Source organism: Leisingera sp. ANG-M1 (assembly GCF_000813745.1).
Taxonomy (GTDB): Bacteria; Pseudomonadota; Alphaproteobacteria; order Rhodobacterales; family Rhodobacteraceae; genus Leisingera.
Genome location: NZ_JWLC01000026.1, coordinates 37,775 through 123,152 on the forward strand (window position 1 = coordinate 37,775; position 85,378 = coordinate 123,152).

The window sequence follows — 85,378 nt, forward strand, 5'->3', positions numbered from 1 at the left end:
CCATCGCTGCCACCATCACCGCCGCAGCCGCAGCCGCGCGCGTGGCTATCCACGGGGCTGTTCAAAAAACAAGTGAGGAGTACGAGAAACAAGACACGATGTAACAACATCGGCTTGAAGTAGAGCGGTTACCCTTCCAGTCCATACGCCTTCCGGATACCCCTTTGAGTACCGGGGCCGAAGTCTCCGTCAATCGCACCCGCATAGAAGTTGTTTTCCTTGAGTTTCCGCTGCAGGGCGCGGCGAGTCTCAGAGGTGAACATATTGGGGCGTTCGCTGAGCAGGTTCAGCACGTCGGAGCTGCCGGTGCGTAGGGCGGCATACAGGTAATGTGCAGAATCCTCAGGACCTTTTGATGGAATCAGCCCGTCGTCGATCAGCGCTGCGAAATTGAACTGTGCCTGCGGATGGCGCAGGTCCGCGGCGCGTTCAAAGAACGTCAGGGCTTTTTTGGGGTTGGCAGACAAACCCAATCCGCCCTGGTAATGCAGAAAGCCAAGATCATTGATCGCATCGGCAAAATCCTGTTCGGCAGCTGCGCGGTACAGTTGCAGCGCCTTCGCGGGATCGGCCTCCACGCCGGTGCCGCGTTCGTACAGCTTGGCCAGTTCAAACTGTGCTTCAGGCGAACCGGCATCCGAAGCCCGCTGCAGGAAACTCACCGCCGCCGCAGGATCAAACCGGCCCTCGTTCGGATTGAGCCGGATATAAGCCAGCCCCAGCATCGAGCGGGTGTCGCCGAGCTCAGCCAATGCCAGCAGCTGCTCTTCCTGATCCGGCTTCAGCGCGGCCCAGGCCGCCGAGGCATCTGCCACCGCAACCGGAGCATCATTTTCACCGGGGCCGGCCAGATAGAAGGGAACGCCGGTCAGGGAGCCATAGGTATGCGGTTCCTGCAAGTTGGCGGTGTTTTCCATCACCCGGTCGCGGACCTGCCGGAACAGCAGGCTGATTTCCAGCCCGGGCTGCACCATTTTCTCCATCAGCGCAGTGGCATAGGGGGAGTTGCTGCCGCTGCCGTCCAGCGCCACCTGGCCGTCCTTTGCAGCAAAGGCCACCAGGGTGCCGCGGTCCGGATCGGCCGGCGCCATGCCGCCGCCGCCGCGGGTCGTTGCACTGCTTTGCGTCGTTTCACTGCTGCCCTGGTCAAGGGCAATGGAATCGCCCAGCGGGTTGTCGCGGCAGCTGTCCAGGATCACGATGCGCATTTTGCGCGCCCTGTCGACCGCGCCCAGCAGCTGTTTCAGCGACAGCGACTGGCGCTGCACATCCCGGTTGCTGGCGACCTTGGCGTCGGCGGGGATCAGGAAGTTTTCCCCCTGAACTTCTATGCCGTGGCCGGCAAAATAAACCAGCGCCAGATCGGCGACTTCGGAGCGGAAAGCGAAGTCATCCAGCAGCTGCTCCATTTCGGCAGTGCCCGGATCCAGCGCCAGGCTGACGTCAAAACCGATCCCCTCCAGCGTGTCGGCCATTCCGACCGCATCGTTGCGGGTGTTTTCCAGCGGCGGCAGGTGCTGATACTCTGCCACCCCGATCACCAGAGCGATCCGGTCGCTCGCGGCCTGGGCCGCGGCTGCAAACAGCAGGCAGGCGGTGAAACTCAATGCTTTGAAAAGGAAAGACATGCGGATACCCGGGCTGGCAGTTTCTGCTATGGCCCAATGTAGTCCGCAGCGGCAGCAAAGAAAAAGAAAATTCGCCGCCGTAAACGGCCCCGCCCGGAAGAGGGCAGGGCCAGCAGGTATCAGGTGCCGGCGAGACTGCCCGCAGAGTGCAGCCGCTCGCGCAGCTTTTGCAGTGTCACCCCTGCCGCCGCAGCCGGCAGATCGGCAGGCCCGGATTCATCCACTTGCGCTTGCACGCGCTTGTAGAAACCAGAAAGCCCGGCCAGGGTCTGGATCACCAGATCAAAGTCCTGCAGGGAGCGCAGCTCCTGGCTGGTCGGGGGAGTGCCCCGTTCCAGCACATCAAGAACAACGTCTTCCAAGGCTTGCATCTGGCTGCGCAGCTGCTCCATTTCCCACGCCGAAGCGGCGCACAGTTCACTTAAGGCCTTGCCGGGTCGCTCCATGATTACAGCCGCCCGACGACCTGTTCGATGGCCTGTTTCATCGTAGCCACCGTAAAGGGCTTGCGGACGATGTTGTTGAGGCCAAGCTGTTTGCCGACCTGGATCATTTCAGGAGTCGGCTTGCCGGTCACCAGAATGAAGCCGACCCTCTGGGTTGACTGATTGCCGCGCAGCGCCTGCAGCAGGCCCAGCCCGTCCATGCCTGGCATGTTGTAATCCGACAGCACCATGTGGACCGGTGTTTGGACCAGTTTCTGGTATGCGCCCTGGCCGGAGTTTTCGACCATGTAGTTCTTGATGCCGATCTCATCCAGGCTCTGGGTGATGATTCCGCGGCTTGTCGACATGTCGTCAACAACCATAACGCGGAGAGAGTCTTTCAAGCTCATTTTTCTTTCCTTCTGCTCTGCTTGCAGCCGTGGTCAGGGTTACCTGCCAGCGGGTGAGTTGACATAAGTTGTGATCCCGGCCGTCTTCAGGTGCTGCGATGCCGGGCCTGACATGCGCTCAGAGTGCCCGATGAAGAGATAGCCGCCCGGGTTCAGGGCATTCTGGAAGGCGCTCCAGACTTTCTGCTGGGTGGGATTGTCGAAGTAGATCGCCACATTCCGGCAGAAAATCGCATCGAACCTTCCCTTGAACGGAAACGGCTCGATCAGGTTCAGCACCCCGAAGGTGATCAGGTTGCGCAGGCTGCCAGGCAGGCGCCCTTCGGCATCGCGGGCAGGCACCAGCTTGCGGTATTTGGCGTCGATCTGAGCCAGTTCGTCCTCAGGGTATTTCGCCGCCTGGGCGTGGCGCACGACAACAGGGTCGATGTCCGTGCCCAGGATCTTGAAATCCAGTTTTGCCGCCTCCGGGCACATGTCCAGTACGGTCATGGCGATCGAGTAAGGCTCCTGGCCATTGGAACAGCCTGCCGACCACAGCCGCACCCGGCCGCCGCGCCGCGCCTGTTCGATCAGCGGCGGCAAAACGTCATTGCGCAGCGTCTCAAAGTGATGCGGTTCCCGGAAGAAATGGGTCACGTTTGTGGTCAGCAGCGACAAGAGGCCGCTGCGCTCCTGTTCGGCATTGGGGCCGTCCAGGCAGGCAAGGTATTCCTTGAAGCTGGTGAAGTTCCGCTGCCGCAGCTTGCGCGCCAGGCGGGAGGACACCAGCGGCTTCTTGCTTGCCGCCAGCGCCAGGCCGAAGTGCTTATGCGCGAATTTTGCAATGGCCTCGAATTCCTGATCCGAGAGGGCAAAGCTTTCGGCGTTTGGAGTGATAGACCCTTCTGCGCTCACAGCATCACCTGCTCCGGTGCCGAGATGACCGCATCCAAATTGATGATGCGCACCATGGTGTCATCATGGGAGATGATGCCCTGAATGTACTCCATCGTGTTGCGGCTATCGACCGGCGGGGTTTCCTGGATTTCGTCCGGGTTGATCGAGATAATCTCGGACACCGATTCCGCCAGCAGGCCCACCGGCTTGCCATGCACCGACACGACGATGACCACATTGCGCTCGCTGGCTTCGGTCTGCTGAAGGCCGAAACGGGCGGAGAGATCATAGATCGGGATCACCGCGCCGCGCAGGTTCATGACACCCAGCACATCGGCAGGGGCATGCGGCAGGATGGTGACCGGCGACCAGCGCCGGATTTCCCGGATCTGGGTGATCTTCAGGCAGAACGCCTGGCCGGCGACGGTGAAGCTGACAAACTCGCTGTGTTCAGCGTGCTTCACTTCCTGATCGGTTTGCTTCACTTCAGCTTGCATTGCTCATTCTCCGCTCGGTGTCAAAGGCGGCCGCTGTGGGCGAGGCCGCAATGATGCTTTCAGGGTCCAGGATCATGGCGATCTTGCCATCGCCCAGGATCGTTGCGGCGGCGACGCCGGGGATTTCCCCGCAGACGCCATCCAGGCTTTTGATCACCACCTGTCGCTGGTCGTGGATGTCATCCACAGCCAAGGCGCAGCGCTGGCCGGTCTCGGTTTCCACCAGCAGATAGACGCCGGCCTGCTGATCGCTTTCCCGGTAGAGGCCGAGACCGCCTGCCACGTCGCAGATCGGTACAAAGTTGCCCCTGATCGAAAGCAAGGTGCCATCGGCGCCCAGGCTGTTGATCATGTCGTCGCTGCCGCGCATGGTTTCGACAATCGACGTGATCGGCACAACCATGGTCTGATCCGCAACGGACACAACCATTCCGTCCATGACCGCGAGTGTCAGCGGCAGGATGATGGTAAAGGTCGATCCCTTGCCCGGAGTGGACGAGATGTTGATGCGGCCGCCGAGGCCGGTCACCGCGTTCTTCACAACATCCATCCCCACACCGCGGCCGGAAAGGTTTGAAACCTCCTTGGCGGTGGAGAAACCCGGTGCAAACAGGAGATTGTCGATCTCTGCGTCGGTGAGTTCGGCGTTTTCCGGGATCAGGCCTTTTTCGATTGCGATCTGCTTGACCCGCGGGCGGTTCACACCGGCGCCGTCGTCCTTGATTTCGATGCAGACGCTGCCCGAACGGTGCGAAGCAGAAAGCCGGATTTCACCGATCCTGGATTTTCCAGCTGCTTCCCGGTCCTCGGGTTTTTCGATGCCGTGGTCCACCGCATTACGCAGGATATGCGTCAGCGGATCGGACAGCCGTTCGATCACGGTCTTGTCCACCTCGGTATTTTCACCCTCGTTCACCAGCTTGCAGGTCTTCTCGGTCGCAGCGGACGCCTCACGCACGATCCGCGCCATGCGCTGGAACAGCGGCTTCACTGGCTGCGCGCGGATGGCCATGACGCCTTCCTGAATATCGCGGGCCAGGTTTTTGAAGCCTTCCAGCTCGGTCTCGACGTCCCGGGTATCGGAGACGTTGAGATTGGCAATCTGCTGAGCCAGCATCGAATGGTTGATGATGAGCTCCCCGACAGCATTGATTAGCCGGTCCACCCGCTCGAGCTCGACACGGAGCGTGGGCTTGGGACCGCTGCGCTGCTCCTGCTTGCCGCTCTCGGCTTTCGGGGCCGATGCCTTGTCTTCGGCGGCTGCCGGCTTGGCTTCGGGTTCGGGCGCGGGGGCCGGCGGCTCAAAAGGGGCTGAAGCAGAATCCGCTGCGGTGTCCGGAGCCGGGTCCGGCAGCGCTGCCTCAACCGGCGGTGCACTGAACATGGCATCCAGCGCGGCCAGGGCGTTTGCCTCGGCTTCAGCATCGCCGTCGCCGTCGATCGACAGCTCGCACAGGCCTTCTACAAATTCGAAGACGGCCTCGACGATTGAGCGGGGTTCCTTGGTGACCAGCACCAGATCCCAGGCCAGATAGCTGTCGGACACATCCATCGAGTCAAAGCCCGGAAGCTCGTTCTCGTCGAGGGTCACCGTCAGCTCGCCCATGTCCTTGAGCGCCTGGAACAGGAAGAAAGGCTCATTGCCGGTGCCGTACATCTCCTTGAGAGGATGGAAACGGATCCGGTAGGTTTCTTCTTGCGGAACAATGACTTCCGGCGCCGCGGCAGGCCCGCCGAGTCCCATCGGCTCGAAGGTGAGGTCTTCCTCCTCTTCGGGGATGTACTCATCAAGCGCCGCCAGCAGCGTGTCGTGATGCGCTTCGTCCACCTCGCCGCCGTCGCGGGCCACCTCGACCAGAGCGGACAGGTGGTCGCTGGAGCGCAGCAGCAGCTGGATCAGCTTCGGGTCCAGATCCAGCCGGTTGGAGCGCACTTCGTCAAACACGGTTTCGAACCGGTGCGCAAATGCCACCAGGTCATCGAGGCCAAAAGCCCCGGCGCCGCCTTTGATCGAGTGCACGGCGCGGAAGATCGCATTGACAACCTCGGGGTCGTGATCGCCTCCTTCGATAGCGGTCAGCCCCTCATCCGTTGCTTCGAGGAGCTCTTCGCACTCCTCAAAGAAGGTATCCTGTATCGAACCCGACATCTTAGGCCGCGGCTCCTGTCACCCGCTTCAGCGCAAAGATCAGCGAAGCGTCGTCAAACGGTTTGGTGATCCAGCCGGTAGCGCCGGCGCCGCGGGCGCGGGCCTTCAGCTCCGGCGCGCTTTCGGTGGTCAGCACCAGGATCGGCACCTTGGAGTTGATGCCGGTGCCGCGCAGCTCTTCGATCACGCCGAAACCGTCGAGGTTGGGCATGTTGATATCGGTGATCACCACGTCCGGGTCCACGTCCGGGTACATGTCCACCCCTTCGCGGCCGTCCACGGCGCAGTGGTATTCAAATCCGGCCTCTTCCAGGGTTGCGGCCAGAAGATTCCTGATCGTGCGGGAATCGTCGATTGCCAGAACTTTGGTTTTCATGCTGTTTCCTCGTCTTCAAAACGGTTGGGCTCCAGCCCCAGAAGCGTCAGGGACTTGCGGCAGGATTCGGTGATATTGGTGACTGAGAAGCCTACCCCCTCGGACCGCCACTGCTGCTCTGCGCCAAGCAGAAGCTGCAGGCAGCGCGAAGGCATCAGGGCAACGCCGCCGCAGTCGATTTCAACTGCTTGAGAACGCGCGCCCTGCAGGAAGGCGATCAGCGGATCCAGTTCCGCGAAGGCGTTTGGCAGATCCAAGTTATGCTTTTGCGTTTCCGTTGTCATTTTCGGCGATTCGCACCCCCGTTGTCGGCGATCAGTTCGAGTTCGATGAGGCAAGTCTTAGGCGCCGGGCCTTAATATTTGATTGCTGCCGGGCTGGCTGAGACGGGGATTCATAAGGAGAGCTGCCGTAAATACGCCGGGCAATTCGCGTCAATTTTTACCGGTCCGCTGCGGGTGGGAGAATCACTGCCGGGGCCGGATATGCGGCTTTGCTGGCGTATGCCGCAAACCGGGCACAGCCTGCGCGTGCATCTTTACAGTGGCTTTACGAACTGACGCGGGAGCGCACCGGAAACCACCGGTTTTTTGCAGCAAAACAAGGCAAACGGGGCCGCCTGTAAGCGGCAAATTAAGAACTGCGCCGCATTCTGAGCGGCACATCTACTTGCGGCAGCCTAGGCCGCAATACTCTTAGGAGGACGGAATGAAAGCGCTTAAATCGCTCAAACTGGCTTATAAGCTGCCGTTGTTCGTTGTTGGGTTTGTTGTGCTGGTGACGGCGATTCTCGTCACTATCAGCACGATCAGCTTTCAGCGCAGCGCAGCAGACAATGCCCAAGACCAGCTGCGTTCCATGGTGGCGGACCGGAAACTTTCGGTGCAGACACTGCTGGACGGTATTCACGCGGACGTGCAGACCCTGGCGGCGGTGCCGTCATCTGCGACGGCGATCGAATGGCTGACGATGACCTGGAACGATCTGGACGGCAATCCGGGTCAAGTGCTGCGGCAGGCTTATATCGATAACAACCCGCACCCGCTCGGGCAGAAGCATCTGCTGGCGAGAGGCGAGGGGGATTCGCCGTATCATATGCATCACGAAAGCTTTCATCCGGCCTATAAGACTCTGATTGAGAGCAAGGGCTATTATGATGCTTTCCTGATCAACCTGGCCGGCGACATTGTCTATTCGGTGTTCAAGGAAAGCGATTTTGGCACCAATATGATGTCCGGCCCGTTCAAGGATTCCGGCCTGGCCAAAGTGTACCGGGCCGCCCTGGAAGGCCGCCGCGGCGAAGTTTTCTTTGCCGATATGGAGCCCTACGCGCCGAGCGCGGGTGCCGCGGCAGCCTTTGCTGCAGCCCCGGTTGTGAACGACGCCAATCTGACCGTCGGCGTGCTGGCAGTGCAGATTCCGGTCGATCTGCTCGGCACCATCGTCAACAACGAGCAGGGCATGGGCAAGTCTACCCAGATCTACCTGGCGGGCGCGGATATGAAAGCCCGGACCGGGTCCCGGTTCGAAGGCGGCTTCGAAGTTCTGTCGCAGCTGCCCTCTACCCGGCAGGTGACGGAAGCCTTTGATGGAAATTCGCATGTTCAAACCGGCGTGCCTGGTCTGGATGGGCATCCGGTGCTTGCTTATTCCGAGCCGCTGCCGCTTGCCTTTGCGGACTGGGTGATCATTGCCGAGCAGGATCTGGCCGAGCTGATGGCCCCGGCGGTCAAGAAGCGCAACATGCTGCTTGCGGTCTCACTGATCTGTGCCGGCGGCATTTCTTTCTTCGGTTGGCTGTTTGCCCGCTCCATCACCCGGCCGATCGACCGGATCTGCGAGAACATGGAGGCCGTTGCGGAGGGCAATCTGGAAACTGAAATCGAGGCAGCCGCCCGCACGGATGAAATCGGCAAGATCGGCAAGACCCTGGTGTCAATGCAGGAAGATCTGAAGCAGGCCCGCGCCTCGGAGGAGGAACGCGCTGAAATGCAGCAGCAGCAGCAGCAGGTGGTCGAAAACCTGAGTGCCGGCTTGATGCAGCTCGCTAATGGCGATTTCTCACAGCCGATCAAGGGGCCGTTCCCGCAGGAATACGAGCAGCTGCGGGAGAACTTCAACAGCACTGTCAGCAATCTCAGCTCGACTGTGCAGCAAGTGATCGAGGCGTCGGGAAGTATCCGGAACGGCGCGGCCGAGATCAGCCAGGCTTCCGACGATCTGTCGAACCGCACCGAAAGCCAGGCGGCCACGCTGGAAGAGACGGCAGCGGCGCTGGATGAGCTGACGGCCTCGGTGAAATCCGCGGCTGAGGGCGCCCGCAGCGTCGAAAGCACCATGGCCGAGGCGCGCACCCAGGCGGAAAACAACCGCGAGGTGGTGCAAAGCGCGGTCTCGGCGATGACCGAGATCGAGCAGAGCTCGAACCACATCAGCCAGATCATCAGCGTGATCGACGACATCGCCTTCCAGACCAACCTCTTGGCGCTCAATGCCGGCGTCGAGGCGGCGCGGGCGGGCGAGGCCGGCAAGGGCTTTGCAGTGGTCGCCAGCGAAGTGCGCGCCCTGGCGCAGCGCTCCTCTGATGCGGCGATGGAGATCAAGACGCTGATCGGCGACAGCTCGAAACAAGTGGAGCGCGGCGTTGATCTGGTCGGCAAGGCCGGCGAAGCGCTGCAGAGCATCGTCGAGCAGGTCACCCATATCTCGCAGCTGGTCTCCGGCATCGCCGAGGGTGCGGCTGAGCAGTCGACCGGGCTGAACGAGATCAACACCGGGGTGACGCAGCTGGACCAGGTCACGCAGCAGAACGCGGCGATGGTGGAACAGGCCACCGCGGCGGGGCACATGCTGAACTCGGATGCGGGCAAGCTGTCAGAGCTGGTGGCGCATTTCCGGGTGGCCGGCGGCAGCCCGGCGGCACGTCCGGCAGCCGCGGCGCCCAAGCCCGCGGCCAAGCCTGCGCCCTCGGCGCATGGCGAGGAAGATTGGGCGATCGAGGCCAGCCCGGCCCTGGCCCCGGCTGTCAGCGGCGGTGGCAACGCAGCCCGCGACCTCTGGCAGGACTTTTAAACACTCACCGGAGGCGCCGCCGCAATCGGCAGCGGCGCCTTCAGACTATGGCAACCTGTGCCTGCAATACTCGGGGCACTGCAAATTGACTGGGGAAACCATTGTCTTCGCGAAACTTATTGATAATCACCACGGATCGCAGCTTTGCCCGCACTCTGCAAAGCTATATGGAGTCGGCCTATCCGGGCATGAAAGTGTTTTTGGCCAACAATCTGATGATGGCCTACAATCAGGCCGAGGCCGCGCAGCCGGTGTTTGCCTTTGTCGAGGACGGCTTCACCAAACTGCCTGAATTCGAAATGATGATGGCGCTGTTTTCGGCAATGGACACCCGCTGGGTCTCTGTCATGGACCGGCAGGGGGCGACCCCGGCGCGGAAATCATCGCCGCTGCTGGATGTCGGTGCGGGCATTTTCGAGCTGACCAAAGCCGACCATCCCAGCCAGTTCGCCCAATATTTCGACATGATGGTCAAGGCGCCGCGGCGCAGTGCCCGGAGTGCACCCCGCGCTGCTAACGGCCGCCCCGCAGCGGCGGCAGGCGGAAACCGCAAGCTGATACTGATCGGCTCGTCAACCGGCGGTGTGGAGGCCCTGCGCAGCATTCTGGTGGGCTTTCCATTTGATTGCCCTCCGACCTTGATCGTGCAGCATACCGGCAAGAACTTCGGCTCCGGCCTGGTGTCGCTGCTGGACCGGATCTGCCCGGCGCGGGTGCGCGCGGCGGAAGACGGAATCTCCCTGGAGCCGGGCCACGTTTACATTGCGGCAGGCCAGCGCCGCCACATGGGGCTGAGCAGCCGCAAGCCGCTGCGCCTGCGGATGAAGGAGGGCCCGGATATTTCCGGCCATACGCCGTCTGTTGACGCTCTGTTCACTTCTGCTGTGCCATATGGAAAGGACGTTGTTGCCACCATCCTGACCGGCATGGGCCAGGACGGCGCCCGGGGGCTTCTGGAACTGCGCAAGGCCGGAGCCAAGACCTTTTCCCAGGATGAGAAATCCTCGGTGGTCTACGGGATGCCCAGGGTGGCTTGGGACATTGGCGCCTCGCAGCAGCAGGTGCCGCTGGCCCGGATGGCGGGCACGCTACTACAGGCCAGCAAGGCCTGAACTCATTGCAGGAAGGGACCACAGCCTTGACCACAGTTTTCGCAAACTCGAAATCCGTAACGGTTCTGCAAGGGGAATACCGGGTGACTACGGATCCGAAGATCGTGTTCTCCACGGTGCTGGGCTCGTGCATTGCGGCTTGCATTTATGATCCCGAAAATGGTGTCGGCGGGATGAATCATTTCCTGCTGGCCAACGCCCGCCAGGGGGGCGCGGCCAACGCCCGCTACGGCATTCACGCCATGGAACTGCTGATCAATGGGATCATGAAGAAAGGCGCCATCCGCTCCAATCTGAAAGCCAAAGTGTTCGGGGGCGCCAAAATGTCGGCAAACCTGTCGGATATCGGCGCGGCCAATGCGGATTTTGTGCAGCGGTTCCTGCGCGATGAGGGGATCCCTTGCGTGTCCTCCAGCGTCGGCGGCACCTCGGCGCGGCGGGTGCGGTTTCACCCCTGTTCCGGCGCTGCCCAGCAGACCCATGTGAAGGATGACCGCAAGCTCGGCGAACTGGAGCAGCGCGCGGCAACGCGCCCGGCTCCAGCACCGGCTCCGGCGCCCGAAGGCGCAGGCGCAGTCACGCTGTTCTGAGATCTGCGGCCCGGCTGCGCACCCGCGCACGGAAACTGCGCGGAGCGCCTGGCCGGGCGGGCGGCAAATACTGTTTGCCCGCGCCGGCTGGCAGGGGTAGTCCCTTAGGGGCTATGATCTTCAACCGGGCATCGACATATGTTTCATGGATCGCGGCGGCCGTTTTGGCCGCGGTCTTGTTTCCGGGGCCCGCTGCAGGGCAGGCCCGGATTACGGTATTTGCGGCTGCCAGCACCAAAACCGCGCTGGATGAAGCCGCTGCGGCGTTCCAGCAGGAAACCGGCAATCAGGTTGTTGTCTCTTATGCAGGGTCTGCGGCCCTGGCGCGCCAGATTCAGCTGGGGGCGCCAGCAGATGTCTTCATCTCTGCCAATCCCGGCTGGATGGATGTGCTGCAGCAAGAGGGGCTGGTCGATTCGGACACACGGTTCGATTTTCTGACCAACCGCCTGGTTCTCGTTGCCCATGGCCGCGACGCGGCTTCTGTGGTGCTGGAAACAGCTGATTTGGCGGGGCTGCTGGGCGAAGGCCGCCTGGCGATGGCGCTGGTGGATGCGGTTCCTGCCGGGATCTATGGCAAGGCGGCGCTAACGGCATTGGGGCATTGGCCCGAAGTTGTGCCGAAAGTAGCGCAGGCGGCAAATGTCAGGGCGGCGCTGGCGCTGGTGGTGTCTGGCGAGGCTCCGCTTGGGGTGGTTTATGCAACTGATGCGGCGGCGGCCGGCGATGTATCGGTGATTGCGGTGTTTCCGGAGGCAAGCCATCCTCCGATCATCTACCCTGCGGCGGCGGTGGCAGGGACCGCCGGGGAAGAGACCCGGGCGTTCCTGGCCTATTTACGCAGCGCGGCCGCCCGGAGTGTTTTCGAAGGCCACGGCTTTGGGGCGGAGGCAGATTGAGCGGAATGGCAGGGTGGCTGAGTCCCGAGGAATGGCAAGCGGTCGCGTTGTCGCTTCGGGTGTCTCTTTGGGCGACGATGGCCGCATTGCCGCTCGCAGTCTGGGTGGCCTATCTGCTGGCACGCCGGGAGTTTCCGGGCAAGCAGCTGCTGAATAGCGCGGTTCATCTACCGCTGATCCTGCCGCCTGTGGTAACCGGATACCTTCTGCTGATGATGTTCGGCACCAAGGGGCCAGTGGGCGGGGCGCTGCAGCAGATCGGGATCGTATTTGCCTTTCGCTGGACCGGCGCGGCACTGGCAGCCGCGATCATGGCCTTTCCGCTGATGGTGCGGGCGATCCGGCTGTCTTTTGAGGCGGTGGACCCCAAGCTGGAGCAGGCCGCTGCGACCTTGGGGGCATCAAAGCCCTGGGTGTTCGCAACCGTCACGCTGCCAATGATTTTGCCAGGGTTGATTGCAGGCACGGTTCTGGGGTTCGCCAAGGCAATGGGGGAATTCGGCGCCACGATCACCTTTGTGTCCAGCATTCCGGGGCAGACACAGACGCTGCCGTCAGCAATCTACACTTTTTTGCAGGTGCCGGGCGGAGAAGCTGCTGCCTTGCGGTTGACGCTGGTCTCCATTGCCGTTGCGTTAACCGCTCTGCTGCTGTCTGAACTGCTGGCGCGCCGTGCTGCGGCCCGGCTGGGAGGGCGCTGATGCTGACGGTGTCTCTGCAGCACGCTTTGCCTGAATTCGCGCTGGACGTGCAGTTTGAGGCGCCGCCGGGCGTTACGGTTCTGTTCGGCCGCTCGGGCACCGGCAAGACCACTGTGATCCAGGCGGTTGCCGGTTTGCTGAGGCCGGAGCGGGGGCGGGTGGCGCTGAATGGCGAACTGCTTTTTGATACCGGGCAGCGGCACTGGCTACCGCCGCACAAACGCCGGATGGGGTATGTCTTTCAGGAGGGACGGTTGTTCCCGCATCTGACTGTTCGGCAGAACCTGTTGTTCGGACAATGGTTTGCACCGCGGGGAGCAAAGCTGGAGAGCCTGGGCCGGGTGGTGGAGATGCTGGGCATCGGACCGCTGCTGCAGCGGCGCCCCGGGGCGCTCTCGGGCGGTGAAAAGCAGCGGGTGGCCATTGGCCGGGCACTGCTGTCGGCGCCGCGGATGATCCTGGCCGATGAGCCGTTGTCGGCACTGGACGAGGCGCGCAAGGCGGAGATTCTGCCCTATTTCGAGCGGCTGCGGGACGAAACCGGCATTCCCGTTCTTTATGTCAGCCATTCCGCCGCTGAAGTTGCCCGGCTGGCGACGACGGTTGTCGTTTTGCAGGACGGCAAGGTGCAACGCCAGGGCACGGCGGCTGAGGTGCTGGGCGATTCCGCCGTTATGCCTACAGGGGTGCGTGCTGCTGGTGCGCTGCTGGAAGCCCGGGTGGCGCGTCACCATGACGACGGGCTGACCGAGCTGAACGCGGGCGGGGTGCCCTTGTTTCTGCCGCAGATCGCGCAGGCGCCGGGCAGCCCGGTGCGGGTGCGTATCGCCGCGCATGAGGTGATCCTGTCGCGATTGCGGCCCGAGGGGCTGTCGGCGCTTAATATTCTGCCGGGATGCGTTGAGCATATCCGCACCGGCGGCGGCCCCGGCGCCATGGTGGCGCTGCAGACGCCGGCTGGGCGGGTGCTGGCGCGGGTGACCCGGCGCTCGGCCCAAGCCTTGGCGCTGGAGCCGGGGGCGGAGTGTTATGCGGTGGTGAAAACCGTCTCCATCGCGCCGGAGGATATTGGCGGGGCGGGACCGGGGGCGCGGGACCTTCAAAAATAGCAAAACAATCCTTCATGTATTCTTGGTACGGAAAAAAGTTCGGTTGCACGGAAGCGGCCGTTATCAATGGAGGCAGCACTTCAGCAGGAAAGGCAGCCGATGACCCAACGATCCTACTACGCACCTGAAGGCGGGCTGCCGCCGCAGACGCAGCTGCTGACTGACCGCGCAATGTTCACCGAGGCCTATGCGGTGATCCCCAAGGGCACGATGAGCGATATCGTGGCCAGTCTTTTGCCGTTCTGGGACGGCGCGCGTTTCTGGGTGCTGTCGCGGCCCCTGTCTGGTTTTGCTGAAACCTTTTCCCAGTATATCGCTGAGGTGCAGCCGGGTGGCGGCAGCGACCGTCCGGAAACCGAGCCAGGTGTAGAGGCCGTGCTGTTTGTGGTGCAGGGCGCCATGACGCTGACCATCGACGGAACCGAGCATGAAATGGAGGAGGGTGGCTATGCCTTCCTGCCGCCCCAAGCCGTCTGGAGCCTGCGCAACAACGGCGATGCGCCTGTGCGTTTCCATTGGATCCGCAAGGCGTATCAGGCGGTTGCGGGGCTGGAGGCGCCGGAAGCCTTTGTCACCAGCGACAAACATGTCGACCCGACGCCGATGCCGGGAACCGAGGGCAAATGGGCAACCACGCGGTTCGTGGATCCGAACGATCTGCGCCACGACATGCATGTGACGATTGTCACCTTTGAGCCGGGCGCGGTGATCCCCTTTGCCGAGACCCATGTGATGGAACACGGGCTTTATGTGCTGGAGGGCAAGGCCGTTTACCGGCTGAACCAGGATTGGGTTGAAGTTGAGGCCGGCGACTACATGTGGCTGCGCGCCTTCTGCCCGCAAGCTTGCTATGCAGGCGGGCCGGGCAAGTTCCGCTATCTGCTGTACAAAGATGTGAACCGCCACATGCCGCTGGCGCCGCTGCGCTGAAGGCAGGCGCAGCGCCCAGCCCTGATATGTGCCCGGGCGCTGTCCGGCTTGTCAGCCGGGCGGGGTCTCATCTGCCGCCGGAGCGCCCAGGCCATACGAAAGCTTCTGCGCGGCGTCCTTGACCAGGGCGCCGATGCCGCTGATGCCGCCATCGGGCATCCGGGCTGTGGGGCCGGAGATGGAAATCCCGGCCAGCACCTCGCCCTGCATGCCAAAGACCGGCGCCGCGACGCAGCGCATGCCCGGCGCTTTTTCCTCATCATCAAAGGACCAGCCGCGGCTGCGGATCTGCGCCAGATCGGCGCGCAGCGCGTCGGGTGAAGTCAGGGTTTTAGCGGTGAACTGCTCCAGCGTGCGGCCGCGCAGGAAGCGGGTGAGCTGGTCCTCCTCGAAACAGCTGAGCAGCGCCTTGCCGATTCCTGATGCATGCATCGGCGAGGTGGTTCCGGGCGGGAAGAAGGCGCGGATCGATTCATGCGTCTCCACCTGGCTTACAAACATCACATCGCCGCCGCGTTCGATGCCGAGATTGGAGGTCTCGCCGGTGGCCTCCATCAGCTCGCGCATCACCGGTCTTGCCCGCTCAATCACGCTGGAGCGGCGCAGGAAGGCAGAGCCAAGGCGGAACGCCATGGCGCCGATGTGCCAGGTCTGGCTTTGCGGCTCTATCTCGACGATCTGGCGTGCCTCCAGGGTGGACAGCACCCGGTACATAGTGGCTGCCGACTGATCGAGCGAAGCCGACAGTTCCGTCAGGGTCATACCGTTGGCGCCGGCCAGTGCGTCCAGCACATCCAGCGCCCGGTCAAGTGATTGAATGGTGGCTGGCTGGCTGGCGGAATCAAAGCTTTTGGGGCGGCCTTTGCGGCGCGGCGGCTGGGGCATTTTCAGGCCTTCCCTGGCAATTCAAGCAGCAGCTTATGGATAATTATGAAAATCACTTCTGTACAGTGAAAAAACTAAAGCTGTTGAAATTATGAGAATTTTCCTCTCAATTCCAGTTTTTGAAACCTTTTTTCAAAAAAATTCACCTGCGGGCAGCTTCCCTTTACTGTGAAGGAAATCGCCACAGGAGGGCACGAAATGAGCTTTCAAAATCCGGTTTTCATCCCCGGTCCGACCAATATGCCCGAAGCGCTGCGCAAGGCCGTGGACATGCCGACGCTGGATCACCGCTCGCCGCTGTTCGGTCAAATCCTGCACCCGGCGCTGGCCGGGGTGAAGAAGGTTCTGAAAAGCGAGAACGCCGAGATTTTTGTCTTCCCGTCGACCGGAACCGGCGGCTGGGAAACCGCGATCACCAACACGCTGAGCGCCGGCGACAAGGTTCTGGCCGCGCGCAACGGCATGTTCAGCCACCGCTGGATCGACATGTGCCAGCGCCACGGGTTGGAGGTTCAGGTTGTTGAGACCCCTTGGGGCGAAGGCCTGCCTGCGGACCGCTACGAGGAAATCCTGACCGCCGACACCGCGCATGAGATCAAGGTGGTTCTGGCGACCCACAACGAGACTGCCACCGGCGTGAAGTCCGATATTGCCGCTGTCCGCCGTGTGCTGGATGCGGCCGGCCACCCGGCGCTGCTGTTTGTTGATGGCGTGTCCTCCATCGCTTCGATGGATTTCCGCATGGATGAGTGGGGCGTCGATATTGCCGTCACCGGCTCGCAGAAGGGCTTCATGCTGCCGCCGGGACTGGCCATCGTCGGCTTCTCGCCCAAGGCGATGCAGGCGGTGAAAACCGCGTCCCTGCCGCGCACCTTCTTTGATATCAAGGACATGGCGCTTGGCTATTCCAACAGCGCTTATCCCTACACCCCCTCTGTCGGCCTGCTGAACGGGTTGAACATGGCTTGTGGTATGCTGTTGGAGGAAGGGCTGGAAAACGTTTTTGCCCGCCACCACCGGATTGCCGAAGGCGTACGTTCCGCGGTCCGGGCTTGGGGCCTGGAACTCTGTGCCGTCTCGCCGGAAGTCTACTCGGACAGCGTCAGCGCGATCCGCACGCCGGACGGCTTTGATGCCAACAAATTCGTGAGCCTGGCGGCCGAGAAATACGGTGTCGCCTTTGGCACCGGTCTGGGCGAGGTCGCAGGCAAGGTGTTCCGCATCGGCCACCTGGGCAGCCTCACCGATGTGATGGCGCTGTCCGGCATCGCGACCGCCGAAATGGTAATGGCCGACCTTGGGCTGAACATCCCGCTGGGCTCCGGCGTGGCGGCTGCGCAGGACTACTACCGCGGCAATACCGCAGCCAGCACCAAGGCTGCCGCCTGATGAAGGATAACGCGATGTATATCCCGACCTATGAGGACATGCTGGCTGCGCATGAGCGCATCCAGCCGCATATCCGCCGTACGCCGGTGCGCAGCTCGGCTTATCTGAATGAGCTGACCGGCGCCGAATTGTTCTTCAAATGCGAGAACTTCCAGGAGCCGGGCGCCTTCAAGGTGCGCGGCGCCACCAACGCGGTGTTCGGGCTGGATGATGCGCAGGCCGCCAAGGGAGTGGCGACGCATTCCTCTGGCAACCATGCCTCCTGCCTGTCTTATGCGGCGATGCTGCGCGGCATTCCCTGCAACGTGGTGATGCCGCGGACGGCTCCGCAGGCCAAGAAAGACACCGTGCGCCGTTATGGCGGTAAGATCACCGAGTGCGAGCCCTCGACCAGTTCGCGTGAGGAGACCTTTGCCAAGGTGCAGGCCGAGACCGGCGGCGATTTCGTGCACCCCTACAATGACCACCGGGTCATCGCGGGGCAGGGCACTTGCGCCAAGGAGTTCGTGGAGCAGACCGATGGCCTGGACATGGTTGTGGCCCCTATCGGCGGCGGCGGCATGATTTCGGGTACCTGCCTGACGCTGTCGACGCTGGCACCGGAAACCCAGGTGATTGCGGCAGAGCCGGAGCAGGCCGATGACGCCTACCGCAGCTTCAAGGCGGGTTACATCATCGCCGATGATGCGCCCAAGACCATCGCCGACGGGCTGCTGGTGCCGCTGAAGGAGCTGACCTGGCACTTCGTCAGCAACCACGTCAGCGGGATCTACACTGCGTCCGATGCGGAGATCATCGAGGCGATGAAGCTGATCTGGAAGCATCTGCGCATTGTAATGGAACCGTCTTCGGCGGTGCCGCTCGCCACCATTCTGAAAAACAAAGACGCCTTCGCGGGCAAACGCGTGGGCCTGATCGTCACCGGCGGCAATGTCGACCTCGACAAGCTGCCCTGGATGAACAGCTGATTTTGGGAGTTAAACTCATGAACGTGCAGACAAATTTCGAAGAGCTTGAAGTTGGCTATGACATCCCGGCGGTTCCGGGCATGGCCGAGGGCGATATCCAGACCCCGGCGCTGGTGCTGGACCTGGACGCGCTGGAGCGCAACATCAAGAAGATGGGCGACTATGCCAAGGCGCATGGCATGCGCCACCGGGTGCATGGCAAGATGCACAAGTCGGTGGATGTGGCCAAGCTGCAGGAAACCCTGGGCGGCGCGGTTGGCGTCTGCTGCCAGAAGGTGTCCGAGGCCGAGGTCTTTGCCCGCGGCGGCATCAAGGACGTGCTGGTTTCCAACCAGGTCCGCGACCCGCAGAAGATCGACCGTCTGGCCCGCCTGCCCAAACTCGGCGCCCGCACCATCGTCTGCGTCGATGACATCGACAATGTGGCCGACCTGTCGGCGGCGGCGCAGAAGCATGGCACCGAAATCGAGGTCTTTGTCGAGATCGACTGCGGCGCCGGCCGTTGCGGTGTGACCACCACTCAGGACGTTGTCGCGATCGCCAAAAGCGTCGATGCAGCCGAGGGGCTGAAGTTCTCGGGCATCCAGGCGTATCAGGGGGCGATGCAGCACCTCGATACCTATGAGGCGCGCAAGGAGAAGCTCGATATCGCCATCGAAATGGTCGAGAACGCGGTGCAGGGGCTGAAGGCGGTTGGACTGGAACCGGAACTGGTTTCGGGCGGCGGAACCGGCTCCTACTACTTCGAGAGCAACTCTGGCGTTTTCAACGAACTGCAGTGCGGGTCCTACGCCTTCATGGACGCCGATTACGGGCGTATTCTTGACAAGGACGGCAACCGCATTGACCAGGGCGAGTGGGAGAATGCCTTCTTCCTGCTGACCCAGGTGATGAGCCACGCCAAAAGTGACAAGGCCATCGTTGACGCGGGCCTCAAGGCCCAGTCGGTGGACAGCGGCTTGCCCTTCATCTTCGGCCGCGACGATGTGGAGTATGTCAAATGCTCGGATGAGCACGGCGTGGTCGCCGACCCCGAGGGAGCACTTAAAGTGGGTGAGAAGCTGCGGCTGGTGCCTGGCCACTGCGACCCGACCGCCAACGTGCATGACTGGTACGTCGGTGTGCGCGGCGGCAAAGTTGAAACCGTCTGGCCTGTCTCGGCCCGCGGCAAAGCATACTAACTGATCCATCCCCGAACAGGCGGAGGTGCGCGTGCCGCCCTTCGCCTGTTTTTTATTGAGGAGAAACAAACATGTATATCGTTCCGGAGAAGGAAATCGCGGGCCTGATGACCCGCGAGGCCGCGTTTGATGCGGTCGAGAAGGTCTTTGCCGCCATGGCATCGGGCGATGCCTATAACTTCCCTGTAGTGCGTGAAGCGATTGGCCATGAGGATGCGCTTTATGGCTTCAAAGGCGGTTTTGACCGTGCCGGCCTCACCCTAGGCCTGAAAGCCGGCGGCTACTGGCCGAACAACCTGGAAAAGCGCGGACTGATCAATCACCAGTCCACCGTTTTCCTGTTCGACCCGGACACCGGCAAGGCCAAGGCGATGGTGGGCGGCAACCTGCTGACTGCGCTGCGCACTGCCGCGGCGTCCTCGGTCTCGATCAAGCATCTGGCCCGCAAGGATGCCAAGGTGATCGGCATGATCGGCGCGGGCCATCAGGCCAAGTTCCAGCTGCGCGCGGCATTGGAGCAGCGTCAGTTTGAAAAAGTCATCGGCTGGAACCTGCACCCGGATATGCTGCCGAACCTGCAAGAAGTTGCGGATGAAGCGGGCCTGCCCTTTGAAGCAGTGGAGCTGGACGGCATGCGCGAGGCGGATGTGATCATCTCGATCACCTCGTCCTTCGACGCGATCCTGAACACAGCTCAGGTCAGCCCGGGCACCCACATCGCCTGCATGGGCACCGATACCAAGGGCAAGCAGGAGGTGGACCCGCAGCTGCTGGTGGCGGCAGACGTGTTCACTGATGAGGTGGCGCAGTCGATCTCCATCGGCGAGACGCAGCACGCGGTGGCGCAGGGGCTGATCCAGGAAGCCGACGTGGCCCAGATCGGCGCGGTGATCAACGGCACCAACCCCGGGCGCACCTCGGGCGATCAAATCACGCTGTTCGACGGCACCGGTGTCGGCCTGCAGGATCTGGCGGTGGCGGCCTCGGTCGTTGATCTGGCGGTGGAGCAAGGCATCGCCATCGAGGTCGACTTCTAAGCTTCAGCCAGAAACATATTCTGCAATTATCCGCCTAGCGGAGCAGCGGGAGAGAGGTACACCTCTCTCCCGTTTTGCTTTTGGAGGATACCGAACATGTTTCTGGGCTTGAGCCTGCTGGTGGTTGGCGTGGTGCTGTGCCTGAATGGCATCTGGCTGTTTGGCCGGATCGAGGACCGGGAAATCTGTTTGATCAACTTCGCCGCGGCGGCCGTCTTCTTTGCCATCGTCCTGCTGATCGCCCTTGCCGCGCAGCAGCCGTCCGATCTGCTGGACGCCGGCATGACGCTGCTGTTCGGCACCACCTATCTGTGGGTCGGTTATAACCGGCTGGTTCCCGCCAACGGTGCAGGACTCGGCTGGTTCAGCGGCTTTGTTGCCTTAACTGCGGCGCCTATGGTGCTACGGGTGCTGGCGCAGGCAGACGGGCTGTTCGATGTCTGGCTGGCGGCCTGCTGGGCAGCCTGGGCCGGGCTGTGGTTTCTCTATTTCCTGAACCTTGCCCTCAACCGCGGCAGCACCCGGGTGACCGCCGTTGCCACTCTTTTGTGCGGGATCTTCACCGGCTGGCTACCGGGTCTCGCCGTCCTGCACGGGCTGGCGGGCTGAGGCGGATACGAAAAAGGCCGGCCCGTTGAGGGCCGGCCGGTTTTCAGTTCGTTGATGCCCTTGGCGTCAGGCGCGGTCCTCCTGCGGAAGCGAGCCGCGGCCGTGGCCGGCGTGTCCTCCGGAGACCTCATCGGTCGCCTCATCCGCCAGTTCTTCCGGCAGGATCAGGTTCAGCACGATGGCGATCAGCGCGGCTGGCAGGATGCCCGAAGCGGCCAGGATGCGCAGGGTATCGGGCAGATACTGCAGTGCGTTCGGGGAGCCGGGCTTGAGGTTCATCACCTCCAGCTGCAGGCCAAAGCCAATCGACAGCGCAATGGCGAAGATCACCATGTTGCGGCGGTTCCAGACCACATCCGACAGCATCGAGACACCGGCGGAGACCACCATGCCGAACATCACGATCACGCCGCCGCCCAGAACCTCGATCGGGATGGTACGGATCACCGCGCCGACCTTGGGGATCAGGCCGCAGATAATCAGGAAGATCGCGCCGATGGTCACCACATGGCGGCTCATCACACCGGTCATGGCAATCAGGCCGACGTTCTGGCTGAAGGACGTGTTGGGCAGCCCGCCGAACAGGCCGGCAATCGCGGTGCCGACGCCATCGGCATAAGTCGCGCCCTGGATTTCCTTGTCGGTTGCCTCGCGGCCAGCGCCGCCCTTGGTGATGCCGCTGACATCGCCGACGGTTTCAACCGCGCTGACAAAGGACATCAGACAGAAGCCGATAACCGCAGCTGTGGTGATCTCGATACCGTATTTGAAGGGGTTCGGCAGGCCAAAGGCTGCCGCGCGGTCCCAGCTTTGGCCGATGCTTTCAAAGGTGACGAGGCCAAAGAACATCGCGTAGACATAGCCGACCAGGATGCCGATCAGCACCGCCGAGACAGACATCATGCCGCGGGTGAAGAACTTGAGACCGAGGGTCGAGAACACCACCACCAGCGCCACCGACCAGTTCAGCAGGCTGCCGTATTCTTCCTTGCCAAAGGCCTTGGCGGGCACGCCGCCTGCCGCATATTCGATGCCGACCCGCACCAGGTAGAGGCCGATCATCAGCACCACCAGGCCGGTGACCAGCGGCGGCAGGGCAAAGCGGATGCGGCCGATCACGGTGCCAAGGGCTGCGTGGAACAAACCGCCGACCAGCACGCCGCCAAAGATCGCGGGCAGCGCCTCGACGCCCTTGCCTGCGACCAACGGGATCATGATCGGGATGAAGGCAAAGCTGGTGCCCTGCACGATGGGAAGCCGGGCGCCCACGGGGCCCATGCCGATCGACTGGAACAGTGTTGCGATGCCGGCAAAGAGCATCGACATCTGAATGAGGTAGCTCATGTCCGGAAAGCCCTGCGCGCCGGCGTCAGAGCCGAAGCCAAAGCCGGCGGCGCCGGAGATGATGATGGCGGGCGTGATGTTCGAGACAAACATCGCCAGCACATGCTGGATGCCCAGCGGCACCGCCGTCATCAATGGCGGGGTGTAGTTCGGATCGCGCAGCTGTGCCGGCGACCCAATGGAAGTGTCAGCCATGAGGTCGTTTCTCCTGTCGGTCATGGGGATCTCGCCGCTTCTTATTGTTTTGTTGAGCGGCTTCGGGGTGTTGCGGTCAGTCAGAGACCACTGTGAAAGGCTCCTTGAACCAATGTTCTTCAAGGTTCGGCGTGGTGCCGATGCGGTCCACCACGATGTATTGGCCGGGGGCGCCCAATGGCGCGAGCACGCCGTGCCAGGTACCGCGGTGCAGGTTGATGGACTGGCCCGGCTGGCTGATGAAGGCCTTCAGGCTGACCGGGGTGCCATCGTCATCATCGGCGACAACAACCAGCATCGGCACACCGCTGACCGGCACGAAAGCCTGGCTGCCTTCGGGGTGGCGTTCCACCATGTCGACCTTGTGCGGCAAGTGGCGGGCCTTGGCATCAAACAGGCTGATGCCAGCCCGGCCGTCCGGGCCGAAGTCCAGAGCCGCGCGGTCGTGGTGGCGGCCGCACATGCCCTGATTGATCAGCTTGTCCGGCGCGCCGTTGACCTCGATCACGTCGCCATAAGGCGCAAAAGCCTCGGCCGTCAGCGGCATTGCTGTCAGCCAGTTGCTCATGGCAGCAGGTCCTGCAGACGGAACTGGGCGATGCGCTCAACCTGGCGGCAGGCCTCGTCGAACTCGGTGGCCCGGTCGTTGTGGATACGGCGGTGGAAGGCCTCCATGATCGAAGCCTTGTTGTGGTCGCGTACCGCGATGATGAAGGGAAAGCCGTGTTTTTCGACATACTCGGTGTTGAGCCGGGTGAAGGTTTCCCGTTCTTCATCGGTCAGCATATCAAGGCCGGCACTGGACTGTTCCGAAGTGCTCTCGGCTGTCAAACGGCCAGCGGCGGCCAGTTTGCCCGCCAGATCCGGGTGCGCGGTCAGCACGCCAAGACGCTCTTCCTCGGAAGCGGTGCGGAAGATCCGGCACAGCGCATTGTGGACACCGGCAGCGCAGTCATGCGCCGGACCCAGCTCCAGGTCAAAGGCACGGTCAGCGATCCAGGGCGAATGCTCGAAGATCGAACCGTAGCTGGACACGAACTCTTCGCGCGCCATCCGGCTGGGGCGGACGCGCTGTTCGGGGGCATGATTGGCTGCCCAATGTTCGGCGATGTCGATGCGGCGCGGGCACCAGACGTCCTCGAAGCTTTGGATGTAGTCAATGAAGCGCTTGAGGCCCGCAATCTTGCCCGGACGGCCAACTAGTCGGCAGTGCAGCCCGATGGTCATCATCTTCGGGGCACCCGCCTCGCCTTCGGCATAGATCACATCAAAGGCATCCTTCAGGTACTGGAAGAAATGCTCGCCAGTGATCCAGCCCGGCGAATTGGCGAACCGCATGTCATTGGCTTCTAGCGTATAGGGGATGATCAGCTGATCACGGCCGCCGGTTTCCAGCCAATAGGGCAAGTCGTCGTCGTAAGTGTCTGAGATATAGTCGAACCCGCCTTCCTCAGCCACCAGCCGCACGGTGTTGGCGCTGCAGCGGCCGGTGTACCAGCCGCGCGGGCGGTCGCCTGTCACCTCGGTATGCAGGCGCACGGCTTCGGCAATCGCGGCGCGCTCTTCGTCCTCAGCCATGTCCTTGTGTTCGACCCATTTCAAGCCGTGGCTGGCGATTTCCCAGTCGGCGTCCTTCATCGCCTGCACCTGCTCAGGGGAGCGGGCCAATGCGGTGGCAACGCCATAGATGGTCAGCGGGATGCCGGCACCGGTGAACAGCCGGTGCAACCGCCAGAAGCCGGCGCGGGCGCCGTATTCATAAACGGACTCCATGTTCCAGTGGCGCTGGCCAGGCCATTGCGCGGCACCGGGGATGTCGGACAGAAACGCCTCGGAGGCCGCATCCCCGTGCAGGATGCAGTTCTCGCCGCCCTCTTCATAGTTCAGAACAAATTGCACGGCGGCTTTGGCCCCATTGGGCCACTGCGGGTCAGGTGCGGCAGCACCGTATCCGCGCAAGTCACGAGGATAGCGCGTCACGTCAGGTCTCCTGTCTTTTGTTCCTTATAGAACAGAATAATCCGGGTAGGCTTTCAGTAAATTTTTGAAAGAACTTTTTGACTCTTGCCGCTGTATGGGGCGGGCTGAACCAAGCATACCTAAGGAAACGGACTGATAGGAGGCTGAGATGGCCGGATTTCTGACCACCCATGTGCTGGACACCGCCCGCGGCTGCCCGGCGGAAGGGCTGAAGATCGACCTTTACCGGATCGACGGCGGCGAGCGCATCCACCTGCGCAGCCTGACCACCAATGACGACGGGCGCACGGATGAGCAGATCCTGCCTGCAGGCGAGTTTGCCACCGGTACCTATGAACTGGTGTTCCACGCCGGCGGCTACCTGCGTGCCACCGGCCAGGCCGGCGCCGATCCTCTGTTCCTGGACGAGGTGCCGCTGCGTTTCGGCATAAGCGAAGCGGACAGCCACTATCACGTGCCGCTGCTGCTGTCGCCCTACGGCTATTCCACCTACCGCGGCAGCTGATCCCCGAAATACCTCCTCCTCCCGCTTGGCATCTGCCGGCGGTTCCCGTCCCAGGCAACTGGGGCGGGCTTTTTCATTCTGAGGGGAGGGCGCCCTGGATGTGATCCACCATAAAGTCCATGAACAGGCGCACCTTGGGGTCCTGGTGGCGGCGGTGGACATAGAGGCAGGCCATCTGGATCGGAATCGGCGGCTCCTCTGCCAGCACCGGCGCCAGCCGGCCTGAGGTCAGATGCTCGGAAATCTCAAACACCGGCTTCAGAATGATCCCATGCCCGTCCAAGGCCCAATTGGTCAGCACGTCGCCGTGATCCGATTCAAACGGCCCGGTGACCGTCACCCGCTTGACCCCGTCGCGGCTGCGCAGCGGCCATTGAAATTCCGGTGCGCCAGGATAGCGCAGGTTGAGGCAATCATGCGCCTCGGTCTTCAGCTCCTCGCTGCTGGCGGGCTGGCCGCGCTGTTTGATGTACTCTGGCGACGCGCAGAGCACCCGCGGGCAATCGGCAATCTTGCGGATGCGCAGGTTGGAATCTTCCGGCACGCCCAGGAAGAAGGACGCATCCAGCCCCTCGGCCGCCAGGTCCAGCTTGCGGTCCGACAGCCGCAGCCGGATTGAAATCAGCGGGTAGGCTTCGTTGAACTTTGGCACTGCGGGCGCGATCAGCCGCTGTCCCAGCCCCAGCGGCGCCGCCACATAGAGCGTGCCGCGCGGCGTTTGCGTCACGCTGCTGATATCGGCCTCTGCCTCATCCACAGCTTCCAGGATCTTGACCGCGCCGTGATAGAACAGGTTGCCTTGTTCCGTGGGATTGAGCAGCCGCGTGGTGCGTTGGAAGAGGCGCACGTTAAGGTGTTCTTCCAGCTGAGAAATCCGCGACGACGCCACCGCCGCCGATATCCGCATGTCGCGCGCAGCGGCGGACATGTTGCCAAGTTCATAGACGCGGACGAAAGTGCGGATATTGTCGAGATAGGCCATTCACGTATTCTTTGTGTTATTTTGAAACAGCTTGGGTTTTTTACCTAATACATGAAAATAGCGGCATGCTCTAGTGTCCTTGCCAAAGCTTATGAGGAGAGAACAATGGAAGAGCTTGTGATCATGTGGGACTGGCTGGGCTTTGCAGTCCGCTGGCTTCACGTCATCACCGCCATTGCCTGGATCGGATCGTCCTTCTACTTCGTGGCGCTGGACCTTGGCCTGCGGAAGGTTCCGCATCTGCCGGTCGGCGCGCATGGCGAGGAATGGCAGGTCCATGGCGGCGGTTTCTACCACATCCAGAAATACCTGGTGGCGCCGGAAAACATGCCGGACCATCTGATTTGGTTCAAATGGGAGAGCTACGCCACCTGGCTGTCGGGTGCGGCGCTTTTGATGATCGTCTACTGGGCGGGCGGCGAGCTGTATCTGATTGACGCCAGCAAGGCCGACCTGGCCCTGTGGCAGGGCATCCTGATTTCCGGCGCATCGCTGACCATCGGCTGGATCGTCTATGACTTCCTGTGCAAGTCGCCGCTGGGAGAAAAACCGACCTTCCTGATGGTGCTGCTGTTCGTGCTTCTGGTGGCCATGGGCTGGGGCTACAATCAGATCTTCACCGGCCGGGCAGTGATGCTGCACCTGGGTGCCTTTACGGCGACCATCATGACCGCAAACGTCTTTTTCATCATCATGCCGAACCAGCGCATCGTGGTGAAGGACCTGCAGGAAGGCCGCACTCCGGATGCCAAATACGGCAAGATCGCCAAGCTGCGCTCGACCCACAACAACTACCTGACGCTGCCGGTGGTGTTCCTGATGCTGTCCAACCACTACCCGCTGGCCTTTGCCACCGAGTACAACTGGCTGATCGCAGCGCTGGTGTTCCTGATGGGCGTGACCATCCGCCACTACTTCAACAGCAACCACGCAGGCACCAGCAACCCGACCTGGACCTGGCCGGTGACCGCCATCCTGTTCATCGGCGTGATGATCCTGAGCCAGGCGCCGCTGCAGCAGGATACTTACGAGGACTCCGAAGCGCGCGAGCTGAACAAGACCGAGCAAGTGTTTGCCAGCAACCAGCATTTTGAGGACGTGATGAATGTGGTACCGGGCCGCTGCGCCATGTGCCACGCGCGGGAGCCCTACTATGAAGGCATCCGCCGCGCGCCCAAGAACGTGCTGCTGGAGACCCCGGCGGATGTGGCGAAATACGCGCGTGACATCTACCTCCAGTCCGGTGCCACCCATGCGATGCCGCCTGCCAACGTCACCTATATGGAGGAGGATGAGCGAGCGCTGATCCGCCGCTGGTACGGCAGCGCTTCCAAGGATCTGCCGTTTGCGCTGGCTTCAAACTGATCCGGCTCTGCAGTAAATCAGAAACGGCCCTGCCTGCGCGGCAGGGCCGTTTTTCTTTGGCACCATGCGTGCACCCCCTGTACACCGCCTGTGCACCGGACAGCCGCTAGAAGGAAGGGATGCTACTCCCCGGCCTCGCTGCGCCGGAAGGCGGCAAGCCCGTGTTTCACCGCGTAGTCCACAAACAGGCGGACCTTCGGATCCTGCAGTTTCCGGTGCGGGTAGAGGCAGCCGAAAATGGTCGGCTCCGGCGGGGTGTCCGGCAGCACCTTAACCAGCGCGCCGGAGCGCAGATGGGCCGCCACATCAAACCACGGCTTGTTGACGATGCCGCGCCCGTCCAGCGCCCAATTGGTCAGCACGTCGCTGTCGTCCGCATCGTATTTGCCCGAAACCTCCAGCTTGCGCGGGCCCTCGGGCGTTTCCAGTGTCCAGTAGTATTCGGGCGAGCGCGGGTAGCGCAGCAGCAGGCAGTTGTGGCCGCTCAACAGATCCTCCGGAACCTGCGGGGTGCCGTGGCGTTCCAGATACTCCGGCGCTGCGCACAGAACCCGGGTGCAATCGGCGATCTTGCGCATCTTCAGGGTGGAGTCATGCGGGGTTCCGATAAAGAACGCCACATCCAGCCCGTCCGCCAGGATATCCACCTTGCGGTCCGACATCCGCATGCGGATTTCGGTGGCCGGATAGTCCTCGACAAAGGCGGGCACCAGTGGCGCAATGATGCGGCGGCCGACGCCCAGCGGCGCAGTCACCCGGATCACCCCGCGCGGCGCCTCGGAGAACTGAGAGACCACCGCCTCGGCGTCCTCAATCGATTCGAGCACCTTCTTAGCCTCGGCATAAAACAGCTGTCCTACCTCGGTCGGGGTCAGTGATCTCGTGGTGCGGTTGAACAAACGCACGCCTAGATGCTTTTCAAGCTCCTTGATCCGCTTGCTGGCCACCGCCGGCGTCAGCCGTAAATCGCGCCCGCCAGAGGTGATGCTGCCCAGTTCAACGACTCGGGTAAAAACGCGCAGGGATTCCAGATAAGACATGTTTAACAGTCCTTTGCGGGGCGCAATCGGCGCTTGGGCCATGGATCATACGGCGCAATTGCGGCCGGTTCCGGCACCTATTAGCCTAACCATTTTCAACAGGGTGTTGAAAGCCTTTCTCGATTGCAGCCGTTAACCGTGGCAGTCAGACAAGGTAAAAATGAAGCAACAGAACTAGAAGCTGTCCAGCGACTACTTGGAGGCCAGATGGAACATCAAAACGACATTCGCTTTCTGCTGAACGGGCGGGAGCTATCGGTCAAGGACGTGAAGGCGACTACGACCCTGTTGGATTTCCTGCGGCTGGAGCAGCGCCTGACCGGCACCAAGGAAGGTTGCGCCGAGGGCGACTGCGGCGCCTGCACTGTGCTGGTGGGCCGGCTGCATAATGGCGCCCTGCGCTATGAGGCGGTGAACGCCTGTATCCGCTTCCTGGCGTCTCTGAACGGCTGCCATGTGGTGACGGTGGAGCATCTGTCCGGCCCGAACGGACGGCTGCACCCGGTACAGCAGGCGATGGTCGAATACCACGGCAGCCAGTGCGGCTTCTGCACCCCCGGCTTTGTGATGTCGCTTTACGCGCTGTGGATGGAAAACCCGCAGCCGAGTGAGGCCGAGGTGGAAATCGCCGTGCAGGGCAACCTCTGCCGCTGCACCGGCTATGAGCCGATCGTGAAAGCCGCGCTGGCGGTTAACCAATACGGCACCCCGGCCAATGATTACCTGACCACCGAGCGTGAGAGCCTGACCGCCAAGCTGCAGGCAATCCAGCCGCAGGCCCGGGTGGTGACCGGTCCAGAAGACGACCGCGCCATCCTGCCGCTGGATGCGGCGGATCTGGCAGAGGTGCTGGCGGTGAACCCCAAGGCAACCATTGTTGCGGGCTCCACCGATGTGGGCCTGTGGGTGACCAAGTTCATGAAGCCGATCTCTCCGGTGGTGTTTGTTGCCCATCTGGAGGAGCTGAAGGCGGTTGAGCTGACGGATGAGGCGCTTATCATTGGTGCCGGCGTCACCTATACCGAAAGCGAAGAAGCCATCCGCGATGCCTTCCCGCACCTTAGCGACTACTGGGACCGCATCGCCGGCTGGCAAGTGCGCAACATGGGCACCATCGGCGGCAATATCGCCAACGGCTCCCCCATCGGGGACACCCCGCCGGTGCTGATTTCTCTGAGCGCTGAAGTGACGCTGCAGAAAAAGGGCGGTTCGCGCACCCTGCCGCTCGAGGATTTCTTTATCGACTACGGCAAGCAGGACCGGGAACCGGGGGACTTTGTTGCCTCGATCCGCATTCCGCGGGCTGCAGCGGGCCAGATTGATGCCGCCTACAAGATCTCCAAGCGCCGGGATGAGGATATCTCCTCGGTTGCTGCTGGGGTCAGCGTGACCGTGAAGGACGGCGTGATCACCTCTGCGCGGATCGCATTCGGCGGCATGGCGGCAACGCCCAAACGCGCCGCGGGCGCCGAGGCGGCTCTGGTGGGCCAGCCCTGGGGCGAGGCTGCGTTTGACGCAGCAGCGGAAGCGGTGAAGCAGGACTTCACTCCGCTCAGCGACTGGCGCGCCTCTGCCGAGTACCGCGCGCTGTCGGCCAGCAACCTGCTGCGCCGCTTCTATCTGGAAAACGATGCGGGAACCGCCGGTGCCGTCCGGTTGGCCGTCGCCTGAGGAGGATTTGAGATGAAAGACCATCAGACCATCAGCGGCGCCGTGCATCATGACCGCCAGCACGACAGTGCGATCAAGCATGTGACCGGCCGCGCCGAATACACCGACGATATCGCCGAACCCTATGGCACGCTGCACGCCTACCTCGGTGCCTCCACCGTGGCGCATGCCAATATCAAAGGCATCGACCTCACCGCTGTCCGCAACGCCCCCGGCGTGGTGGATGTGCTGACCGCTGCGGACGTTCCTGGCGTCAATGATATCAGCCCCACCGGCAAGCATGATGAGCCGGTCTTCCCGACGGAGAAGGTGGAGTTCCACGGCCAGCCGATGTTTGCGGTGATTGCCGAAACCCGCGACGCGGCCCGCCGTGCCGCCGAACTAGCAAAGGTAGATTACGAGTTGCTGCCGCACGCGCTGGATCCGGTTCAGGCGCAGCTGGCCGGGTATCCCATGGTCACCGATCCGCTGAAGCTGGAGCGCGGCGATGTGGAGGCGGGCCGCAAAGATGCGCCCCACCGCATCCAGGCGCAGATGACCGTTGGCGGCCAGGACCACATGTATCTGGAGGGCCACATCGCCTTTGCCATTCCCGGCGAAGACGAGGATGTGACCGTGCATTGCTCCACCCAGCACCCCAGCGAGGCGCAGCATATGGTGGCGCATGTTCTGGGCGTTGCGAACAATGCGGTGACCGTCAACGTGCGCCGGATGGGCGGCGGCTTTGGCGGCAAGGAAAGCCAGATGAACCTGTTCTGCGCGGTGGCTGCCATTGCCGCGAAGAAGCACAACCGGCCTGTAAAGATCCGCCCGGACCGCGATCAGGACATGACCGCCACCGGCAAGCGCCATGACTTTGTGATCGACTATGACGTGGCCTTTGACGATGAGGGGCGTATCCAGGCGGTCGAGGGCGGCTTTGCCGCGCGCTGCGGCTATTCCTCGGACCTGTCCGGTCCGGTCACCGACCGGGCGCTGTTCCATGCGGATAACGCCTATTTCTACCCGAATGTGCTGCTGAAAAGCCGTCCGATGAAGACCAACACCGTCTCCAACACCGCCTTCCGCGGCTTTGGCGGCCCGCAGGGGGTGGTTGCGGCGGAACGGATGATCGAAGAGATCGCCTATGCGCTCGGCAAGGATCCCTTGGATGTTCGTAAGGCCAATTTCTATGGCGAAGAAGGCCGCGACCTGACGCCTTACCATCAGAAGGTGGAGGACAATATCCTCGACCGGCTGATCACGGAGCTGGAGGAAAACGCTGAGTACCGCAAGCGCCGCGAAGAGATCATCGCCTTCAACAAGGACTCGAAGATCATCAAGAAGGGCATTGCGCTCACCCCGGTGAAATTCGGCATCTCCTTCACCGCGACCTGGTACAATCAGGCGGGTTCGCTGATCCATGTTTACAATGACGGCTCGATCCACTTGAATCACGGCGGCACCGAGATGGGGCAGGGCCTCAACACCAAGGTGGCGCAAGTGGTGGCCGATGCCTTCCAGGTGGATTTCGAGCGCATCAAGATCACCAAGACGACGACCGAGAAAGTGCCGAACACTTCGGCCACTGCGGCCTCGTCCGGGTCGGACCTCAACGGCATGGCGGCACTGGATGCGGCGGAGCAGATCATTGCCCGGCTGACCAAATTCGCGGCGGAGAAATACGAGGTCTCAGAGGCCGAAGTCGAATTCCTGCCCAACCGTGTGCGCATCGGCGGTGAGGTGATTTCTTTCGACACGCTGGTGAAAGAGGCCTATATGGCCCGCGTTCACCTGTCGGCGGCGGGTTTTTATAAGACGCCGGAGATCCACTGGGACCGCGCGGCGGGCAAGGGGCAGCCGTTTTTCTACTACGCCTATGGCGCGTCCTGCTCCGAGGTGTCTGTCGACACGCTGACCGGCGAATACCGGGTCGAGCGCACCGACATCCTGCACGACGTGGGCCGCTCGCTGAACCCAATCCTGGACAAGGGCCAGGTAGAGGGCGCGTTCATCCAGGGCATGGGCTGGCTCACCACGGAAGAACTGTGGTGGGACGGCGAGGGCCGGTTGCTCACCCACGCGCCCTCAACCTACAAGATCCCGCTGGCCTCTGACCGGCCGCGCATCTTCAACACGCAGCTGGCCGAATGGTCGGTGAACAAGAAGCGCACCATCAAACGGTCCAAGGCCGTGGGCGAGCCGCCCTTCATGCTGGGCATCTCGGTGTTCGAGGCGCTGTCGATGGCTGTCGCCAGCACTGCGGACTACAAACACTGCCCGCGCCTGGATGCGCCCGCCACGCCGGAGCGCGTGCTGATGGCGATCGAAACCCTCAAAGATCGGGGCTGAGCCATGGCCCGCCGCCCTTCCCTTCAGGATTTTCTAGCCAGCCACGTCAACGTGGTGCAGGTCGCGTTGACCCGCGTTCGCGGTTCCTCCCCGCGCGAGGCCGGCACCTGCATGTTTGTGGCGGCGGAAGGCCTGTGGGGGACCATCGGCGGCGGCCAGCTGGAATATATTGCCATCGACCATGCGCGGCGGATGCTGAAGCAGCATGTGATCAGCGACACGCTGGACGTGCCGCTGGGGCCGGAGATCGGCCAGTGCTGCGGCGGAAGGGTGGAAATGTCGCTGGCGCAGATGCGCCAGGCTGACCGCGAAGACGCCCTTGCCCGCCAGCAGGCCGAGGAACAGGCGCTGCCGCATGTCTATGTGATGGGCGCGGGCCATGTGGGCCGGGCGCTGGCGGATCTGTTCCAGCATATGCCGGTGCGCTGCATCCTGATCGACCAGCGCGCCGAAGAGCTGGCCTTGTGCCAAGCGGATGTGGAAATCCGCCAAAGCGCCATTCCTGAGATCGACATCGCCACCGCACCTGCGGGCAGCGCCTTTGTTGTTCTCACCCATGATCATGCGCTCGACTTCCTGCTTGCCTCCGCTGCCCTGCAGCGCGGCGATGCGGGCTATGTCGGGCTGATCGGATCGGCCACCAAGCGGGAGAAGTTCCGCCGCTGGTGCCGGGACCATTGCGACGGTCTTGCAAGCGACCGTCTCATCTGCCCCATCGGGGCAAGCGGTAGCCGCGACAAGCGGCCCAGCGTCATCGCCGCCTTCGTGGCGGCGGAAGTGATCGCTGATTTGACCTCTGAAACTGCCGCGTCCGCTCCATCACGGAGCACTGACCTGCCCCAAAGGGGCAAGCAACCGGACGCAGAGGGAGACACGGCTGGAGCATTCAGCCGTTAAGGACTGCGTCCTCTTGACAGGAGGAGGCCGCCATGACCACAGGGCGGAGCTATACGTACAAACTGTTCGCGCGGAATGACTTCAGTGCATTCTGGGCGCTGTTCACCGACAACCTGATCAACCTGATCGTGCTTTCGGGCATCTGTCAGTTTGTCTTCAACATGCCTGCCGACATCGTGTTCGGCCGCATCGTGCCCGGCGCCGCAGTGGCGATCCTGGCCGGTATCGCAGTCTACACCTGGATGGCAAAGCACATCGCCGAGAAAGAGGAGCGCGACGTGACCGCGCTGCCCTATGGCATCTCGACGCCCGTCATGTTCGTCTATCTGTTCGGCGTGATCGGGCCGATCTACTGGTCCACCAATGACGCGATGCTGGCCTGGCAGGTGGGTATCGGCGCGGGCTTCATGGGCGGCATCGTTGCTGCCCTGGGCGCCATCGTCGGGCCGTGGCTGAAGCGCGTGACCCCGCGTGCGGGCATGCTCGGCACCCTCTGCGGCATTGCGCTGGTGTTCATTGGCACCGTGCCGCTTGCGACGATCTTTGAGGATCCGTTCATCGGCTTTGCTTCGATGATCATCATCCTTTGGGGCCTGGTCGGCCGCCACCGGCTGCCGTTCAACATCCCGGCAGGTCTGCTCGCGCTGATCGTCGGTACTGTTGTGGCGCTTGGCATGGGCAAGGCCTCGGTCTCGTTCGAAGGCGTGGGTGTCTACCTGCCGATCCCGTATTTCGGCGACCTGATTGCGGGCATCCAGCATCTGTTCGCCAACCCGGAGCTGTTCCTGGTTCTGGTGCCGGTGCAGATCTACAACTTCATCGAAACCATGAACAACGTCGAAAGCGCCGAAGCGGCGGGCGACCATTACCCGGTCGGCGTCTGCCAGGTGACCGACGGTGTTGGAACCATGATCGGTGCGGTCTTCGGCTCGCCGTTCCCGACCACCGCCTACATCGGCCACCCGGCCTATAAGCGGATGGGCGCACGTTCGGGCTATATCATCGGCGTTGGCATTGTGATCCCCTTTGCCGCCTTCTTTGGTCTCCTGGCGTTCCTCAACAACCTGATCCCCGTGGCTGCTGCCGCGCCGGTGCTGGTGTTTGTGGCGCTGAGCCTGGTGACCAATACCGCGCATTCGGTGAAAACCGATCACATCGCCGCGGTGACCATCGCAATGATGCCGCATGTCTCTGCCTTCCTGGTGGTGAAATGGGGCGCGCTGGCCGGCGCCTTGGGCGCATTGGGCGCCACCGGCATGGCCCAGCTGGGCGATCCGGAGCTGACTGCGGCGCTGCTGCAGCAGGGGGCGCACTATGAAGGCCATCTGGCGCTCAGCCAGGGTGCGATCCTGACCGGCCTGATCTGGGGCGCCATCGTGGCCAGCGTGATCGACGGCGACTTCCGCAACGCGGGCGGCTTTGCCCTGGCGGCGGCGGGCATGGCGCTGGTGGGCGTGATCCACTCGGCCAGCCTGCATTGGCCGGAGTTCAGCGGCATTGCCCTGGGTTACCTGATCGCTGCAGCCTTCCTATTCATCTACCCGATCTTCCACAAGGCGGATGAGGGTGAGGAAGCGGAAGAGGACGGCGCCAAGCCCCATGTGCCGCATCTGCCGGCAGGCGAATAACCTCAAACTCACTCACGGAACAGGGCAGGGGGCGGGCCACCGCCCCCTGCCAGTCAACAAGGACATTAAAGACATGACATCGAAACAGACGCTGCTGCGCGGGCGGGTGCTTTCCTTCACCGCCGAGCCGCAAGGCGCTGACGACACCAGCGCCTATGAGTTCATCGAAGACGGCGCGCTGCTGGTGGCGGACGGCATGATCCTGGCCAAGGGCAGCTACGGCGACGTTTCCGCCCAAGCAAACGGCGCCAAGGTGATCGACCACCGCCCGCATATCCTGATGGCCGGTTTCATCGACACCCACCTGCATTTCCCGCAGGTGCAGGTGATCGCCTCCTGGGGCTCGCAGCTTTTGGAGTGGCTGAACAATTACACTTTCCCCGAGGAGGTGCGTTTTGCCGACGCGGGCCACAGCGCCGAGATGGCCGGGCATTTCTTCGACCTGCTGACCAGCCATGGCACCACCACGGCCGTCGCCTATTGCTCGGTCCACAAAACCTCCGCCGAGGCCTATTTCAACGAGGCCGCGCGCCGCAACATGCGGATGATCGGCGGCAAGGTGCTGATGGACCGCAACGCGCCCGAGGGCCTGCTGGATACGCCGGTCAGCGGCTATGACGACACCAAGGAGCTGATTGCCAAGTATCACTGCCAAGGCCGCGGCATGTATGCAATCACCCCGCGCTTCGCCATTACCTCCACCCCCGACCAGATGGAGATGGCCGGCGCCTTGGTGAAGGAGCATCCGGACTGCTACGTCCAGACCCATCTGTCGGAAAACCACGACGAGATCGCCTTTACCGCTGAGCTCTACCCGCAGGCGCGGGACTATCTGGATGTCTACCAATCCTACGGGCTGCTGACGGAAAAGATGCTGCTGGGCCACTCGATCCACCTGCAGCCGCGCGAGATCGATGCGCTGGCCGAGACCCAGGCCAAGCCAGTGTTCTGCCCGACCTCAAACCTATTCCTGGGCAGCGGGCTGTTTGACGATGCTGGCCTGCGCAGCCGCGGTATCACCAACGCGATTGCCACCGACATCGGCGCCGGCACCAGCTATTCGATGCTGCAGACCCTGAACGAGGGCTATAAGGTCCTGCAGCTGCAGAACCAGAAGCTGCACCCATTACGCGCCTTCCACTGGATCACCCGCGGCAATGCGGTGGCGCTGGGGCTGGAGGACAAGATCGGTACGCTGGAGGCCGGGACTGAAGCCGACATCGTGGTGCTGGATTCCCGCGCCACCCACGCGATGGACCTGCGGATGCAGCGGGCCGAGACGTTGTCGGAGGAACTGTTCGTCCTGCAAACCCTGGGTGACGACCGCTCCATCGCGCAGACTTACGCGGCGGGTCAGCCGATGAAGGCTTAACCTCTGCCTGAACAAAAAAGACCGGCCCTAGGGCCGGTCCATGCCGCCAGGCAGGGGATCATACCTGGCGCGGGAGTGAGCCTCTCAAGCTTTGAACTGGATCGGGTCCGAATTGTAGACTTCTTCCAGAATGATCTCGACCAGATCGAACTGCGTGTGCAGGTTGACGTCCTCGAAATAGATATGGCTGGGCCAAGCCTGGCTGACGTGGTTGTCCCCGGGCAGATCCACATTGGCGCAGACATTGCGGATCGCCGCCACATGCGCGCGCGCCATCTCGCGGGTTTCGGCCTTGGTGGCGTCCAGATCCTCGATGCTGTTGCGGTCGATCTGCGGCGAGCCGATGCCCGAGGTCAGCGGCATGTTGCGCTTGATCGCCTGGTCTTCATAGAACGAAATATCCACGTTATCTGCGGCCAGCCTCATGATGAAGACCGGGTTGGCGCTGACCTTGGCGTCGGTCAACTCCAGCAGTGCCGGGTTTTCAGAGGGCGCCAGCTCCGGTGCGGCTGCGCCGCTGGCCTCTGTGCCGCCTCGGCGGCGGGAGCGCCGGTCTTTCTTCTTGGCCAGCGCCACATGGTCGCCGCGGTAGTTGTTGTCAAACACCCGGTCGGCATAGGGCTTGTCCCGCAGCATATGGCGGATTGAGCGGATCGACATGTTCTTGCAGTTGTCAGGCCCGATGAAGAAGGGCGAGCCGGAGGCGTCGGAGAGTTCGATCCAGCCGTTCGGGAAGGTGGCGATATGGTGGTCCATCCAGGGGCCCAGCACCACGTCGCCCAAGTGGTCAAGCAGCGCGTTCACCTCGTCCGGGTCGTTCACCACGTCGCCCAAGAGCGGCTCCTGCCCGTAGATGTCGGCGGCGAGGCTGTAGGGCGCGGTGATCTGCAAGAGCGGCGGCAGGCCAGTCAGCTCTTCATGCACCCGCAGGATGTTGGTGATCGCCAGAGGCACGCCGGTGGTGAAATCCGGGGTCTTGAGGTCGCGCCAGTTGTCCTTGTTGATCAGCATGTCATCCGGGTCGGCGCCCGGCGGGTACTTGTCCGGGTACATCATGGTCTGGCCCAGCGGCTCGCAGGACCAGGCATAAAGCGCCCAGGTGATGTAGAACTTGTTCACCCCCAAGAGACGGCTGACCGCGAGGTTGGCGCGGACATAGCGGTAGGGGTCCTCGTGATAATACTCGCGGGTCTCGATGCCATAGAGGTCGTTCAGCACCGCCAGCGCCAGCATGTGGACCGAGGCCACGCTATTGACGCGGCCCGGGTCGGCCTTTTGCCCGAAATTGGCGTCGAAGTCGCCGGCGATGGCGGCGTCGAATACCCGTGTCATTTCTGCTTTGGCTTCAGCGTCGCCCGCCTGCCAAGCCCGCAAAAGGTCGAGCCCTTTGGGGAATGCGTAATCTTCAATTCTGGTCATGGATCGGCCTCAAACCTTCGTGAACCCGTGACGCGCGGGGCGCGCCGATTGGGATTGAGGCTATCCAAGAGTGGGTACATCAACTATACCCGCTATTGATCCATTTATAGACCCACTAAGAGCCATGCCAAAATCCCCGGGCGGCGCGCTGCTGCAAGGTTTCACAATCGAACGCGACTCGTCAGTGCCGATCTACAGGCAGCTGGATGCCTCCTTGCGGCGGCTGATCCTAGACGGTTCGCTGGCGCCGGGACAAAAGCTGCCCTCTACCCGCGAGCTGGCGCAGGAGCTGGGGATTTCGCGGATCACGGTGAAAAACGTCTATGAACAGATCATCGCCGAGGGCTATGCGCAGGCCAAGACCGGCGCCGGCACCTTTGTGGCGGACGGGCTGGACACCGAGGCCTTCCCCCAGGTCCGCACCCCGCGGCGCAAGGACAAGCCGTCGGGGATCGAGATTTCCACCCGGGCGCGGACCATTGCCGCGTCGAAATCGGTGGCGCGCTATGGCGAGACCGCGCCGTTCCGTCCCGGCGTGCCGGCGCTGGATCAGTTTCCGGTGAAGCTGTGGAACAAATACCTGGCCGAGGCGATGGCGCGAGATGCGCGCCGCAGCCTCAGCTACGGGCAGGTGAATGGAAATGCGAGCCTGCGCGAGGCAATCGCCCGGCATCTGGCGGATGCGCGCGGCATGAAAGTGGATGCGGAACGGGTGATCATCACCTCGGGCGCGCAGCAGGCCTTTGTGCTGATCGCCTTTGTGCTGCTGAACCAAGGCGATACGGTCTGGTACGAGAACCCCGGCCATATCGCCGGCCGGGACGTGATGCAGATCATGGGCGCCAATGTGGCGCCGGTGCCGGTGGATGGCGAGGGGCTGGATTTGGATCACGCGATGGGACGGCACCCGAAGCCTGCGCTGATCTTTACCACGCCCTCGCACCAGCAGCCTTTGGGCACTACCATGAGCCTGGGACGGCGGCTGGCGCTGCTCAATTACGCGCAGGAGAACAACGCCTGGATCATCGAGGACGACTACGACAGCGAGTTCCGCTACCGCGGCCGGCCGCTGCCTGCGCTCAGCGCCTTGGACAGCGCGCGGCGGGTGTTCTATGTGGGCACGTTCTCCAAGTCGATGTTTGCGGCGATGCGGCTCGGCTATGTGGTGGTGCCGCCGGAGTTCACCGAAACCTTTGCCACTGCCCGCAATCTCCTGGGACAGAACTCTTCCGCCGTGGTGGAGGAGGCAATGGCGCGGTTCATGGCAGACGGGCGGTTCACCGAGCATATCCGCAAGATGCGCCGGCTGTACCGGGCCCGGCGCGATGTCCTGTTTGAGAGCCTGGCACGCGATTGCGGTGAATTCCTGGAGCCCGAGCGCACGGATGCCGGCATGCATATGGTGGCCTGGCTGAAGGCAGGCATCGACGATCAGGCCGCACATGACGCGCTGCTGGAGGCGGGCATCGACTCTCTGCCGATCTCGGTTTACTGCATTGAACCATTGAACCGCGCAGCATTGGTGCTGGGCTTCTCCGGCGTGGATGAGCGGATCATTCCGCGGCTGACTAAACGTCTTGCAGCCGTGCTGCGCGATCTCACCGGCTGAACCGCTTTACTGCCCCTCTTTGCAGCCCAGTTTGCGGACCAGAGCCTCCAGCTCAGGCTGTTGCGCGGGCAACTGCCCCAGCTGTCCGCCGGAGCCGCAATGAACCACCCGCTCGGCGGTACTGATCATGGCCGGGTTGCTGGTATAGGCCACCAGCCCGCTGCCCAGCACGGTATAGAGCCCGTCGGGCTGCGGCGCGGAGTAGTAGCCCTCAACCTGCACCAGGCCGGTCGCGGTGCCAAAGAGACCGGTTTCGATCCGGCTGGCAGCAATGCCGCCAGGGATCGGAGACCCAAAGACCCGCAGTATCCCGCCCGGCTGCAAGTGCTGGGGCTGCAAGCCGCCCAGCACCGAGCCGCCGACCAGATGGCGCTCACGGTTATCAGCACCCAGGTAAGTGCCGCTGATCCTTGCCAGGCTGCCTGCCGGGATTGCATCCAAGCGCGAGGCCAGCACCCGGTTTCCCTGCCACAGGCCGCTGACCGCCAGCCAGTCCCCCGGCTGAACGTCCTCGGCCAGGGCGCCGGCCTCTACTGTGCTGCCCAGGATGGTCAGCCGGCCATTTTCAACGGCCTCCACCGGGCCTGCAAGCGGCAGGACCTGACGGATATGCAATGCGCGCCAGCTGCCGCCTTCAAGCCTGGCGGTAACCGCCACGGTGTGGCCCGGGCGCAGATCTGCTGCCGTCATTGCGGGCAGCGCATCCTCCACTGGCATACCGCTGTCCAGCCGGATGTGCTGGCCATTCACATAGATGCTGCCAAGACTGGTCACCGTGCCGGCAATACCGGTGCCGATGATGCCACCCTCCCGTTCTTCGCTCTCTTGCGCCACGGCAAGCGAGGCCGCCGCCGCGGCGGCAAGAACCCAAAGCAAAAGCCGCTGGAGCACGCTCATGTCTCTTCTTCCTCTTCTGAGGTTCCGCCGGGGGAGGGCAGGATGTAAGCGCCAAGGACAAACCGGCCGTCAAAGCTGCTCTCTGCCTCTTTCTCCTGCAGGGCGCGGGCCTCGGCGTTGATCTCTTCCAGCAGCGCCTGAGCCTTCTGCGCCGAGAGCCGGTGCAGCTTTTCAACCGAGGCAGGCGACAGGTGGGAATAGCGCACCGCGCGGTCGAAATTCCGGGAGTCGCCGTTCCCGGCCAAAAGATTCTGAGTCGCCGCCGCCAGATGCGCTGACAGGGTCGCCTGGTAGGCTGCAACCTGCTCGGCACTGCCCGCTGCTGGCAAAAGCGTGTGGGTGAGCAGCCGAAGCCTGCCGTCTTCCTGCAGTTCGACCGCGCCCTGGCCAAGCAAGGCTTGCAGCACGGTTCCGGGCGCCATATCGGCACGGGTCTGCCTCACCAGTTCATCAAACCCAGGGCTGTTTTTGCTGCCGCTGCGGGGCAGGTCGCGGGGGCTTCCGTTCTTGTGCTGGTACTCAGGCGCGGTGGCCCAGTAGCTGAGCACCAAAGCCGCGGCATTGACGCTGCGGCGGGGCGGACCTTCGCTCTCCTCCGCACGTAACCGTTTGATATCTTTGCGATGAATGCCGGTGAGCAAGCTGGCTTTGCTGTCGCTGACCTTACCCTCCGAGGTCGCCAGCGCCGCCTCCAGCAGCGCTTTCTTCAGCGCCTCATTGGCTGTGCCCAGCGTCAGCCCGCGTGCCACCATGGCTTGCGCCAAGGGGGCAAGCAGCGCCGCCAGGGCGGCTTCAAACGGGTCGTCGGTTCCGGTCGTCATACGCAAGAATCCAAAGGGTCAGATCCCTCTACCATTAACACTTTGTTTACACATCCAACGGCTTCGTGAGCGGTTTTTGATCTGTTGTGAATTCTAATGGGAAAATTTCCCATTATCAAATTGAGGTGAATTTTAACCTCAGGAGAATGTTATGCAGGACATAGCCGCCAATTTCCTTTCCGGTTTCCACCCGCTCACACCGCCTGCCGTTCAGAGCGGTGAAGAGGACCCGCTGGCCGGTCTCAGCGCCGCCGACCGGGCGCGCTTCCTGGCCTTTGGGTTTGGCCCCGTGGAGCAGCCGCGGTTTGCCACAATTTCAGCGGCCCTCCTGAATCAAATGGCAACCCGGCCGCAGACCGTTGCAGCCGAGGCAGGGGACCGCAGCATGACCTATGGCGCGCTGGATGCCGCCTCGGACCGCCTTGCAGGGGTGCTGCAGGCGCATGGGGTGAAACGCGGCGATGCCGTGTGCCTCTATCTGCACCGCTCGCTGGAGATGCTGGTGGGCATTGCCGCAATCCTGAAGCTTGGCGCAGCCTATGTGCCGCAGCATGTGGGTGTCGCGCCGCCTGAGACTCTGCGTCATATCGCTGGCGTGACTGGCGCAAAAGTGATCCTGAGCCTCAGCGAGCTGTCAGGGCAGGTGCCGGTGGCGGCGGATCAAACCCTGATCACCATCGACACCGTAGCCTACGACCCGGCACTGGATGCGCCGGCGCCGGACCCTGAGCTGCACGCCGCGCGCGCCGGTGACCTGGCGATGATCCTGTTCACCTCCGGCACCACCGGCGTGCCGAACGGGGTGCAGGTGACCCATGCAAACCTCGCCAACATCCTGCTGACCGCGCCCGGGGATCTGGGCATGCGTCCGGGGCTGAAGGTGGGGCAGATCCTGTCGATTGCCTTTGACATGGCCGCCTGGGAGACGCTGGGAGCCCTGTCGAACGGCGCCACGCTGGTCATTCGCGGGAAATCTATCCAGGAGACGGCGGAGAAGGTGGATGTGCTGATCGCTACCCCCTCGATCCTGAACGCGCTGGATGCCGGCCGCTGCCTGCAAGTCAAGGTTGCGGCGGTGGCGGGTGAGCCCTGCCCGCGGCCTCTGGCCGATACCTGGTCCGGCTTCTGCACTTTTTACAATTCCTGCGGGCCGACCGAGACCACCATCATCAACCCCGCCGAGCCGCATCTTCCGGACAAGCCGGTGGTGTCGATCGGGCGGCCGACGCCGAACAACACGGTCTACATCCTGGGCGAAAACCTGGAGCCGCTGCCGATCGGCCACAAGGGCGAGATGTGGGCCGGCGGCGATTGCGTCACCGCCGGATACCTGGCCAATCCTGACCTTACGGATGAACGCTACCGCCCCGACCCGTTCCGCCCCGGCCACATGATGTTCCGCACCCGCGACCTGGGCCGCTGGACCGAAGATGGCGCGCTGGAGCACTTTGGCCGGGTCGACGATCTGGTCAAGATCCGCGGCTTCCGGGTGGAGCTGGACGGGGTCTCCTCGGCCCTGGAATGCTCGGAGTGCTGTGAGCAGGCGGTGACCTTGAAATACGACGCCCGCAATCTAGTGAGCTTCATCTCCCCCGGCGGTGCCTGCCCCAAGAAGGCGGTACATGAGGTGCGCGCGCGGCTGCCCTATTACTGCAAGCCTACCGTGGTGCTGCCGATGGAAGGTCTGCCCCGCACGCCGCGCGGCAAGCTCGACAAACGGCTGCTTTTACAGATGGCGCAGGCGCATATCGCTGACGCAGGTGTGGAGCTGAACTGATGACCACGCAAACCACCAATCTGGACTCCCGCGCCTTCAACTGGCGGCGGGTCACCCGGCATCCGGCGCTGATGGAGTACCGCCGCCTGGCCTTTCTCGTGGCCGCAGTCAATCTGGCCGTGTTTGTGATCGAGCTGCGCGACGGGCGCTGGATCTCCGGCGGTGCCTATGTGCTTAGCCCTATCGCCGATATGGCGCTGATCAACCTGTCGCTGGGTATCCTGATCCGCCAGCAACGGGTGGTGAACGCGCTGTTCTGGCTGGCGACACGGGTGCCGGTCAGCTGGCCGCTGTGGATCCGCTGGGGCGCGGGCAAGGTCTTCCACTTCGGGGGCTTGCACTCCGGCGGCACGGTGGCAGGCACCGTCTGGTTCGGCTTCCTGCTGTTTGCCATGGCCGCGAACCGGATGCAGGGCGCGGCGCTGCCCTCGGACCTGACGCTGGGCCTGAGTACAGCGATGATTGCCCTGATGGTGCTGATGGTGATCTCAGCCCTCGGCCCCATCCGCGCCCGCTTTCACAACACGTTTGAGAAGATCCACCGCTTTGCCGGCTGGACCGTGCTGGCTCTGTTCTGGGCGCAAACCGTGTCGCTGACCCGTGATACAGGCGGCGAGCTGCTGCAGACGCCGGCCTTCTGGATGCTGTGCCTGATCACGCTGTCGATTGCCTCGCCCTGGCTGACGCTGAAGCGGGTGGATGTGGAGATCGTGAAGCCCTCGAACCACGCGGTGCTGGCGCGGTTCGATTATGGCGACACGCCGTTTCCCGGCAGCTCCAACGCGATCAGCCATACGCCTTTTGGCGAATACCACTCCTTTGCCAATATCCCGGCGCCGGATCAGACGGGCTACAGGCTGGCAATCAGCCGGGCCGGGGACTGGACCGGGCGGTTCATCGACAACCCGCCGGACAAAGTCTGGGTCAAGGGGATCACCACCTCGGGCGTGGCGCGGATCGAAGTGCTGTTCAGGAAGGTGGTCTATGTCGGCACCGGCTCCGGCATCGGCCCGATCCTGCCGCATCTCTTGGCCGGAGATGTCCCGAACCGGCTGATCTGGTCCACCCGCAGCCCGCGCGCGACATATGGCGATGCGCTGGTGGATGAGATCGAGGCCCATACCGAAAGCCCGCTGATCTGGGACACCGACGCGCGCGGCAAACCGAACCTGTCGGCCTTGGCCTTGCAAGCGGTGCGCGACAGCGGCGCCGAGGCGGTGATCGTGATCTCCAACCAGAAGCTCACCCGCCAGGTGGTGCATGACATGGAAAGCCTTGGCATCCCCGCCTATGGCGCGATCTGGGACAGCTGATCATTTGCCCGGCCGCCGCGCCGGGCAGACCCGTTTTTCCGAGGAAAATCCACATGTTCGAAACCATCAAGACAAATACAGAGGGCCGCGTCGCCACCATCCGCTTTGACCGGCCGGAGCAGTTGAATGCGCTCAACACCCAAGTGATGGAGGAGGTGCTGGCCGCCGCCACCGCCTTTGACAAGGACCCTGGCATCGGCTGCTTGATCCTAACTGGCAGTGAGCGCGCCTTTGCGGCCGGTGCCGATATCGCCGAGCTGGCCGTGCAAAACTACACTTCGATGCAAGAGAGCGATTTCTTCGCCGGCTGGGACCGCTTTGCTGCCTTGCGCCTGCCCAAGGTGGCGGCCGTCGGCGGCTATGCCCTGGGCGGCGGCTGCGAGGTGGCGATGATGTGCGACGTGATCCTGGCGGCGGACACCGCCCGCTTTGGCCAGCCGGAAATCAAGATCGGCTGCATCCCCGGCATCGGCGGCAGCCAGCGGCTGACCCGGCTGGTGGGGCGGGCCCGGGCGATGGACATGATCCTCACAGGGAAAATGATCGACGCAGGAACCGCCTTGCAGATGGGGCTGGTGAGCCGGGTGGTACCCGCATCTGAACTGATGGGCACGGCGCAAGAAGTGGCCGACACCATCGCAAGCTTCCCGCGCAACATTGCGCAAATGGCGCGAGCTTGTGTGAACATGGCCGACCAAAGCACGCTGGAAAGCGGCTTACGCTTTGAGCGGCAGATGTATCATGCGCTCTATGGCTTGCCAGCACAGCAGGAAGGCATGGCCGCTTTCCTGGAGAAGCGGCCGCCCAAGTTCAACAGTTGAGGGTCAGGCCAGGCCGGGCAGCACGGCCTTGATCCCGGCGGTCAGCATCTCGACCGCGATGGCCAGCAGGATCATCCCCATCAGCCGCACCATGATCACCCGCATGGTGGCGGTCAGCAGCTTGCCAAAGAAGGAGGCAAAGAAAAGGACCGCAAACAGCAGCGCCAGCACCGCGCCAAGGACCAGAGCGACGGCGGACAGCCCGGCGGCACCGCCGGCGTGGCCGGTATAGATGATGATGGTGGCAATGGTGCCGGGGCCGACGATCATCGGGAAAGTCACCGGGTAGAAGGCCAGCCCGGACAGCGCCTGCATGTCTGTCTGTTCGGCGCCGGAGCCGTGGTGCGACGCAAAGCCCTCGCCATTCAGCATCGACCAGGCGATATGCGCAAGCACCGCGCCGCCGGCAATGCGGAACTGGTCGATGGTGATGCCGAAGAAACTGATGATCGCTTGGCCTGCCAGCAGGATCACCCCGCACATGATCGCCGAGTAGCAAACCACCTTGACCGCCAGCATCCGCTGCTGCGCGACAGAAAACCCGTCAGTGATGGCCAGAAAGATCGGCAGGTTCACAAACGGGTTCATGATCGCAAAGAAGGCCCCGAAAGCCTTGATCAGAAGGGCGGTGCTCATAAGAATTCCTTTCGGTTCAAGACACGGGGAAGATCACATCCGCTTGCAGCCCGGGTTCGGCGCTGCTGAGTTTCAATTCGGCGCCGTGCAGGTCGGCAATGGCGGCAACCAGGCTCAGGCCAAGGCCGCTGCCCGGGGTGGTGCGGCTCTGCTCCAGCCGGTAGAGACGGCGCAGCACGTTTTTGTGTTCCGCTTCCGGGATGCCGGGCCCGTGGTCGCGCACTGACAGGGTTGCAGCTTCGCCTTGCTGCAGCGACAGGCTGATACCGGTACCCTCCGGCGTGTGGCGCAGCGCGTTTTCGATCAGGTTAGCCAGCATCTGGCCGATCAGCGCCCGGTCGCCGGCGACCAGAACCGGCGTATCCGGCAGGCTGAGCGCAAAGGACCGGTTCTGCTCCTCCGCCGCCGGTTCATAAATCTCGGCAAAGGTGGCAGCAACTTCGCACAGGTCCACTGGCTCAAACCGAGACTTCGGCGTGCCGCCTTCCAGCTGGGCAATCTGCAGCAAGGCCTGAAACGTGCTGGTGATGCGGCGGGTTTCCTCCAGCGCCTGATCGGCCAGATCCTGTGCCGCGGCCGGCAGATCCGACACCTCCTGCAGCCGGGCCAGCTGCACCGCCACTCGCTGGATCGGGGTTTTCAGGTCATGCGCTATATCCGCCGAAACCTGCCGCAGCGCCTCGGTCGATTGCTGCTGCGCCTCGGCCATGCGGTTCACGCTGTGGCCGATACGGCCAATGTCGCCTTTGCTCTGAACGGTCTCCGGCACCCGGGCGCTGAGATCGCCGGAGGTCAGCGCCGACAAAGTGTGCTCGATCCCCCGCAGCGCCCGCGCCGAACGGCGCGCCAGCAACACCCCGCCCAGCACAGCGATGCCTATTGCGGGCAGCAGGCTGAAAAGAAAGACCCGCAGGAAAGTCTGGCGGAGAGTATCCAGCGGCTCTGCAGTCTGGGCGACGGTCAGCAGCCCACCGTGGATGTACTCGCTGAGGGAAATAAAGCGGCCTTGGATCTCGACCGGTTCAGGGCCCAGGGCAATGATCCGGAACCCCTCCTGCTGCTGCATAATCGCGGCATTGCCGGCCACCACCCGCCCGCCGAACCGGCGGTAGCTGAGCAAGCGGCGCTGCGGGTCGGTCTCAGCGGTTTCGGCATTGACGATGGCCGCCAGTGCCGCAGCAGAAGGCGTCGCGCGGAAGCCCGCCATGTCCTGGGTCAGGCTTTCCTCGATTGCCTGGCGCTGCGCCCCCTGCGCCACGTAATAGGTAATGCCCAGGCTTAGCGAGCTGGCAGCCACAAACAGCAGCGACAGCCACAGCGACTGCCGCATCGGCGAGGAGCGCAGCAACGCCCGTGCACGGGACTTCAGGTCATTCGGCAATCCGGTACCCCGCGCCGCGCACGGTTTCGATCAATTCACTCGCAAAAGGCCGGTCGACCTTGGCCCGCAGGCGGGAGATATGGGTCTCCACCACATTGGTCTGCGGGTCAAAGCTGATGTCCCAGACCGCCTCCAGCAGCATGGTCCGGGTCTGCACCCGGCCCTTGCGCCGCAAAAGGTGCTCCAGCAGGCGGAACTCGCGCGGCAGCAAGTCGATCTCCTGGCCGCCGCGGGTCACCTTGCGGCGGACCAGATCCATCTCCAGATCTCCTGCTTTCAGCACGGTTTCCTGCGTTTGCAGCCCCGGACGGCGGGCGAGGGCGGCAACACGCGCGGCCAGCTCGCCAAAGGCGAAGGGTTTGACCAGATAGTCGTCCGCCCCGGCCTCCAGCCCGTCGATCCGGTCATTCACCCCGCTGAGCGCGGTCAGCATGATGGCGGGGGTCCGTACACCGGCGCCGCGCAGGGTCTTGATCAGGCTCAGCCCATCAAGGCTGGGCACCATCCGGTCGATGATCAGCACATCGTAATCCGCAGCGGTCGCCTGCAGCAGCCCCTCGCGGCCGTCGGTGATGAGATCGGCTGTATGGCCTTCCTCGCGCAATCCCGCAGCCACATAAGGACCGGTGGTGGCATCGTCTTCTATCACCAGGATCTTCAAGGCTTCCCCCGCTTTGCTGCCTGCCTGAATTACACCGGAACAGGTTCAGGCACACATTACAGATCTGTATAGAATGCGTCAGGACATTGAAATCCGGGCCTTCCATTTGCCTTGCATCACTTCGAACGCAAGGAAAAGAAGATGCCCGAAACCAACGCTCCCAAACGGTTTGCTTTTGCCCTCACCGCTGCTGCTTCGGCTGCGGCCCTGTTTGCCCTGGCCCCCGCGCCCGCGATGGCGGTGCCCGCCGGCGGCTACGCTGATCTGGTCGAGACCATCTCGCCTGCGGTGGTCTTTGTCGAGGTCACCGGCAAGGCGCAGCCTGCGGCCGACCGCCAAGCCATGCCGAACGACAAGTTCATGGAGGAATTCATGCGCCGTTTTGGCGGCCGCATTCCGCAGTTCGATCATGACCGCCCGGTCAAGGGCGCAGGCTCCGGCTTTGTGATCTCAGACGAGGGGCTGATCGTCACCAACCACCATGTGATCGACAACGCGCAATCCGTGTCAGTCACCCTGGCCGACGGCAGCAAGCACGAGGCCACCGTGATCGGCGCCGACCCGCTGACCGATATTGCCCTGCTGAAAGTCGAGGCGGATGCGCCGCTGACGGTTGTCGAGTTCGGTTCCTCGGACGCATTGCGCGTCGGTGATGAGGTTCTGGCCATGGGCAGCCCCTTTGGCCTTGCGGGAACTGTGACCTCGGGCATCGTCTCGGCCACCTCGCGCAACATCAACGCAGGGCCGTTTGACAACTTCATCCAGACCGATGCGGCGATCAACAAGGGCAACTCCGGCGGCCCGCTGTTCAATGCTTCAGGAGAAGTGGTGGGCGTCAACACCATGATCTATTCGCCGGGCGGCGGCTCGGTTGGGATCGGCTTTGCGGTGCCTTCGGACATGGTGCAGAAGATCGTCGCCGACCTGGAAGATGACGGCGAGATTGCCCGCGGCTGGCTGGGTGTGCAAATCAAGCCATTGTCTGAGGACGCCGCCAATGTGCTGGGCCGGGAGGCTGGCAAGGGCGTGGTGATTGAAAGCGTGGTGGCGGAAAGCCCGGCGGCTGAGGCGGGCCTGAAAGCCGGCGACGTTGTGCTGCGCTTTGGCGAAACCGAGATCAGCGAGCTGCGCGATCTGACCGCCGCCGTGGCGGTGAACGCCCCGGGCGAGGCGGCGCAGATCGAGGTTCTGCGGAAGGGTAAAGAAGTCACCCTGGATGTGACCCTGGGCGACCGATCCGGTCAGGACGCCTGATCCTGTCCCATTCTCAATCCCTGTCCGGTAACGGGCAGGGGCTGGGACGGCCAAGGCTGTTTCCCCTCCGGCGGGCAGGGAGTGTCTCTGCCAAGCCTTGGCCGGACCTCTTGACGAATTGGCAGAAAATCAAGGCAGGTAGAAGCGGCGCTCGCGGACCTGTTCCTTGGCCCGGACCCGGCGCCGTTTGCTGTAGCTGAGCGCACCCGAAGGGCAGGCGGTCGCGGCCGTTTTCAGCATGTCCTCATCCGCATCATCGGCGGTGCCTGTCTCGCCGGACAGGGCCTGGATCATTCGGGAGAGCCGCAGGCCGCATCGGCCAGAGTTCTGGCATCTCGCCTCATCAAAGCGGACGCGCGACTGGCTGGTTACTATCTCCGGCATGGATTGGTTCTCCCCTTTATTAATTTTGTAGTTTTTGGTCTTCCGTTCTGATCGTGTCTTCGTTGTTGTTCCGCTGCGCGGAGGAATGGCCCGTTACTGGGCCGCCTTGACAGCCGCAATGACAATGTCCAGCGCCCGGGTCAGGTCTTCGCGCGCAATGGTCAGCGGCGGCGACAGGGTGAGCACGTTGCCCTGGCTGATCTTGAAGCTGAGGCCGCCTTCAAGGCAAGCGTAATAGATCTTCTCAGCTCGGGCCCGGGCGATGTCTGCGTTGCCTGCGATCTCCACCCCGAACATCAGCCCGCGGCCGCGGATATCTGCGGTGATCGGCAGATGGCCGATCTGCTCCTGCAAGTACTCCAGCGCATAGGCCCCTAGGTCTGCAGAGCGCTCAACCAGGCCTTCGTCCTCGATGATCTGCAGGGTGGTGAGGGCCGCGCGGGCGGTGACCGGGTTCTTTTCATGGGTGTAGTGGCCGATGGCAAAGTCGCCGCAGACGTCCAGGTCGCGGCGGGCGACGCAGGCGGCTATGGGCAGGATGCCTCCGCCAAGCGATTTGCCCAGCGTCACGATATCCGGCACCACACCGTCATGCTGGAAGGAGAACATCCGCCCGGTCTTGCCCAGCCCGGTGGGGATCTCATCCAGGATCAGCAGCACACCGTGCTTGTCGCAGGTCGCGCGCACGGCTTTCCAGAATCCCGGCGGCGGCACGATAGGCACGGCGCGCATCGGCTCAGCGATGAAAGCGCAGTAGTCGCCGTCGCGGCCCAGCACATAATCGATCATCTTCGCACAGGCCTCGGCGCTCGCTTCCAGGGTTTGATGGCCGTATGGGCAGTCCGACGGGCTGTAGGGCGCCACATGCTCGGTGCCGGGCAAGAGCGGCCCGGCGATATGGCTGCGGAAAGTGGCCTCGCCGCCGACCGAGGCGGCGCCAAAGCCAGCCCCGTGGAAGGAGTCCCAGAAACTCAGCGTCTTGAACCGTCCAGTGGCGGCGCGGGCGATTTTCAGAGCCACCTCGTTGGCGTCGGAACCGCCGGTGGTAAACAGGGTCTTGCCCAGATCGCCGGGGGTGATCTCTGCCAGCTTCTCGGCCAGTTCCACCGCCGGGTCGTTGGTAAAACGGCGAGGGGCAAAAGGCAGATCGTCCAGCTGCTGCTTGATCGCCGCCACCAGCCGCGGGTGGCCATAGCCCAAGTGATGCACCGAGTTGCCGTGGAAATCCATGTAACGGCGCCCGTCCATGTCCTCGATCCAGATGCCCTCGGCCTTGGCGATGGTGCTGACACAGGGGCTGGAGAGGCTTTGGTGCAGGAAAACGCTGGCGTCCCGCTGCAAGAGCGGCGCGGAGTTGGAGCCGATGGATTTCTGCAGCCAGGCCTTGCGGGCGTCCGAGGTGTTGGATTCACCTTCGGTATGGACAAGCATGGGACACTCCCGAGGGAAAATTCTGGTTGAAAATCAAAGCCGGGGCTGCGTGGGGCAGCCCCGGCAGGGCCGGGATTATTCCGGCCAGGGCAGGGAGTAGGTCTTGACGTTGGTGAAGAACTTCATCGCCTCGATGACGCCTTCCTTCACCCCGTTGCCAGAATCCTTGATCCCGCCGAAGGGCGACATTTCGATCCGGTAGCCCGGCTGCTCCCAAATGTTGCAGGTGCCGACGTCCAAACCGTTGATATAGGCAATCGCCCGGTTCAGGTCGTTGGTGCAAACGCCGGAGGAGAGACCAAACTCGGTGGAGTTGGAGATCTTCATGACCTCCGCATCATTGTCCGGCACCCGCACGATCGGCACGATGGGGCCAAAGGTTTCCTCCATCACCAGCTCGCTGTTGTGGGGCACTTTGTCGACCACGATGGGCGGCAGCAGGGCGCCGTCGCGGCCCGGGTGATAGAGGATCTCGGCGCCTTCCTTTTCGGCCTGCAGCACGCGGTTTTCGAACAGCTCCGCCGCCTTGTCGTGAATGACGCAGCCCAGTTCGGTGGCCGGGTCCTGCGGGTCGCCGAATTTGATCTTCTTGGCCTTCTCCAGCACCAGCGGCACGAATTTGTCTGCCACGCTTTCCTGCACCAAAATGCGCTTGATCGCGGTGCAGCGCTGGCCCGAGTTGCCGGTGGCGCCTGCCACGGCGATGGTTGCGGCCTTGTCCAGGTCGGCGTCGGACAGGTCGTTCAGCACGATCAGCGGGTCGTTGCCGCCCAGCTCCAGCGCCTGGCGTTTATAGACGCCTTTCTCAGCGATCATCTTGCCCACCGGCACACCGCCGGTGAAGGTGATGATATCGATGTTTTCATTGGTGATCATCTCGTCACCAATGTCCTGCGGCCAGCCGGTGACCACCTGGAACATCTCCTTGGGCAGGCCGGCCTCATAGAGGATATCGGCCAGTGCAATACAGGTCAGCGGCGTCAGTTCCGTCGGCTTGCAGACCATGCAATTGTTGGTGGCAATCGACGGCGCAATCTTGTGGCTCACCATGTTGAGCGGGTGGTTGAACGGGGTGATCGCTGAGATCGCCTTGACCGGCTCGCGCTTGGTGAAGATCTTGCGCGGCTTGCCGTTGTGGGTGAGGTCGCAGGAGAAGATCTCGCCATCATCCTTCAGCGCCTCAGCCGCCGCGAACTGGTAAACGTCCTGCGCCCGCTTGGTCTCATAGATCGAGTGCTGGTGGCAGATGCCCAGCTCCAGCGTCAGCCATTTCGCCAGGTATTCGCGGCGCTCGCCGATCAGCTCGGCGGTGCGCTGCAGGATCTGGCTGCGCTCATAGCGGGTCAGCTTGGGTTTGTAGTTCGCCGCCACCTCAAAGGCCATGCGGGCGTGCTCGGCCTTGCCTGCGGGCACATAGCCGACAACCTCGTTGGTATAGGGGTAGTGGACCGGCACGGTCTCGTCAGTGAAAACGGTCTCGCCGCCGATGCGCATGCCTTCGTTGCGGATTTCGATGTTGGTCATAGTCTCACCCATAGATCAGAGGGCCGCCGCAGTGGTGGCATAGAAGAAGGCGTCAAAGTTGCGCAGATCCTCGGGCTGGTCCGGCAGGTCGATGACACGGTTCACGATAAAGGGCACTTCCTGTTCAGTCAGCCCGCCATGGCTGCGCAGCGGCTCTTTCAGCGCCGCCAGGTCGTGGCGGTGGGCCGAGGTGCCGATGGTCATGTTCTCGCCCGAGATCATCACGATGTCGCCGATGCGGTCGCCCGGCAGTTCAAAGCGCTTGATGGCCTCTTCTTTGTCCACCACCAGGATCAGTTCCTCGCGGGCGTCCAGTTTGGCCATCACTTCTGCCTTGTCGGCGCCTTCGGGCAAATAGGCGGTGGCAAAAGAGCCAAGCGCGCCATGGTGCACCACATAGGGGTCGGTGATCGGCAGGATCACCCGCGCCGCGTCCTTGCCCAGCCACTCATCCAGCAGGTCCTGCGCGTAGATCACGCTGGGGGAGCCGTCGGCGTTATGCTTGGGCTTCATGCCGTGGTCGGCAGTGACAACAATCGCCGCACCCATTTCATCGAGCTGCGCCAGGTACTTGTCAAACATCGCGTAGAAATCCAGTGCGCCCTGCTGCTCCGGCGCGAACTTGTGCTGGATGTAGTCAGTGGTCGACAGATACATCACGTCCGGCTTGAACTCGGCCAAGAGCTTCACGCCGGCAGCAAAGACAAACTCGGACAGCTCGGCCGAATAGACCTCCGGCACCTCCATGCCCAGCCATTGGCTGGCGTTGTCGATGCCGTGCTCCGCCTTGGTGGTCTCGCCAGACCGCTCCGAGGAAAACGCCACTGCGCGGTCCTCGTCGAACTTCAGCCCCGCCCCCAGAAGCGCCCGCAGCTTGTCCTTGGCGGTAACCATGGCGACGCGGTAGCCGGCCTCGTAGAACTGCGAAAAGATGGTCGGCGCGCGCAGGAAGCGCACGTCGTTCATCATCACCTCTTCGCCCGTGTCCGGGTCGATCAGGTAATTGCCGCAGATGCCGTGCACAATCGGCGGGCGGCCGGTGGCAATCGACAGGTTGTTGGGGTTGGTGAAGGAGGGGATCACCGAATGCGCCAGCCGGTCGGTGCCGGTCTCGCGGATCCGCTTCAGGGTCGGCATCAGCCCCTTGGCGATGGCAACTTCCAGGTATTCCGGCTCGCAGCCGTCCAGGCAGATGGCAATCGCGCAGGTCTTTGGCGCCGGGTAGGTCCGCTCGTTGGCAGTAACGGGGGTTCCAATGGTCATATCTCGGGGTCCTTTGTCTTCAGGCGGCCAGTTTGGCGCGTTCTTCCAGCGCCGCGGCGGGCGGGGCCGCGCTGGCGACGCCCATCTCGGCAAGCGTTTCCTTGGCGGCGGTCACAACCTGCCGCATCACGTGTTCATCCATCTGCCCGATGCAGCCGACGCGGAAACTGTCCACAACGGTCAGCTTGCCCGGGTAGATGATAAAGCCCTTCTCCTTCATCAGGTCATAGAAGCGGCTGAACTCAAACTTCTCATCCGCAGGGCAAAAGAATGTGACGATGATGGGCGACAGCCAGCGGTTTTCCAGCAGCGTCTCAAACCCCAGCTCACGCATCCCCGCCACCATCACATCGCGGTTGCGGGCGTAGCGGGCACCGCGGCCGGCCACGCCGCCCTCGGCTTCATGCGCCTTCAGCGCTTCGAGGAAGGAAGCCACCACATGGGTCGGCGGGGTAAAGCGCCACTGGCCGGTTTTTTCCATATTGGCCCATTGCGCGTGCACATCCAGAGACAGTGAATGGCTGTTGCCCTTGGCCGCTTCAATCTCGCCCTTGCGGGCAATGACAAAGCCAAAGCCCGGCACCCCCTCGATGCATTTGTTGGCCGAGGAGACCATCGCCTCATAGCGGATCTGCGAGGGCTGCAGCTCGATGGCGCCAAAGGCCGACATCGAGTCTATCTGCAGCTTGCGGCCTGCTGCATAGACCGCCTCGGAAATCTCCTCGACCGGGTTCAGAATGCCCGAGGAGGTCTCGCAATGGATCGCCACCACATGGGTAATTGCCGGGTCATCGGCCAGGATTTGCGCCACCTCATCGCCGCGCGGCGGCAGGTAGTCGCCCTTGTCCAGCACCACATGATCGCGGCCCAGGTACTTCAGCGTCTGCGCCGAGCGCAGCCCGTAGGCGCCGTTGGCCAGCACCAGCACCTTGCCATCACGGGGGATGAAGCTTCCCAGCATCGCCTCCACCGCAAAGCTGCCGGAGCCCTGCATTGGCACGCAGTCAAAATCATCAGCGCCTTCGCCGAGCAGCGCCAGCAGGCGGCTGCGAATCTCGCGGGTCATACCGCGGAAGTCATCATCCCAGCTGCCCCAGTCCCGCAGCATCGCCTCTTTCACCGCATAAGAGGTGGTCAAAGGGCCGGGGGTAAGCAAGTAGGGCTCGCCCAATCTGGGCGCTTCAATCGAGTCCGTGGAAGTACTCATCTGCAATCTCCCAAGAGGAATTTGAGGGCATCATTGCCCTGCGCCAATCCATATGTAAAATTGCAAAAAACGATCCACTTATAGGCTACGCCTATACATCGGAATTGAGGGAAAGAGATGCGCCACAGCCAGCTCCGCGCCTTTCATCATGTTGCGCTTCTGGGCGGCTTTTCCCGGGCTGCAAAAGCACTGCATCTGACCCAGCCCGCGGTCTCGGAACAGGTGCGCAAGCTGGAGCAGGATCACGACCTCTTGCTGTTCCGCCGCGAGAAGAAGCAGATCACCCTGACGCCCCAGGGCGAGGAGCTGCTGCGGCTGACCAAAGGATACTTTGAGATCGAGGATCAGATCGGCGACTACCTCTCAGAATCCGGCGCTGCGGTGGAGGGTGAATTGCGGATCATCGCGGACTCGGCTCTGCACATGACCGCCTTCCTGGGGCCGTTCCGGCAGAAGTATCCGAACATCACCATCTCGCTGCGGACCGGCAACACCGAGGAAATCCTGGAGGAGCTGCGCGCCTATAACGCCGAGATCGGCGTGGCCGGCAGCCTGACCCCGGGCCGCGACATGAAGGTGCTGAACCTGGGTGCCACCGGCATCACCGCCTTTGCCGCCCGCGGGCTGCTGCCGCCCGACAAGACAAGCATAGCCTTTGACGAACTGACCAAATTGCCGCTGGTGTTCCGGGAAGCGGGCTCAAAAACCCGCCAGAACTTGGATGCCGAAGCGCAGCGCCGCGGCATCACCCTGAAGCCCGCCATCGTCGCCGAGGGCCGCGAGGCCGTGCGCGAGCTGGTCGCCTCGGGCGCCGGCGTCGGCTTTGTTTCCGAAGCCGAGTTCGGCCACGACAACCGCCTGATCCCGATCCCGCTGGAGGACACAGACCTGACGATGAGTGAAAGCATCGTTTCGCTGACCCAGCGGCAGGATGTGCGGGTGATCCGTGCCTTCATGGAGTTTGCCGCCGGCACGCTGGCCCGGCAAACCCCGGCAAAACCTTAGGGGCAGGGCAGGGCGGCCAGGGACTGCTCCATATGATTTTTCAGGAAGCCAGCTGTTTCCAACCCGTCTTCACCAATGGCAACCAGGCGCGTTTCCGGCGCACCGCGCCACAGGCCGTCCTTGTGGAACTCAATCCGCGAGCCGACCTTTTGAAACACAATCCGGGTGTCCGGAAAATCCGCACAATAAAGCACGCCTTTGGACCGGAATACCGAAGCGGGCAGAGTACCTAGCGCAGACTTGAAGCTGGCATAACTGTACGGCTCTTGCACCGACCAGCTCTGCGAGCGAAACCCTGCGGCCGGCCGCGATTGCGGCAGGACAACGTTTTCCGGGTCATGCCGGCCGGTGTCCAAAAGATACTGCACCGGGACTTTTCCGTTGCAGGCCTTATAGGCGGGCAGATCCGGAAACAGCCATTGCGCGCGGAAATCGGCAACCCGCTGCGGCTGCACCAGATCCGTCTTGGTCAGCACCGCGATATCGGCAGCCTCAATCTGCGCCTGCACCAGTTGCTGGCAGTTGTCCGACAGCGCATCGGTGTTCTCCACATCCAGCAGAGTTACCACCGCATCCAAACGGGCATAGTCCCGCAGCTGCGGATAGCCGAAGACCGAAGCGATGCGGCCGGGCTGCGAAACCCCGCTGGCCTCGATCAGCAGATACTCAGGCGGGTTGTCCGAGCGGAACAGCGCCTGCAGCTGCGCCACCAGATCGCTTTGGATCGAGCAGCAGACACAGCCGTTTGAGAGCTCCATCACCTCACGCTCGCGCTTCAGGATCAGGTCGGCGTCGATATTGACCGCGCCGAAATCGTTGACCAGCACGGTGATATTCAGTCCGTGATCTCCCTGCAGCAGGGTGTTGATCAAGGTGGTTTTGCCAGCGCCGAGAAAGCCCGCGACGATGGTAACCGGAACGCGCGTATCCATCAGATGTCCTTTGGCGTGAAATCAGGGACAGGGGAGGTGATGCGGCGTTCAAAATCCGTGCCCTGCATCCAGCCCTTGGGGTCATGCACAATCTCGCCATCCACCATGGTCAGATGCACCTGCGATTTATGCCAGTTGCCCTTGGCCTCGGTCTCCAGCAGGTTGCGGTCCAGCACAATCAAATCGGCGGTCTTGCCTGCAGTGATCGAACCGGACACATCCTCGCAGCCCATCGCATAGGCGCCGTTGAGGGTCAGCATCCGGATTGCCTCCTCGGGCGTGATTGGCTGGCCCAGTTTGCCCTCCATCTCGCCGCGCGGGTTTTCGCGGGTGACAAGGGTCTCAAACCCGAACCAGGGATCAATGCTGCTGACCGGCCAGTCGGTCCCCATCACCGTGACCCCGCCCGCATCCAGCACCCCGCGCACGTTATAGGCCTCCTGCAGCCGTTCCCCGAAAGACGACCGCGCGCCGATGGTGAACTCCGAAGGGAACCAGCCCACCGGCGAAAACTCGGCAATCACGTCCAGTTCGGCAAAGCGGGCCAGGTTGCCCTCGTCCAGCAAGGTGGAATGGGCGCATTGATGGCGCATGCCGCCGGGACCGTTGCGGCGGCGGCACTCAGCCACTGCATCCAGGAAAATGTCCGAGGCGCCATCACCGGTGCAATGGGCAATCACGCGGATGTGCTTGCGGTCCATTTCCGCCACCATGTCATAGATGTGCTCAGGCGTCAGATTCAGCGAACCCTGCCAGGTCTTCTCGTTCGGCCAGGGGATGATCAGGTAAGAGGTGCGCGGCTCGGCGGTGCCGTCAAAGTGGAACTTGACCGCATTCGCATTGAGGCGCTTTGAGCGGTAATAGTGCCGTTCGCCCGCCAGCAGCTCCCAGCGGCGGCGCACCGGGAAGATGTCGTCCTGCCAGCTGATCGCCGCTTCAACCCGAACCGGCAGCTCACCCGCCAGGTCGATGGCGCGCAGCGCATCCAGCCGCTGTTCGCAGACATGCACGTATTTCGTTGCCACAACGCCGCGGGCAGACTGGAACCGCGCGCCCTCGCGGTAGGCGCGGGTCAGCGCGTGCATCGGCGGCGGCGGCATTGCTGCCATGATCAGCGCATAGGCGCCATCCACCAGAATGCCGTCCGGTTCGCCGGTCAGCGGGTCGCGCACAATGTAGCCGTTGTTGGGGTCCACGGTGTCCTTGCCGACGCCCGCCAGTTCCAGCGCCTTGGAGTTGGCCATGCAGCTGCCCCACATCCGGTCCATGATCGCAACCGGCCGGTCCGGGATAAAACTGTCGAGCCATTCACGCCCCGGCGTCTGCCCCGCCTTGCGGAAGGCATAGTGGACAAAATGCTTGCCGAAAATCCACTCGCGGTCCGGATTGTCCGCGGCATAGCGCAGGATCGCCTCGCGGACCTGATCCGGGGTTGGGGTCTCAAGCCCCACATCCAGATAGTCCGAATACTTCGGCCCTAGTGCAAGATCCGGATGGGTGTGCATGTCGTAAAGCCCCGGCATGGTAAAGGCACCATTCAGATCATGCACATGGGTGTAATCCGCAATCAGCGGCTCCATGTCAGCGTTGCTGCCCACCGCCATAAACCGCCCGTGTTTGATCGCCACCGCCTCGGCCCAGGGCTGGTCCGGATCGACGGTGTAAATCCGCCCGTTCCGCAGCACCATATCCGCCGCGGGCAGCCCTTCGGGCGTGTTGGTCGACCGGATTCCGGCGCTCGAAACCATGCTTTATCCTTTCCCTTGCCGCGCAGCCACTGCCTCGCGCCATACCGGACCGGAAATGCGGCCGGCTTGTTCCGGCACAGTAAGAACGCAGAATTTCTCACGTCAAATGAAAGAAATTCCGCTGCGTTTCCGAATTTTTCTCATGTAATATGCCCAAAACTCTGCATAGAGAGGTCCCGAACATGGGCAGCATGGCCGAAAGAGACGCAAGCGACGCCCGCCGGGTTTACCCGTCGATGACCGCGCTCAGGATGCTTGAGGCGGTGTCGCGGTTGGGCAGCCTGCACAAGGCATCGGAGGCGATGTTCGTCACCCCCAGCGCCGTCTCGCACCAGCTGCGCAACCTGGAGCAGATGCTGGGCGTCAAGCTGATCAGCCGAGCGGGCCGCAAGGTGGAACTGACCTCGGCCGGCAACCGCTATGTGCAGGACATCCGCAAGGCGCTGGAGATCGTCGAGCGCGCCAATGCGCCGCTGGGCGACAGCGAACCATTCGGCCCCTTGCGCATCAACTGCGCGTCCGGATTGGGCAGCTATTGGCTGGCCTATCACATCACCGAATTCCTGGATCTCTTTCCCAACATCGACCTGGAGATCACCAACGAAACCGACCGCAACGATATCCTCAACGATCAGACCGACTTCTCGATCATCTACGGCGACGGCGCCTGGCCCGGCAAACATGTCCAGCACCTGTTCACCCCGCGCGCTTTCCCGGTTTGCTCGCCCGGCTTTCTGGAGCGCCACGGCCGCATCCGCACCCCTGAGGATCTGGTGAAACTGCCGCTGCTGCACCATCGCAATCAAAGCGACTGGGTGGTCTGGCTGTCCGCCGCCAGCAAGAAGAGTTTCGAGCTGAGCAAAGGCATTGTGTTCTCGGACGTGACCCACAACATGAACGCCGCCATCGCCGGCGCCGGGATCGCGATTGGCGACGACATCCTGGGCCGCCACGCGCTGAGCGAGGGCAAGCTGGTGCGCCTGTTCGACACCGAAATCCGCGGCCCGCACGCCTATTACATCGTTGCCCAGAAGGAACGGATGCAGCGCCGTGTCTGCCAATTGGCGATCGACTGGCTGTCGCGCTGGTTCCAGGAATACACACTGCAAACACAGAGCTAGTCAGGCGCATTATCGTGAGAATTTTTCACGATAACACGGCAATTACTTTCATTTGACGTGAAAAAAACTGACTGCAATCCTCCCGCCAATGCTCAGGGCCTTGCCAGAGCCAGGAACGACGGGGAGCCAGTCAGTGTCACAAATCGCGGCCAGCAGCATCTGCAAGTCCTATGGCGACTTCAAGGCTCTGCACGACGTCAGCATGGAGATCAGCAAGGGCGAGTTCCTGACCTTCCTCGGCCCCTCCGGCTCCGGCAAGACCACGTTCCTGATGATCCTTGCAGGTTTCACCGAACAGACCTCGGGCCAGCTGATGAAGGATGGCCGGGACATCAGCGCGATGGCCGCGGAAGAGCGCAATTTCGGCATGGTGTTCCAGGGCTATGCGCTGTTTCCGCATATGACCGTCTGGCAGAACGTCGACTACCCCCTGCGGGTGCGCAAGATGGGCAGCGCCGAACGCAAGCAGAAGGTGGGGCGGATCATCGAGACTGTTGGCCTTGCCGAACATGCCCACAAGAAACCTTCGCAGCTTTCGGGCGGCCAGCAGCAGCGGGTGGCGCTGGCGCGCTCACTGGTGTTCCAGCCGGACGTTCTGCTGCTGGATGAGCCGCTCTCGGCGCTCGACCGCAATCTGCGCGAACAAATGCAAAGCGAGCTGAAGCGGGTGCATGAGGAAACCGGCACCACCTTTGTCTTTGTCACCCATGACCAGGGCGAGGCGCTGGCGATGTCCGACAAGATCGCCATTTTCAACAAGGGCCGGCTGATGCAGCTGGCGACGCCTGACCACATCTACAACGCACCGGATTCGCGCTTCGTGGCGGAATTCCTGGGCCAGATCAACATCTTCCCGGTCGCCAGCCCCGGCATAGACGGCGGGCTGTTGCGCGGCAATCTGGACGGCACGACGCTTTCGGCCGCCAACCCGGGAAACCGCGTGAACGGCACCGCCAGCATCGCGGTCCGCCCCGAACACATGACCCTCAGCGCCGAGCGCCCCGCGGATCAGGCCAATGTGCTGCCCGCCCGGGTGATCCAGACCACCTATCAAGGTTCGCACAGCGACCTGGTCCTGCAGACGCCGCAGGGCCATAGCATCAGCGCCTCAACCCACAACGCCAATGGCGCGCTGCCCAGCGTCGGCAGCGATCTGTGGGTCGGCTGGTCGCCTGAAAACAGCATCGTGATTGCCGACTAACAGAACCGGGCCGCGCCATCCAAGGCGGCAACCAGACCCGGCCGCAAATCATCAGGGAGGAAACCATGAACAACTTTCAACGAGACTGCTGCGAGCTATTGGCCGAGCGCTTCCGCTCCGGCAAGCTGGACCGCCGCGGCTTTCTGACCGGGCTGGTGGCCTTGGGCGCCGCCACTGTGGCCGCACCGGGCGCCCGCGCCGCAGGCCAGGAGCTGGTGGTGGTCAACTGGGGCGGCGATGCGATCGACGCCTACTCCGCAGCCTTCGCCGAAGCCTACGAGACGGCCACCGGCAACAAGCTGAAAATCGACGGCTCCGGCCCGCTCGAAGGCTCGATGAAAACCCAGTTCGAAAGCAACTCGGTCCGCTGGGACGTCTGCGACGCGGAACCCTATTCCGCGATCCGCCTGGGCCGCGAAGGTATGATGGAGAAGATCGACTATTCCATCGTCGACCGCAGCAAGATCGAGCCGGGCTTTGACGGCGAATTCTACGTTCCCTCCTATTTCTACAGCAACGTCATCGCCTATGACGCAGCACGTTTCGGCGATGATGCGCCCAGCACCTGGGCCGATTTCTGGAACGTGGAGAAGTACCCGGGCAAGCGCACGCTTTACAAATGGATGACCGGCGTGCTGGAGGCCGCGCTCTTGGCCGATGGCGTTGCCCCTGCCGAGCTTTACCCGCTGGATGTGGACCGCGCGCTGGCCAAGATCGAAGCGCTGAAGCCGCATATCGTCAGCTTCTGGTCCTCCGGCGCCGAAAGCCAGCAGCTGCTGCGCGACGGCGAGGCCTCGATGGGCCTGCTGTGGCACACCCGCGCCAACCTGACCAAACAGGACACCGAGGGCGAGGTCGACTGGACCTTTGACCAGGGCTTGGTGTCGCCGTCCGGCTGGACCGTGATCAAAGGCAACCCGGCGGGCGCTCAGGCCGCGATGGAGTTCATCGCCCTGGCCCAGAACCCCGACAATCAGGTGACTCTGCTGAATGAGCTGGGCAACGGCCCGGCCAACCCCGCCGCCCATGCGCTGGTCTCGGAAGAGATGAAGCCGGTTGACGCGAGCTCCAAAGAGAACCTGGAGCGCCAGATCGTGCTGCAGGCGGAATGGTACGCCGACCACTACGGCACCGCGCTGGACAAGTATCTGGCCCTGGTCAGCAGCTAACGCCTAAGGGGAAGGGCAGCGAAATGGCCGCACGGCTCAATATACACACCATAGCCATGTGGCTGCTGCCCGCCCTGTTCCTGGCGGTCTATCTGGCACCGCTTCTGGGCGTCTTCGGCTGGTCCGTCTCCCGGCCCGAGCCGGGTGCGGAGAACTATGTGCGGATGCTGACGGATGCGGATGCGCTCAACATCATGCTGCGCACCGCACGGGTTTGCATCCTGGTCACCCTCACCTCGGTGCTGCTGGCCTATCTGCTGGCATATCATTGGGTGTTCGGCTCGCCCGCACGCAAGCTGTTCATGGAGCTCTGCATTTTCATCCCCTTCTGGATCTCGGTGCTGATCCGCGCCTTCGGCTGGGTGGTGATCCTGCGCAATAAGGGCATCCTGAACGAGAGCCTGCTGTCCATCGGCGCCATTGCCGAGCCGCTGACCCTGGTGCGGACCGAATTCTCGGTGATCCTGGGCATGGTGCATTTCCTGGTGCCCTTTGCGGTTTTCCCGATCGCCTCGGTCATGCGCCAGATCGACAGCCGTGTGCTGCTGGCCTCCCGCGGAATGGGCGCCAGCCCGGGTTTCACTTTCTGGAACGTGTTCCTGCCGCTCACTGTGCCTGGAATCCTTGCCTCGGTGATCATCGTCTTTGTCTTTGCGCTTGGCTTCTTCATCACGCCGGCAATCCTTGGCGGCGGCAAGATCGTGATGATTGCTGAATATATCTACATCCAGATATTCCAGACCTCGAACTGGGGCTTTGGCGCCGCCCTCAGCATCGGCGTGCTGGCGGTGGTCGCCGCAATGGCCGGGCTCCTGTTCAAGGTCATCCGCCCGGAAAGGCTGGTCAAATGACGCGCAAGCCCCTGAATCTGCAAAGCTGGCTGCTGAAACTTGCCGCCGTGCTCACCGGCGTCTTCATGCTGATGCCGCTGGTGGCGGTAATCCCGGTCTCCTTCACCCCCAAGCGCTTCCTGTCGCTGCCCAAAGGCGACTGGTCCTTGCGCCACTACCAGGCGCTGCTGACGGACGAGGCCTGGCTTGCCAGCATCTCCGACAGCGTTCTGGTGGCGCTGGCCAGCAGCGTAATCGCCACGGTTCTGGCAGCGGCATTCGCCCTGGGCCTGTGGTTCCGCCAGCCGCGCTATGGCGGCGCGCTGGTCGGACTGGCGCTGCTGCCGATGGCAGTGCCGCCAGTGGTCTCGGCGGTGATCATCTACTTCCTGCAAGCGCGCATCGGCCTGATCGACACCTATGCGGGACTGATCCTGACCCATGTGATCATGGTGACGCCTTTTGCGGTGATCGTGATGCTGACTGCCACCTCCCGGCTAGACAAATCGCTGGAGCTTGCCTCCCGCAACCTTGGCGCCTCGCGGATGCAGACCACCTTCTGGGTGGTGCTGCCAAACCTCAAGTTCGGCCTGTTCTCGGCCTGGTTCCTGAGCCTGGTGCTGTCCTGGGAGGAGATCGCCGTCACCCTGTTTGTCAGCGGTATCGACGTGATTACCCTGCCAAAGCGGATCTGGGACGGGCTGCGCCTGAACGTCGACCCGATTATCGCTGCGGTCTCGGTGATCCTGATGGTTCTGACCACCATCGCCATTGTCGCCAAGACCCTGCACGAGCACCGCAAAGGCAAGTCCGGCAGCTAAGACCGGGCGTAACGAAAGCATCCCTGATGGACATCAACCAGATTTCCGAGCTGTTCGCCCAGGCGATCGGCGCAAAGAACGTGATCACCGGCGAGCGGCTTGCCCTGCGTGGCACCGGTTATTGCGCCGCGAGCTATGACGGCGACGTACTGCTGACGCCTTGCTCGGCGCAAGAAGTCAGCGAGGTCTGCCGGCTGGCCGCCGAACACGGGCTGGCCATTGTTCCGCACGGCGGGCTGACCGGGCTGGTTCAGGGCACCGCAACCGCGCCGGGGCAGGTTGCGCTGTCGCTGGAGAAGATGAACCGCATTCTGGACCTCGACCCGGTGCAGGGCGTTGTCACTGCCGAGGCCGGCGTCACTCTGCAGCAAGTAATTGACGCCGCCGAACCGCACGGCTTTGCCCCAGGCGTCGACCTGCCATCCCGCGGCAGCTGCACCCTTGGCGGGCTTGCTTCGACCAATGCCGGCGGTATCCAGGCGATCCGTTACGGCATGGCGCGCGACAACATCCTGGGGCTGGAAGCGGTGCTGGCCGACGGTACCATCCTCGATCTGAACAACACTCTGCTCAAAAACAACGCAGGCTACGACCTGAAGCAACTGTTCATCGGCTCCGAAGGCACGCTGGGCGTCATCACCAAGATCACCCTGCGCCTGCACAGCCGCCCGTCCTCGGTGCAAACCGCGCTGATCGGCTGCGCCGGAACCGAGGATCTGTTCCAAGTGCTGGCCAGTACCCGCAAAGCCTTTGGCGCCAGCCTGTTGTCCTTTGAGGCCATGTGGCCGGAGTTCTTCACCCAAATCGCCACGCATCTGGGCAACCGCCTGGTGTCCCCCGATTGCGGCATCTACGGGGTGATCGAGACCGGCCAATGGGGAGAACCCGGGCAAGACGACGCCCTCACGGTCTTCCTGGCGCAATGTTTCGAGGACGGCCTGCTGCAGGACGGCACCGTCGCCCAGTCCGAAACCCAGCGCCGCACCATCTGGCAGCTGCGCGAGGACGCAGACGTGATCGAAAGCCTGAGCGGCCCCTGCCTGTCCTACGATGTTGGCCTGCGCCTTAACGATATCCCGGGCTATGTCGAACAGCTGCAGGAGCGGATCGCCCGGGATTGTCCGGGTGTTGGCTGCTATGTCTTCGGGCATATGGGCGACGGCAACCTGCACATCATGGCCGGGCCCGCTCCTGACCCCATCAGCCACGCGGCAATTGACGGCGCGGTCTACGGCGTGCTGCAGCAGTTTGCAGGCACCACGGTTTCGGCAGAACACGGCATCGGGCTTGAGAAACGCGCCCATCTGCCGCTCAGCCGACCCGACGCCGCAATTGCCGCGATGAAACAGCTCAAGGCTGCACTAGACCCTAAGTGCATGCTTAATCCAGGCAAGATCTTTGCCTGCTAGGCTTACAATTCTCGGGCGCCGCAATGGCCATTTTCGCCACCGGATCGCCTGCGATCCGGTTCGCGCCCGTCCCCGCCCCCCAGGGCGGGCGCGAAACGCCCCCCCTCGGTGCCAGGCGCGAACCTGCCGTTGTGTCCGAATTCATGGAGACAAGTTTTCCTTCAAGCCGGCTCGGCAGCCTTGCTCTCCGCGTCAATCATCTTTTGCAAGCGGCGGCGGAACAACAGCGGGCCGGCATCAATCGCCAGGTCCACGTTGCGGGTGGTCTTCGCGTCCATGCCCTTCTGCACTTCGGTCAGAATGTCGCGGTCCTCGTTGAAAGCAAACTCCACCGAGTCGCTCATGTACTGGGAAATCTCCGCGTCCTCCGCATGCACATTGCGGATCTGGAACCAGTAATAGCGGGTGGTGGTCTCATCCACCGGTGTCATGAAGTTGTAGCTGTCCATCTGGAAATACTGCCCCTCGGGCAGGTTTCTGGCATCGCCGCCAGTGCCTGCCGGGGTGAAGACCGCCTTGATATAGGCCAGCGAAGGGTAACGGACCTCGTAATGCTGCTCACGGTCGCAGTTGCCCTCAAACGGCACCAGTTTCTTGTAGAAGGGCGCCACTTCCACGTCATACATCCAGCGCGAGACGATCACACCGCTGTCGGTACCGGTGACGGTCAGCGGCTCCTCTTCGCAGGCAGCATTGCCGAACGAGCTTTGGTGCACCCAGGCGACATGGCTGGGGTCGAGCAGATTGTCGGTGATATACAGGTAATTGCAAGGAAACGGCATCGCGTCGCCCTTGTTGATGCCCCAGCCCGGCTCCTCGAAATGCTCGACCGTGAAGATCTTATCCGTATCCGCCAGCGCCGGGTCGCCCATCCAGATCCAGACCAGCCCATAGCGGCTCTCGACCGGGTAGGAGTGGATGTTGGTGGCCGCCGGGATCTTGTCCTGGCCGGGCACGCGGACGCAGCTGCCGGAGCAGTCAAAGGTCAGCCCGTGGTAGCCGCACTCGATGTGGTCGCCCTTGATGCGCCCCTTGGACAAAGGCAGCTTGCGGTGCGGGCAGGCGTCGATCAGCGCAACCGGGGCGCCGGCTTCAGTGCGGTAGATCACGATCTTTTCGCCCAGCACCTTGATCTGGCGCGGCTCGCGGGTGACTTCGCTGTCCCAGGCAGCGACATACCAGGTGTTGCGGAGATACATGTTCAGCCTCTTCTGTCTGGGGCGCCGGGATTGACCGGGCGCGGGTAGGTGGATGGATCGGCAGGGTCGTGACGGAGCGCCAAGGCGCGCAGGTGGTCCGCAAAGGACTGCGCGGCAGAGCGGTAGACCACCGCATGCACATCGCGGGTGTTGTGCCACCAAAGGGTGGCGTCGTGGCCGCCCAGCCGGGTGCGGATGCAGCGGGCCTGGCGGATGTGCGGCGCGAACAGGGTGGCGCAAGTGTAGTGGTCCAAGAAATGCAGCGCCTCGACCCCGCGCAGGCGGAAGCGGGTCAGGCCGTGGCCGATGTCAGCCGCGCGGTAGCTGCCCGCGGACAACGGGCCGCTGCTCCAGATTGTGCCAGGCCAGAGCCGCAGCAGGAAAGTCGCGCCGTCCTGATGCATCCGGCCAAAGGGCAGCAGACTGTCCAGAACCTCTGGCTTTGCATTCAACGCAGTCAGGGGCAGGAATTCTTCGTCCAGCCGCAGTCCCAGCGGGCCGGGCAGAAAGCCTTCGGCATCGCTTGCGCGGGTGATTTCCGGTGCATCAGCCATGCAGCCGCTCCCCCTCCGGATCATAGAAACAAGGGGCTGTCACTCGCACCCTTACCGATGCGCCTGCCACCGGAGAATGCGCCCAAAGCACATCCCCTATCCGGTTGCGGCCATCCCGCAGGAAGCCAAGCGCAATCGGGTGGCCCAAGGACGGGCTTTCAATCGCCGCAGTCAGATGGCCGATGGTTGCGGCGCAACCCTTGGCGTCGAGTTCGCTGTCACTCAGATGAGCGGCATAGGGGATGATCGTGGAACCATCTTCCGGCACCAGCCCCACCAGCTGCTCGCGGCCCTCGGCCTGCAGCCCCGGGCGCTGCAGCAGGGCACGGCCCAGGAAGTCCTTTTTCTTCGAGACCATGCCGCCCATACCCAAATCCCCCGGTGTGCGGCGGCCGTCGATCTCGGTGCCCACCGACAAATGCCCTTTCTCGATCCGCAGCACGTCCAGCGTTTCCAGGCCGTAAGGCGTGATGTTCCATTCCGCGCCGCGTTCCATGACACGCGCAAGCAAGGCCTCCGCAAAGCCCGCAGGCACATTGATCTCATAGCTCAGCTCGCCCGAGAAGCTGACCGAGAACACCCGTGCGGGCAGCCCGTCCAATTGCCCTTCGCGCACGGCGGCAAAGGGGAACGCCTGCCGGGAGGCTTCGAAATCCGGCCCCAGCGCCTCCAACAGCTTGCGCGCGTTCGGGCCCGCAATCGCCAGCGAGGCCCAGTGATCGCTGACATCCGTCAGGCTCACATCCAGCTCCGGCCATTCCACTTGCGCGCATTTTTGCATGTGGCGCCAGACCGATCCCGCATTGGCGGTGGTGGCGGTGACCAGAAAATGCTCCGCACCCAAGCAGGCAATGGTGCCGTCGTCAAACACATAGCCATCCTCGCGCAGCATCAGCGCATAACGCAGGCGGCCCGGTTTGATGGCGGCAAAGTTGTTGCAGTAAAGGCGGGAGAGGAACTCCAGCGCATCCGACCCCTGCACGTCGATCTTGCCAAGGGTCGACATGTCCACACAGCCGAGTGAGCTGCGCACCGCGCGGGCCTCGCGCTCAATGGCCTGCGCCATGGTCTCACCCGGTTGCGGGAAGTAGCGGGAATAGAGCCAATCGCCCGAGGTCTGGAACACGCAGCCCAGCTTCTCGAACCCGCTGTGAAACGGCGTGCGCAGGATGGGCGTCATCTGCATGCCGGTCCCGGCCCCAACCAGCGCGCCCAGTGAAACCGGCGAATAGGGCGGGCGGTAGGTGGTGTGGCCGATCTCCGCCGCCTCGCGGCCGGACAGCGCAGCAATCTCCAGCACCCCGTTGGTCCAGCTGGTTTTGCCCTGGTCGGAGCCCATCCCAAGGGTGGTGTAGCGCTTGGTCAGCTCCACATCCCGGTAGCCCTCGCGCTGCGCCAGGGCGACGTCGTCGCGGGTGACGTCATTCTGGAAGTCCACGAAAGCCTTGCCCTTACCAGCAGCGAAGACCTCAGCAGAGGCCGGCGCTGGAGACGGGCGCGAAAGATTCAGGTGTTTGTGCATCTCCAGCTCGGCCATCGCTTGGTGCGCCGCAGCCTTGCCGTCGGCAATGCAATCGGCGCTGTCCAGAACCGCGCGGGCGCCGCCGATGGGGCGCAAGGGGCCGTCTGTCTCCGGCGGCAGCAGGCTTTGCGTCTGATCCGAGAAGCTCAGCCGCTCTCCCATCTGCGCAAACAGATGCGCGGTGGGCATCCAGCCCGCCGACATGGCGAGAAGGTCGCAAGGCGTACGCTGCTTGCGTCCCTGCGCGTCGCGCCAAGCAAGCCCGGTCAAATGCCGCTTGCCTTGCGTGGCAAGCAGCCGGGCACCGGCAGGCAGGTCTGCGGCAATGGAAATGCCTGCCTCCCGCAAGGCAGCTACGGTGTCCGCCCGTTCCTGCGGATCGGCCACCGCAACCACTGCACTTCTGCCAGGCGCTACAGCAAAGCGGCGGATATAGCTGCGTACAGCGCCAGCCAGCATGATGCCGGGGCGGTCGTTGCCGGGAAACACCAGCGGCCGTTCGATGGCACCCGCCGCCAGCAGGATACGCTTGGCCCGGATCTTCCAGAACACCGCCTGGCAGCTGCTGCCTTCGGGCAGGGTTTCGACTGCCTGCACCAACCCGTGGTCATACTGGCCAAACGCCAGGGTGCGCGGCATCACGGTGACATTGGACAGAACCCGCAGCGCCTCCTCGGCATCTTCTGCCCAGTCCTGCGCGGACAGTCCTTGCAGCGTTGCATCAGAAGACAGCAGAGAGCCTCCCAATACGTGATCCTGCTCCATCAGGATCACCGTGGCGCCGGACTGCGCCGCCGTCACCGCCGCTGACAGCCCCGCCGGGCCGCTGCCGATCACCAGCACATCGCAGCTCTTGCGCCGCTTGTCATACAGCGCCGGGTCCGGCGACGGATCCACTTTCCCATGCCCTGCTGCCTGCCGGATCAGCCGCGCAAAGCGCTGATGCCAAGCCCCCTGCGGCCACATGAAAGTCTTGTAGTAAAAGCCCGCGCTGATCGTTTTGCCCATCAGCCCCAGCGCCGCGGCCCGGTCCTTCTCCAGCGAGGGGAGGGCGTTCTGGCTGGAAACTTGCAGCCCTTCCCGCAGGGGCACTTCTGTCACCTTCAGGTTCGGCGTGCTGCCGGTTTCGTCCCGGACGGTGACCATGGCCGAGGGCTCCTCCAGCCCGGCCGACATAATCCCGCGCGGGCGGTGGTACTTCAGCGAGCGCGCCACCAGATGGCGGCCGCCCGCCAGCAGCGCCGAGGCCAGCGTGTCGCCGGGATGGCCTGTCATCATCTCGCCATCAAAAGTGAAGTGGAGCGTCTGGCTGCGGTCGATCAGACCGCCGGCCGGCAAACGTCTCATGTCTGGCCTCCCGGGATGATCTCATGGGAGGCCGTGTCGCGGGTGACCTCAATCCAGGCCTCGCAGCCGCTGCTGTGATACCAAAGCTCCCGCAAGGGACCGCGCGGGTTCTTTCCCATGTGGAAGGCTTGGCTCCAGGTGCCAGCATCCGATTGACCGTCCAGCGCGGGCAGATCGCGGCAGGGGCCGCCATAGGTGAACTCGCTCTCCTCGCGCAGGCCGCAATGGGGGCAGGGGATCAACAGCATCGCATCGCTCCTAATGCAGCCAGGGGTAGGGGCCGGCGCCGGCGTCATCCTGCTCGGCACCCAGCGCAAACCGCTCATAGGCAAAAGGCTGCAGCAGTTCCGGCAGCTGTCCGGTGGCCAGCAGCGCGGCCATCTGGTGGCCGACGGCAGGGGTTGCCTTGAACCCGGCATAGCCCCAGCCCGCATTGATCATCAGCCCCTCCACCGGGGTCGGCCCCAGGATCGCATTGCCGTCCATCGGGATATCCGCGATCCCCGACCAATGCCGCATCAGCCGCAGACGCGACAGGAAGGGAAACATTTGCAGCGCCCGCGCCAGCACATCCTCGATCCGCTCGAAACTGCCGCGGCGGGCGAATGAGCTGTAGCCGTCGGTCGCGCCGCCCAGCACAAACTCGCCCTTGCTGGTCTGGCTTACATAAGAGTAGCCCGCGTTGTAGTTCACCACCGTGTCCAACGCCGGTTTCACCGGTTCGGTGACAAAGGCTTGCACGTTGACGGAGTTCAGCGGCAGCTCCAGCCCGGCCAGGGCCGCAACCTGGGTGCTGGCACCGGCAACGCTGATCAAGGCTTTGCCGCAAGCAATCCGGCCCTTGGGCGTCTCAATCGCCTGCAGCTTGCCGCCCCGTACCTCGATACCCGTCACCGGGCAGTTCTGGAACACATGGATACCCGCTTGCGAGGCCTTGCGGGCAAAGCCCCAGGCCACCGCGTCATGGCGCACCACGCCGCCGGCCTCCTGCACCAGGGCGCCCGCAATCGGGAACCGCTTGGGAGACGCCATATCCAGCTCCGGCACCCGTTCCTGCAGCGCATCGCCGGTCAGGATCGATGCCTCCGCCCCGCCCAGCCGCATCGCATTGGCGCGCAGGGTGAAATGCTCCAGCTCGCCGTCGGAATGGGCCAGGTCGACATAGCCGCGCGGCTCGTACATCAGATTGAAGTTCAGATCGCGGCTCAGATCCGCCCACAGCCTCAAGGCAAAATCCTTAAGCCGGAAGCTCGAATTCAGCAGGTAGTCCGACCGGACAATCGTGGTGTTGCGCGCGGTATTGCCGCCGCCGATCCAGCCTGCCTCGAGCACCGCAACATTGGTAATTCCGTGCTCCTGGGCAAGGTAATAGGCCGTCGCCAGCCCATGCCCGCCGCCGCCGATGATCACCACATCATAAGACGTGCGCATCTCCGGCGTGCCGACGGCCGCCTGCCAGTGCTTGTTTGCGGTCAAGGCATGACCCAGGATGGAAAAAGCGGAATAACCCATGCCGGACGTCCCAGTTGAATCTGTGATCACAGATAGCGAAGCAACTCCGGTTTGGCAAGCGTGAGATTTCTGTTGATCTGTGATCACAGAATCGTCATACCTGAAGAATGTCAATGGGCCCGGAGGCAAGAATAAATGGCTGACTTCCCGCTTGCAGACCTGGAGCCAGGCGCACGCAACCTGTTGCTGGCCTGCGCCGGCGCGCAGCCCGGCGACCGCATCCTGCTGGTGGGTGAGACGGGCAAGGATCTCTATTTTGAGCCCGAGCTTTGCACCGCCGTTGCCCAAATCGCCGAAAGCCTTGGCCTGAAACCCGAAATTGTCATGGCTGAACCGGTGGCCCATGCCGGAGAATTCCCCGCCGCCGTGCGCGCGGCGATGGAACGCGCAGACCGCACCATCTTCTTCTCCCGCCTCGGCGATCAGGTGCGTTTCAATCTTGAAGGTAGCAAGGCGGTGATGACCTACACCCTGACCCGCGAGCACCTGGCCGCGCCTTTCGCCAGCGCCGATTTCAGCGCCATGAAACAGGTGCACGACGCGCTGCTGGAGTTGATCCTGAACGCCAAATCCTGGCGCATGACGGGCGATTGCGGCACCGACCTGATCAGCGACATCAAACCGGGCCGCGACAGTGCGATTGCCGAATTTGCGCTCGAGCTTTTTCCGGTAATGATCTTCCCGCCGGTGCATTGCCACAACATGCGCGGCACCCTGGCGATCAAGCACTTCGTGACCTCCTCCTCCACCCGCGCCTATGCGGACAGCACATTGGTGCTGGACCAGCCCGTCCTGGCCCAGGTCGAGGACTCGCGAATGGTTGCCTTCGACGGGCCGGCCGAGCTGGTCTCGCGCCTGAAGAAACAGCTGCAGCGCGCGGCGGAACTGACCGGCGGCGACCCGTACCGGGTCAACTCCTGGCACACCGGCATCAACCCCGGCACCTTCTACAAGGGCGACCCTTACGAGGACCTGGAGAAATGGGGCACCGTCGCCTATGGCTCGCCCCGCTATACCCATATGCACGCCGCGGGGATCGACCCGGGCGATGCGGCCTTCCACCTGATGGGCCAGACGATCTCCTTCGACGATCAGCTGATGTGGGACAAGGGGCGCATGGTTTTCCTGGACAGGCCGGAGATTCAGGCCATGCTGCCCGAAGACCAGCGCGGGTTCCTGAATTCCTCCGTGCTGCATGACATCGGGATCTGAACACATGAAACAGGACATCGCCTGGGTAGAGGTCATCCCGCAGGAAGACGCGGCAGGCACCCTGGCCGATGCCTACGACGCAGTCAAAGGCAGAGACGGCAAGGTCGAAAACCTCTATCTGGCGATGTCCCAGACCCCCGCCGCCATCCAGCCCGCGGATGCCCACTATCTGGCGCTGCTGCACAACCCGGACAATCCGCTGGAGCCCTGGCTGGCCGAGCTGGTCTCGACCTATGCCGCAATCCTCTGCGGCTGCCGCTATGCCGCTGTCAATCACGGGGCGAACTTCCGGATGTATCTGGGCGACGAGCCCCGTGCCGATGAAATCCTGCAAGCACTGGAGGCGGGCAGGGAGCCCGAGGGCGAAGACGCCCGGACGCTGGCTGCACTGCGTTATGCCCGGAAACTCTCGCTGACACCCGAACAGATGAGCGCCAAAGATCTGGACCCGCTGCGTGCGGCGGGGTTCTGCGACAAGGGGATTTCCTACCTGATCCAGATTACTGCCGCCTTTGCCTATTGGGCGCGGATGATCAACGGGCTGGGCACGCAGCTGGGCGGCACAGTCGGGCTGGCAGGCGCACCCAACCCCGCCGGAGCATCGTGACCGGCGCCTTTCTGATAGCCCTGTTTTGCCGGATGACCACCCGGTCGCCCTGGCCTGCCTTTGTCATCGACTGCCGCAGTTCGCCGCGCCTCTCCTGAAACCGCCCTTGGCCTCCCGGCAAACCGGGAGGTGATCGCAACCGGGCGCCCAAGCGCCCGTTCAGGAGCAATTCAATGGATATTCTGACCAAAGACACCGCCGGACTGGCGGAAAAGTACAAGAGTGAAGGCGTGGTTGTGGTGCGGGGGGCGCTGACCCCCTATTGGCTGGAACAACTGCGCGCCGCCGTGGAAGAGGAGCTGAAACGCGGCGAACGCTATTTTGCCTACCGCAACATGCGCAGCCAGCCCGGCATCTTTCAGGACTTCTGCCTGCATTCCGGTATTGGCCGGCTGGTCGCGGACATTGGCGGCTCTTCCTGGGCCTCGCTGATCTTCGACCAGATGTTCGTCAAGGAGCCCGGCACCCGCACCCAGACCGGCTGGCACACGGATCAGCCCTATTGGCCGGTGGCCGGGCCGATCCTCACCACCTGGATCGCGCTGGATCCGGTGGACGCCGACAACGGCGCGCTGGAGTTCATTCCCGGCAGCCACGCTTGGGGGAAAAAGTACCGCCCCTTCACCACCGATCAGCTTGGCAGCTTTGTGGACTACGTCAAAAAGGACGATCCGCAATACACCGACATGCCGGATTTCGAGGCCGAGCGCGATCAGCACCGCATCGTGCATTGGGACCTGGCGCCCGGAGACCTCCTGGCCTTTGATGGTTTCATTGTGCATTCGGCCATGGGCAACCGCACCTCAACCCGGCGGCGGCGCGGCTATGCGGTGCGCTTTGCCCTGGATCAGGCGCGGTATTACCCAAACCAGGGTGTTGCGGAATGGCTGGAGGACAACAGCCTGTCCCTGGGCGATCCTTACGTGAGCGAAAAGTTCCCCAGGGTGTTCAACCGCTGATCAGCCCTTGCGCCGGGCCGCCTCGGCCCGGTGCTGCGCCAGCATGTTCTGCACGGCTGGCCGGGCGCAGATCGTCTCCCGGTGGCGGGCGATGTTCGGGTAGGCCGTGATATCCCCATCCGGGAAAATCACATCCCACAGGGCCTGCATGCCCAGGACGAAGTCCGGCACCGTGGGCTCCGCGCCAAAGAAGTACGGGCCATCAGCCAAGGCCGTGTCGAGGGTTTCAAAAACCCCCTTCAAACGCGCCATTGAGGCAGCTTTCAACGCTGCCTGCTGGTCCGCTTCGCGGTGATAGAACTCCGGGTGGTACTGGATGATCACATCCGGCTGCAGCGTGGTCGCCAGGTAGTGGAACCACTGCAGAAAAGCCCCGCGACGCGGATCGCCGGGCGGGATCACCAGGCCTGCCTCCGGGTGGCGCTCGGCCACATAAAGACACACCGCGCCGGTCTCAAACACTGTGCCATCCGGGCCTGCCAGCGCCGGGGTGCGGCAATGAGGGCTGGCGGCCAGGAAGTCCGGATCCGGGTTTTCGTCAAAGATCCGGATCCAGCGCACGCCATAATCCGCACCCGCTTCCTCCAGCACCGCATGGGCGCTCATCGCGTAGGTGTCGGGGGCGCAGAACAGGGTATATTCGGGCATTTCTCGGGTTCCGTTACCAAAAAACCGGCCCGCATGGGGAATGCGGGCCGGCATATCAGCGTTAGGGCCGGATCAGGCGTCGATCCAGGCGGTGCGCTGCATCTGGTAAAAGCCCAGCGGGCCCGAACCATGCGGTGTGATGCCCTGCACCTCGTTGCGCGCCGCATCGACAAAGTTGCGGAAGCCCAGCGTCACATGGCCGCCGTCGTCATGCAGCATCTGCTGCATCTCGCCATACATCTCCTTGCGCCTAGCAAAATCGGTGACCGAGCGCGCCTCCACCAGCAGCCTTTCAAAGCGCTCGTTGTTCCACAGCGTCTCGTTCCAGCCCGACTCTGCGGCAAAGGCGATGGAGAAGATCAGATCCGGCACGGGCCGCGGGTCCCAGCCCGAGGTGACCATCGGCTTCTGGATCCAGACTGCGGACCAGAAACTGTCCGAGGGCGGGTTGATCACATTGAGTTTGATGCCTGCCGCCTTGGCGCTCTGCTGCACATGCTGGGCCGAGGCCAGCGCCCCGGTGCCCGCCACATCCGAGCCGTAGATATCAATCGGAACATTCTCCAGCCCGGCCTTCTTGATGTAGTGGCGCGCCTTGTCCGGATCATAGGCGCGCTGCGGAATATCCGCGTTGTAGTAGGGGTCAATCGGCGCAATCGGGTGGTCGTTGCCGATGCTGCCCAGCCCTTTGAGGATGTTGTCCCGGATGCCTTCCCGATCGACGGCGTATTTCATCGCCATGCGGAAATCGGCGTTATTGGTCGGCTCGCGGTCCATGAGCATCGCCAGGTTGATGAAGGCACCGGAGGGCGCATTGACCACATAGCCGATACCGCTGTTGTCAATCAGCCAGGTGGCCTTCTGATCCAGCTGCAGCAGCACATTGATGTCACCGGCAATCAGCGCATTGATGCGGGCGGTGTTGTCGGCGATGCCTACAAATTCCAGCTCGTCCACATAAGGCCCGTCATCGCCCCAGTAGTTTTCGTTGCGGGCAAAGACATAACGGCTGCCGGGCGTGAACTCGACCACCTTGAACGGGCCGGTGCCGGGCGGGGTTCCGATGAAATCCTCCAGATCGCGCTTGGTGACGTGCACGCGGGTGTCCGACAGAATCATCGGGAAATCGGCGTTTGGCGCTTTCAGGTTGAAGCGCACCTGATGCTCGCCCAGCTTCTCGATGTCCTGAATCTGGCTCATGTAGGCTTTGCCCGCTGATTCCGATCCCTCGCGGAAATGCCGGGTCATCGAATAGATCACATCTTCGGCGCCAAAGTCCGACCCATCGTGGAAAGTCACGCCTTTGCGCAGATTGAACACCCAGGAAGAGGCATCCGCATTGGCCTCCCACGAGGTGGCCAGCCAGGGCATCGGCTGCAGATTGGCATCCCGGTTCACCAGGTTCTCATGCACCGAATAGCCCATCTGCAGGTTCGAGGTGCTGTAATATTTGGTCGGGTCCAGGCTGTCCTGCGCCTGGGCGGATTCGATCCCGACAACCAGCCGGCCGCCTTTCTTGGGCGTTGCTGCTTGAGCCCGCTGCGCGGTCAGGCCGGTGATCACGCCCGCTGAAACACCGGCCGCAGCCAGGCTTCCCATGAACTGCCGCCGTGACAGTTTCCCCGCCACATATTGCTGGAACTGGTAGTTTTTGAACTTGCTGTCAGACATTCATAGTCTCCGCTGTTGGGTGGTCCGGCACTGGACTGCCTGGATCTTTTTTCCGGCCCTTTACGGTCCGGATTTTGTTTATTGGGTTAAACTGTGATCACAGAATCATGTAAAAATCAAGCATCTTTGATCACAGATGCCAGCCGTGATAAGGCTGGGGAGAGCAGCAGCTGGCTGGCGGCAGCGCCCGCAGCCAAAGACGGAAGCGGATATTGAGGGGCAGATGGATACAGCAGCACAACCGGAGACCGCACCTGCGGAAAACCTCAGCGCCAAAGTCTATGCCGACCTCAAGATGAAGCTGATTGTCGGCCAGCTCCGCCCGGCGGAAACCCTGTCGATCCGCACCCTTGCCGAGGAATACGGTGTCTCAGCCATGCCGGTGCGCGAAGCGCTGCGCCAGCTTGCCTCCGAGGACGCGCTGATCGGGGCTGCCAAGAAGGCTTATAGGGTGCCGGACCTCAATTCATCCGAAGCCGCAAACCTGTTTTTCATCCGCGCCATCCTGGAAGGCGCCGCTGCCGAAATCGCGGCGGAAAACGTGCGTGCCAAGGACATCAAGTTCCTGGAGAAGCTGGTGCAGGACATGGACACCGCCTGGCAGAATCAGGACGCGGTTCAGTTCCTTCTGGTCAATTTCAAATTCCACAGCCGCATCTACAGCCTCACCGGCAACAGCGCGCTGCAGTCGATGATCGAATCGCTTTATGCCCGCACCGGCCCCTGGCTGGCCCATGGCATCACCGAGCTGGTGACCATCGACAGCTGGATGGGCGATCACCCCGCAATCATAGGCGCCCTGCGCAACCGCGATGCGGCACTGGCCCGCAAACTGGTCGAAGAGGACGCGCGCTGGGGCGTCGACCTCTACCGCGCCCGCAGCTGAACCGCCCGATCGGGGCTTCCGCTTATTTGATGCACGCAAAACATATCTCTTGATTTTTGCGCTATCTGTGATCACAGTTTACCTGTTCCCGGCAAGTGAAGAGCCAGCACAGGGGAGGGATCACATGAGTTTGACGGAGATTCTCTGGAAGAGAATGGTCCTCGGCATCGGCACGCTGATCTTTGTGTCCGTGCTGGTGTTCCTGGGGACCGAGATCCTGCCCGGCGACGTGGCGCACGCAATCCTGGGGCAGGGGGCCACACCTGAACTGCTGGAGCAGATACGCGAGCGCCTCGGCCTCAATGAACCGCTGCATGTGCGCTACTGGGTGTGGCTGACGAATTTCATCACTGGCGACTTCGGCACCTCGCTGGCCAATGGCGCCGACATCGGCACCGAAATCACCCGCCGCGCCAGCAACACCATCATCCTTGCCCTGTGCACAGCCATCATTGCGGTGCCGCTGGCCATCGCCCTCGGCCTTGCCGCCGCCGTCAAACCCGGCGGGCTGGTCGACCGGGCTATCACCTCCACCTCGCTGGCACTGATTTCCTTCCCGGATTTCCTGGTTGCGGTGGTGCTGGTCACCATCTTTGCGATCAAGCTGCGCTGGCTGCCGGCCATCGCCTCGATCCGGCCCAGCTATGACCTTGTGGACTGGATCCGCATCCTGATCCTGCCGGTGATGGGCCTCACCTTCACCATCCTCGCCCATATGGTGCGGATGACCCGCTCAGCCGTGCTGAACGTGCTGACCAGCCCGGCGATCGAGATGGCAATCCTCAAGGGCGTGCCCCGCCGCCGCCTGCTGCTGCGCCATGCGCTGCCCAACGCGCTGGGGCCGATCATCAACGTGGTGGCGCTGAACCTCGCTTATCTGATCAGCGGCGTGGTGGTGATCGAGACCTTGTTCAACTTCCCCGGCCTTGGCCGCTACATGGTCGAGGCGGTGACCAATCGCGACGTGCCGATTGTGCAGACCTGCGCGATGATCTTCTGCTCCTTCTATGTCCTGCTGAACATGACCGCCGACATCCTGTCGATCATTGCCAACCCGCGCGTGAGGTACAAGAAATGACCCCCGGAACCCGTACCTGGCAAGGCGAGCTGCGCGAGGCGCTCTCCGACCTCACCCCCGGCGTTACCCTCTGCCTGCTGTTCCTGATTGCCGTCTTCATGATCGGCGCCTTTGCCCCCTGGATCGCGCCCTACGGCGAGGGAGAGATCCTCACCAACGACAGCTTCCTGCCGCCCAACAGCCAGATGTGGCTGGGCAGCGACTATCTGGGGCGGGATGTGCTGTCGCGGCTGATCTACGGCGTGCGCATCACCCTGTTCCTGGCTTTGATCATAACCTTCCTGTCGTTCTTTGCCGGTGTCTTCCTCGGCTTCCTCGCCGCAGCTTTCGGCGGCCGCGCTGACAGCTGGATGAGCCGCGTCAACGACGCGCTCCTCAGCTTCCCGGCACTGATGCTAGCGCTGATCGTGATCAACTCGCTGGGCTCTTCCTTTGTGGTGCTGGTTTTCACCATCGCCTTCATCGATATGACCCGCGTGTTCCGCGTCGCCCGGGCGCTGGCGGTCAACATCATGGTGATGGACTATGTCGAGGCCGCCGTAGTCCGTGGCGAGGGCAAGGGCTGGATCATCTGGCACGAGGTGCTGCCAAACGCCCTCACACCCCTGGCCGCAGAATTCGGCATCCGCTTCACCTACGCCATCCTGTTCATCTCGGCGCTCTCCTTCCTCGGCCTCGGCGTGCAGCCGCCGCAATCGGACCTCGGCGTCATGGTCAAGGAGAACATGCAAGCGATCCTCTGGGGTGAATACACCACCCTGTACCCGGCCTTCGGCATCGCGCTGATCGCTATTTCCATGAACGTCTTTGTCGACTGGCTGCTGCAGCGGTCCAGCGCCAAGCTGCCCGATGAGATCTGATATGCGCGACACTTCCCAAAATGATCCTGCGGGTGATCCGCTGTTGAAAGTCCGCGGCCTGGATGTCTCGGTCCGCGACAAGAAGGGCCGCGAGTTCAAGATCGTCGACGGCATTTCCTTTGACGTGCAGCCCGGCGAGGTGATCGCCCTCATTGGCGAAAGCGGCTCCGGCAAGACCACGATTTCGCTCGGCTGCATGGGCTACACCCGTCCCGGCTGCCACATCACTGCAGGCTCGGTGCATCTGGGCGGCACAAACGTGCTGGAACAGAGCCTGCCCCGGCTGCAGGAGCTGCGCGGCAAGGAAATCACCTATGTCGCGCAATCGGCGGCCGCCTCATTTAACGGCGCCATGACCATTGACGCGCAGGTCACCGAAATCCCGGTGATCACCGGCGCCATGAGCCGCGAGGAAGCACTGGCCAAGGCCGCCCGCCTGTACAGCGACCTCGAACTGCCGGACCCGGAAAACATCGGCAAACGCTACCCGCATCAGGTCTCCGGCGGCCAGCTGCAGCGGCTGATGGCGGCAATGGCGATGATCAGCGACCCGCGGCTCTTGATCCTGGACGAACCCACCACCGCGCTCGACGTGACCACCCAGATCGAAGTGCTGCATTCCTTCAAGAAGCTGATCCGCGACAACAACACCGCCGCGATCTATGTGACCCACGACCTGTCGCTGGTGGCGCAGGTGGCCGACCACATCCTGGTCCTGAAAGACGGCCAGATGGTGGAATACGGCCCCACCGAACAGATCATCTCCGACCCCCAGCACGACTACACCAAAGCGCTGATGGCCGCCGCCCATCTGATGCCCGAGGAAATCCACGCACCGCCTGCAGCAACAGCCGAAGACGCCCCCCTGCTGCAGGTGCGGAACGTGACCGCCGGCTACGGCCCCGCGCAGGAGATCATCGCCCTGCGCGATATCGACCTGACGATCCATGCCGGCGAAACCGTCGGCGTCATTGGCGAGAGCGGCTCCGGCAAAACCACCCTCGGCCGCCTGATTTCGGGCCTGATGGGCGCCAAGCAGGGCGGCGTCTACCTCGACGGCCAGCAATTGCAGCATACGGTCAGCCAGCGCTCCCGCGATGAGCTGCGCCAGATCCAGTTTGCCTTCCAGATGGCCGACGTGGCGCTGAACCCGCGGCAGCGGCTGAACAAGATCCTCAGCCGCCCGATGATGTTCTACCGCGGCCTCTCACAGCGCGAAGCCACCAAGGAGGCCGCCCGCCTGCTGGAACGTGTTGGCCTGCCCACCGATTTCGCCTGGCGCTTCCCGCCCGAACTCTCCGGCGGCCAGCGCCAGCGGGTCAACCTGGCCCGTGCGCTCGCCGCCCAGCCGCGGCTGATCATCTGCGACGAGATCACCTCGGCCCTCGACACCATCGTGGCGCAGCAGATCCTCGACCTGCTGGAAGACCTGCAGGACGAGCTGGGCCTCAGCTACATGTTCATCACCCACGACATCGCCACGGTCTCGAAAATCTCCGAGCGCATCGCGGTGATGCGGCACGGCCGGATCGTGGCGCAGGGGCCCGTCGATCAGGTGCTGCAGCCGCCGTGCCACGAATACACCCAGCTGCTGCTCAACTCGGTCCCTGAGATGCGCACCGACTGGCTGGACGAAGCGGTCGTCGAACGCCGCAAGCTGGTAGCAGCACTGGACAACGCATAAGGCGCGTGGCGCTGCGCACTGAAAACTGAAGGAAGCCAAGGATGAACAAGCCGTTCAAAGTGATGATGGAAGAAACCTGGGCCGGAGCCTGCCGGGGCCATTCCCCGCAACCAGGCACCAACCTTCAGGAGATCATCAATGGCACGCTGCCTCTTTGGCCATCACACCGGCACTTCGGACAAAACACCTAATCTTCCTCACCCAGCCACGCAGCACCCAGGCACCCGCGGGGTGCTGTCATGAAAACGTCGGCACGGGTTGTTGTCATTGGCGGCGGCGTGGTCGGCTGCTCCATCCTCTATCATCTGGCCAAGAATGGCTGGCGCGACGTGATGCTCTTGGAGCGGCAGGAGCTCACCTCCGGTTCCAGCTGGCACGCGGCCGGCGGGCTGTTCACCGTCGTCCGCCCCAACGCAGCAGCGGAGATGCACCGCTACACGTTCCAGATCTACCGCGAGCTGGAACAGGAACGCGGCCAGCCCTGCGGTTTCCACTTCACCGGCGGTCTCAACATCTGCCGTACCCAGGACGAGATCGACAGCAACGCCATGATGCAAAGCGCCTGCCGCCGCTTGGGGATCGAGGGCCATTTCATCTCGCTGGAAGAGGCCAAGGAAAAGGCGCCGGTGCTGGACACCTCGCACATGATCGGCGCCTTCTGGGAAGAGGAGGGCGGCCACGTCGACCCCGCTTCCGCCACCAACGCCTTTGCCGCTGCCGCCCGCGCAATGGGCGCAACCATCCAGCGCTTTACGCCGGTCACCGCCACCAATCAGCGCGCCGACGGCAGCTGGGACGTGGTGACGGACAAGGGCACTATTCACGCCGAGTACATCGTCAACGCCGCCGGTCTCTGGGGCCGTGAGGTCGCGCGAATGGCCGGGATCGAACTGCCGCTGATGCCGGTTGAGCACCACTATCTGGTGACCGAAAACATCCCACTGATCGGAAGCTTGGGCTTCGAGCTGCCGCAGATCAACGACAACGAAACCGGCTCCTACGCCCGCCAGGAAGGCATGGGGATGCTCTTGGGCGCCTATGAGGACAAGATGACCCATTGGGCCAAGGACGGGACGCCCTTGGACTTCGGCCACGAACTCTTGCCCGACAACCTGGAATGCATGGAGTGGAACTTCGAGAAATCGGTCGAGATCATGCCCTGCCTGGGCGAGGCCGGCGTCAAACGGGTGATCAACGGCCCGATGATCTTCTCCCCCGACCTGTCGCCCCTCATCGGCCCGCACCCGGCCTTGCGCAACTATTTCTGCGCCAACGGGGTGATGGCCGGCTTCAACCAGGGCGGCGGCATTGGCCGGGTGATCGCCGAATGGATCATCGGCGGTGAGCCGGAGATCGACATCTTCAATTGGGATGTCGCCCGCTTCGGGGAGTTTGCGACCCAGAAATACACCGAGGAGATGACCCGGTATTTCTACGAAAACCGGTCGGAAAAGATCTTCCCCTACCAAAGCTTCCCAGCCGCCCGCCCGCAGACGAAGTCCCCGGTCCATGACCGTCTCGCCGCCGCAGGCGCGGTCTTCGGCACCGGCTTTGGCCGCGAACACGCCACCTGGTTCGCACCCGAAGGCACACCCGCTGAAGACAGCCTCACCTACCGCCAGCCCAACTGGTGGCAGCCGGTGGCCGAAGAGGGCAGGCGCCTGCGTGAAGGCGCCGGGCTGTTCGAATTCTCCGACATGGCCAAGTTCGAGGTCTCCGGACCCGGCGCCACCGCATGGCTCGACCGCCTCCTCGCCAACCGCTTGCCAAAACCGGGGCGCCTGTGTCTGACGCCAATGCTGTCGGAGAAGGGCAAGGTGATCGGCGACTTTACCGTTTCCAATCTTGGGGACCGCTATCTGATTGTCGGCACCTACACCATGCAGCTCGCCTACCTGCGCCACTTCCGCAAACACCTGCCCGCCGAGGGCGTCACGCTCCGGAACCTCTCGGATGAACTCTCCGGCCTCGCCCTGGCCGGCCCCAAGGCGCAATCCATCATGGCGGCGCTGACAGACCAGCCAATGGACACCGCCGCCTTCCGCTTCATGGACGCCAAACAGATCAGCCTGGCAGGCGTACCGGACGTCATTGGCCTGCGCGTCTCCTACACTGGCGAGGCCGGCTATGAACTCTACATGCCCCCCGAACACCAGCCGCAAATCTTCGACGCCTTGCGCGAATGCGGCGCGGACTTGTGCGGGTTGCGCGCCCTGATGATGCTGCGGCTCGAGAAAAGCTGGCCCGCCTGGGGGCTGGAGATCACCTCCGACTACTTCGCCCATGAATGCGGGATGATGCACCACGTCAAACTCGACAAAGGCGGTTTCATCGGCCGGGACGCGGCGCAGAACTACGCCCCCCCGCGCGAAATCCCCATCACTCTGACGGTCGAGGCCGGAGACCTCGCCATCTGGGGCGACGAAGCCATCTTTCTTGACGGCGCGCCGGTGGGCTATGTGTCCTCCGGCGGCTGGGGGCCGGTCACCGGCCAGCACATCGCCCTTGGCTATGTACCGCCAGAGACCCACCGCAAAGAGGGTGACTATGCGGTTGAGATCTTTGGCAAACTCCACCGCGCCAAACTGCAACCCAAACCGCTCTATGACCCGGCAGGCAGCCGGATGCGCGCATAAGGAGACGGATATGACACCGATCATCAGGGAAGAAACCTGGGCCGGAACGGCAGGGCGCAATGCCGCCCTTCCGCAAACCCAATCAGGAGAGACGCCATGTCCCGCCGCCGCCGTTCTTCCCGCCAGCCCCGTAGCACCGGCTTCACCCAGCGCCCCTTTGGCGAGGTCCGCAGCCCGCTTGCCCCGACCGAACTGATCTCTGCCGATCAGGTCGAAACCATCCACCACGCCAGCCTCAAGGTGCTGCGCGACATCGGCCTCAGGGTCGACAGCGCGGTTGCACGCGATCTTTTGGCCAAGGCCGGCGCCGATGTGGACAGCAGCGATAACCGCGTCCGCTTCGACCCCGCCATGGCCGAGGAGATGCTGACCGGCATCCCGTCTGAGTTCACCATCCACGCCCGCAACCCTGCAAAGACCCTCACCGTCGGCGGCAACTCCCTCACCTTCGCCACCGTCAGCGGCCCGTCCTTTGTCTCCGACCTCGACCGCGGCCGCCGCGCCGGGACGCTGGAGGACATGCGCAACTTCGTCAAACTCTCCGCCTCCCTCAACATCTTCCACCACGAGGGCGGGGCGGGCTGCGAGCCGCTGGAGCTGCCGCCGGAAACCCGCCATCTCGACATGATGCTGGCGCAGACGACGCTGTGCGATAAAGGCTGGCAGCCCTGCTGGCTGAACTCAACTGAGCGCGCCCGCGACTGCATCGAAATGGCCAAGATCGCGCTGCAGATCGACGACGACGGCCTGCGCGCGCGGCCTGGCATCATCGGCGGCATCAACACCAACTCGCCGCTGCTGCTGGACGACAGCCAGGCCGAGGGGCTGATCGAATTCGCCCGCGCTGGCCAGCCGATCCACGTCACCCCCTTCACCCTGGCCGGCGCCATGAGCCCCGCCACCATCGGCGGCTCCCTTGTGCAGCAGAACGCCGAGGCGCTGGCCGGCATCATCCTCGGCCAGGCCGCCTGCCGTGGTGCGCCGGTGTTCTACGGCCATTTCACCTCCAACGTCGACATGAAGACCGGCTCCCCGGCCTTTGGCACACCTGAATACGCGCAATCCGTGCTGGTCTCCGGCCAGATGGCCCGGCGCTACGGCCTGCCGATCCGCTCCTCCAACACCACCGCATCTCCTTGCGTTGACGCCCAGGCCACCTACGAAAGCGACATGTCGATCAGCGCCTGCATCCAGGGCCATATCAACGTGATGATGCACGCCGGCGGCTGGCTCGAAGGCGGGCTGACCTGCTCATTTGAAAAGCTGATCCTCGACGCTGAACTGCTGCAGATGCAGGCCGCGCTGCTGGATCCGATCGATCTCAGCGACGAAGCGCTCGGCCTTGATGCCATCGCCGAAGTCGGCCCCGCGGGCCATTTCTTCGGCACCGCCCACACGCTCGCCCGGTATGAGGATGCCTTCTACAGCCCAATCCTGTCCGACTGGCGCAACTATGAGACCTGGCGCGACGACGGCGCCAAATCCGCCACCCAGCGCGCCAATGAGATCTGGAAGCAGCTCTTGCGCGACTATGAAAAACCGCCCATCGACCCAGGTGTGGAGGAAGAGCTCGAGGCTTATGCCGCCAAACGCAAGGAACAGATCAGCGCGCACGCCTGACTCCCTGCCTGCAAACGCAAACGCCCGCCAGGCGCGGCGGGCGGGACATTGCAGCGGGCGCGGCAGAAGACGCCGCGCCGCCAGTGCAAGCTTCATATCTGCTTTTCCGGCAGTTGCACCACCAGCCCATCGAGCGCTGCTGTCACCTTCAGCTGACAGGTCAGCCGCGAGCGCGCCGGATCCGGCTCAAAGGCAAAATCCAGCATGTCCTCTTCCATGCCGTCCTTCGCGGGCAGCTTCTCCACCCAGTCCGGCACCACATAGACATGGCAGGTCGAACAGGCACAGGCACCGCCGCAGTCCGCCTCAATCCCCGGAATGCTGTTGTCGCGCGCACCTTCCATCACAGTCAAACCGTCAGCCACCTCCACAACATGTTCGGTGCCGCCGTGCTCGATGTAGGTAACTCTGGCCATTCGGCGCTCCTCCCTCAAAACTCCACGACGGCCCGGATCGATTTGCCTTCGTGCATCAGATCAAAGCCCTCGTTGATCTGGTCCAGCGTCAGCTTGTGGGTGATCATCGGGTCGATCTCGATCTTGCCGTCCATGTACCAGTCGACGATCTTGGGAACGTCGGTGCGCCCCGAGGCG

The 85,378-nt window shown here is 63.0% G+C and carries 76 protein-coding genes and 1 pseudogene; 41 read left to right on the forward strand and 36 right to left on the reverse strand.

What is annotated here, in order from left to right; all coding sequences use genetic code 11:
• Positions 1-128: 128 nt before the first annotated feature.
• From RA19_RS21375 to RA19_RS21410, 8 genes are all read right to left on the reverse strand, one after another.
• Positions 129-1,628: a caspase family protein gene (locus RA19_RS21375; protein WP_039166733.1), complete on the reverse strand. Its 1,500-nt coding sequence runs from the start codon at positions 1,626-1,628 to the stop codon at positions 129-131.
• Between the two features lie 119 nt (positions 1,629-1,747).
• Positions 1,748-2,074, reverse strand: a complete 327-nt coding sequence (locus tag RA19_RS21380; protein WP_039166736.1) for a hypothetical protein — start codon at positions 2,072-2,074, stop codon at positions 1,748-1,750.
• A 2-nt stretch (positions 2,075-2,076) separates the two neighbouring features.
• Positions 2,077-2,463: a response regulator gene (locus RA19_RS21385; protein ID WP_039135502.1), complete on the reverse strand. Its 387-nt coding sequence runs from the start codon at positions 2,461-2,463 to the stop codon at positions 2,077-2,079.
• 39 nt (positions 2,464-2,502) lie between these two features.
• Positions 2,503-3,360: a CheR family methyltransferase gene (locus RA19_RS21390; protein WP_039166739.1), complete on the reverse strand. Its 858-nt coding sequence runs from the start codon at positions 3,358-3,360 to the stop codon at positions 2,503-2,505.
• Complete coding sequence (locus RA19_RS21395; protein WP_039166742.1) at positions 3,357-3,839, reverse strand: chemotaxis protein CheW; 483 nt, start codon at positions 3,837-3,839, stop codon at positions 3,357-3,359. Before RA19_RS21395 ends, RA19_RS21390 begins: the two co-directional genes overlap by 4 nt.
• Positions 3,829-5,988 (reverse strand): chemotaxis protein CheA, encoded by a 2,160-nt coding sequence (locus RA19_RS21400; RefSeq protein ID WP_039166743.1) that lies wholly within the window; start codon positions 5,986-5,988, stop codon positions 3,829-3,831. The genes RA19_RS21395 and RA19_RS21400 overlap by 11 nt, the downstream gene beginning before the upstream one ends.
• A gap of 1 nt (position 5,989) precedes the next feature.
• Positions 5,990-6,364, reverse strand: a complete 375-nt coding sequence (locus RA19_RS21405; RefSeq protein ID WP_019297430.1) for a response regulator — start codon at positions 6,362-6,364, stop codon at positions 5,990-5,992.
• Positions 6,361-6,648, reverse strand: coding sequence for an STAS domain-containing protein (locus RA19_RS21410; protein WP_039166745.1), 288 nt, complete (start codon positions 6,646-6,648; stop codon positions 6,361-6,363). Before RA19_RS21410 ends, RA19_RS21405 begins: the two co-directional genes overlap by 4 nt.
• A 424-nt stretch (positions 6,649-7,072) precedes the next feature.
• On the opposite strand from RA19_RS21410, the gene RA19_RS21415 reads away from it, so the two are divergent.
• The 7 genes from RA19_RS21415 (at position 7,073) to RA19_RS21445 (ending at position 14,777) form a co-directional block, all read left to right on the forward strand.
• A complete protein-coding gene (locus tag RA19_RS21415) occupies positions 7,073-9,436 on the forward strand; it encodes a methyl-accepting chemotaxis protein (RefSeq protein ID WP_039166747.1) in 2,364 nt (787 codons plus the stop codon).
• A 167-nt stretch (positions 9,437-9,603) separates the two neighbouring features.
• The gene (locus RA19_RS21420) at positions 9,604-10,548 is read left to right on the forward strand and encodes a CheB methylesterase domain-containing protein (RefSeq protein ID WP_052261967.1); all 945 of its coding nucleotides are present in this window, start codon (positions 9,604-9,606) and stop codon (positions 10,546-10,548) included.
• Between the two features lie 26 nt (positions 10,549-10,574).
• Complete coding sequence (locus RA19_RS21425) at positions 10,575-11,138, forward strand: chemotaxis protein CheD (RefSeq protein ID WP_039166752.1); 564 nt, start codon at positions 10,575-10,577, stop codon at positions 11,136-11,138.
• Between the two features lie 113 nt (positions 11,139-11,251).
• Entirely contained in the window at positions 11,252-12,037 is a 786-nt protein-coding gene (gene modA, locus RA19_RS21430; protein WP_052261968.1) for a molybdate ABC transporter substrate-binding protein, read from the forward strand.
• Between the two features lie 5 nt (positions 12,038-12,042).
• Positions 12,043-12,738 (forward strand): molybdate ABC transporter permease subunit, encoded by a 696-nt coding sequence (modB, locus tag RA19_RS21435; RefSeq protein WP_039166756.1) that lies wholly within the window; start codon positions 12,043-12,045, stop codon positions 12,736-12,738.
• On the forward strand, positions 12,738-13,847 hold the full coding sequence (modC, locus tag RA19_RS21440; protein ID WP_039166759.1) for a molybdenum ABC transporter ATP-binding protein: 1,110 nt from the start codon (positions 12,738-12,740) through the stop codon (positions 13,845-13,847). Before modB ends, modC begins: the two co-directional genes overlap by 1 nt.
• A gap of 99 nt (positions 13,848-13,946) precedes the next feature.
• Positions 13,947-14,777, forward strand: a complete 831-nt coding sequence (locus tag RA19_RS21445) for a bifunctional allantoicase/(S)-ureidoglycine aminohydrolase (RefSeq protein ID WP_039166763.1) — start codon at positions 13,947-13,949, stop codon at positions 14,775-14,777.
• 51 nt (positions 14,778-14,828) lie between these two features.
• Here RA19_RS21445 and bhcR read toward each other — a convergent pair whose 3' ends face one another.
• Positions 14,829-15,662: an HTH-type transcriptional regulator BhcR gene (gene bhcR, locus RA19_RS21450; RefSeq protein WP_039166764.1), complete on the reverse strand. Its 834-nt coding sequence runs from the start codon at positions 15,660-15,662 to the stop codon at positions 14,829-14,831.
• A 198-nt stretch (positions 15,663-15,860) separates the two neighbouring features.
• Between bhcR and bhcA the strand changes: the two genes are divergently transcribed.
• The 5 genes from bhcA to RA19_RS21475 all read left to right on the forward strand — a co-directional run bounded on the left by bhcA (position 15,861) and on the right by RA19_RS21475 (position 20,846).
• Positions 15,861-17,051 carry an L-aspartate--glyoxylate aminotransferase BhcA gene (gene bhcA / locus RA19_RS21455; protein WP_039166767.1) on the forward strand — a complete coding sequence of 397 codons (1,191 nt, stop codon included), beginning with the start codon at positions 15,861-15,863 and terminating at the stop codon, positions 17,049-17,051.
• On the forward strand, positions 17,051-18,019 hold the full coding sequence (gene bhcB, locus RA19_RS21460) for a beta-hydroxyaspartate dehydratase BhcB (RefSeq protein WP_039166769.1): 969 nt from the start codon (positions 17,051-17,053) through the stop codon (positions 18,017-18,019). Before bhcA ends, bhcB begins: the two co-directional genes overlap by 1 nt.
• A gap of 17 nt (positions 18,020-18,036) precedes the next feature.
• Complete coding sequence (gene bhcC, locus RA19_RS21465; protein ID WP_039166773.1) at positions 18,037-19,200, forward strand: 3-hydroxy-D-aspartate aldolase BhcC; 1,164 nt, start codon at positions 18,037-18,039, stop codon at positions 19,198-19,200.
• A 71-nt stretch (positions 19,201-19,271) separates the two neighbouring features.
• Positions 19,272-20,237, forward strand: a complete 966-nt coding sequence (gene bhcD / locus RA19_RS21470) for an iminosuccinate reductase BhcD (RefSeq protein ID WP_039166775.1) — start codon at positions 19,272-19,274, stop codon at positions 20,235-20,237.
• A gap of 96 nt (positions 20,238-20,333) precedes the next feature.
• On the forward strand, positions 20,334-20,846 hold the full coding sequence (locus tag RA19_RS21475) for an AmiS/UreI family transporter (RefSeq protein WP_039166778.1): 513 nt from the start codon (positions 20,334-20,336) through the stop codon (positions 20,844-20,846).
• A 66-nt stretch (positions 20,847-20,912) separates the two neighbouring features.
• Here the strand turns inward: RA19_RS21475 and RA19_RS21480 are convergent, their stop codons facing one another.
• The 3 genes from RA19_RS21480 to puuE all read right to left on the reverse strand — a co-directional run bounded on the left by RA19_RS21480 (position 20,913) and on the right by puuE (position 24,365).
• The gene (locus tag RA19_RS21480; protein ID WP_039166780.1) at positions 20,913-22,385 is read right to left on the reverse strand and encodes a uracil-xanthine permease family protein; all 1,473 of its coding nucleotides are present in this window, start codon (positions 22,383-22,385) and stop codon (positions 20,913-20,915) included.
• Between the two features lie 76 nt (positions 22,386-22,461).
• A complete protein-coding gene (locus RA19_RS21485) occupies positions 22,462-22,953 on the reverse strand; it encodes an ureidoglycolate lyase (RefSeq protein WP_039166782.1) in 492 nt (163 codons plus the stop codon).
• On the reverse strand, positions 22,950-24,365 hold the full coding sequence (puuE, locus tag RA19_RS21490) for an allantoinase PuuE (RefSeq protein ID WP_039166783.1): 1,416 nt from the start codon (positions 24,363-24,365) through the stop codon (positions 22,950-22,952). The genes RA19_RS21485 and puuE overlap by 4 nt, the downstream gene beginning before the upstream one ends.
• A gap of 148 nt (positions 24,366-24,513) precedes the next feature.
• On the opposite strand from puuE, the gene uraH reads away from it, so the two are divergent.
• On the forward strand, positions 24,514-24,870 hold the full coding sequence (gene uraH, locus RA19_RS21495) for a hydroxyisourate hydrolase (protein WP_039166785.1): 357 nt from the start codon (positions 24,514-24,516) through the stop codon (positions 24,868-24,870).
• A gap of 73 nt (positions 24,871-24,943) precedes the next feature.
• Here the strand turns inward: uraH and RA19_RS21500 are convergent, their stop codons facing one another.
• On the reverse strand, positions 24,944-25,852 hold the full coding sequence (locus RA19_RS21500) for a LysR family transcriptional regulator (protein ID WP_039166787.1): 909 nt from the start codon (positions 25,850-25,852) through the stop codon (positions 24,944-24,946).
• A 105-nt stretch (positions 25,853-25,957) separates the two neighbouring features.
• Here RA19_RS21500 and RA19_RS21505 point away from each other — a divergent pair, with 105 nt between their 5' ends.
• Complete coding sequence (locus tag RA19_RS21505) at positions 25,958-27,217, forward strand: urate hydroxylase PuuD (RefSeq protein ID WP_039166789.1); 1,260 nt, start codon at positions 25,958-25,960, stop codon at positions 27,215-27,217.
• A 122-nt stretch (positions 27,218-27,339) separates the two neighbouring features.
• On the opposite strand, the gene RA19_RS21510 is transcribed toward RA19_RS21505, so the two are convergent.
• Positions 27,340-28,257: a LysR family transcriptional regulator gene (locus RA19_RS21510; protein WP_039166793.1), complete on the reverse strand. Its 918-nt coding sequence runs from the start codon at positions 28,255-28,257 to the stop codon at positions 27,340-27,342.
• Between the two features lie 207 nt (positions 28,258-28,464).
• Here RA19_RS21510 and xdhA point away from each other — a divergent pair, with 207 nt between their 5' ends.
• The 5 genes from xdhA (at position 28,465) to guaD (ending at position 36,156) form a co-directional block, all read left to right on the forward strand.
• Positions 28,465-29,928: a xanthine dehydrogenase small subunit gene (gene xdhA, locus RA19_RS21515; protein ID WP_039166796.1), complete on the forward strand. Its 1,464-nt coding sequence runs from the start codon at positions 28,465-28,467 to the stop codon at positions 29,926-29,928.
• 12 nt (positions 29,929-29,940) lie between these two features.
• On the forward strand, positions 29,941-32,259 hold the full coding sequence (gene xdhB / locus RA19_RS21520; protein WP_039166798.1) for a xanthine dehydrogenase molybdopterin binding subunit: 2,319 nt from the start codon (positions 29,941-29,943) through the stop codon (positions 32,257-32,259).
• Between the two features lie 3 nt (positions 32,260-32,262).
• A complete protein-coding gene (gene xdhC, locus RA19_RS21525) occupies positions 32,263-33,156 on the forward strand; it encodes a xanthine dehydrogenase accessory protein XdhC (RefSeq protein WP_039166800.1) in 894 nt (297 codons plus the stop codon).
• A gap of 32 nt (positions 33,157-33,188) precedes the next feature.
• On the forward strand, positions 33,189-34,784 hold the full coding sequence (locus RA19_RS21530; protein ID WP_039166803.1) for a xanthine/uracil/vitamin C permease: 1,596 nt from the start codon (positions 33,189-33,191) through the stop codon (positions 34,782-34,784).
• 73 nt (positions 34,785-34,857) lie between these two features.
• On the forward strand, positions 34,858-36,156 hold the full coding sequence (guaD, locus tag RA19_RS21535) for a guanine deaminase (RefSeq protein ID WP_039166860.1): 1,299 nt from the start codon (positions 34,858-34,860) through the stop codon (positions 36,154-36,156).
• Between the two features lie 84 nt (positions 36,157-36,240).
• Here guaD and RA19_RS21540 read toward each other — a convergent pair whose 3' ends face one another.
• On the reverse strand, positions 36,241-37,575 hold the full coding sequence (locus RA19_RS21540; protein ID WP_039166806.1) for a uroporphyrinogen decarboxylase family protein: 1,335 nt from the start codon (positions 37,573-37,575) through the stop codon (positions 36,241-36,243).
• Positions 37,576-37,699: 124 nt separating this feature from the next.
• Here RA19_RS21540 and pdxR point away from each other — a divergent pair, with 124 nt between their 5' ends.
• Positions 37,700-39,184, forward strand: a complete 1,485-nt coding sequence (gene pdxR, locus RA19_RS21545) for a MocR-like pyridoxine biosynthesis transcription factor PdxR (protein WP_039166808.1) — start codon at positions 37,700-37,702, stop codon at positions 39,182-39,184.
• A gap of 6 nt (positions 39,185-39,190) precedes the next feature.
• On the opposite strand, the gene RA19_RS21550 is transcribed toward pdxR, so the two are convergent.
• Together RA19_RS21550 and RA19_RS21555 are read right to left on the reverse strand one after the other, a co-directional pair.
• On the reverse strand, positions 39,191-40,081 hold the full coding sequence (locus tag RA19_RS21550) for a DUF5666 domain-containing protein (RefSeq protein ID WP_039166810.1): 891 nt from the start codon (positions 40,079-40,081) through the stop codon (positions 39,191-39,193).
• Positions 40,078-40,902 (reverse strand): DUF6502 family protein, encoded by an 825-nt coding sequence (locus RA19_RS21555; protein WP_039166811.1) that lies wholly within the window; start codon positions 40,900-40,902, stop codon positions 40,078-40,080. Before RA19_RS21555 ends, RA19_RS21550 begins: the two co-directional genes overlap by 4 nt.
• A 151-nt stretch (positions 40,903-41,053) precedes the next feature.
• Here RA19_RS21555 and RA19_RS21560 point away from each other — a divergent pair, with 151 nt between their 5' ends.
• From RA19_RS21560 to RA19_RS21570, 3 genes are read left to right on the forward strand one after another with little or no spacing between them, the layout of a single operon-like run.
• Entirely contained in the window at positions 41,054-42,679 is a 1,626-nt protein-coding gene (locus RA19_RS21560; protein ID WP_039166813.1) for an AMP-binding protein, read from the forward strand.
• A complete protein-coding gene (locus RA19_RS21565; protein ID WP_052261969.1) occupies positions 42,679-43,992 on the forward strand; it encodes a hypothetical protein in 1,314 nt (437 codons plus the stop codon). Before RA19_RS21560 ends, RA19_RS21565 begins: the two co-directional genes overlap by 1 nt.
• Positions 43,993-44,045: 53 nt before the next feature.
• Complete coding sequence (locus RA19_RS21570) at positions 44,046-44,813, forward strand: enoyl-CoA hydratase-related protein (RefSeq protein ID WP_039166815.1); 768 nt, start codon at positions 44,046-44,048, stop codon at positions 44,811-44,813.
• A gap of 3 nt (positions 44,814-44,816) precedes the next feature.
• Here RA19_RS21570 and RA19_RS21575 read toward each other — a convergent pair whose 3' ends face one another.
• Genes RA19_RS21575 through RA19_RS21585 form a run of 3 tightly spaced genes read right to left on the reverse strand, consistent with a single transcriptional unit; the run spans position 44,817 to position 47,491 of the window.
• Positions 44,817-45,449 carry a MarC family protein gene (locus tag RA19_RS21575; RefSeq protein ID WP_039166819.1) on the reverse strand — a complete coding sequence of 211 codons (633 nt, stop codon included), beginning with the start codon at positions 45,447-45,449 and terminating at the stop codon, positions 44,817-44,819.
• A 16-nt stretch (positions 45,450-45,465) separates the two neighbouring features.
• A complete protein-coding gene (locus RA19_RS21580; protein ID WP_052261970.1) occupies positions 45,466-46,830 on the reverse strand; it encodes a HAMP domain-containing sensor histidine kinase in 1,365 nt (454 codons plus the stop codon).
• Positions 46,820-47,491 (reverse strand): winged helix-turn-helix domain-containing protein, encoded by a 672-nt coding sequence (locus RA19_RS21585; protein WP_039166822.1) that lies wholly within the window; start codon positions 47,489-47,491, stop codon positions 46,820-46,822. The genes RA19_RS21580 and RA19_RS21585 overlap by 11 nt, the downstream gene beginning before the upstream one ends.
• 141 nt (positions 47,492-47,632) lie before the next feature.
• On the opposite strand from RA19_RS21585, the gene RA19_RS21590 reads away from it, so the two are divergent.
• A complete protein-coding gene (locus RA19_RS21590) occupies positions 47,633-48,745 on the forward strand; it encodes a trypsin-like peptidase domain-containing protein (protein WP_039166865.1) in 1,113 nt (370 codons plus the stop codon).
• 129 nt (positions 48,746-48,874) lie between these two features.
• On the opposite strand, the gene RA19_RS27790 is transcribed toward RA19_RS21590, so the two are convergent.
• From RA19_RS27790 to RA19_RS21610, 5 genes are all read right to left on the reverse strand, one after another.
• Positions 48,875-49,039, reverse strand: coding sequence for a hypothetical protein (locus RA19_RS27790; protein WP_446720301.1), 165 nt, complete (start codon positions 49,037-49,039; stop codon positions 48,875-48,877).
• A 183-nt stretch (positions 49,040-49,222) separates the two neighbouring features.
• Positions 49,223-50,560: a (R)-1-hydroxy-2-aminoethylphosphonate ammonia-lyase gene (gene pbfA, locus RA19_RS21595; RefSeq protein WP_039166824.1), complete on the reverse strand. Its 1,338-nt coding sequence runs from the start codon at positions 50,558-50,560 to the stop codon at positions 49,223-49,225.
• 75 nt (positions 50,561-50,635) lie between these two features.
• The gene (gene phnY / locus RA19_RS21600) at positions 50,636-52,084 is read right to left on the reverse strand and encodes a phosphonoacetaldehyde dehydrogenase (protein ID WP_152615844.1); all 1,449 of its coding nucleotides are present in this window, start codon (positions 52,082-52,084) and stop codon (positions 50,636-50,638) included.
• Positions 52,085-52,099: 15 nt separating this feature from the next.
• Positions 52,100-53,347, reverse strand: a complete 1,248-nt coding sequence (gene phnA, locus RA19_RS21605) for a phosphonoacetate hydrolase (protein ID WP_039166828.1) — start codon at positions 53,345-53,347, stop codon at positions 52,100-52,102.
• A 19-nt stretch (positions 53,348-53,366) separates the two neighbouring features.
• A complete protein-coding gene (locus tag RA19_RS21610; protein ID WP_039166829.1) occupies positions 53,367-54,554 on the reverse strand; it encodes a 2-aminoethylphosphonate--pyruvate transaminase in 1,188 nt (395 codons plus the stop codon).
• 117 nt (positions 54,555-54,671) lie between these two features.
• Between RA19_RS21610 and RA19_RS21615 the strand changes: the two genes are divergently transcribed.
• Positions 54,672-55,559, forward strand: a complete 888-nt coding sequence (locus RA19_RS21615; protein ID WP_039166830.1) for a LysR substrate-binding domain-containing protein — start codon at positions 54,672-54,674, stop codon at positions 55,557-55,559.
• Here RA19_RS21615 and RA19_RS21620 read toward each other — a convergent pair.
• Entirely contained in the window at positions 55,556-56,491 is a 936-nt protein-coding gene (locus RA19_RS21620; protein ID WP_052261971.1) for a CobW family GTP-binding protein, read from the reverse strand. The two genes, RA19_RS21615 and RA19_RS21620, sit on opposite strands and share 4 nt — an antisense overlap.
• Positions 56,491-58,239: an amidohydrolase gene (locus RA19_RS21625; RefSeq protein ID WP_039166831.1), complete on the reverse strand. Its 1,749-nt coding sequence runs from the start codon at positions 58,237-58,239 to the stop codon at positions 56,491-56,493. Before RA19_RS21625 ends, RA19_RS21620 begins: the two co-directional genes overlap by 1 nt.
• A 191-nt stretch (positions 58,240-58,430) precedes the next feature.
• On the opposite strand from RA19_RS21625, the gene RA19_RS21630 reads away from it, so the two are divergent.
• The 6 genes from RA19_RS21630 (at position 58,431) to RA19_RS21655 (ending at position 64,790) form a co-directional block, all read left to right on the forward strand.
• Positions 58,431-59,360, forward strand: coding sequence for a LysR substrate-binding domain-containing protein (locus RA19_RS21630; RefSeq protein ID WP_193748316.1), 930 nt, complete (start codon positions 58,431-58,433; stop codon positions 59,358-59,360).
• A 133-nt stretch (positions 59,361-59,493) separates the two neighbouring features.
• Positions 59,494-60,561 (forward strand): ABC transporter ATP-binding protein, encoded by a 1,068-nt coding sequence (locus RA19_RS21635; RefSeq protein WP_039166833.1) that lies wholly within the window; start codon positions 59,494-59,496, stop codon positions 60,559-60,561.
• 65 nt (positions 60,562-60,626) lie between these two features.
• Positions 60,627-61,730, forward strand: coding sequence for an ABC transporter substrate-binding protein (locus tag RA19_RS21640; RefSeq protein WP_039166835.1), 1,104 nt, complete (start codon positions 60,627-60,629; stop codon positions 61,728-61,730).
• Positions 61,731-61,753: 23 nt separating this feature from the next.
• The gene (locus RA19_RS21645) at positions 61,754-62,581 is read left to right on the forward strand and encodes an ABC transporter permease (protein ID WP_039166837.1); all 828 of its coding nucleotides are present in this window, start codon (positions 61,754-61,756) and stop codon (positions 62,579-62,581) included.
• A complete protein-coding gene (locus RA19_RS21650; RefSeq protein ID WP_052261974.1) occupies positions 62,578-63,381 on the forward strand; it encodes an ABC transporter permease in 804 nt (267 codons plus the stop codon). Before RA19_RS21645 ends, RA19_RS21650 begins: the two co-directional genes overlap by 4 nt.
• 26 nt (positions 63,382-63,407) lie before the next feature.
• Complete coding sequence (locus RA19_RS21655; RefSeq protein WP_039166838.1) at positions 63,408-64,790, forward strand: FAD-binding oxidoreductase; 1,383 nt, start codon at positions 63,408-63,410, stop codon at positions 64,788-64,790.
• A gap of 161 nt (positions 64,791-64,951) precedes the next feature.
• Here RA19_RS21655 and RA19_RS21660 read toward each other — a convergent pair whose 3' ends face one another.
• The 5 genes from RA19_RS21660 to RA19_RS21680 are packed head-to-tail and all read right to left on the reverse strand — an operon-like array spanning position 64,952 to position 70,924.
• Complete coding sequence (locus RA19_RS21660; RefSeq protein WP_039166840.1) at positions 64,952-65,989, reverse strand: aromatic ring-hydroxylating dioxygenase subunit alpha; 1,038 nt, start codon at positions 65,987-65,989, stop codon at positions 64,952-64,954.
• 2 nt (positions 65,990-65,991) lie between these two features.
• The gene (locus RA19_RS21665) at positions 65,992-66,543 is read right to left on the reverse strand and encodes a hypothetical protein (protein ID WP_039166841.1); all 552 of its coding nucleotides are present in this window, start codon (positions 66,541-66,543) and stop codon (positions 65,992-65,994) included.
• On the reverse strand, positions 66,536-69,412 hold the full coding sequence (locus tag RA19_RS21670; RefSeq protein WP_039166843.1) for a 2Fe-2S iron-sulfur cluster-binding protein: 2,877 nt from the start codon (positions 69,410-69,412) through the stop codon (positions 66,536-66,538). The genes RA19_RS21665 and RA19_RS21670 overlap by 8 nt, the downstream gene beginning before the upstream one ends.
• Entirely contained in the window at positions 69,409-69,660 is a 252-nt protein-coding gene (locus RA19_RS21675) for a sarcosine oxidase subunit delta (protein WP_052261976.1), read from the reverse strand. The genes RA19_RS21670 and RA19_RS21675 overlap by 4 nt, the downstream gene beginning before the upstream one ends.
• 10 nt (positions 69,661-69,670) lie before the next feature.
• Positions 69,671-70,924, reverse strand: coding sequence for an FAD-dependent oxidoreductase (locus tag RA19_RS21680; RefSeq protein ID WP_039166845.1), 1,254 nt, complete (start codon positions 70,922-70,924; stop codon positions 69,671-69,673).
• Positions 70,925-71,059: 135 nt separating this feature from the next.
• Here RA19_RS21680 and RA19_RS21685 point away from each other — a divergent pair, with 135 nt between their 5' ends.
• The 3 genes from RA19_RS21685 (at position 71,060) to RA19_RS21695 (ending at position 73,702) form a co-directional block, all read left to right on the forward strand.
• Positions 71,060-72,136 carry a hypothetical protein gene (locus RA19_RS21685; RefSeq protein WP_039166847.1) on the forward strand — a complete coding sequence of 359 codons (1,077 nt, stop codon included), beginning with the start codon at positions 71,060-71,062 and terminating at the stop codon, positions 72,134-72,136.
• Between the two features lie 4 nt (positions 72,137-72,140).
• Positions 72,141-72,743, forward strand: coding sequence for a carboxymuconolactone decarboxylase family protein (locus tag RA19_RS21690; RefSeq protein WP_052261977.1), 603 nt, complete (start codon positions 72,141-72,143; stop codon positions 72,741-72,743).
• Positions 72,744-72,916: 173 nt separating this feature from the next.
• Complete coding sequence (locus RA19_RS21695) at positions 72,917-73,702, forward strand: phytanoyl-CoA dioxygenase family protein (protein ID WP_039166848.1); 786 nt, start codon at positions 72,917-72,919, stop codon at positions 73,700-73,702.
• Here RA19_RS21695 and RA19_RS25935 read toward each other — a convergent pair whose 3' ends face one another.
• A complete protein-coding gene (locus tag RA19_RS25935; protein ID WP_052261978.1) occupies positions 73,703-74,350 on the reverse strand; it encodes a glutathione S-transferase family protein in 648 nt (215 codons plus the stop codon).
• Between the two features lie 72 nt (positions 74,351-74,422).
• Positions 74,423-76,021, reverse strand: coding sequence for an ABC transporter substrate-binding protein (locus tag RA19_RS21705; RefSeq protein ID WP_052261979.1), 1,599 nt, complete (start codon positions 76,019-76,021; stop codon positions 74,423-74,425).
• Between the two features lie 223 nt (positions 76,022-76,244).
• Here RA19_RS21705 and RA19_RS21710 point away from each other — a divergent pair, with 223 nt between their 5' ends.
• The 7 genes from RA19_RS21710 to RA19_RS21735 all read left to right on the forward strand — a co-directional run bounded on the left by RA19_RS21710 (position 76,245) and on the right by RA19_RS21735 (position 84,785).
• Complete coding sequence (locus RA19_RS21710; protein WP_052261980.1) at positions 76,245-76,907, forward strand: GntR family transcriptional regulator; 663 nt, start codon at positions 76,245-76,247, stop codon at positions 76,905-76,907.
• A 124-nt stretch (positions 76,908-77,031) separates the two neighbouring features.
• A complete protein-coding gene (locus tag RA19_RS21715; protein ID WP_039135300.1) occupies positions 77,032-77,985 on the forward strand; it encodes an ABC transporter permease in 954 nt (317 codons plus the stop codon).
• 98 nt (positions 77,986-78,083) lie between these two features.
• Positions 78,084-78,845, forward strand: coding sequence for an ABC transporter permease (locus RA19_RS21720; protein ID WP_241479121.1), 762 nt, complete (start codon positions 78,084-78,086; stop codon positions 78,843-78,845).
• 1 nt (position 78,846) lies between these two features.
• The gene (locus tag RA19_RS21725; RefSeq protein ID WP_082020645.1) at positions 78,847-80,529 is read left to right on the forward strand and encodes an ABC transporter ATP-binding protein; all 1,683 of its coding nucleotides are present in this window, start codon (positions 78,847-78,849) and stop codon (positions 80,527-80,529) included.
• Positions 80,530-80,570: 41 nt separating this feature from the next.
• Positions 80,571-80,720 (forward strand): hypothetical protein, encoded by a 150-nt coding sequence (locus RA19_RS27065; RefSeq protein WP_193748317.1) that lies wholly within the window; start codon positions 80,571-80,573, stop codon positions 80,718-80,720.
• Positions 80,721-80,768: 48 nt separating this feature from the next.
• Positions 80,769-83,165, forward strand: coding sequence for an FAD-dependent oxidoreductase (locus RA19_RS21730; protein ID WP_039166850.1), 2,397 nt, complete (start codon positions 80,769-80,771; stop codon positions 83,163-83,165).
• A gap of 96 nt (positions 83,166-83,261) precedes the next feature.
• Positions 83,262-84,785 carry a trimethylamine methyltransferase family protein gene (locus RA19_RS21735; RefSeq protein ID WP_039166852.1) on the forward strand — a complete coding sequence of 508 codons (1,524 nt, stop codon included), beginning with the start codon at positions 83,262-83,264 and terminating at the stop codon, positions 84,783-84,785.
• A gap of 92 nt (positions 84,786-84,877) precedes the next feature.
• On the opposite strand, the gene RA19_RS21740 is transcribed toward RA19_RS21735, so the two are convergent.
• Entirely contained in the window at positions 84,878-85,201 is a 324-nt protein-coding gene (locus tag RA19_RS21740) for a 2Fe-2S iron-sulfur cluster-binding protein (protein WP_039166853.1), read from the reverse strand.
• 14 nt (positions 85,202-85,215) lie between these two features.
• A pseudogene (locus RA19_RS26695) lies at positions 85,216-85,378 on the reverse strand (S-(hydroxymethyl)glutathione dehydrogenase); the annotation flags it as partial.

Bases quoted from the DNA above. Each gene is read 5' to 3' on its own strand.
- RA19_RS21375 (WP_039166733.1), bottom strand. From the start codon at position 1,628: ATGTCTTTCCTTTTCAAAGCATTGAGTTTCACCGCCTGCCTGCTGTTT.
- RA19_RS21380 (WP_039166736.1), bottom strand. From the start codon at position 2,074: ATGGAGCGACCCGGCAAGGCCTTAAGTGAACTGTGCGCCGCTTCGGCG.
- RA19_RS21385 (WP_039135502.1), bottom strand. From the start codon at position 2,463: ATGAGCTTGAAAGACTCTCTCCGCGTTATGGTTGTTGACGACATGTCG.
- RA19_RS21395 (WP_039166742.1), bottom strand. From the start codon at position 3,839: ATGCAAGCTGAAGTGAAGCAAACCGATCAGGAAGTGAAGCACGCTGAA.
- RA19_RS21400 (WP_039166743.1), bottom strand. From the start codon at position 5,988: ATGTCGGGTTCGATACAGGATACCTTCTTTGAGGAGTGCGAAGAGCTC.
- RA19_RS21405 (WP_019297430.1), bottom strand. From the start codon at position 6,364: ATGAAAACCAAAGTTCTGGCAATCGACGATTCCCGCACGATCAGGAAT.
- RA19_RS21410 (WP_039166745.1), bottom strand. From the start codon at position 6,648: ATGACAACGGAAACGCAAAAGCATAACTTGGATCTGCCAAACGCCTTC.
- RA19_RS21415 (WP_039166747.1), top strand. From the start codon at position 7,073: ATGAAAGCGCTTAAATCGCTCAAACTGGCTTATAAGCTGCCGTTGTTC.
- RA19_RS21420 (WP_052261967.1), top strand. From the start codon at position 9,604: ATGGAGTCGGCCTATCCGGGCATGAAAGTGTTTTTGGCCAACAATCTG.
- modA (WP_052261968.1), top strand. From the start codon at position 11,252: ATGATCTTCAACCGGGCATCGACATATGTTTCATGGATCGCGGCGGCC.
- modB (WP_039166756.1), top strand. From the start codon at position 12,043: ATGGCAGGGTGGCTGAGTCCCGAGGAATGGCAAGCGGTCGCGTTGTCG.
- modC (WP_039166759.1), top strand. From the start codon at position 12,738: ATGCTGACGGTGTCTCTGCAGCACGCTTTGCCTGAATTCGCGCTGGAC.
- RA19_RS21445 (WP_039166763.1), top strand. From the start codon at position 13,947: ATGACCCAACGATCCTACTACGCACCTGAAGGCGGGCTGCCGCCGCAG.
- bhcR (WP_039166764.1), bottom strand. From the start codon at position 15,662: ATGCCCCAGCCGCCGCGCCGCAAAGGCCGCCCCAAAAGCTTTGATTCC.
- bhcA (WP_039166767.1), top strand. From the start codon at position 15,861: ATGAGCTTTCAAAATCCGGTTTTCATCCCCGGTCCGACCAATATGCCC.
- bhcB (WP_039166769.1), top strand. From the start codon at position 17,051: ATGAAGGATAACGCGATGTATATCCCGACCTATGAGGACATGCTGGCT.
- bhcC (WP_039166773.1), top strand. From the start codon at position 18,037: ATGAACGTGCAGACAAATTTCGAAGAGCTTGAAGTTGGCTATGACATC.
- bhcD (WP_039166775.1), top strand. From the start codon at position 19,272: ATGTATATCGTTCCGGAGAAGGAAATCGCGGGCCTGATGACCCGCGAG.
- RA19_RS21475 (WP_039166778.1), top strand. From the start codon at position 20,334: ATGTTTCTGGGCTTGAGCCTGCTGGTGGTTGGCGTGGTGCTGTGCCTG.
- RA19_RS21480 (WP_039166780.1), bottom strand. From the start codon at position 22,385: ATGGCTGACACTTCCATTGGGTCGCCGGCACAGCTGCGCGATCCGAAC.
- RA19_RS21485 (WP_039166782.1), bottom strand. From the start codon at position 22,953: ATGAGCAACTGGCTGACAGCAATGCCGCTGACGGCCGAGGCTTTTGCG.
- uraH (WP_039166785.1), top strand. From the start codon at position 24,514: ATGGCCGGATTTCTGACCACCCATGTGCTGGACACCGCCCGCGGCTGC.
- RA19_RS21500 (WP_039166787.1), bottom strand. From the start codon at position 25,852: ATGGCCTATCTCGACAATATCCGCACTTTCGTCCGCGTCTATGAACTT.
- RA19_RS21505 (WP_039166789.1), top strand. From the start codon at position 25,958: ATGGAAGAGCTTGTGATCATGTGGGACTGGCTGGGCTTTGCAGTCCGC.
- RA19_RS21510 (WP_039166793.1), bottom strand. From the start codon at position 28,257: ATGTCTTATCTGGAATCCCTGCGCGTTTTTACCCGAGTCGTTGAACTG.
- xdhA (WP_039166796.1), top strand. From the start codon at position 28,465: ATGGAACATCAAAACGACATTCGCTTTCTGCTGAACGGGCGGGAGCTA.
- xdhB (WP_039166798.1), top strand. From the start codon at position 29,941: ATGAAAGACCATCAGACCATCAGCGGCGCCGTGCATCATGACCGCCAG.
- xdhC (WP_039166800.1), top strand. From the start codon at position 32,263: ATGGCCCGCCGCCCTTCCCTTCAGGATTTTCTAGCCAGCCACGTCAAC.
- RA19_RS21530 (WP_039166803.1), top strand. From the start codon at position 33,189: ATGACCACAGGGCGGAGCTATACGTACAAACTGTTCGCGCGGAATGAC.
- guaD (WP_039166860.1), top strand. From the start codon at position 34,858: ATGACATCGAAACAGACGCTGCTGCGCGGGCGGGTGCTTTCCTTCACC.
- RA19_RS21540 (WP_039166806.1), bottom strand. From the start codon at position 37,575: ATGACCAGAATTGAAGATTACGCATTCCCCAAAGGGCTCGACCTTTTG.
- pdxR (WP_039166808.1), top strand. From the start codon at position 37,700: ATGCCAAAATCCCCGGGCGGCGCGCTGCTGCAAGGTTTCACAATCGAA.
- RA19_RS21550 (WP_039166810.1), bottom strand. From the start codon at position 40,081: ATGAGCGTGCTCCAGCGGCTTTTGCTTTGGGTTCTTGCCGCCGCGGCG.
- RA19_RS21555 (WP_039166811.1), bottom strand. From the start codon at position 40,902: ATGACGACCGGAACCGACGACCCGTTTGAAGCCGCCCTGGCGGCGCTG.
- RA19_RS21560 (WP_039166813.1), top strand. From the start codon at position 41,054: ATGCAGGACATAGCCGCCAATTTCCTTTCCGGTTTCCACCCGCTCACA.
- RA19_RS21565 (WP_052261969.1), top strand. From the start codon at position 42,679: ATGACCACGCAAACCACCAATCTGGACTCCCGCGCCTTCAACTGGCGG.
- RA19_RS21570 (WP_039166815.1), top strand. From the start codon at position 44,046: ATGTTCGAAACCATCAAGACAAATACAGAGGGCCGCGTCGCCACCATC.
- RA19_RS21575 (WP_039166819.1), bottom strand. From the start codon at position 45,449: ATGAGCACCGCCCTTCTGATCAAGGCTTTCGGGGCCTTCTTTGCGATC.
- RA19_RS21590 (WP_039166865.1), top strand. From the start codon at position 47,633: ATGCCCGAAACCAACGCTCCCAAACGGTTTGCTTTTGCCCTCACCGCT.
- RA19_RS27790 (WP_446720301.1), bottom strand. From the start codon at position 49,039: ATGATCCAGGCCCTGTCCGGCGAGACAGGCACCGCCGATGATGCGGAT.
- pbfA (WP_039166824.1), bottom strand. From the start codon at position 50,560: ATGCTTGTCCATACCGAAGGTGAATCCAACACCTCGGACGCCCGCAAG.
- phnY (WP_152615844.1), bottom strand. From the start codon at position 52,084: ATGACCAACATCGAAATCCGCAACGAAGGCATGCGCATCGGCGGCGAG.
- phnA (WP_039166828.1), bottom strand. From the start codon at position 53,347: ATGACCATTGGAACCCCCGTTACTGCCAACGAGCGGACCTACCCGGCG.
- RA19_RS21610 (WP_039166829.1), bottom strand. From the start codon at position 54,554: ATGAGTACTTCCACGGACTCGATTGAAGCGCCCAGATTGGGCGAGCCC.
- RA19_RS21615 (WP_039166830.1), top strand. From the start codon at position 54,672: ATGCGCCACAGCCAGCTCCGCGCCTTTCATCATGTTGCGCTTCTGGGC.
- RA19_RS21620 (WP_052261971.1), bottom strand. From the start codon at position 56,491: ATGGATACGCGCGTTCCGGTTACCATCGTCGCGGGCTTTCTCGGCGCT.
- RA19_RS21625 (WP_039166831.1), bottom strand. From the start codon at position 58,239: ATGGTTTCGAGCGCCGGAATCCGGTCGACCAACACGCCCGAAGGGCTG.
- RA19_RS21630 (WP_193748316.1), top strand. From the start codon at position 58,431: ATGGCCGAAAGAGACGCAAGCGACGCCCGCCGGGTTTACCCGTCGATG.
- RA19_RS21640 (WP_039166835.1), top strand. From the start codon at position 60,627: ATGAACAACTTTCAACGAGACTGCTGCGAGCTATTGGCCGAGCGCTTC.
- RA19_RS21645 (WP_039166837.1), top strand. From the start codon at position 61,754: ATGGCCGCACGGCTCAATATACACACCATAGCCATGTGGCTGCTGCCC.
- RA19_RS21650 (WP_052261974.1), top strand. From the start codon at position 62,578: ATGACGCGCAAGCCCCTGAATCTGCAAAGCTGGCTGCTGAAACTTGCC.
- RA19_RS21655 (WP_039166838.1), top strand. From the start codon at position 63,408: ATGGACATCAACCAGATTTCCGAGCTGTTCGCCCAGGCGATCGGCGCA.
- RA19_RS21660 (WP_039166840.1), bottom strand. From the start codon at position 65,989: ATGTATCTCCGCAACACCTGGTATGTCGCTGCCTGGGACAGCGAAGTC.
- RA19_RS21665 (WP_039166841.1), bottom strand. From the start codon at position 66,543: ATGGCTGATGCACCGGAAATCACCCGCGCAAGCGATGCCGAAGGCTTT.
- RA19_RS21670 (WP_039166843.1), bottom strand. From the start codon at position 69,412: ATGAGACGTTTGCCGGCCGGCGGTCTGATCGACCGCAGCCAGACGCTC.
- RA19_RS21675 (WP_052261976.1), bottom strand. From the start codon at position 69,660: ATGCTGTTGATCCCCTGCCCCCATTGCGGCCTGCGCGAGGAGAGCGAG.
- RA19_RS21680 (WP_039166845.1), bottom strand. From the start codon at position 70,924: ATGGGTTATTCCGCTTTTTCCATCCTGGGTCATGCCTTGACCGCAAAC.
- RA19_RS21685 (WP_039166847.1), top strand. From the start codon at position 71,060: ATGGCTGACTTCCCGCTTGCAGACCTGGAGCCAGGCGCACGCAACCTG.
- RA19_RS21690 (WP_052261977.1), top strand. From the start codon at position 72,141: ATGAAACAGGACATCGCCTGGGTAGAGGTCATCCCGCAGGAAGACGCG.
- RA19_RS21695 (WP_039166848.1), top strand. From the start codon at position 72,917: ATGGATATTCTGACCAAAGACACCGCCGGACTGGCGGAAAAGTACAAG.
- RA19_RS25935 (WP_052261978.1), bottom strand. From the start codon at position 74,350: ATGCCCGAATATACCCTGTTCTGCGCCCCCGACACCTACGCGATGAGC.
- RA19_RS21705 (WP_052261979.1), bottom strand. From the start codon at position 76,021: ATGTCTGACAGCAAGTTCAAAAACTACCAGTTCCAGCAATATGTGGCG.
- RA19_RS21710 (WP_052261980.1), top strand. From the start codon at position 76,245: ATGGATACAGCAGCACAACCGGAGACCGCACCTGCGGAAAACCTCAGC.
- RA19_RS21715 (WP_039135300.1), top strand. From the start codon at position 77,032: ATGAGTTTGACGGAGATTCTCTGGAAGAGAATGGTCCTCGGCATCGGC.
- RA19_RS21720 (WP_241479121.1), top strand. From the start codon at position 78,084: ATGATCGGCGCCTTTGCCCCCTGGATCGCGCCCTACGGCGAGGGAGAG.
- RA19_RS21725 (WP_082020645.1), top strand. From the start codon at position 78,847: ATGCGCGACACTTCCCAAAATGATCCTGCGGGTGATCCGCTGTTGAAA.
- RA19_RS27065 (WP_193748317.1), top strand. From the start codon at position 80,571: ATGAACAAGCCGTTCAAAGTGATGATGGAAGAAACCTGGGCCGGAGCC.
- RA19_RS21730 (WP_039166850.1), top strand. From the start codon at position 80,769: ATGAAAACGTCGGCACGGGTTGTTGTCATTGGCGGCGGCGTGGTCGGC.
- RA19_RS21735 (WP_039166852.1), top strand. From the start codon at position 83,262: ATGTCCCGCCGCCGCCGTTCTTCCCGCCAGCCCCGTAGCACCGGCTTC.
- RA19_RS21740 (WP_039166853.1), bottom strand. From the start codon at position 85,201: ATGGCCAGAGTTACCTACATCGAGCACGGCGGCACCGAACATGTTGTG.